General features: G+C 73.0%; 106 protein-coding genes and 7 pseudogenes (2 of these 113 cut by a window edge). 56 read left to right on the top strand and 57 right to left on the bottom strand.

Annotated features, from left to right (window positions below; genetic code table 11):
• Both C2L59_RS09375 and C2L59_RS09370 read left to right on the top strand, forming a co-directional pair.
• On the top strand, positions 1-351 hold the 3' portion of the coding sequence (locus C2L59_RS09375; protein WP_103349111.1) for an NAD(P)/FAD-dependent oxidoreductase. 939 nt of this gene lie to the left of the window's left edge; only the last 351 of its 1290 coding nucleotides appear in the window; its start codon lies off the left edge, out of view; its stop codon occupies positions 349-351.
• Between the two features lie 41 nt (positions 352-392).
• On the top strand, positions 393-947 hold the full coding sequence (locus tag C2L59_RS09370) for a hypothetical protein (RefSeq protein ID WP_103349110.1): 555 nt from the start codon (positions 393-395) through the stop codon (positions 945-947).
• Here the strand turns inward: C2L59_RS09370 and C2L59_RS09365 are convergent.
• Entirely contained in the window at positions 944-1822 is an 879-nt protein-coding gene (locus tag C2L59_RS09365; RefSeq protein ID WP_103349109.1) for a LysR family transcriptional regulator, read from the bottom strand. The two genes, C2L59_RS09370 and C2L59_RS09365, sit on opposite strands and share 4 nt — an antisense overlap.
• A gap of 81 nt (positions 1823-1903) precedes the next feature.
• On the opposite strand from C2L59_RS09365, the gene C2L59_RS09360 reads away from it, so the two are divergent.
• The 3 genes from C2L59_RS09360 (at position 1904) to C2L59_RS09350 (ending at position 6836) form a co-directional block, all read left to right on the top strand.
• Positions 1904-3238: a diaminopimelate decarboxylase gene (locus C2L59_RS09360; protein WP_103349108.1), complete on the top strand. Its 1335-nt coding sequence runs from the start codon at positions 1904-1906 to the stop codon at positions 3236-3238.
• 41 nt (positions 3239-3279) lie between these two features.
• Complete coding sequence (locus tag C2L59_RS09355; protein WP_103349107.1) at positions 3280-4773, top strand: glycosyltransferase family 39 protein; 1494 nt, start codon at positions 3280-3282, stop codon at positions 4771-4773.
• Between the two features lie 77 nt (positions 4774-4850).
• Positions 4851-6836 (top strand): UvrD-helicase domain-containing protein, encoded by a 1986-nt coding sequence (locus tag C2L59_RS09350; protein WP_103349106.1) that lies wholly within the window; start codon positions 4851-4853, stop codon positions 6834-6836.
• Here the strand turns inward: C2L59_RS09350 and C2L59_RS09345 are convergent.
• Positions 6817-9072, bottom strand: coding sequence for an alpha-L-fucosidase (locus C2L59_RS09345; RefSeq protein ID WP_233223363.1), 2256 nt, complete (start codon positions 9070-9072; stop codon positions 6817-6819). The genes C2L59_RS09350 and C2L59_RS09345 overlap by 20 nt on opposite strands.
• 160 nt (positions 9073-9232) lie before the next feature.
• Between C2L59_RS09345 and C2L59_RS09340 the strand changes: the two genes are divergently transcribed.
• Both C2L59_RS09340 and C2L59_RS09335 read left to right on the top strand, forming a co-directional pair.
• Complete coding sequence (locus tag C2L59_RS09340) at positions 9233-9499, top strand: hypothetical protein (RefSeq protein WP_103349105.1); 267 nt, start codon at positions 9233-9235, stop codon at positions 9497-9499.
• Positions 9500-9813: 314 nt separating this feature from the next.
• On the top strand, positions 9814-11034 hold the full coding sequence (locus tag C2L59_RS09335) for an SGNH/GDSL hydrolase family protein (RefSeq protein WP_103349104.1): 1221 nt from the start codon (positions 9814-9816) through the stop codon (positions 11032-11034).
• Here the strand turns inward: C2L59_RS09335 and C2L59_RS09330 are convergent.
• The 9 genes from C2L59_RS09330 to C2L59_RS09290 all read right to left on the bottom strand — a co-directional run bounded on the left by C2L59_RS09330 (position 10992) and on the right by C2L59_RS09290 (position 23308).
• Positions 10992-12299, bottom strand: coding sequence for an MFS transporter (locus tag C2L59_RS09330; protein WP_103349103.1), 1308 nt, complete (start codon positions 12297-12299; stop codon positions 10992-10994). The two genes, C2L59_RS09335 and C2L59_RS09330, sit on opposite strands and share 43 nt — an antisense overlap.
• Positions 12296-12847 carry a GNAT family N-acetyltransferase gene (locus C2L59_RS09325; protein WP_103349102.1) on the bottom strand — a complete coding sequence of 184 codons (552 nt, stop codon included), beginning with the start codon at positions 12845-12847 and terminating at the stop codon, positions 12296-12298. Before C2L59_RS09325 ends, C2L59_RS09330 begins: the two co-directional genes overlap by 4 nt.
• An 82-nt stretch (positions 12848-12929) precedes the next feature.
• Positions 12930-17981, bottom strand: coding sequence for an RHS repeat-associated core domain-containing protein (locus C2L59_RS09320; RefSeq protein WP_103349101.1), 5052 nt, complete (start codon positions 17979-17981; stop codon positions 12930-12932).
• The gene (locus tag C2L59_RS09315; protein WP_103349100.1) at positions 17975-18520 is read right to left on the bottom strand and encodes a YbaB/EbfC family nucleoid-associated protein; all 546 of its coding nucleotides are present in this window, start codon (positions 18518-18520) and stop codon (positions 17975-17977) included. Before C2L59_RS09315 ends, C2L59_RS09320 begins: the two co-directional genes overlap by 7 nt.
• Positions 18517-18864 (bottom strand): type VII secretion target, encoded by a 348-nt coding sequence (locus C2L59_RS09310; RefSeq protein WP_103349099.1) that lies wholly within the window; start codon positions 18862-18864, stop codon positions 18517-18519. Before C2L59_RS09310 ends, C2L59_RS09315 begins: the two co-directional genes overlap by 4 nt.
• 4 nt (positions 18865-18868) lie before the next feature.
• Positions 18869-20896 (bottom strand): hypothetical protein, encoded by a 2028-nt coding sequence (locus C2L59_RS09305; RefSeq protein ID WP_103349098.1) that lies wholly within the window; start codon positions 20894-20896, stop codon positions 18869-18871.
• An 8-nt stretch (positions 20897-20904) separates the two neighbouring features.
• Complete coding sequence (locus C2L59_RS09300) at positions 20905-21375, bottom strand: hypothetical protein (protein ID WP_103349097.1); 471 nt, start codon at positions 21373-21375, stop codon at positions 20905-20907.
• Between the two features lie 14 nt (positions 21376-21389).
• The gene (locus C2L59_RS09295) at positions 21390-22232 is read right to left on the bottom strand and encodes an ESX secretion-associated protein EspG (RefSeq protein ID WP_103349096.1); all 843 of its coding nucleotides are present in this window, start codon (positions 22230-22232) and stop codon (positions 21390-21392) included.
• 695 nt (positions 22233-22927) lie between these two features.
• Positions 22928-23308 (bottom strand): hypothetical protein, encoded by a 381-nt coding sequence (locus C2L59_RS09290; protein ID WP_146060297.1) that lies wholly within the window; start codon positions 23306-23308, stop codon positions 22928-22930.
• 37 nt (positions 23309-23345) lie between these two features.
• Between C2L59_RS09290 and C2L59_RS09285 the strand changes: the two are divergent.
• Positions 23346-24483 (top strand): annotated as a pseudogene (locus tag C2L59_RS09285) (epoxide hydrolase family protein).
• Here the strand turns inward: C2L59_RS09285 and C2L59_RS09280 are convergent.
• Both C2L59_RS09280 and C2L59_RS48705 read right to left on the bottom strand, forming a co-directional pair.
• On the bottom strand, positions 24480-24989 hold the full coding sequence (locus tag C2L59_RS09280; RefSeq protein WP_233223372.1) for a TetR family transcriptional regulator C-terminal domain-containing protein: 510 nt from the start codon (positions 24987-24989) through the stop codon (positions 24480-24482). The pseudogene C2L59_RS09285 and the gene C2L59_RS09280 overlap by 4 nt on opposite strands.
• The gene (locus tag C2L59_RS48705) at positions 24931-25578 is read right to left on the bottom strand and encodes a GNAT family N-acetyltransferase (protein ID WP_233223362.1); all 648 of its coding nucleotides are present in this window, start codon (positions 25576-25578) and stop codon (positions 24931-24933) included. Before C2L59_RS48705 ends, C2L59_RS09280 begins: the two co-directional genes overlap by 59 nt.
• A 130-nt stretch (positions 25579-25708) precedes the next feature.
• Here C2L59_RS48705 and C2L59_RS09270 point away from each other — a divergent pair, with 130 nt between their 5' ends.
• The gene (locus tag C2L59_RS09270; protein ID WP_103349093.1) at positions 25709-26308 is read left to right on the top strand and encodes a hypothetical protein; all 600 of its coding nucleotides are present in this window, start codon (positions 25709-25711) and stop codon (positions 26306-26308) included.
• A gap of 60 nt (positions 26309-26368) precedes the next feature.
• Here the strand turns inward: C2L59_RS09270 and groL are convergent, their stop codons facing one another.
• The 9 genes from groL to C2L59_RS09225 all read right to left on the bottom strand — a co-directional run bounded on the left by groL (position 26369) and on the right by C2L59_RS09225 (position 35418).
• Positions 26369-28060: a chaperonin GroEL gene (gene groL, locus C2L59_RS09265; RefSeq protein WP_103349092.1), complete on the bottom strand. Its 1692-nt coding sequence runs from the start codon at positions 28058-28060 to the stop codon at positions 26369-26371.
• 8 nt (positions 28061-28068) lie between these two features.
• On the bottom strand, positions 28069-29094 hold the full coding sequence (locus C2L59_RS09260; RefSeq protein WP_103349091.1) for an NAD(P)-dependent alcohol dehydrogenase: 1026 nt from the start codon (positions 29092-29094) through the stop codon (positions 28069-28071).
• Positions 29091-29780 carry an iron-sulfur cluster assembly protein gene (locus C2L59_RS09255; RefSeq protein WP_103349090.1) on the bottom strand — a complete coding sequence of 230 codons (690 nt, stop codon included), beginning with the start codon at positions 29778-29780 and terminating at the stop codon, positions 29091-29093. Before C2L59_RS09255 ends, C2L59_RS09260 begins: the two co-directional genes overlap by 4 nt.
• A complete protein-coding gene (locus tag C2L59_RS09250; RefSeq protein ID WP_103349089.1) occupies positions 29777-30814 on the bottom strand; it encodes an amidohydrolase family protein in 1038 nt (345 codons plus the stop codon). Before C2L59_RS09250 ends, C2L59_RS09255 begins: the two co-directional genes overlap by 4 nt.
• A gap of 35 nt (positions 30815-30849) precedes the next feature.
• Positions 30850-31221 carry a propane 2-monooxygenase effector subunit MimD gene (gene mimD, locus C2L59_RS09245; RefSeq protein ID WP_103349088.1) on the bottom strand — a complete coding sequence of 124 codons (372 nt, stop codon included), beginning with the start codon at positions 31219-31221 and terminating at the stop codon, positions 30850-30852.
• On the bottom strand, positions 31218-32387 hold the full coding sequence (locus C2L59_RS09240; protein WP_103349087.1) for a toluene hydroxylase: 1170 nt from the start codon (positions 32385-32387) through the stop codon (positions 31218-31220). Before C2L59_RS09240 ends, mimD begins: the two co-directional genes overlap by 4 nt.
• Before the next feature lie 7 nt (positions 32388-32394).
• A complete protein-coding gene (locus C2L59_RS09235) occupies positions 32395-33426 on the bottom strand; it encodes an NADH:ubiquinone reductase (Na(+)-transporting) subunit F (RefSeq protein ID WP_103349086.1) in 1032 nt (343 codons plus the stop codon).
• 13 nt (positions 33427-33439) lie between these two features.
• Entirely contained in the window at positions 33440-35089 is a 1650-nt protein-coding gene (locus tag C2L59_RS09230) for a methane monooxygenase (RefSeq protein ID WP_103349085.1), read from the bottom strand.
• Between the two features lie 74 nt (positions 35090-35163).
• Complete coding sequence (locus C2L59_RS09225; protein ID WP_103349084.1) at positions 35164-35418, bottom strand: hypothetical protein; 255 nt, start codon at positions 35416-35418, stop codon at positions 35164-35166.
• Positions 35419-35521: 103 nt separating this feature from the next.
• Between C2L59_RS09225 and C2L59_RS09220 the strand changes: the two genes are divergently transcribed.
• Positions 35522-37315 carry a sigma-54-dependent Fis family transcriptional regulator gene (locus C2L59_RS09220; protein ID WP_103349083.1) on the top strand — a complete coding sequence of 598 codons (1794 nt, stop codon included), beginning with the start codon at positions 35522-35524 and terminating at the stop codon, positions 37313-37315.
• A gap of 48 nt (positions 37316-37363) precedes the next feature.
• On the opposite strand, the gene C2L59_RS09215 is transcribed toward C2L59_RS09220, so the two are convergent.
• Positions 37364-38077, bottom strand: a complete 714-nt coding sequence (locus C2L59_RS09215) for a DUF4142 domain-containing protein (RefSeq protein ID WP_103349082.1) — start codon at positions 38075-38077, stop codon at positions 37364-37366.
• A 223-nt stretch (positions 38078-38300) separates the two neighbouring features.
• On the opposite strand from C2L59_RS09215, the gene C2L59_RS09210 reads away from it, so the two are divergent.
• Complete coding sequence (locus C2L59_RS09210; RefSeq protein ID WP_103349081.1) at positions 38301-38777, top strand: MarR family winged helix-turn-helix transcriptional regulator; 477 nt, start codon at positions 38301-38303, stop codon at positions 38775-38777.
• 17 nt (positions 38778-38794) lie between these two features.
• Positions 38795-39208, top strand: a complete 414-nt coding sequence (locus tag C2L59_RS09205; protein WP_233223361.1) for a DUF5655 domain-containing protein — start codon at positions 38795-38797, stop codon at positions 39206-39208.
• Positions 39209-39210: 2 nt separating this feature from the next.
• Here C2L59_RS09205 and C2L59_RS09200 read toward each other — a convergent pair whose 3' ends face one another.
• Positions 39211-40344: a YncE family protein gene (locus C2L59_RS09200; RefSeq protein ID WP_255410250.1), complete on the bottom strand. Its 1134-nt coding sequence runs from the start codon at positions 40342-40344 to the stop codon at positions 39211-39213.
• Between the two features lie 290 nt (positions 40345-40634).
• Here C2L59_RS09200 and C2L59_RS09195 point away from each other — a divergent pair, with 290 nt between their 5' ends.
• The gene (locus tag C2L59_RS09195; RefSeq protein WP_103349079.1) at positions 40635-41753 is read left to right on the top strand and encodes a helix-turn-helix domain-containing protein; all 1119 of its coding nucleotides are present in this window, start codon (positions 40635-40637) and stop codon (positions 41751-41753) included.
• A gap of 10 nt (positions 41754-41763) precedes the next feature.
• Positions 41764-42213, top strand: a complete 450-nt coding sequence (locus C2L59_RS09190; RefSeq protein WP_103349078.1) for an HIT family protein — start codon at positions 41764-41766, stop codon at positions 42211-42213.
• Here the strand turns inward: C2L59_RS09190 and C2L59_RS09185 are convergent.
• On the bottom strand, positions 42210-42419 hold the full coding sequence (locus C2L59_RS09185; RefSeq protein WP_103349077.1) for a DUF2945 domain-containing protein: 210 nt from the start codon (positions 42417-42419) through the stop codon (positions 42210-42212). The two genes, C2L59_RS09190 and C2L59_RS09185, sit on opposite strands and share 4 nt — an antisense overlap.
• Positions 42420-42489: 70 nt before the next feature.
• Here C2L59_RS09185 and C2L59_RS50275 point away from each other — a divergent pair.
• Together C2L59_RS50275 and C2L59_RS47845 are read left to right on the top strand one after the other, a co-directional pair.
• Positions 42490-42864, top strand: a pseudogene (locus tag C2L59_RS50275) (class I SAM-dependent methyltransferase); the annotation flags it as partial.
• 384 nt (positions 42865-43248) lie between these two features.
• A complete protein-coding gene (locus C2L59_RS47845; protein ID WP_199198990.1) occupies positions 43249-43569 on the top strand; it encodes a DUF3140 domain-containing protein in 321 nt (106 codons plus the stop codon).
• Here the strand turns inward: C2L59_RS47845 and C2L59_RS09175 are convergent.
• The 3 genes from C2L59_RS09175 to C2L59_RS09165 are packed head-to-tail and all read right to left on the bottom strand — an operon-like array spanning position 43538 to position 48135.
• Positions 43538-44761, bottom strand: coding sequence for an FAD-dependent monooxygenase (locus C2L59_RS09175; RefSeq protein ID WP_103349075.1), 1224 nt, complete (start codon positions 44759-44761; stop codon positions 43538-43540). The genes C2L59_RS47845 and C2L59_RS09175 overlap by 32 nt on opposite strands.
• Positions 44762-44792: 31 nt before the next feature.
• A complete protein-coding gene (locus C2L59_RS09170) occupies positions 44793-47789 on the bottom strand; it encodes a BTAD domain-containing putative transcriptional regulator (protein WP_103349074.1) in 2997 nt (998 codons plus the stop codon).
• 19 nt (positions 47790-47808) lie between these two features.
• On the bottom strand, positions 47809-48135 hold the full coding sequence (locus C2L59_RS09165; protein WP_233223359.1) for a hypothetical protein: 327 nt from the start codon (positions 48133-48135) through the stop codon (positions 47809-47811).
• Positions 48136-48289: 154 nt separating this feature from the next.
• Between C2L59_RS09165 and C2L59_RS09160 the strand changes: the two are divergent.
• Positions 48290-48896, top strand: a pseudogene (locus tag C2L59_RS09160) (helix-turn-helix transcriptional regulator).
• On the opposite strand, the gene C2L59_RS09155 reads toward C2L59_RS09160, so the two are convergent.
• Positions 48865-49344 (bottom strand): SRPBCC family protein, encoded by a 480-nt coding sequence (locus C2L59_RS09155; RefSeq protein ID WP_103349073.1) that lies wholly within the window; start codon positions 49342-49344, stop codon positions 48865-48867. The pseudogene C2L59_RS09160 and the gene C2L59_RS09155 overlap by 32 nt on opposite strands.
• Before the next feature lies 1 nt (position 49345).
• Positions 49346-49681: a helix-turn-helix transcriptional regulator gene (locus C2L59_RS09150; RefSeq protein ID WP_103349192.1), complete on the bottom strand. Its 336-nt coding sequence runs from the start codon at positions 49679-49681 to the stop codon at positions 49346-49348.
• Between C2L59_RS09150 and C2L59_RS09145 the strand changes: the two are divergent.
• From C2L59_RS09145 to C2L59_RS09120, 6 genes and pseudogenes are all read left to right on the top strand, one after another.
• Positions 49602-50834 (top strand): annotated as a pseudogene (locus tag C2L59_RS09145) (ROK family protein); the annotation flags it as partial. The gene C2L59_RS09150 and the pseudogene C2L59_RS09145 overlap by 80 nt on opposite strands.
• Before the next feature lie 167 nt (positions 50835-51001).
• On the top strand, positions 51002-51694 hold the full coding sequence (locus tag C2L59_RS09140; RefSeq protein ID WP_233223358.1) for an ABC transporter substrate-binding protein: 693 nt from the start codon (positions 51002-51004) through the stop codon (positions 51692-51694).
• A pseudogene (locus C2L59_RS09135) lies at positions 51691-52348 on the top strand (ABC transporter ATP-binding protein). The gene C2L59_RS09140 and the pseudogene C2L59_RS09135 overlap by 4 nt, the downstream one beginning before the upstream one ends.
• Positions 52345-52929: pseudogene (locus C2L59_RS09130) on the top strand (ABC transporter permease); the annotation flags it as partial. The pseudogenes C2L59_RS09135 and C2L59_RS09130, both read left to right, overlap by 4 nt.
• A 162-nt stretch (positions 52930-53091) precedes the next feature.
• Positions 53092-54129: an LLM class flavin-dependent oxidoreductase gene (locus C2L59_RS09125; RefSeq protein WP_103349191.1), complete on the top strand. Its 1038-nt coding sequence runs from the start codon at positions 53092-53094 to the stop codon at positions 54127-54129.
• Positions 54126-55021 (top strand): annotated as a pseudogene (locus tag C2L59_RS09120) (TauD/TfdA dioxygenase family protein). The gene C2L59_RS09125 and the pseudogene C2L59_RS09120 overlap by 4 nt, the downstream one beginning before the upstream one ends.
• Positions 55022-55062: 41 nt before the next feature.
• Here the strand turns inward: C2L59_RS09120 and C2L59_RS09115 are convergent.
• The gene (locus C2L59_RS09115; RefSeq protein WP_233223357.1) at positions 55063-56283 is read right to left on the bottom strand and encodes an amidohydrolase; all 1221 of its coding nucleotides are present in this window, start codon (positions 56281-56283) and stop codon (positions 55063-55065) included.
• A gap of 46 nt (positions 56284-56329) precedes the next feature.
• Between C2L59_RS09115 and C2L59_RS09110 the strand changes: the two genes are divergently transcribed.
• Positions 56330-57790, top strand: coding sequence for an aminotransferase class I/II-fold pyridoxal phosphate-dependent enzyme (locus C2L59_RS09110; protein WP_103349071.1), 1461 nt, complete (start codon positions 56330-56332; stop codon positions 57788-57790).
• A 58-nt stretch (positions 57791-57848) separates the two neighbouring features.
• Here the strand turns inward: C2L59_RS09110 and C2L59_RS09105 are convergent, their stop codons facing one another.
• Entirely contained in the window at positions 57849-58328 is a 480-nt protein-coding gene (locus tag C2L59_RS09105; protein WP_103349070.1) for a hemerythrin domain-containing protein, read from the bottom strand.
• 8 nt (positions 58329-58336) lie between these two features.
• On the bottom strand, positions 58337-58702 hold the full coding sequence (locus C2L59_RS09100) for a hypothetical protein (RefSeq protein WP_103349069.1): 366 nt from the start codon (positions 58700-58702) through the stop codon (positions 58337-58339).
• Positions 58703-58798: 96 nt separating this feature from the next.
• On the opposite strand from C2L59_RS09100, the gene C2L59_RS09095 reads away from it, so the two are divergent.
• A complete protein-coding gene (locus C2L59_RS09095; RefSeq protein ID WP_103349068.1) occupies positions 58799-59893 on the top strand; it encodes a glutamate--cysteine ligase in 1095 nt (364 codons plus the stop codon).
• 108 nt (positions 59894-60001) lie between these two features.
• Here C2L59_RS09095 and C2L59_RS09090 read toward each other — a convergent pair whose 3' ends face one another.
• Positions 60002-60391 (bottom strand): STAS domain-containing protein, encoded by a 390-nt coding sequence (locus C2L59_RS09090; RefSeq protein WP_103349190.1) that lies wholly within the window; start codon positions 60389-60391, stop codon positions 60002-60004.
• 113 nt (positions 60392-60504) lie between these two features.
• On the opposite strand from C2L59_RS09090, the gene C2L59_RS09085 reads away from it, so the two are divergent.
• Together C2L59_RS09085 and C2L59_RS09080 are read left to right on the top strand one after the other, a co-directional pair.
• Positions 60505-61638, top strand: a complete 1134-nt coding sequence (locus C2L59_RS09085) for a glutamate--cysteine ligase (RefSeq protein ID WP_103349067.1) — start codon at positions 60505-60507, stop codon at positions 61636-61638.
• A gap of 8 nt (positions 61639-61646) precedes the next feature.
• Positions 61647-62651 (top strand): iron-containing redox enzyme family protein, encoded by a 1005-nt coding sequence (locus C2L59_RS09080; protein ID WP_103349066.1) that lies wholly within the window; start codon positions 61647-61649, stop codon positions 62649-62651.
• A 39-nt stretch (positions 62652-62690) separates the two neighbouring features.
• Here the strand turns inward: C2L59_RS09080 and C2L59_RS09075 are convergent, their stop codons facing one another.
• Positions 62691-62903, bottom strand: a complete 213-nt coding sequence (locus C2L59_RS09075; protein WP_103349065.1) for a CDGSH iron-sulfur domain-containing protein — start codon at positions 62901-62903, stop codon at positions 62691-62693.
• Positions 62890-63609: a methyltransferase gene (locus tag C2L59_RS09070; RefSeq protein WP_103349064.1), complete on the bottom strand. Its 720-nt coding sequence runs from the start codon at positions 63607-63609 to the stop codon at positions 62890-62892. The genes C2L59_RS09075 and C2L59_RS09070 overlap by 14 nt, the downstream gene beginning before the upstream one ends.
• 157 nt (positions 63610-63766) lie before the next feature.
• Here C2L59_RS09070 and C2L59_RS47840 point away from each other — a divergent pair, with 157 nt between their 5' ends.
• The gene (locus C2L59_RS47840; protein WP_199198983.1) at positions 63767-63931 is read left to right on the top strand and encodes a hypothetical protein; all 165 of its coding nucleotides are present in this window, start codon (positions 63767-63769) and stop codon (positions 63929-63931) included.
• 58 nt (positions 63932-63989) lie between these two features.
• Here C2L59_RS47840 and C2L59_RS09065 read toward each other — a convergent pair whose 3' ends face one another.
• Positions 63990-65264 carry an acetyl-CoA carboxylase biotin carboxylase subunit family protein gene (locus tag C2L59_RS09065; RefSeq protein ID WP_103349063.1) on the bottom strand — a complete coding sequence of 425 codons (1275 nt, stop codon included), beginning with the start codon at positions 65262-65264 and terminating at the stop codon, positions 63990-63992.
• An 83-nt stretch (positions 65265-65347) separates the two neighbouring features.
• On the opposite strand from C2L59_RS09065, the gene C2L59_RS09060 reads away from it, so the two are divergent.
• Positions 65348-66850 (top strand): FAD-dependent oxidoreductase, encoded by a 1503-nt coding sequence (locus tag C2L59_RS09060; RefSeq protein ID WP_103349062.1) that lies wholly within the window; start codon positions 65348-65350, stop codon positions 66848-66850.
• Positions 66851-66884: 34 nt separating this feature from the next.
• Here the strand turns inward: C2L59_RS09060 and C2L59_RS09055 are convergent, their stop codons facing one another.
• Positions 66885-67409, bottom strand: a complete 525-nt coding sequence (locus C2L59_RS09055) for a DUF1360 domain-containing protein (protein ID WP_103349061.1) — start codon at positions 67407-67409, stop codon at positions 66885-66887.
• Complete coding sequence (locus C2L59_RS09050; protein ID WP_103349060.1) at positions 67406-68200, bottom strand: SDR family oxidoreductase; 795 nt, start codon at positions 68198-68200, stop codon at positions 67406-67408. Before C2L59_RS09050 ends, C2L59_RS09055 begins: the two co-directional genes overlap by 4 nt.
• A 93-nt stretch (positions 68201-68293) precedes the next feature.
• On the opposite strand from C2L59_RS09050, the gene C2L59_RS09045 reads away from it, so the two are divergent.
• Together C2L59_RS09045 and C2L59_RS09040 are read left to right on the top strand one after the other, a co-directional pair.
• Positions 68294-69307 (top strand): DNA topoisomerase IB, encoded by a 1014-nt coding sequence (locus C2L59_RS09045; protein ID WP_103349059.1) that lies wholly within the window; start codon positions 68294-68296, stop codon positions 69305-69307.
• A 79-nt stretch (positions 69308-69386) separates the two neighbouring features.
• Positions 69387-69722, top strand: a complete 336-nt coding sequence (locus tag C2L59_RS09040; RefSeq protein ID WP_233223356.1) for a hypothetical protein — start codon at positions 69387-69389, stop codon at positions 69720-69722.
• Positions 69723-69935: 213 nt separating this feature from the next.
• On the opposite strand, the gene C2L59_RS09035 is transcribed toward C2L59_RS09040, so the two are convergent.
• Together C2L59_RS09035 and C2L59_RS09030 are read right to left on the bottom strand one after the other, a co-directional pair.
• On the bottom strand, positions 69936-70319 hold the full coding sequence (locus C2L59_RS09035; RefSeq protein WP_103349058.1) for a VOC family protein: 384 nt from the start codon (positions 70317-70319) through the stop codon (positions 69936-69938).
• Positions 70320-70323: 4 nt separating this feature from the next.
• Positions 70324-71304 (bottom strand): YihY/virulence factor BrkB family protein, encoded by a 981-nt coding sequence (locus tag C2L59_RS09030; protein WP_103349057.1) that lies wholly within the window; start codon positions 71302-71304, stop codon positions 70324-70326.
• Between the two features lie 82 nt (positions 71305-71386).
• Here C2L59_RS09030 and C2L59_RS09025 point away from each other — a divergent pair, with 82 nt between their 5' ends.
• The 4 genes from C2L59_RS09025 (at position 71387) to C2L59_RS09010 (ending at position 75926) form a co-directional block, all read left to right on the top strand.
• Positions 71387-71854 carry an SRPBCC family protein gene (locus tag C2L59_RS09025; protein WP_103349056.1) on the top strand — a complete coding sequence of 156 codons (468 nt, stop codon included), beginning with the start codon at positions 71387-71389 and terminating at the stop codon, positions 71852-71854.
• A gap of 117 nt (positions 71855-71971) precedes the next feature.
• Complete coding sequence (locus C2L59_RS09020) at positions 71972-72811, top strand: ABC transporter ATP-binding protein (RefSeq protein WP_103349055.1); 840 nt, start codon at positions 71972-71974, stop codon at positions 72809-72811.
• Positions 72812-72855: 44 nt separating this feature from the next.
• Positions 72856-73830 carry an iron-siderophore ABC transporter substrate-binding protein gene (locus C2L59_RS09015; protein WP_103349054.1) on the top strand — a complete coding sequence of 325 codons (975 nt, stop codon included), beginning with the start codon at positions 72856-72858 and terminating at the stop codon, positions 73828-73830.
• Between the two features lie 2 nt (positions 73831-73832).
• Positions 73833-75926, top strand: a complete 2094-nt coding sequence (locus C2L59_RS09010) for an iron ABC transporter permease (protein ID WP_233223355.1) — start codon at positions 73833-73835, stop codon at positions 75924-75926.
• A 109-nt stretch (positions 75927-76035) separates the two neighbouring features.
• Here the strand turns inward: C2L59_RS09010 and C2L59_RS09005 are convergent, their stop codons facing one another.
• The 6 genes from C2L59_RS09005 to C2L59_RS08980 form a co-directional block, all read right to left on the bottom strand.
• A complete protein-coding gene (locus C2L59_RS09005) occupies positions 76036-77628 on the bottom strand; it encodes an NAD(P)/FAD-dependent oxidoreductase (protein ID WP_103349053.1) in 1593 nt (530 codons plus the stop codon).
• Between the two features lie 17 nt (positions 77629-77645).
• Complete coding sequence (locus C2L59_RS09000) at positions 77646-78719, bottom strand: NAD-dependent epimerase/dehydratase family protein (RefSeq protein ID WP_103349052.1); 1074 nt, start codon at positions 78717-78719, stop codon at positions 77646-77648.
• A 34-nt stretch (positions 78720-78753) separates the two neighbouring features.
• The gene (locus tag C2L59_RS08995) at positions 78754-80778 is read right to left on the bottom strand and encodes a CocE/NonD family hydrolase (RefSeq protein WP_103349051.1); all 2025 of its coding nucleotides are present in this window, start codon (positions 80776-80778) and stop codon (positions 78754-78756) included.
• Positions 80779-80800: 22 nt separating this feature from the next.
• The gene (locus C2L59_RS08990; protein WP_103349050.1) at positions 80801-81985 is read right to left on the bottom strand and encodes a zinc-dependent alcohol dehydrogenase; all 1185 of its coding nucleotides are present in this window, start codon (positions 81983-81985) and stop codon (positions 80801-80803) included.
• Positions 81986-82060: 75 nt separating this feature from the next.
• Entirely contained in the window at positions 82061-83056 is a 996-nt protein-coding gene (locus C2L59_RS08985) for an inorganic phosphate transporter (RefSeq protein WP_103349049.1), read from the bottom strand.
• Positions 83057-83671: a DUF47 domain-containing protein gene (locus tag C2L59_RS08980; RefSeq protein WP_103349048.1), complete on the bottom strand. Its 615-nt coding sequence runs from the start codon at positions 83669-83671 to the stop codon at positions 83057-83059.
• Positions 83672-83765: 94 nt separating this feature from the next.
• Between C2L59_RS08980 and C2L59_RS08975 the strand changes: the two genes are divergently transcribed.
• Together C2L59_RS08975 and C2L59_RS08970 are read left to right on the top strand one after the other, a co-directional pair.
• Positions 83766-84707: a glycosyltransferase gene (locus C2L59_RS08975; RefSeq protein WP_103349047.1), complete on the top strand. Its 942-nt coding sequence runs from the start codon at positions 83766-83768 to the stop codon at positions 84705-84707.
• A gap of 22 nt (positions 84708-84729) precedes the next feature.
• The gene (locus tag C2L59_RS08970; RefSeq protein WP_103349046.1) at positions 84730-85938 is read left to right on the top strand and encodes a glycosyltransferase family 1 protein; all 1209 of its coding nucleotides are present in this window, start codon (positions 84730-84732) and stop codon (positions 85936-85938) included.
• 68 nt (positions 85939-86006) lie between these two features.
• Here the strand turns inward: C2L59_RS08970 and C2L59_RS08965 are convergent, their stop codons facing one another.
• From C2L59_RS08965 to C2L59_RS08955, 3 genes are read right to left on the bottom strand one after another with little or no spacing between them, the layout of a single operon-like run.
• A complete protein-coding gene (locus C2L59_RS08965; protein WP_103349045.1) occupies positions 86007-86897 on the bottom strand; it encodes a glycosyltransferase family 2 protein in 891 nt (296 codons plus the stop codon).
• A complete protein-coding gene (locus tag C2L59_RS08960; protein ID WP_103349044.1) occupies positions 86876-87742 on the bottom strand; it encodes a glycosyltransferase family 2 protein in 867 nt (288 codons plus the stop codon). The genes C2L59_RS08965 and C2L59_RS08960 overlap by 22 nt, the downstream gene beginning before the upstream one ends.
• Positions 87739-88596, bottom strand: coding sequence for a polysaccharide pyruvyl transferase family protein (locus C2L59_RS08955; RefSeq protein WP_103349043.1), 858 nt, complete (start codon positions 88594-88596; stop codon positions 87739-87741). The genes C2L59_RS08960 and C2L59_RS08955 overlap by 4 nt, the downstream gene beginning before the upstream one ends.
• A gap of 87 nt (positions 88597-88683) precedes the next feature.
• Here C2L59_RS08955 and C2L59_RS08950 point away from each other — a divergent pair, with 87 nt between their 5' ends.
• From C2L59_RS08950 to C2L59_RS08910, 9 genes are all read left to right on the top strand, one after another.
• The gene (locus C2L59_RS08950) at positions 88684-89634 is read left to right on the top strand and encodes a UDP-glucuronic acid decarboxylase family protein (RefSeq protein ID WP_103349042.1); all 951 of its coding nucleotides are present in this window, start codon (positions 88684-88686) and stop codon (positions 89632-89634) included.
• A 112-nt stretch (positions 89635-89746) separates the two neighbouring features.
• The gene (locus tag C2L59_RS08945; protein ID WP_103349041.1) at positions 89747-91429 is read left to right on the top strand and encodes a carbamoyltransferase C-terminal domain-containing protein; all 1683 of its coding nucleotides are present in this window, start codon (positions 89747-89749) and stop codon (positions 91427-91429) included.
• Positions 91429-91989 carry an SIS domain-containing protein gene (locus C2L59_RS08940; protein ID WP_103349040.1) on the top strand — a complete coding sequence of 187 codons (561 nt, stop codon included), beginning with the start codon at positions 91429-91431 and terminating at the stop codon, positions 91987-91989. Before C2L59_RS08945 ends, C2L59_RS08940 begins: the two co-directional genes overlap by 1 nt.
• Entirely contained in the window at positions 91986-93353 is a 1368-nt protein-coding gene (locus C2L59_RS08935) for a PfkB family carbohydrate kinase (protein ID WP_103349039.1), read from the top strand. The genes C2L59_RS08940 and C2L59_RS08935 overlap by 4 nt, the downstream gene beginning before the upstream one ends.
• Positions 93354-93376: 23 nt before the next feature.
• Positions 93377-94063, top strand: coding sequence for an SDR family oxidoreductase (locus tag C2L59_RS08930; protein WP_103349038.1), 687 nt, complete (start codon positions 93377-93379; stop codon positions 94061-94063).
• Entirely contained in the window at positions 94054-95067 is a 1014-nt protein-coding gene (locus C2L59_RS08925) for a glycosyltransferase family 9 protein (RefSeq protein WP_103349037.1), read from the top strand. The genes C2L59_RS08930 and C2L59_RS08925 overlap by 10 nt, the downstream gene beginning before the upstream one ends.
• On the top strand, positions 95060-96370 hold the full coding sequence (locus C2L59_RS08920) for a UDP-glucose/GDP-mannose dehydrogenase family protein (protein WP_103349036.1): 1311 nt from the start codon (positions 95060-95062) through the stop codon (positions 96368-96370). The genes C2L59_RS08925 and C2L59_RS08920 overlap by 8 nt, the downstream gene beginning before the upstream one ends.
• On the top strand, positions 96367-96969 hold the full coding sequence (locus C2L59_RS08915; RefSeq protein ID WP_103349035.1) for a flavodoxin family protein: 603 nt from the start codon (positions 96367-96369) through the stop codon (positions 96967-96969). The genes C2L59_RS08920 and C2L59_RS08915 overlap by 4 nt, the downstream gene beginning before the upstream one ends.
• A 97-nt stretch (positions 96970-97066) precedes the next feature.
• The gene (locus C2L59_RS08910; protein ID WP_103349034.1) at positions 97067-97246 is read left to right on the top strand and encodes a hypothetical protein; all 180 of its coding nucleotides are present in this window, start codon (positions 97067-97069) and stop codon (positions 97244-97246) included.
• Positions 97247-97277: 31 nt separating this feature from the next.
• Here C2L59_RS08910 and C2L59_RS08905 read toward each other — a convergent pair whose 3' ends face one another.
• Together C2L59_RS08905 and C2L59_RS08900 are read right to left on the bottom strand one after the other, a co-directional pair.
• A complete protein-coding gene (locus C2L59_RS08905; protein ID WP_233223354.1) occupies positions 97278-98285 on the bottom strand; it encodes an aromatic acid exporter family protein in 1008 nt (335 codons plus the stop codon).
• Between the two features lie 356 nt (positions 98286-98641).
• Positions 98642-99991, bottom strand: a complete 1350-nt coding sequence (locus C2L59_RS08900) for an aldehyde dehydrogenase (protein WP_103349033.1) — start codon at positions 99989-99991, stop codon at positions 98642-98644.
• Between the two features lie 90 nt (positions 99992-100081).
• On the opposite strand from C2L59_RS08900, the gene C2L59_RS08895 reads away from it, so the two are divergent.
• Together C2L59_RS08895 and C2L59_RS08890 are read left to right on the top strand one after the other, a co-directional pair.
• Positions 100082-101560, top strand: a complete 1479-nt coding sequence (locus C2L59_RS08895; RefSeq protein WP_103349032.1) for an HAD-IIIA family hydrolase — start codon at positions 100082-100084, stop codon at positions 101558-101560.
• The gene (locus tag C2L59_RS08890; protein ID WP_103349031.1) at positions 101557-102606 is read left to right on the top strand and encodes a glycosyltransferase family 9 protein; all 1050 of its coding nucleotides are present in this window, start codon (positions 101557-101559) and stop codon (positions 102604-102606) included. Before C2L59_RS08895 ends, C2L59_RS08890 begins: the two co-directional genes overlap by 4 nt.
• A 38-nt stretch (positions 102607-102644) precedes the next feature.
• On the opposite strand, the gene C2L59_RS08885 is transcribed toward C2L59_RS08890, so the two are convergent.
• Positions 102645-102833, bottom strand: coding sequence for a DUF2795 domain-containing protein (locus C2L59_RS08885; RefSeq protein WP_103349030.1), 189 nt, complete (start codon positions 102831-102833; stop codon positions 102645-102647).
• A gap of 193 nt (positions 102834-103026) precedes the next feature.
• On the opposite strand from C2L59_RS08885, the gene C2L59_RS08880 reads away from it, so the two are divergent.
• The 5 genes from C2L59_RS08880 to C2L59_RS08865 all read left to right on the top strand — a co-directional run bounded on the left by C2L59_RS08880 (position 103027) and on the right by C2L59_RS08865 (position 105450).
• Positions 103027-103851, top strand: coding sequence for an SDR family oxidoreductase (locus C2L59_RS08880; protein ID WP_103349029.1), 825 nt, complete (start codon positions 103027-103029; stop codon positions 103849-103851).
• A gap of 154 nt (positions 103852-104005) precedes the next feature.
• Positions 104006-104443, top strand: a complete 438-nt coding sequence (locus tag C2L59_RS08875; RefSeq protein WP_103349028.1) for a DUF4383 domain-containing protein — start codon at positions 104006-104008, stop codon at positions 104441-104443.
• A gap of 64 nt (positions 104444-104507) precedes the next feature.
• A complete protein-coding gene (locus C2L59_RS47835) occupies positions 104508-104675 on the top strand; it encodes a hypothetical protein (RefSeq protein WP_199198982.1) in 168 nt (55 codons plus the stop codon).
• Positions 104672-105091 carry a hypothetical protein gene (locus tag C2L59_RS08870; protein WP_103349027.1) on the top strand — a complete coding sequence of 140 codons (420 nt, stop codon included), beginning with the start codon at positions 104672-104674 and terminating at the stop codon, positions 105089-105091. The genes C2L59_RS47835 and C2L59_RS08870 overlap by 4 nt, the downstream gene beginning before the upstream one ends.
• On the top strand, positions 105088-105450 hold the full coding sequence (locus C2L59_RS08865; RefSeq protein ID WP_103349026.1) for a VOC family protein: 363 nt from the start codon (positions 105088-105090) through the stop codon (positions 105448-105450). Before C2L59_RS08870 ends, C2L59_RS08865 begins: the two co-directional genes overlap by 4 nt.
• Positions 105451-105462: 12 nt before the next feature.
• Here the strand turns inward: C2L59_RS08865 and C2L59_RS08860 are convergent, their stop codons facing one another.
• The 3 genes from C2L59_RS08860 to C2L59_RS08850 all read right to left on the bottom strand — a co-directional run bounded on the left by C2L59_RS08860 (position 105463) and on the right by C2L59_RS08850 (position 106985).
• Complete coding sequence (locus C2L59_RS08860; protein ID WP_370444724.1) at positions 105463-105882, bottom strand: DUF6292 family protein; 420 nt, start codon at positions 105880-105882, stop codon at positions 105463-105465.
• A 124-nt stretch (positions 105883-106006) separates the two neighbouring features.
• Positions 106007-106645 (bottom strand): phosphoribosyltransferase, encoded by a 639-nt coding sequence (locus tag C2L59_RS08855; protein ID WP_103349024.1) that lies wholly within the window; start codon positions 106643-106645, stop codon positions 106007-106009.
• A 1-nt stretch (position 106646) separates the two neighbouring features.
• Positions 106647-106985: a DUF6221 family protein gene (locus tag C2L59_RS08850; protein ID WP_103349023.1), complete on the bottom strand. Its 339-nt coding sequence runs from the start codon at positions 106983-106985 to the stop codon at positions 106647-106649.
• A gap of 142 nt (positions 106986-107127) precedes the next feature.
• On the opposite strand from C2L59_RS08850, the gene C2L59_RS08845 reads away from it, so the two are divergent.
• Positions 107128-108558, top strand: coding sequence for a glycoside hydrolase family 76 protein (locus C2L59_RS08845; RefSeq protein WP_103349022.1), 1431 nt, complete (start codon positions 107128-107130; stop codon positions 108556-108558).
• 182 nt (positions 108559-108740) lie between these two features.
• Here C2L59_RS08845 and htpG read toward each other — a convergent pair whose 3' ends face one another.
• Entirely contained in the window at positions 108741-110636 is a 1896-nt protein-coding gene (gene htpG, locus C2L59_RS08840; RefSeq protein ID WP_199198981.1) for a molecular chaperone HtpG, read from the bottom strand.
• 184 nt (positions 110637-110820) lie between these two features.
• Here htpG and C2L59_RS08835 point away from each other — a divergent pair, with 184 nt between their 5' ends.
• Both C2L59_RS08835 and C2L59_RS08830 read left to right on the top strand, forming a co-directional pair.
• A complete protein-coding gene (locus C2L59_RS08835) occupies positions 110821-111729 on the top strand; it encodes a PHB depolymerase family esterase (protein WP_370444725.1) in 909 nt (302 codons plus the stop codon).
• A 107-nt stretch (positions 111730-111836) separates the two neighbouring features.
• On the top strand, positions 111837-112048 hold the beginning of the coding sequence (locus C2L59_RS08830) for an HNH endonuclease (RefSeq protein WP_103349019.1). 250 nt of this gene lie beyond the right edge of the window; the window shows 212 of its 462 coding nt (coding positions 1-212); its start codon is at positions 111837-111839; the stop codon falls past the right edge of the window.

Raw genomic sequence — 112048 nt, 5'->3', positions numbered from 1 at the left:
GCGATGACGGCGCAGCACGCCGAGCGGCAGGGGAAGCTCGCCGGGCGCAACGTCGCGGCGTCGCTCGGGTACGGCCGCCCCGGCACCTACCGGCACCACGACCTCGGCTTCGTCGTCGACCTCGGGGCCGGCACCGCCGCGGCGAACCCGCTGCACGTCCCCCTGTCCGGGCGCCCGGCGAAGGCCGTGACGCGCGGCTACCACCTGATGGCCATGCCGGGCAACCGGGTGCGCACGGCCGTCGACTGGCTGCTGGAGGCGCTGATCGGCCGCCAGACGGTCCAGTTGGGACTCGTCCGGTCCGGCGCCGTGCCGCTCGACACCGACGCCCCGGAGCTCCCCCACCGCTGAAAACCTTGCCTCGGAAAAGCACTGCTTCGTGAGGAGAACGCATGCCTGCCGAACCCCGTTCCGCCCGCTCCGAAGGCCCGTCGGTGGTGACCGCGGGCGACGCGTCGGGGCCGAAGGTGATCGTGCTCGACCCGGCCGGCGCCGGCAAGCACGACGAACTGCCCGCGACCTGGCGGCCGCTGGCCGACCAGCGGGCCGTCTTCTGGTGCCGGGTGCCCGCCGGCGGCGCCCTCACCGAAGCCGACGACGTCCTCGGGGACGCCAGTCCCGGTGATCCGGACATCGCCGTCGTCGCCGGCGGTCCCTTCGCCGCGGAGGCCCTGCAGCTCGTCGAACGGCACCCCGGCGCGGCCACGCACCTGCTGCTGGTCGACCCGGCGTCGGACGCGTTCCTGCCGTCCGGCGATGCCGGGGAGGCCAACGACGCCTGGCTGGCCGAACACGACGACGTGGTCTCGAAGCTGCGCGAAGCGGGCACGGAGGTGCGGGTGGTGGCGTCGAGCAGCGACCGCCCGGACGACCGGGTGCCGCCGCCGTTGCCGCTCGGGCACCCCGACGTCGTCACGGCGGTGCGATCGGCGCTCGGCGAAGGCTAGCGGCCCGCGGCGAGGTCCACGAAGGCCCGCACCACCGGGGACGCCGAGCCGGCTCGCCAGGCCAGGCCCAGGTCGATCCGCGGCGGCGGGTCCTCCAGCCGCCGCAGCACGACACCGCGGCGCCGCAGGGCCCGCGCCCGGTGTTCCGGGACCGCGGCGAGGCCCGCGCCTTCGGCGACCGCGCGCATCAGCTGTTCGTCCTCGGGTTCCTCGCGGACGATCGGCGGCAGCCCGCCCGGCCAGACCTGGCCGCTGATGGCGTCATACTGGCCGGGGCCGTTCGCCCGCGGCCAGAACACCACCGGCTCGGCGGCGATCCAGGCGCGCCGCACCCGGCCGCGGCGGCGGGTGAGCGGGTGCGCCGACGGCAGCGCGAGCAGGACCTCCTCCGACCCGACCACCGCGACCTCGACGCCCGGTGCGGTCACCGGCGGCCGCACGAACCCGACGTCGATCTCGCCCGCCGCCAGCCGGGCCAGGTTCAGGCTCGTCCAGCCCGTTTCCAGGGCGAGTTCGACGCGCGGGTACCGGTCGCGGTAGGCCGCGACGAGGTCACCGGCCAGCGGGCCGGGCGCCGACCGCGTGTAGGCGATCCGCAGCCGTCCGGCGTCGCCCCGGCCGGCCGCGGCGATGACGCCGCGAGCCCGTTCCAGGCGGCCGAGCAGCTCCCGCGCCTCTTCCGCGGCGACGCGGCCGGCCTCGGTCAGGGCGAACCGCGGTCCCGTGCGGTCGAGCAGGGCGACACCCAGGTCGGCCTCGAAGGCGCGGATCTGCTGGCTCAGCGACGGCTGCGAAACGAACAGCCGGGCGGCCGCCTTCGTGAAGTGCATTTCCTCGGCGAGCACGGCGAAGTAGTGCCATCGGCGCAGGTCCACGCAGCGATTATAGGGCTCGCCTATGATTTCATCGGGACGAAGTCTTGGACCGGCGGGCCGGCACGCTGCTGTCCTGGACCGGTGACCACGACCAGCGCACCCCTCACCCGCACCGACCGCAAGCTGCTCGCCGTCGCCGTCGCCGCCGCGGCGGACCGGCGGCTCGCCGCCCCGATGGCCGGGTTCGTCGACCTCGCCGGCGTCCGGGAAGCCGTGGCGGACCTGACGGAGGCGTTCGCGCCGCTCGGCCGGGTCCAGCACACGGTCGCCGCCAAAGCCTGCGGTCTCGCGCCCCTGCTGCGGTTCCTCGGCGACCTCGGGATCGACGCCGAGGTGGCCAGCCCCGGCGAGACGGCGGTGGCGGAAGCCGCCGGCCTGCGCGGCCCGCGGCTGGTCCTCGACTCCCCCGCCAAGACCACCGGCGAGCTCGCGCACGCCCTCGCCGAGGGCACGGCGGTCAACGCCGACAACTTCCAGGAGCTCGCCCGGCTCGACGCGCTGGTCGGCGCGGCACCGCCGCGGTCGGTGCTGGGCGTGCGGGTGAACCCGCAGGTCGGCGCGGGCCGGATCGGCGACACCAGCACCGCGACCGCGGCGTCGAAGTTCGGGATCCCGGTGCGGGACCACGGAAATCGCGGGCTGCTGCTCGAGTCCTTCGCGTGCCGGCCGTGGCTGACCCGGCTGCACGTCCACGTCGGCTCGCAGGGCTGCCCGCCGGAGCTGATGGCCGAGGGCGTCGCCGTGGTGCACGAACTCGCCGAGCAGATCAACGCCGAAGCCGGGTACCGGCAGGTGACCAGCCTGGACCTCGGCGGCGGCCTGCCGGTCGACTTCACCTCCGACGAGCCCGCCCCGGCCTACGCGGACTACGTGGCGACGCTGCTGGCCCGCGTCCCCTCCCTGGCCGACGGCGGCTACTCGTTCGTCACCGAGTTCGGCCGGTCCCTGCTGGCGAAGAGCGGGTTCCTCGTCAGCGCGGTGGAGTACACGAAGGTCGCCGGCGGGCGGCACATCGCCGTGACGCACGCGGGCGCCCAGGTGGCGGCCCGCACGGTGCTCCAGCCGGAGCACTGGCCGCTGCGGATCGGCGCCTTCGACGCCGCCGGCGTCCCCAAGACCGGCCCCGCCGTGCCGCAGGACATCGCCGGTCCCCTGTGCTTCGCCGGTGACCTCCTCGCCCGCGAGCGGCCGCTGCCGCTGCTGGAGCCCGGCGACCTCGTCGTCGCCCACGACACCGGCGCGTACTACTTCGGCGCCCACTACGCCTACAACACGCTGCCGCGCCCGGCGGTGTACGGCTTCACCGTCTCGCCGCGCGGTGACGTGGAGTTCACGCCGATCCGCCGCGCCCAGACCCTGGCCGAGCTGGTCGCCGACGCCGGCGGCGAATTCCTCGGAGCGCTCCCGGCGGCGTGATCGACCGCGTTACGATCCCGGGCACGCCGAAGGGGGTTGTCATGGGGGCCAGCAGGGCGTTGCCGCGGTTCGCCGCGCGGCCGGTGGGGATCGTCGTCGCCGTCCAGGCCATCGTGCTGACGGCCCTGTCCGGCCGCTACGGCTTCCACCGCGACGAGCTGTACTTCGTCGCGGCGGGTCACCGCCCGGGCTGGGGGTACATCGACAACCCGCCGATCACGCCGTGGCTAGCCCGCGCGTCGACGGCGGTGTTCGGCGAGACCCCGGCGGGCCTGCGGGTGGTCGCGACCCTGCTGGGGATGGCGACCGTCGTGGTCGTCGCGCTGATCGCCCGCGAGTTCGGCGGCGGCCGCGGGGCGCAGCTGTTCACCGCGATCGCGACGGCGTTGTCGTCGTACGTGCTGGTCATGTCGCACATGCTGGCGACCAACTCCGCGGACGTCCTGCTGTGGTCGGTGCTCGCGCTGGCGGGCCTGCGGCTGCTGCGCACCGGCGACGGCCGGTGGTGGCTCGCCGTCGGCGCCGCGGCCGGGGTGGGCCTGGCGAACAAGTGGCTGGTGCTGCTCCTGCTGTCCGGGCTCGCCGTCGGCGTGGCCGTCGCCGGGCCGCGCGGGGTGCTGCGGACCTGGTGGTTCGCGGCCGGCGCCGGGATCGCCGTCGTCCTGGCCGCCCCGGTGGTGCTCTGGCAGGCGGCGCACGGCTGGCCGATGCTCACCGTGGCCGGCGGGATCAGCGCGGACGACGGGACCGAGAACCGCCTCCTGTTCGTGCCGATGCAGCTGGTGCTGCTTTCGCCGGTGCTGGTGCCGGTGTGGGTCGCCGGGCTCGTGCGGCCGTGGCGCGATCCCGGCCTGCGCTGGGCCCGTTCCCTGGCGATCGCCTACCCGGTGGTCTGCGCCGAACTGCTGGTCGTCGGCGGGAAGCCGTACTACTCGGTGCCGTTGCTGCTGCCGCTGGTGGCGCTCGGCGCGGAGCCGGCGTTGCGGCGATTCGGTCGCGCGGGGACGACGCGGCGGGCGCTGACGGGTGCGGCCGCCGCGGTGTGCGTGGTGGTGTCCGTCCTCATCGGACTCCCGGTGGTGCCGGCCGCGGCGTTGAACGGCCCCCTGCTGGCGATGAACAAGGAACCCGGCGAACAGGTCGGCTGGCCGGACTTCGCCGGCACGGTGGCGGGCGCCTGGGCCCGCATCCCGGCCACCGAACGCGACACCGCGGTGATCGTCACCGGCAACTACGGCGAAGCCGGGGCGCTGGAGCGGTACGGCCCCGAGCGCGGGCTGCCGCAGGCGTACTCGCCGCACATGACGTACGCGGACTGGGGACCACCGCCGGACCGGCTGGTCGGCCCGGTCCTGCTCGTCGGCCGGATCCGCCCGGGCTCACCCGCGTCCCGGCTGATCACGGCCTGCCGCGCGGTGGCGAAGCACCACAACGCCGAAGGCGTGGACAACGACGAGGAAGGGGTGGTGGTTTCGCTGTGCACGCTGACGCGGCCCTGGTCCGTGGCGTGGCCGCAGCTGCGGCAGTACTACTAGCGGTTCCGGGGCGCGGCTGATGCTGTCAAGAAGAACAAGACTGCACTTTCCGCGAATTCGCGGGCACGCTCTCCGGCATGCACGAACTCACCGCCGAGCAGGAACACCTGGACCTTCTCTACGCCCGCCTCGACGCGCTTCGGGCGGAGGCCGCCGCTGCGCTCGCCCGCGGCCACGCGACCGATGTGTGGCAAGCCGAGGTGGCGCGGCTGGCGGCGGTCGAGGACGGGTTGTGCTTCGGCCGGCTGGACCTGACCGGCGGCCGGCGTGTCCACATCGGACGGCTCGGGCTGTTCACCGGCGACGACGAACCCCTGCTGGTGGACTGGCGGGCGCCCGCCGCCCGGCCCTTCTACACCGCGACCGCCGCCGCGCCGGTCGAAGTCGTCCGCCGGCGGCGGATCACCACCCGGGGCCGGACCGTCGTCGCGCTCGACGACGAACTGCTCGATCCCGACGCGCCGGGCGACGGGCTGGTCGGCGAGGCCGCGCTGCTCGCCGCGGTGACGGCCGAGCGCACCGGGCGCATGCGGGACATCGTCACGACGCTGCAGGCCGAGCAGGACCGGATCGTCCGCGCCGACGCCCGAGGTGTCCTGGTCGTGCAGGGCGGGCCGGGCACCGGCAAGACCGCCGTCGCCCTGCACCGGGTCGCGTACCTGCTCTACACCCACGAACACCTGCGCACCCGGGGCGTGCTCGTCCTCGGCCCCAGCCGGGTGTTCCTCGGCTACATCGGCCAGGTGCTGCCCGGCCTCGGCGAGAACCGGGTGGTGACGGCGACCGTGCCCGACCTCGTGCCCGGCGTCGTCGTCACCCGGGTGGACACCGACGGCGAAGCCGCGCGCAAGGGCCGGGCGGACATGGCGGTTCGGCTGGCCGACCGGGTCCGCGCCACGGTGGCCGTGCCCGGGCACGCCGTGGACGTCGAGTTCGAGCAGCAGGTGCTGCGGCTGGATCCGGCGACGCTCCGCCGGGCCGTGCGGACGGCCCGGGAAACCGGCCTGCCGCACAACCAGGCCCGCCTCGTGTTCCACCGGGACGTCGTCGCCACGCTGACCGGGGAACTGGCCGGCCGGATGGAAGCGGTGGTCCTCACCGAAACCGGCGAGGCGCTCGACGGCGGCAGCGCGGACGGCCGCCTCGGCGAGGCCGAACTGCGGGCGCTGGCCGCCGCGGGCGTCGTGCTCGGCCCGGAGGACGACGACGGCCCGCGGACGCTGCTGGACGAGGTGGACTCCGAAGCGTTGCGGACGGCCCTGCTCGCCGACGCCGGCCTCCGCGACGTCCTCGACGGGCTGTGGCCGCCGCTGACCCCGGCGGACGTGGTCGAGGGGCCGTGGAGCGCCGCGGACATCCCGTTGCTGGACGAGGCCGCCGCGCTGGTCGGCGCGAGCGTGCCGGTGTTCGGGCACGTGGTGGTCGACGAGGCCCAGGAACTGTCCGAAATGGACTGGCGGATGCTGGTGCGCCGCTGCCCGTCCCGGTCGATGACCGTCGTCGGGGACCTGGCCCAGACCGGGAGCGCGGCCGGGGCCACGTCGTGGGAGCGGGTGCCGCGGCCGCACCGGATCGCGCAGCTGACCGTCGGCTACCGCACCCCGCGCGAGGTCATGGCGGCCGCGGCGGAGGTGCTGGCCGTCCACCACCCGGCGGTGCGGCCGCCGGCCTCGGTGCGGGCGAGTGGAGAGCCGCCGTGGCGGTGGGCCGCCGACGACGTCCCCCGGGCGCTCGCCGAACTCGCCGGCGAGCACACCGGGGGAAAGCTGGCCATCATCGCGCCGGCGGCCCGCGAGCTGGCGGCCGCCCTCTCGCTGCGGCGGCCGCCGGACCCGGTGGACGAAATCGTGCTGCTGACCCCGGCCGAGGCCAAGGGACTGGAGTTCGATTCGGTGGTGATCGCCGACCCCGCCGCCGTCCTCGCGGCCGGCCCGCACGGACCCAACGACCTCTACGTGGCGATGACGCGGGCCACCCGGTCGCTCGGGGTCGTCCATCCCGGGCCGGTCCCGCCGGAGCTGGCCTCGCTGGTGGAACGGCCGGTCAGCTCCAGGCGATCTTGAACACCCACGTGTAGCGGCCCGCCTCGCGCGCCGCGGCCGGGATGTCGATCACCAGCGAGCCGTTCTCCACCGTCCAGTGCAGGGCACCGCGGTAGCCGAGCATGGTCACCCGGTCACCGCGGCGGACCGGCACCGGCGCGTCCACCACCAGCCTGCTGCCCGGCGCGGTCAGCGAGTGCACGTAGAACGCTTCGTTCTGCTTGACCGTGAACCGCAGGTCGCCGAGCTGCGCCGTGCGTGACCAGTACGTCGAGCCGTGGATGGCTTCGCCGTTGACCTTCAGCCACGCGCCGGCGTCCCGCAGGTGCCGCTGCATGACGTCCGGGATCGTGCCGTCGAAGTCCGGGCCGATGTCGAGCAGGAAGTTGCCGTTCTTCGAGACGATGTCGACGAGCGTCCGGACGACCTCCGCGGTCATGTACTGATTGTCGGGGGTCGCGCGGTTGTAGCCGTAGGAGAACGGGTCCAGGCCGCGGCTCGCCTCCCACTTCGCCACCACGGTGTTCGGGTAGGTCGTGTACTCCGGCGTCGTGAAGTCGTGGTCCGGGATGCCGCCGCGGTCGTTGTAGGTGACGTCCTTGGGGCGCTTGCGGTTCTTCGCGCGGTTGAAGTACTCGGTGAGCACGGCCCGGCTGTCGTTGACGCCGCCGATGTCGAACCACAGGACGTCGGGGTCGAACTCCGAGACCAGCTCGAGGACCTGCGGCGCCTGGTAGTCGCGGACGAAGTCCTTGCCCGCGGTGTAGCCGGTGTAGGGCACCGGCGCGCCGGTGTAGGGGTTGCGCGGCGCGTGCCCCATCCACGGGTTGTCCGGGTTGAACCACTCCGGCAGGGAGAAGTACAGGCCGTTGCGCAGCTGCGGGGTGTACTTTCGCGACGCGGCGAACAACTCGGCGACGATGTTCCGCTTCGGGCCCAGCTTGACCGAGCTGCGGTCGCTGATCTTCGTGTCCCACAACGCGAAACCGTCGTGGTGCTTGGACGTCAGGACGTAGTACTCCGCGCCCGCGTCCGCGATCAGCTTCAGCCACGCACGCGGGTCGAACTTCGCCGCGGTGAACAGCGGGATGAAGTCGTCGTAGGTGAAGTTTTCGCCGTACTCCTCCCGGTGGTAGGCGTAGGTCGCGCCGTTCGGGTCCTGCTGGTTCTGCCAGTACCACTCCGCGTACTGCTGCCCCACCGGCGCCCACGCGGGTACGGCGTAGACGCCCCAGTGGATGAAGATGCCGAACTTGGCGTCGTCGAACCAGTAGGGCGCGCGGTGCGTCGAGAGCGAAGCATCGGTCGCGCGGAAATCCGGGACGCCGAGGGTGATCGGCACCCGCCGGGTGGCGAGGGTGCCGCGCCCGGCCGTGACGCGGATCTGGCCGTTCGTGGTGGTCCCGGGCGGCACGGACGCGTTCGGGGCGAGGCCGAGCCGGACCGTCGCCTGCTCCCCCGGCGCCAGCGCGCGGAGGGCCGCGGGCACGGTTGTCCGGCCGCCGGGGACGTCTACGGTGACGCTCACCCGGTCGCCCGCGCCGAGCCACACGGTTCCGGCGTTGACGATCGTCGCCTCGGCGGCCTGCGGCCCGCCGTCGGTCAGCAGGTTCGCCGTCGAGCGGCCGTCGAGGACCAGCGCCGAGCGGCCCACGGCCACCGGCTGGAGGGTGAGCGCGAAGACGTGCAGGCTGGACACGTTCGGTGCCGGGTTCGCCGTCGTGGGCAGGGTCAGCGCGACGGCTTCGCGCGCCGGGTCGATCCAGACCTGGCCGGTGGCCAGGGAAACCGGGTTGTCGTCGACGACACCGCCGGGCGCGTAGCGGAACGGTGAGACGAGCGCACCGCTTCCGGTGTACCAGTCGGGACCGGACAGCGAGCCGGTGCTCGTGCTGCCGTCGGCGTAGTGCACGCTCGCCGGGCCACCGGCCGGGCCGTAGCTGGCGGCGACCAGGAAGTACGCGACGAAGTAGCGGCCCTTCGGCAGGTCGATGCGCTGGCCGGTGGCGGCGATGTTGTTCTTCGCGCCGGCGGCCGCGGACCCGAGCGCGAACGGGACGCCGCCGGCGGTGACGGTCTGCCCGGCGGGGACGTGCTCGGCCGGGAAGGTGTAGCCGGAGCCGTCGAAGTCGCCGCCGGTCGCCGAGGCACTGTCGATGCCGTCGTTGGTGAACCAGGGTTCGAGGGCGACCGGCACGGGCGGCGGGGGCGGGACGATCGGCGTGTCGGCGCGGTCGGCTTCGGCGTCCACCGGCACGGCGGCGCCGGCGGGGGTCAGGCCGGCCGCGGTGAGCGCGGCGGCACCACCGAGGGCGATACCGACCGATCGGCGTGAACCGCGCTCGTGTGCACCGCGTATCCCTAGGTGACGAGCTGCAGCACTCGCACCGGAAACCGCCGCACCGAAAGGCCAGCCGATGTCCACCCACCCGAACGCGCTGAGCCGCCGCGCGATCGCCATGCTCAAGGCGGTCGCCGACGGCCGTGCCGAGCTCCGCTGCAGCTGTGAACCCGACCTCCGCGTCGACGGCTTGCCGTGCTGCGACCAGAACACCGCCCACGACCTCGCCCACGCCGGACTGGTCAGAGCCACGCGCCTCGTCGCGCCGGGCCAGTGGGCGCCCGCCGAACTGACCGACGCCGGTCACCGCGCCCTCGGCGGATTCCCCGCCGCCGCGGCCTGAGCCGCCCGCGGACGAAGAATTGTCGGGCCGGCGCTGAACCGCAGCGGGCCGGCGGCCGTGCTTGGGGTGAGGGCGTCTCGCACACGCCCTCCGGGGTCACCACGACGCAACGATCCGGGCCAGCCTCCGCCCGATCGGGACCGGGTAACCCCGGCGAGCGGCCGTCGCGGCAACGGCCACCTCGCGCGGGCCCGTCCGGCATCCCCAGAATCCCGGACGGGCCCGCCCCAGCCCCGGCTGTCCCGGATCTTGTCCCGCACTCTCACCTGATCAGCGGTCGCCGCCCCGCGCACCGGCACGCGACGGTGAAGGACATGCGACGTTTCGTGGCCGTGAGCGCGGCCGTCCTGGCGGGCATCGGACTCCTCACCACGTCCGGCAGCGCGAATCCGGAAAGCGCTCTCCCCCTCCGCACGCAACAGGCAGTCGGCGGCTGGGTCGGCACCTGGGCCGCGGCACCCGCGGCCGCCGTCCCGAACACGCCGGACGGCTACCCGGGCTACTCGATCCGCAACGTCGTGCACACCAGCGCCGGCGGCGGCCGCGCCCGCGTCCACCTGTCGAACGCCTTCGGCGCCACGCCGGTGACTTTCGGGCATGTCACCGTCGCGGTCCAGGGCACCGGGCCGGACGCCGTGCCGGGCACCCTGCGGTCGCTGGCCTTCGGCGGTGCCCCGGGCGTCGTCGTCCCCGCCGGTGCCGAGGCGCTGAGCGATCCGGTGAACCTGCGGATCCCCGCCGACGCGAACCTGCTCGTGACGACGTACGTGCCGGCGAAGTCCGGGCCGGTGACCTTCCACCCGGCCGCGGCCCAGACGTCGTACTTCACCCGCACCGGCGACTTCGCCGCCAGCGAGTCCGGCGCGCCCTACACCGAGCAGACGTCGGTGTGGCACTACGTCTCCGGCGTCGACGTCCAGGGCGGAGCGGAAGCTTCGATCGTGACGCTCGGCGACTCGATCACCGACGGCGTCGGCTCGGCCTCCGGCGCCAACCACCGCTGGCCGGACTACCTCGCCGACCGGCTGCACGGCCGCTTCGGCGTGCTCAACGCCGGTATCAGCGCCAACCGGTTGCTGCTCGACGTGCCCGGCTCCGGCGCCGGCCAGAACGCGCTGTCCCGCTTCGACCGCGACGTGCTGAGCGTCGGCGGCGTGCGGACGCTCATCGTGCTGCAGGGCATCAACGACATCCAGCAGGACCCGCACCAGACCGACCCGGACGCGATCACCTCGGCGTACCGCCAGCTCGTGGCGCAGGCCCACGCGCGCGGCATCCGGGTCCTCGGCGGCACGCTGACGCCGTTCAAGGGCTGGCGCGTCTACGACGACACCCTCGAAGCCACCCGCCAGGCGGTGAACGGTTTCATCCGCACCGGCGGGGTCTTCGACGGCGTCGTCGACTTCGACGCGGCGGTCCGCGACCCGGCCGACCCGCTCCGGATGCTGCCGGCCTACGACTCCGGCGACCACCTCCACCCGGGCGACGCCGGCTACGAGCGGATGGCCGCCGCCGTCCGGCTCGACCGGCTCTGATCCCGCGGGATGAACAGCACCGCCACCAGGCTCAGCACCGCCACCGCCACCAGGTAGAGCGACACCGAAAGCGAAGTGCCGGTGGCGGTCTGCAGCGCCGTCGCGATCAACGGCGCGAAGCCACCGCCCAGCACCGCGCCCACGGCGTAGGAGAACGACGCGCCGCTGTAGCGGTAGCGCGGCTCGAACAGCTCCGCGAACAACGCCGACTGCGGCCCGTAGGTGGCGCCGAGGCCGATGTTGAGCACGACCACCGCCACGATCAGCCACCCCGTCGCCTTCGTGTCGACGAGCAGGAAGAACGGGATCGGCCAGAGCACCAGGAGCACGGATCCGGCCAGGTACACCGGTTTCCGGCCCACCCGGTCCGACCACGCCGCCGAGACGAGGATGCTCACCAGCCACGTCACGCTGCCGATGATCACGACGACCAGCAGCGTGGTGCGGTTGATCTTGAGCACCGAAGTGCCGTAGGACAGCAGGTAGGCCAGGAAGATGTAGCCGATCGCGGTGTTGGCGATGAAGCTGCCGGACGCCACCAGCAACGCCCGCGGCCGCTCGCGCAGCACCTCGACCATCGGGCGGCTGCTGCGCGTCTCCGCGTCGCGCAGCTTCGCGAACACCGGGCTCTCTTCGATCCGCAGCCGGATCACCAGGCCGACGGCGACGAGCACGATGCTCGCCAGGAACGGCACCCGCCACCCCCAGGACGCGAACTGCGCGTCGGTCAGCGCGCGGCCGAGGACGAAGAACATCAGCTGCGCCAGGATCAACCCCGCCGGGACGCCGATCTGCGAGAACGCGCCGTACCGGCCGCGGCGGCCCTCGGGTGCGTGCTCGACCGCCATCAGCGCGGCGCCGCCCCATTCGCCGCCCGCGCTCAGGCCCTGCAGCAACCGCAGGACCAGCAGCAGGATGGGCGCCCAGACGCCGATCGCGGAGTACGTCGGCAGCAGCCCGACGCCGACGGTGGCCACGCCCATCAGCAGCAGCGACAGCACCAGCATCGCCTTGCGGCCGACGCGGTCGCCGAAGTGTCCCCAGAGGATGCCGCCGACCGGGCGGGCCAGGAACCCGACCCCCAGGGTCGCGAAGGCGGCGAGGGTGCCGGAGGCGGGCGACAGCGTCGTGAAGAACACCTTGTTGAACACCAGTGCCGTCGCCGTGCTGTAGATGAAGTAGTCGTACCACTCGATGGTGGTCCCCACCGCGCTCGCCACGGCGACCCGCCGCAAGGGCCGGGCCGCGACCGCGGGGCCGCTCACGAACCGGCTAGTGCGGCTGCCGGGACCAGGTCGTCCACGAGCAGGTCCATCAGCAGCCCGTCGTGCCAGCTGCCGTCCGGGCCGCGCTCGTAGGACCGCATCGTGCCGACCGGCCGGAAGCCGAGCGACCGGTAGAGCCGGATCGCCGCCTCGTTGCCGGCCGCCGGGTCGATCACCAGCCGGTGGTGGCCCCGCACCGTGAACAGGTGCTCGGCCAGCGTGCGGATGGCGTCCGAGCCGAGGCCGCGGCCCTGGAACCCGGGGTCGACCGCGATGTCGATCCCGGCGTGCCGGTACTGCGGATCGGCCTCCTCGAAGGCGAGTTCGATGCCGATCACGGTGTTCGGCACGTCATCGAGCTCGATGGCGTAGGTCGTGGTGCCTTCGTCGGGGTCCAGCAGGTAGGACACCTGGGCGGCCACCGGCTCCTCGGCGTCGGCCCACCAGCGGGCGACTTCGGGGTGCGACAGGATCTCCTCGAACCGGGCGGCGTCCGGGGCGGCGGCAGGCCGCAGCCGGACACGGCTTCCGGTGATCAGGCCGGTCATCGGCCCAGTGTCACCCGCCCGGGCGCCCGCTGTCGAGACCCCGAAAGGACTGCTCAGGGTCGTGACGCGGGCGCCGGGCGCCTCAGTCGAGGGTCATCGGGCTGCCCGGCTGGATCGGGGGCAGCTGCGGCGGGTCGAAGTCGCCCCGTTCCAGCCGCGCCCAGTCGGCCGGCGTGGGGTCCGGGTAGTACCGCTGCCAGGCGTCGTCGCCGGGCCAGTTGCCGGTACGCGCCGCGTTGCGGGCTTCGTGCAGCTCGAAGGCGTCGGCGTCGGACAGCGGGCGGGTCGTCACGTGCCCGGTACTGCCTACCGTGGCGCCCCCGTCCGGCGTGGCCGCGCCCGGCCGCGGGTTGTACCGCATCCCTTCGCCGCCGGCGTGGACGTCGTTCACCATCCGGTGGTAAGAGTCGTCGGCCATGTCCATCCGGTTCCGGATCACCGGATCGGCGTGGTTGCCCTGGAAGCCCGGCTGGTGCGCGTACCCGAGCTGGTTGAGCTGGACGGCGGTGTTGGGGTCGTTGTTCTCGATCGCGGCCCGCTGGTCACGCCGGTAGGTCGGCGCGTTCCAGCCCGAATCGTGCGTGGCGTGGCTGGTGCCGGTACCCGGGTGGTTGCGGTGGGCGCCGTGTTCCTCGTAGTACGCCCACGCGTTGTTCTCGAGGTCCCGGCCGTCCTTGCGGGGCACCTTGCCGGGGGCGCCGTTGTCGTTCAGCACGTCGAAGCCCGCGGTGTGCTCGGACTGGTGGGTCTTGTTGCCGTCGATCTTGGAACCGAACTTGTCCTCGAGCCGCTTGCGCTCGAAGTCCTTGTCGCCGTAGGAGCCTTCCGGGTACTTGTGCGCCCGGCGCTTGCCCTTGTCGGGGGCCGAGTTCGGCTTGCTGTACGGGTGGAAGCGGTCCGGCTTCTTGCCGCCGCCACCGCCGCCCGAGCCCGACGCGGCGCACGGGGTCACCTTGGCCAGGCCGAGCGGGTCGATCGACGCCGTCGGGTTGCCGACGTAGGCCAGCGAGTCCGGATCCGGGGCCAGCCCGAGCGGGTCGTGCGAGACGAACCGCCCGGTCTCCGGGTCGTAGTAGCGGTGCAGGTTGTAGTGCAGCCCGGTTTCCGCGTCGTGGTACTGCCCGGGGAACCGCAGCGGCGTGCCCGCGTGACCGCCCGCGGAGACCATGGCGCCCCACAGGGCCGTGTGCTGGTGCCCGGCCAGCGCGCCGGTTTCGTCCAGCAGTTCCGCGGGCGAGCCGACGAGGTCGGTCAGCACGGCGTGGAACCGGTCGGTGCCGTCGCCGAGCACGCGTTCGGTCTGCGCGAGCGGGCGTTCGGCGTCCGGCGCCCAGTCCCAGACGGTGGCCACGAGCGGCCCGCCGGGAACGCCGTGGACCTGTTCGGCGAGCAGGGTGCCGTCCCAGGAGAACTCGACCTGCTCGGCGACGGCGCCGGCCGCGTCCAGCCGCTGCTTGGCGATCCGGCGGCCCACGGCGTCGTACCGGTACTGCCAGACCACGCCCTCGGGGGTGCGGACGGCGGTGAGCCGGTTTTCCGCGCTCCAGCGGTACTCCCAGCGCCGGCCGCCGCGCTCCCGCGACACGACGCGGCCTTCGGCGTCGTGGGTGTAGCGGGTCGCGCCGGCCGCGGTGAGCAGCGTGCCCTGGTAACTGCGCGGGCCGCTCGCCTCCGGCGCGCCCGGCCAGTCGGCCGCGGTGATCGCGCCCGCCGTGTCGTAGCCGTAGCTCTCCTGCCAGCGGGCGCCGCGGACGGCCAGCACCCGGCCGCCCGCACCGACCTCGAGGCTGCGGGGACCGGAGATCAGGTCGGTGACCGTGGCCAGGTACCCGTCGGGCAGGTAGCCGTATTCGCGGCGCTGCACGGTGGCTTCGCCGCGCCGCACGGTCTGGACCGCGAGCTGGCCGGCCGGGGTCCACGCCTGGTGGAGCTCGGCGGCCACGCCGTACCGGGTGACCAGCCGGCGCGCGGTCTCGTGGCCGGCGGCGTCGTAGCCGAACTGCAGCGTGCGCCCGCCGGTGGCCAGGGACGTGGCGCGGCCGCGGGCGTCGTAGGCGAACACCGCTTCCGCGCCGGTCGGGGTGCGCCGGCGGGTGCGGCGGCCGAGCGCGTCGTAGGCCGACAACACGGCCCGGCCGTTCACCGACTCGCTGACCACGCGGCCCAGCGCGTCGTAGGCGAACCGGAGCTCACTGTGCGCGTTGCGGGCCAGGACGACGCGGTCGGCCGGGTCGTAGGCGAATTCGGCGACCTCGTCGCCGCTGCGGCGCCGGATCACCCGCCCGAGGGCGTCCCGCTCGAGCGCGATCGTCTGCCCCGCGCCGTTGCCGCGCAGGACCAGCCGGCCCGCGGCGTCGTAGGCGTAGTCCAGGGACCGGCCGTTGTAGTCGACCTCGCGGACGAGCCGGCCCGCCGGGTCGTACTCGTAGCGCCAGACCAGCCCGGCCTCGTTGGTGACCGACGTCAGCCGCAGCTCGGTGTCGTAGCCGTAGCGCAGGACGCCGCCGTCCGGGCGCTCCTCGCTGACCGGCAGGTCGAACTGGGCGTAGGCGATCCGGCTGACGCCGCCGCGCGGGTCGGTCCGCTCGTCGGTGTGGCCCACCGCCGTCGAACCGAAGCGGTGCACGGCGCCGTCCGGGTCCACCTGCTCGACCAGGTCGCCGGCCGCGTTGTGGACGGTGCGCGTCGTCGCGCCGGTGGGGTCGGTGACGCTCGCGAGCCGGCCGAGGGAGTCGTAGGTGTACCGGGTCACCGCACCGTCCGGCGCGGTGATCGCGACCGGCAGCCCGGCCGCGTTCGCCTCGAACCGGGTGACCCCGCCGAGGGCGTCGGTCACCGTGGCCATCGTGCCGGTGGTCTCGTCGTAGGTGTAGCTCGTCGCGGCCCCGGTCGGGTCGATGTCGCGGACCAGGCGGCCGCGCTCGTCGTGCTCGTAGCGCCAGACGGCGCCGTCGGGCCCGGTGACCGAGGCGGGGCGGCCGCCCTCGTCGTACTCGGTGACCATCCGGGTGCCGTCGGCGCGGACCACGGTGGTCACGTTGCCCGCCCCGTCGCGCTCCCAGCGGGTGACGTGCCCGAGCTCGTCGGTGCGCGCGATCTCCCGGCCGAAGCGGTCCAGTTCGGTGCTGGTGGTGCCGCCGAGCGCGTCGGTCCGGCCGATCACCCGCAGCCGCTCGTCGAGGCGGTAGCGGGTGACGGCACCGAGCGAGTCGGTGACCGTGGTCAGCCCGGGCTCGTAGGACAGGGAGGCGTCGAGGTAGCCCTCGGCGCCCCGGGCCTGCACGCACCGGCCCTCGGAGTCGTAGGAGTAGCCGTACCAGCGGCCGTTGACGTCCTCCCAGCGGACGATCCGGCCGTCGGCGTCGTAGGTGAACCGTTGCGGGGTCCCGGCCGCGTCGGTGACCTCGACCAGCCGCCGTCGCTCGTCGTAGCGGTATTCGGCCAGCGGCACGGGTTCTCCCGCCACGCGCACGGCGGTGATCAGCCCGGCGGCCGAGTCGAGCTCGAGGCGGTACCCGCCGGAGTGCTCGATCCCCACGGGCACGCCGTCGCGGTGCCGGATGACGACCCGGTTGCCGGCGCCGTCGACGAGCGCGCGCAGCGGCAGGGTGGTCTCCCCCGGCTTGGCGGCGAAGTAGCGCATCCGGTCGTGCTGCGGGGCGCCGACGACGAAGCCGTGGCGCACCCGGCGCAGCGCCAGGTACGGGCCCTGCTCGGGCAGCACCGGCTCGATGCCGCGGGGCACCGGGTAGCGCAGGATCGTCCCGTCGGCCAGTGCGAGGTGCAGGCCGTCCGGCTCCACCTCGATCCGTTCGTCCACTGTGGACGTCCACGTGGGACCGAAGCTGCGGCCCGCGCGGTAGCTGGACAGGTGCGTCCGGCCGAACTCCAGCGGCAGCGCACCGGGCAGCTCGAGGTCCGTCTGTTCCAGCAGCACGGCGCCGGTGGCGACGTCGATCGGGTCGCCGCACAGTGACCGGTTCGCGGCGGGGGTCGTGTGCTCGTCCGGTTTCGGGTTGCTGTCCTTGAGCTTCGGCGGGGTGTCCGGTCCCTTGCCCGCCCCGGACGCCTTGGTGCCACCGTCCGGGCCCTTGGACGCCGGGGGCGGCGTCGGGTCCGGGGCCTTCGGGGTCTCGTCCGGCCCCTTGGAGGTGGGCGGCGGGTCCGTCTTCGGCGGCGTGTCCGGGCCGCCCTTGGCCCCGGAGGGCGTGGTGTTGCCGTCGCCGTGCGCGCCCGACGGGGTCGTGTTGCCGTCGCCGCCCTTCGGCGGCGGGTCGGTCTTCGGCGGGGGTGCGTCCGGACCGCCCTTGCCCTTGGGGCCGCCGATGTCCTTCGGGCCGCTCTTGATGTCGGCGTGCTTCGGCGGCGGCGCGGCCTTGCCCGGCTTGATGTTCTTCAGCGCCTTCGCCGCGTCCGCGAACAGGTCACCCGCCCGCTTGAGCAGCGGGATCAGCGCCTTCAACGCCGTCACCAGCCGCTTCACCAGATCGGCGATCTTCGACGCGGTCTTCGCCACCGCGTTGATCACCTGCGGCACCACCCACGTCAACCCGATGCCGAGGGTGAACACGACCTGCAGCGCCCAGCTGATCAGGTGCCCGACCAGCTCGGCGATGATGTCCCGCACCAGCGCCCGGACGGCGGCGACGACTTCACCGGCGGTCTTGACCCCGCTGGAAGCGCCTTCACAGCCCTTCTGCGCGGTCTCCAGCAGCGTCACCGTGTCCTGCGCCCGCTGCCGGTAGGTGTCCGCCGCGTTCCCGGTCCAGGAGGCGGTGTCGGCCTTGACCATCCCGGTCAGGTCCTCGCCGACGCTGCCCAGCTCGGTGGCGACGTTCTTCCACGTCTCCGACTGCGCGGCGATCTCGTCGGCGTTGCCGGTCAGCCCGTTGAGCGCTTCCTTCAACGGCCCGACGTGCTCGATCAGCCAGCCCACGCCCGCGGCCAGGATCGCCCCGAACGGGTCCATCGCCATCGACAGCGCGTCCAGGGCCGTCCCGACCGCACCAAGGGCCACCGACGCCCAGTCGCCACTTTCGATGGCCGACTTCAGGTCGTTCGCCGACTCCAGCAGCGAAACACCCGAATACGCCTTCGTGGAATCCTTGGTCTCGGCGACCAATGGGTTCACCACGGATTGTTGTCCTCATCGTCGGAGTGGGTACGTCGCCGCGGCGGCGCCTGAGGGGTGCCGGGGGCGGGCGGGGACGCCGCGCCACCCGCCGGGGCCGGCGGCACCGGAGCCGGCGGCACGGGCGGCTGCTCGTCCGGTTCGTCCGGGTCCGGGAACCGGCCGCGCAGGTTGTCGAGCAGCACGCTGCGGGTTTCGCGGTCCTCGTCGCCGAGCTGCTCGGCCATCACCCCGGCGACACGCTCGGCGATGCCGGCCTGCGCCCGGCGCATCGTCGTCAGGATCTGCCGCGACAGCTCTTCGAGCGGGAACGACTTGACCTTGTTCGAGAACGTCAGGTCGGTGACGGTGCCGTCCGCGCCGACGGTGACGCTGACCGCGCCGTCGGCACTGGTCGCGGTGAGCCGCAGCCGTTCGGTCTGCTCCTGGGCCGCCTGGTACCGCTGCGCCTTCGCCGCGAACCCGGCCGCCCAGTCGTCCATCCGGCGGATGGTCTCGTCGGGGTCCCGGATCAGGTCCCCCAGGCCGTTCGGGCCGGTCATGCGTTCGTCCTCGCTTCCACCGCGCGCGGCGACGACGCCGCGAGCTGACGTTCGAACGGCTGCGCGTTGCCCTCTTCGCCCTCGCGATAGGACTGCGCGGCCGTCCTGACGTTGTCGGCGAGGCCGCGCACGCCTTCGCCCGACGCCGTCAGTGCTTCCTTCGCCTGCTCGTTCGTCGGCCGGATGATCGGCGGGAGGAACGCGCACAGCAGCCCGTAGGCGTGGTCGGACATCGCCGTGTCGGCCGCTTGCGAAGCCGTGTTGAGCCGTTCCACCAGGCTCTCGACGTGACTCGCGTGCGCGACCAAGTCGTCCGGTTCGACCTCGAAGCCGGCGGCCGTCATGCGCTCACTTCCAATCCTGGTTCTTCCAGTCGCCGATCACCGGCGGCGCCACGACCTGCTCTCCGGCGAAGAAGTTCGGGTCGTCGCTTTCGAGGTAGTCGGCCGACTTGTGTTCCTTGTCGTCGTCCTTCTTGCCACCGCGGGCGCCGGCGCCCATGCCGCCCATGCCCGGGGACCCGGCCGCACCGGCCGCGCCCCGGCCCGACGTCGCGTTGCGCGCCGCCGCCGCTTCGGCTTCCGCGGCCGCGCCGGAGGCGGCACCACCGCTGAGGTTGCCTGCGCCCGTGCCGCGCACGCCGCCACCGGCACCACCACCGGCGGCACCACCACCGGCGGCACCGCCACCGCCGGCACCACCGCCGCCGATCCCGCCGAGGGACCCGCCTCCGGCACCGCCGCCACCGCCGATGCCGCCGAGGCGGCTGGCGATGCTCTCGCCGTTGATCCCGCCGAGGCGCCCGATGGTCGGCATCTTGCCGGTCCCGGTGCCGCCGCCCGGGATGCCGCCGGGGCCGGTGCCGGTGGGCAGGCCGGTGAGCGGGTCGATGCCGGGCGGGGTGAAGCCGGGGATCGGGGAGCCGCCGCGGACGGTGCCGCCGCCCCCGCCGGAGACGTCCGGGATGTTCGGGATCGACGGCGGGGTGAACCCGCTGCCGCCGCTGCCCCCGCCGCCCGGGATGCCGGAGGGCGTGAAGCCCGACGACGTCGTCGAGTCGTCGAAGTGCGGCAGCGACGAGCCGGGGATGCCGGCGCCGCTGAAGTTGCCGCCACCGGGCCCGCCCGGTGCGTCGAAGTTCGGCGGCGTGAAGCCCGCGCCGCCGGCGCCGCCCGCACCGCTGCCGCCGCCGGGGATGTCGCTGCCCGGGATGTCACTGCCCGGAATGCCACTGCCCGAGAAGCCGGAGCCGCCACCGGAGCCACCGCCGGGAATGCCGCTGCCACTGCCGCCGGCGCCCGGGATGCCGCTGCCGGAGAACCCGGAGCCGCCGGTGCCCGAGCCGTCGCCGGGGATGCCCGCGCCGTTCGCGCCCGTGCCGTTCAGGGCGGCCGCGTTCGCGTCGACCGGGGTCTGCGGGGTGACGCCGTCCATCGCGGTCCGCGCCAGCAGCGGCTGCGCGTCGGTGCCCGCCCCGGCGCCGCCGCCGGCGGCCACGCCCTGCCTCATCGCGGTGGCCGTCGGCAGCTTCGGCGGGGCCGGGAAGCGCGGGGTGGCGACGGCGCTGCCGATGGTCTCGTCGTACTGGGTCATGATCTGCGCGGCGTGTTCCCGCGCGGCCTGCTGCGCCCGGTAGGTCTGCATGGCCTCGCCCGCGGCGGCCGCGTACTGCACCGGGTCGGTCATCGACATCAGCCGCTGGTTGGTCGACTGCAGGTCGAACTGCACCGGCGGGTTCGCGGCCATCTGCCGCTGGGTCTCGTTGAGCGCCTGGGAGTGGATCTCCTGCTGCCGGCCGGCGAGGGTGGCGCCCTGCGCGGTCGCGCCCAGCCACTTGCCGACGCCGGCGAGGTGTTCGCGGACGGCGTCACCGGCGCCGCCCTGCCAGTTGCTGGTGCTGGCGTTGATCGCGTCGGCGAGGGTCTTCTGGTGGGTGCCGAGGTCGTTGCCGACGCGCACCCATTCCTCCGAAGTTTCCGCGACGGTCGCCGGGTTGGCGTCCAGCGTGATGGCTTCGTTCATCTGTTCGTGGCTGGCGTTGTTCCACAGGGTGCGCGGTGCCCCGCCGTTCTCACGCATGGTGAGGCCCTCGTCGAGGCCGTGCTTGGCGTCGTCGAGGTGCTGCTGGTAGAGCTCCTGGATCTTCTTGTCGCGCAGCACCGGGTCGACGACCGGGCCGAGCCAGCCGCGCCGGATCTCGTCGTCGACCTGCCGGGTGGCCATCTCGCGGATCTCGTCGCCGGAGGGCGACTTGTCCGTGGTCAGCGGCCCGACGTAGTACTTCGACGACGAATCGGCGGTCACGTCGTAGAGCGGACTGCGCGGGTCGTAGTCCGGGGACGACGGGTCCGAGACGGACTCGGCGGTGGGTGCCACGGTCTCCCTCAGCTCTGGTCGGCGGTCGGGAGCGAGGTCAACGTCTTCTGCGTCGTCTCTTCCCGCGTCTTGTAGTTCTGTTTCGCCAGCTTGATGGCCTCGATGTAGGTCGGGAACTCCTGCCGCGCGGCCTGCAGCTGGGTGACGAGGCCGTGCTCGTCGGCGGCGGTGCTGACCATGTGCGCGGAGACCCACTGCCCGGTGGCGGTCCGGCTCATGGCCGGGGCGTCGTGCAGCCGCTGCAGCGCGGCCCACCGCGCTTCGAGTGACTCGAGCACGCCTTCGAGCGCCTCGATCAGCTGGTTGCCGGTGGTGTCGTCGATGGCGAAGCCACCGGTCTGGGCGAGCCGCTTCAGCTGCGCCCCGGCCAGCCCGACCCGCAGCGCGGCCACGGCCTTCGTCTCGGGGGTCGTGGCGGCTTGCAGCTGCATGGTGGCCTGGACAGCCTGGACCGTCGCCGCGGTCTCTTCCGTCGTCATCTGGTCCTCCCCGATCAGTAGACAGCCGCGATCGCGTCGCGGATGGCCCGCGCGAGATCGGCCCGCCCGGCCGGCACGTATTCGGCGGTCAGCTCGCCGGACTCCCCGGTCCGGGTGTGCACGAGGTAGCGGCCATCGGCGGTGTCGAGCCAGCTCAGCGGCTCACCGGCCAGCCGTTCCCCCCGCCGCCCCTGCGCGGTGACGGCGATGTGCCCACCCCCGAGCCGCGGTTCGGCCAGCACCCGTTCGAGCACGGCGACATCGGAGGACTTCGGAGCCGGCGGCCGCCGCCCGGGCCGCACGACGGCCTTGACCTCGATCATCCCGAAGGCATCGGTCTCTTCTTCGTCGAATTCGGCCTCGGCGATCCGCTTGGCGGTCATGGCCGAGACCTCCCGCCCGGCGGCCCGGTGCACGACGTGCCGCCCGGTGGTGGCGGCCGGAGCCGGCGGCAGCACCCCGGTGACGACCTCGACGAGATCTTCGTCCGCGAAGAGGGAGAAGAGCAGGTCATCGGTATCGGGCGCCTGGGTGATCCCGAGCGCCTGGGCCCCATCGGTGACGACGAGAACGGCCACATCGGCCCCCAGCCCGTCGATCCCGCTGACGGCCACCGAAACCCGAGGCTCGGCCAGCAGCTCGAAGGCGGCCCGCACCCCGGGGTGAAGTTCCCCGGACACGGAGAGCCGCCGCTCTTCAAGGGCGTCGTAGACCTGCCGCGCCACCCGCACGAACCGCACGGGATCACTGGGCAGGTTGCCGGCCCGAAGGGGATAACGCTGCACATCGCCCCCGGTCGCCCGGCCGACAACGAGGGCTTCGAAGACCTCGAGGACGAACTCGAACCGCTCCGCCATTTCCCCTCGCCGGATCCTTTTCGTCAAGCCTTCAAGCAAGTTGCCTCACGAACAGTATCAGTGCACGAGCAGACCGCGCCGAGACCGCCACCCGGATGCCCGAAAGACCACGATCTCGGGGACCGGTTGGGCAAAGGGGTTGTCGCTCGGATGGGTGGTGGGGGAGGTGCCGGGGTGGGGCTCTCTGCAGGGGTGCTGGTGCGAGGTGATTCCCGGGGCTGCTGGGGCTCTTGCTGCGGTTGCGGGGCTGGCGGGTCGGCGCGGCGGCGAGCGGGGTTCACCGCCGGCGGCCTCTGTGGTTGCGGGGCTGGCGGGTTCAGCGCGGCCGCCGAACGGTTCGCCGCCGGCGGCCTTTGCGGTCGCGGGGCCGGTGGGTCCGCGCAGCGGCGAGCGAGGTTCGCCGCCTGCGGCCTTTGCCGCGATCGCGATGGCGGCCGAGCTGGGTTCACCGCCTGCAACCTCTGCTGCGGTTGCGGGGAGCTGATGGGTTCGGCACGGCGGCGGAGTCGGTGGCCTGCATGGGCTGCGGGGAGGCGCTGGTGTCCGGGGTGCGGTCGAGCGGATTTCGCCACCCGCGGTCATCGGTGCGCTTGCGAGGCGACGTGTGGCAGCCAGCGCTGGCGCCCGAAGGTGATTTCGCGATCGAGAAGATGGCGAGCGGGCGCGGGTTTGGGTCCTTAGCCGTAAGACTGGGCCTATCCCGTATTCGATTGTTCAAGCCGCAAACGGCAACGGTTGATGCGCCAAGGTTTTCGGTGTTCGTCCAAGAACGGGGGTGGCAGGAATCCGGGGTGACCGTCGAGGGCGATGCGGACCTCCCACCCGGTGAGATGCTCGAGAAGCCGCTCGGCAGTGCGGTAGCCGGACAAGTCCAAAACCCCGCGGTGGTCGATCTCGACCCACAGGGCGCCGAGTTCGGCTTCGGCGGACCGGATATCCGCGAGCAGCTCGCCGGTACGGTTGACCAGAGCCACCGCCTCAAAGGAATGGGAGCTGCCGACCACAAACACAACACAACCACAGGGCGCGCCGATTCCCCAAACAACGGCGAAGCCGTATCCGTAAAACAGAGCCAACCATCTAGGACAACACCGGTCCTAGATCCAAGCCAAGCTGACCCCCGTGCACCCCTTCCGCATAGACATCCCCCAGCAAGACCTCGACGACCTGAACAACCGCCTCACCAACACCCGCTGGCCAGGCGAACTCCCCGACGCCGCCTGGAACTACGGCGTCAACCAGACCTACCTGCAAGACCTGGTAACTCACTGGCAACAAAACTTCAACTGGCGCGAACATGAAGCGCACCTGAACGAACTCCCCCAGTTCACCACCACCATAGACAACCAGCGAATCCACTTCCTCCACATCCGCTCCCCCGAACCGGACGCCACCCCCTGATCATCACCCACGGCTGGCCCAGCACGGTCGCCGACTTCCGAGACGTCCTCGGCCCCCTCACCAACCCCCGCGCCCACGGTGGCGACCCGGGCGACGCCTTCCACGTCGTCGCGCCGTCCGTGCCCGGGTTCGGCTTCTCCGGCCCCACCACCGAACCCGGCTGGAACACGCGCCGGACCGCCCGGGCCTGGGCCGAACTGATGCGACGGCTCGGCTACGAACGCTACGGCGCCCAGGGCGGCGACTTCGGCAGCATCGTCTCCCCCGAGCTCGGCCGCGTCGCCCCGGAAGCGGTCATCGGCGTGCACGTCAACGCCGTTGCGAACGCCGGTGTCCCCACCGCGCCCGGCGACGAAGACCGGCTGTCCGAAGAGGACCGGAAGCGAGCGGCGGAGAACAAAACCTGGTGGTACACCCACTCCGGCTACGCCACACAGATGGCCCCCCGCCCGCAGACCCTCGCCTACGCGCTCAACGACTCCCCCGCCGGGCAGCTCGCGTGGAACCTCGAATGGTTCGTCGGCTGGGACCCCACCGCCACCGACCAGACCCCCGTGGACCGGGACGCCATCCTGACGAACGTCACCATCTTCTGGCTCACCGGCACCGCCGGCTCGGCCGCGCGCCTCTACCTCGAAGCCGGCCAGGACGGGTGGGGGAACGGCCGCCGCCCTCCGGTGTTCCGACCGCCGTCGTGAACTTCCGGGGTGACCACGCCCTCCGCGGGCTGGCCGAGCTGTCGAACACCGTCACGCGCTGGTCGGAGTACGACACCGGTGGGCACTTCGCGTCGCTGCAGGCGCCGGACGTGCTCGTCCGCGACATCCGGGAGTTCTTCCGCGACCTCTAGGCCCGGCGGCGGCGCTTGTCGACCGCGCCGTCGAGCAGCGGCCGCAACTCCGTGACCACCGTGTCGAGCGGGGCGACGTCCTGGTGCGCCCGCGCCAGGACGATCGCGCCCTCCAGGGCGCTGAGCATCAGGACGGCCAAGGAAGCAGTGCGGGCCGGGGGCACGCCCAGCTGCTCGAGGGTGGCGGCGACCGGGCGCTGCCAGCCGTCGAACGCCTTGCCGACCGCTTCGCGCAGGCCGTCGCTGGTCGCGGCCGTGTCGGCGACCGTCGCGACCAGCGGGCAGCCCGCATCGAAACCGTCGCGGGTGAATTCGTCCGTCCACTGGGCCGCCATCGCCGCGAACAGGTTTCCCGGCGTGGGGTCCTCGAGCTTGGCCGCGAAGCGTGCCACGCGCCGGGCGGCGTAGTCGCCCGCCCAGGTGACCGCTTCGGCGATCAGCTGGTCCTTACCGCCCGGGAAGTAGTGCTGCAGGGAGCCCCGGGGCGCTTCGGCGTGGGCGACCACGTCCCGCATGCCGGTCGCCCCGACCCCGTGGATCCGCACCAGCTGCGCGGCGCTGAGCACCATCCGCTCGCGCGGCGTCCTCGTCATCGGCTGCCTCCTTCATGACGTCCGTCATGGTAGCCCATCCGGACTCCGGCACGACCAGTGCGAAGTCCCGTTCGCCGCGCTCGTAGGACGGGACCGGCCGGAAGCCCTGGCCCAGCAGCAGCGCCTCGGCGCCGGTGTTGCCGGCCTGCACGGTGGCGCGCACGGTCCAGCCCCGCCAGCGCCCGGACGCCCACAGCCACCGGCTCAGCGCGCCGGCGACCCCCTGCCGCTGCCACGCGTCGGCGACGAGGATCCCGGCCTCCGCCTCCCCCGGCGTCTCCGAAACGAAGTTGAGCAGCCCCACCGGAACGCCGCCGCGCACGGCGAGCAGCGCGACACCGTGCGGTGGTCCGGCGAGCAGGAACCGCTGGTAGCGCTGGAAAACGTCGGCCGGCCGGGCGGGGCCGCCCATCAGGAACCGGCGCCGGAGGCTGCCCGGCGAGCAGGCCGCGACCAGGGACGCGACACCTGCGCGATCCGCGGCCTCTATGACGGTGGTCATAGAGCCATGAGAGCACACGACGGCGCCGAGCACACTATGACCGCCGTCATAGACCACCGTGGCGGTTCGCCCCGCGAGGACGCGGGTACGTTGCCGTGGCCGCGCTCCCCCACCGCGAAAGGCGCCCCCGATGCAGCTCTACGCCGAACGGCCGATCCGCCGCACCGCCCAGCTCGTCAGCGATCTTCTCGCCGTGCTGCTCGTCGTCCTGGCGGTGTGGCTGGGGACCTCGGTGTACGACCAGGTCATGAAGCTGCGAGCGCCCGGCGACGGGCTGGTCGACGCCGGCACCGGCCTGCGCGGCACCTTCGACTCGGCCGCGAACTCCGCCGACCGGATCCCGCTCGTCGGAGACGCACTGGCCCAAGCCCTGCACGGCGGTTCGGACGTCGGCACCAAGCTCACGGACGCGGGTCACTGGCAGATCGAGGCGGTCGAGAACCTGGCGTGGTGGCTGGCGGCGATCATCATCGCGCTGCCGGTGCTGACGCTCGTGGTGACGTGGCTGCCGCTGCGCTGGCACTTCACGCGCCGGGCCACCGCGGCCGCGCAGCTGCGGGCCCTCGGCGACGAAGGGCTGGACCTGCTCGCGCTGCGGGCACTGGCCACGCAGCCGCTGCGCCGGCTGGCGTCGGCGGGCGAGGTCGCGACCGGCTGGCGCGAGCGCGACCGGGACGTCATCGAGAAGCTGGCGGGCCACGAGCTGGCCCGCCACGGCCTCGCTCCCTGAGCCGGAGGCCCCCCGCCGGCGCTCAGGACACCGGCGGGGAGACCTCCGCACTCCGCCGGCTCAGCCGACGGAGGGGCCCATCCCGAGGGACTGCGGCGTGCTTGCGTCGGGCGAGGGCTGGTGCAGGCCCTCGTCCAAGGGCCCGAACTCGGTCATCAGCGCCGGACTGCCACCCCACGGGGTCTGTTCCTCGGCGATCAGCGAGTTCGTCGTGAGCAGCAGCCCCGCCACCGAAGCCCCGTTCTGGACGGCGGACCGGCACACCCGCAGCGGATCCACCACCCCGAGGGCGACCATGTCGCCGTACCGGTCGTGCAGGGCGTCGAAGCCCTCGTCGTCGCCGAGTTCGCGGGTGCGCGCGACGATCTCGTGCGCCGGGTGACCCGCGTTGTGCGCGATGAGGAACGCCGGTTCGGCCAGGGCCCGCCGGACGATCTCGACACCGATCGCCTGGTCGCCGGAAAGGCCCAGGTTCTCCAGCGCTTTCTCGGCGTGCAGCAGCGCCGCGCCCCCGCCGGCCACGATGCCCTCGGCCATCGCCGCCCGGGTCGCCGACAGGGCGTCCTCGACCCGGTGCTGCAGTTCCTTGAGCTCGGCCGGCGTGGCCGCACCGACGCGGACGACCGCGACCTTGCCGGTCAGGGCGCCGATCCGTTCGGTCAGGACGTCTTCGTCGACGCCGAACTGCGCGCGCTCCAGCTCCGCGCGCAGCTGCCCCACCCGGAAATCGACCCCGGCGGAAGAACCGGCGCCGCCGACGATGGTCGTGCGGTTCTCGGTGACGCGGACCTGCTTGGCGCGGCCGAGGTGGTCCAGGGTCATCGTCTCCATGGTGAACCCGGACTGCCGCGAAAGCACCGCACCGCCGACGATGGCGGCCAGGTCCTCCAGCTTGTGCAGCCGCCGGTCACCGAACCCCGGCGCCCGGACGGCCACCGATTGGAACGTGCCGTTCAGGTGGTTGTGCACCAGCATGGACAGCGCCGTGCCCTCGACCGTCTCGCCGATGACCACCAGGGGCCGCGGTACCCGCATCACCCTGTCCAGCAACGGCATCAGCTGCTGCACCTTGGTGATCTTCTCCGCGCACATCAGGATGTACGGGTCGTCGAGCACCGCTTCGAGGCGGCCCGGGTCGGTGACGAGGTACGGCGAGAGGTAGCCGTTGTCGAACTCGAACCCCTCGACGAACTCGACGCTCATCCCGATCGACGGCGACTCCTCGACCGTCACCACGCCGCCGTCGCCGACGGTGTGCAGGGCCTTGGCGATGACCGCGCCGACGGCGTCGTCGTCGTTGGCCGAGATCGCCGCGACCCGCGCGTAGTCCTGTTCGGACACCACCGGGTGGGCCTGCCTCTCCAGGTGCGCCAACAGCAGCCCGACCGCGTGGTCGATGCCGCGCTTGACCAGCACCGGGTTGCCGCCCGCCGAAATGGCCCGCATGCCTTCGCGCACGATCGCCTGGGCGAGCACGGTCGCCGTGGTGGTGCCGTCGCCGACGACGTCGTTGGTCTTGATCGCCGCTTCCTTGACCAGCTGCGCGCCCATGTTCTCGAACTGGTTCTTCAGGTGGATCTCGCGCGCGATGGTGACGCCGTCGTTGGTGACCACCGGCGAGCCGGTGATCTTCTCGATGATCACGTTGCGGCCCTTGGGGCCCAGGGTCGACTTGACCGCTTCGGCCAGCTTGTCGACGCCCGCCAGCAGCAGGTCGCGGGCGTCCGAGCCGAACCGCAGTTCCTTCGCCATGACTGCTCCTAGGGGGTGAGGATGGCCCGGCCGCGCACGCGCCCGGCGTCGAGGTCGGCCAGTGCGTCGAGCGCCGCGTCCAGGGGGTACTTCTTCGTGTGCAGGGTGACTTTCCCGGCTTGGGCCAGCACCATCAGCTCGGCCAGGTCGTTGTAGGTGCCCACGAGGTTGCCGATGACGTTGCGCTCGGTGGAGATGATGTCGATCGTCGGGATTTCGATGTTCGAGCCGTAGCCGATGACGAAGTGCGACCCGGCGCGCCGGGTCATCGCGAAGGCGTCCTGCTGGGCGCCCTGCTCGGCGACGAAGTCGAGGACGACCTCGGCGCCGTTGCCGCCGGTCAGGTCGAGGACGGCCTCGACCTGCTTGCCGTCGGCCGGCACGGTCTCGTCGGCCCCCAGCGTCGATGCCAGTTCGAGGGCGTCGGCGTTGCGGTCGACCACGATCACGCGGGCCGCCGTCAGCGCGCGCAACGACTGGATGCCGATGTGCCCGAGGCCGCCGGCGCCGTTGACGACGCAGGTCGTACCCGGGTACAGCTGCGGCACGGACTTGCGGACCGCGTGGTAGGCGGTGATCCCGGCGTCGGCCAGCGCGGCGACGTCTTCCGGCTGGGTCGACGGATCGAGCTTGATGCACGCCCGCGCCGACGTCAGCAGGTACTCGGCCATCCCGCCGTCGGTGTTGATGCCGGGAAACGTCCCGTTGGGGCAGTGCATGTCGTCGCCCGCGCGGCAGGCGTGGCAGAGCCCGCACGTCGGCGTCGGGTGCAGGATGACCGTGTCGCCGACCTCGACGTTCGTCACCGCCGGGCCGACCTCGTGCACCCAGCCCGCGTTCTCGTGGCCGATCGTGTACGGCAGTTCGACCCCGGACTTCCCGGCCCACTGTTCCTCGATGATGTGCAGGTCGGTGCGGCAGACGCCGGCGCCGCCGATCTTGACCACGACGTCGAAGGGCCCGGTGGCGCGCGGCTCCGGGACGTCTTCGATCACCGGGAGCTGGTGGTACTTCTGCAGCCGCACGGCCTTCATCCCGTGCCCTCCTCTTCTGCGTCGAGCGAGTACCGCGCGCGCAGCATGCCGCGGCAGACGCCCGAATTGGCCTCCATGCTCGTGCGGGTCAGCCGGGCGAAGGCCAGGTGGCGCTTCGCGTCGGCCGGAGCCGTCCCGGTCGCCGGGTCGAGCAGCAGCGGGTCGCCGTCCTCGGCGGGCAGGCCCAGCTCGCGGCGGCGGGCACGCAGCCGGTCCAGGTCGGCGCTCGGCGGGACGTCGCCGAGGGTCAGCGACCGCGGGTCCCGGCCGAGGGACCGGCACACGCGGTCGGTGCCGGCCAGCACGGCCTTGCGGACGAAGTCGTGCCGCAGCGTGTCGAGCTCGTCGGCGGCCTCGCCGTCGAACGACGCGACGAACCCCTGCCGCGCGGCCACCCCGCGGTTGATGACGTCGGACGCGAAGTGGTCGTCGAGGCGGATGTCGAGCCCGGTCAGGCCCGGCACGCCGGCCACGGCGTCGTAGGCGTCCGCGACCATCAGGAACGCGAAGTTGGGTGCGCAGAAGTACGTCGGCAGCCGCAGCCGGACGACGGCGTGGCCCGCGTCGCTCACCTCGCAGCGGGCCACGAACCCGAGGTCGGTGAGGGGTTCGTCCAGTTCGGGGTCCCGGACGGTGCCCAGCGCCGCCCACACGGCGGCGCGGGCGCCGGTCACCACGGCGGTCATGAGTTCGGCACGCCGACGGGCTCGACGTTCTCCGGATTCGCCAGCTGCAGTTCCGAAGGGACGTCGATGTCGTAGAGGCGGGCCGCGTTCAGGCCGAGGATCTTCTTCTTCTGGTCGACGGTCAGCGGCGGGAAGTCCGACAGCTCGTCGTCGCCGGGCATGTTCCAGTCGACGAAGCCTTCGACCTGCCACTTCGGTTCCCAGATCGCGTAGTCCGCGCCGAAGATGAGCTTGTCTTCGCCGAGCCAGAACAACAGCTCGCCCATGACCTTGGCGAAGAACTTGGGGCGGGCGTGCATCAGGCCGCCGACCACGACGGCCAGTCCCGCGTAGACGTTCCGCTCCTGGGTGGCCATGAAGCAGAAGTCCTCGATGCGCGGCAGGCCGACGTGCTCGACGATGAAGTTGAGGCCCTGGAAGTTCGTCGCCGCGTGGTCCACATCGGACACGTCGAAGGCGTCCTTGTCCAGGGGCCAGATCGTCGGTCCCTTGTGGATGTGGACGTTCTTGACGCCCAGTTCCTCGCACTTCTCCAGGTAGCGCGCGGCTTCCGGGTCTTTCAGGCTCCAGCCGCGGGAGTCCCCGCGCCATTCGGCCGTGTACAGCTTGACGCCCTTGCAGCCGTAGCGCTTGACGCGCTCCTCGAACGCTTTCATCCCCTCGTCGCCTTCACGCGGGTCGAAGGTGGTGTTGACGAGGAACTTTCCGGGGTGCTTGTCGGCCAGCGCCCCGTCGGCCTCGGTCGTGTTGAACCCGTTCTTGTACCACTGCCGCAGGTTGGTCGGCTGGAAGATGGCCGTGTCGACGTGCCCGACCTCGAACAGGTCGTGCATCATCAGCTCCTCGGAGTACTTCCGGAACCGGTCGAGCGGCCAGTGCGTCTCCTTCGGGCCGAGTCCCTGGTAGGCGTGGAAGCACTCGATCCAGCCCTTGGCGTATTCCTCCTGCCCCTCGACCCAGTTCTCCGGGCTCGCGTCCCAGAAGTGGGTGTGGGCGTCCACCACGAAATACTTTTCGCCGTCTTTTTCGTACATGGTTGACCCTCCTGAGCGGGATCGAGTGCTGGTACCTAGCGAATGGGCTTGAGGTCGAAGTCGAGGTACTCGGCCGCGTCTTCGGGGTTGGCGAACATGATCGTGCGGTCGTCTTCGTGGATCATCCGGCCGTAGTGGGTGGACATGCTCTCCTCGAACTCGGCGGCGGTGAACCAGCCTTCTTCCTCGCCGGCGGCCTCGTCGACCTCGGCGTAGACCAGGTCCGTCCGGCCCTTCGCGTCGACGCGGATCATCGACGGCAACGGCGTCACGGTCACGTTGTCCTTGGTGGCCATGACTTCCGCGATGATCGCGCCGACCTGGTTGTTCATCAGGGTGAAGCCGCACATGTTCGACGCGGTGTTGTCGGCCTTGAACGGGCTTTCCGCGGTCTTGAAGACAGTCACTGGCCCAGCTCCTCGGGTGCCTTGAGGCCCAGTTCGGACAGGATGCCGGCGAACCGGCTCTTCACGCGGTCGAGGCCGTCCTCGAACCGGATCGGCTTGGCGTCGGGCTGCGACCACAGCGGCTGCAGCGCGCGGGCGGCGGCGATGCTCTTCGGCACCCAGTCCTCGAGCCACTTCTGCAGCAGCGCCTTGTTGTGGTCGGCGAACTCCTTGTCGTTGATGAGAAGGTGGAACAGCGGTTTCGTGTAGCGGAGGTCGCGTTCGGAGAAGTCGAACTCCTCGGCGCCGATCAGCGTCGGGGTGACGAAGTCGCCGTTCGCGGGCGCGGCCTGCTGGACGAGGTTGCTGCGGAACAGCTCGCCGACCAGCGGCTCGAAGACGACGTTGGCGGCGAAGATCGCCTCGCCCCAGTCCCAGATCCCGGTCAGCTGCTCGGCGGTCTCCCGCACGCCCTGCCAGGCCGGGTCTTCGTTCCAAGTGGACAGGTGCGCGGTGCCGTCGAAGCCCTCGATCTCCTCGGTGAGGGTCAGGTTGTACAGCGCCAGGTCCTGCGCCGCGCGGATGCGGTGCATGCTGTTCACCGAAATCACGTTGTTGTGCATGTTCGTCGGGGCGCGGCGGTTGGCGTTGGCGAACAGGTACAGGCCCAGGCCGTGGTCGACGTGCATCCAGGCGCCGACGTGCTTGGCGACGAAGTCGACCCAGTTGCGGTTCCACTGCTCGAACGCCTTGGCCTGGCGGGCGGCGTCGATGTTCTGGTTCAGCTGGCGGACGACGTTCGCGTTGTAGCGGTAGAGCGTGAGTTCCCACTCCTCGTTGGGGTCGCGGAACTCGTGCCAGCCGTGCGCGGGCCAGTCGTAGCCCTTGCCGCCGGACCCTGGTCCGCGTTCGGGCAGGGGCCGGTCGGAGCCCCACGCCTTCAGCGCCGTCCATTCCAGGGGGTATCCGCCCTTGCCGTCGGCGAAGGCGTAGAGCCAGCCCTGGGACAGGTAGTGCCGCGGGTCGGGCTGGACCTCGACGGTGACGTCCTCGTAGTGGCTCTGCTTGCGCTTGGCCGGGGTGAAGTAGTTGTACTGGCGGGCCGTGGAGTCCGGGAAGACCTTCGCCCCCGCCTCGGCGTCGGTGAACGCCGGCTTGGGCACGCTGCGTTCGGAGGTGGCTGTCATGGGTTCCTTACCCTTCGCCCGTGGTGGTGAACTTGTCGTGGAAGACGCGCTTGCCGTCGACGCCGAGGGCGGGCAGCAGCTCCAGCGCGGCCTCGACCATCGGCGGCGGCCCGCAGACGTAGGCGTCGGCGCCGGTCAGATCGAGCCCGGTGCGGCGCAGGACGTCGGTGACGAAGCCGGTTTCGCCCGTCCAGTCGGCGTCGCCCGGCTCGGAAAGCGCGGGCACGTAACGGAAGTCCGGCAGCTTCTCTTCCAGCGCCCGCAGTTCGTCCTCGAAGCAGAGGTCGCGGCGGCGGCGGGCGCCGTAGTAGAAGGTCGCCTTCCGGTCGATCCCGCGCTCGGCCATCGACCGCAGCAGGGCCAGGATCGGCGCCATCCCGGCCCCGCCGCCGACGAACACGAGGTCCGCGCCCGGGTTGTCCCGGAGGGTGAACACCCCGAACGGGCCGGTCACCCGGAGCCGGTCGCCGGCCGCGACTCGCTCGGCCAGGAACCGGGAGAACAGCCCGTCGGGGTAGATCTTGATGACGAACTCCAGCAGCCCGCCGCGCGCCGAGGTGTTGGCCATCGAGAACGACCGGGTCTCCTCGGTGCCCGGGACCGCGAAGTCCAGGTACTGGCCCGGGAAGAACTTGAGGTCGCCGGCCAGCCGGACGACGAGGTGCCGGAGGTCGTGCGTGACGGGGTCGTTGGCGACGACCTCGACGTCGGCCTCCTGGATCGGCAGGCCGGACTGGATCATCTCCTCGTCGTAGTTGAGCAGCTCGATCGTCAGGTCTTCGTACGCGTGGGCCCGGCACAGCAGCGTGAAGCCTTCCTCCTTTTCGTAGTCGGGAAGCGCGAAGGTCGAGTACCGGTCGTGTTCGACGTCGTCGCCGTCGAGGAGGAACGACTTGCAGGCCGCGCACTGCCCTTCCTTGCAGCCGTGCATGAGCATGACGCCCTGCTCGGCGGCGGCACGCAGGATCGTCTGGTCCTCGGCGACGTCGATTTCGATCCCGACCGGCTCGAACCGGACGCGGTGCTTCTCCGCTGTCATGCCGGGCCGCCCGTCAGGCCTGCGGTGCCGGACGCCCGGCCGGGCCCTGGCGGTTGTAGTCGGCCACGAACGCGGCGCGCTGCTCGGGCGTCATCCGGTTGAGCAGCACGTTCGGCGACTGCACCTCGGGCATCCGGCGCAGGTGGTCGAGCGTCCACATCTTCTTCGGGTCCAGGTCCAGGTGCGGCTGGGCGACCATGGTCTTGCCGTCGTCGCGCACGAAACCCATGTCGGAGACGACGTCGGCCCAGTTCCAGCCGTGGTAGAGCGTCTCCCACTCGCGGGCGCCGACCAGCTGGCCCATGTTGGGCGTGTTGCGGCCCTGGTAGGTGGGCCGGAACGCCTCGGCGTCGGTCCAGCGGCAGGTCTCCGAGCAGTACGTCCGGTGCTGGCCGTCGACCTCGTCGACCACCATGTCCTCACGGATCAGGCACGGCACCATGCAGGTCCAGCAGCGGTGCGGGTACACGTAGCCGACGTCCTCGGCGACGATCGGGTGGTGCCCGTTCGGCGTCGCGAGGCGGTTGTAGTTCTCCCACCACTTGCCGTACTTGTCGTACCAGCCCGGGTACTTGTACTCGAACCATTCGAAGTCTTCGTCGGTCATCGGGTCGATCCGCCAGTAGTTGGCGAGCCACCCGGTGGCGAAGAACTGCGCGACTTCGTGGACGTACCCCTTGTTCCAGATCCGGTTCCACGCCTCTTCGATGAGGTCGTGCGGGATGATCAGCCCGTACTTCTCGAGCGGGACCAAGTACGAACGGTAGTAGTCGTCGTAGATCCAGCGGCGCCACATTTCCGCGTAGCTCTCGCGGTCCTTGCGGCGGTCCTTCGTGCCGTATTCGATGAATGTGCCGATCGCGGCGTCGACGACGGCGTGGTTGTTCCACCACGCGTAGCGGAGGTCGCGTTCGAGCAGCTGGTGGTTGCTCTCGTCGGACAGCGCCATCAGCAGCGTCGCGTAGCCGTTGCTGATGTGGCGGGATTCGTCGGACTGCACCGAGTGGAAAACCGTGGGCAGCAGGTAGTCGCCGTTCGCGGCGGCCTCGGCCGGCATGGCGACGAACAGCGTGTTCGTGAACGCCGTTTCGGCGACGATCGTCAGGTAGATGCTCGCCGCGGTGATGGCGTCCCCGGTGATGAAGCCTTCGGCGAACTGGCGGCCGATGGTGCCGCAGTAGTCGTTCTGGAAGTTGCGCAGGCTCGAGTTGAAGCCCGCCGGGTCGATGTAGTTCTGCATGTACAGGCGCTTGAGGTTCTGCTGGATCGTCGAGTGCCGGACCTCGTCGATCATCTGGATCGCCTGGCCGTTGTGCAGTTCCGGGTTCGGGACCGTGCGGAACAGCAGCGGCATCGCCCGCGCGGCGGAGATTTCCGGCAGCGGGATGATCGACAGGAACAGCTTCTGCCACTCCAGCCAGCGTTCCTGGACCTGGCGGAACATGTTGCCGCGGATCGCGCCGTCCTCGGCGCCGTAAACCCGGTGGTCCTTTTCCTCCTGCATCGGGAAGTACGAGCGGAGGACCTGCTTCAGCGGGTCCTTCTTCTTCGCCTTCCGGAACGTGTAGTCGGTGCCGTAGTGCGAGACCGGGGTGTGGTACGCCGGTTCCCACGACAGTTCCTGGATCTTCTGGTGGGCTTTCGCCACACTTTGGCGGCTCATGGATCAACTCCTTATTCGCGGCTCGCCGGCCCGGCGTCGACCATTAAGCGCCGCCCGCGGGGCGGGCGCGGGTCTCAATCTGAGACAGGACCGCGGCCGGCGGGGCGGTCGAGCAGCCGCGCGCGCAGGGCGGTCAGCTCGTCGTGGATCCCGGCTCGCACCCGCGCGTCCCCTTCGGCGGCCGGGACGATCCCGAACGCGCGCAGCAGCGCGGCGGCGGGCTCGCCGGGGTCGCCCGCGGCGCCCAGCGTCGGGTGCAGGTCCTGCTCCGCCAGGTGGGTGAAGACCAGGTTGACGATCGTCCAGGGGTTGTACGTCTCGGCGGCCATGGGTCCATCGCACCGCCGCCGCGGGCACGGGAGCGTCTCAATTTGAGACACCGCCGCCGCCACCGCGCGCTTACGCTGGACGGGCGTCACTACGGGAGGTCACGTGGACGAGATCGCGCCCGGCACCCTGCTCGCCGACGACGCGCTCGCCCGCACCCGGGTGCGCTTCCTGACCGCCGAAGCGGTCCCCGCGGGCACGGTCCGGCCGACGATCCTGTCCTCGTGGCGGCGGTCGCGGGAGTTCCAGGTCGAGGCCGACCGGATCGACCCGCTCTACCTCGGCGACCAGAACCTCGACATCCCGCTCATGCGCGGCGCCGAGCCGGTGCTGCACAAGCTGGGCGAGCAGTTCGAGGGCCAGCCGATCAGCCTGATCCTCACCGACGCCAGCGGCGTCGTGCTCACCCAGCAGACCGGCGACGCCGACCTGGCCCGGCACCTGGAGCGCGTCGAACTGGTGCCGGGATTCAGCTACGGCGAGCAGTCGGTCGGCACGAACGGCATCGGGACCGCGCTGGAGGACGGCCGCCCGACGACGGTGTTCGGGCACGAGCACTACGCCGAGCACCTGGAGAACCTGGCGTGCGCCGGCGTCCCGATCCACCACCCCATCTCGGGCAAGAAGGTCGGCGCCGTCGACCTCACCTGCTGGTACCAGGATGCGGGCGGGCTGCTCGTCGCGCTGGCGCGGTCCACGGCCGAGCAGATCCGCCAGGCCCTGCTGCGGCACAGCGACCTGCGGGAAATGATGCTGTTCCAGGCGTACCTGCAGACCTGCCGGCGGTGGACGGGCATCGTGCTGGCGTTCAACGAGGACATCGTGATGATGAACGACCGGGCCCGGCAGCTGCTCGACCCGGCCGACCAGTCGGTGCTGCTCGGCCACGCCACCGAGGCGCTGGCCGAGGGACGGCGGGCCCCGGCGACGCTGGCGTTGTCGAGCGGGCTGCGGGTGCGCGTGTTCTGCCGCCGCGTCGCGGGCCGGCGCGAATCGGAGACCGCGGGCGGCGTGCTGTCGGTGAAGCTGATCGAGGCCGAGGAGACCCTGGCGGTCCCGACGCCGATGCTGCCGATGTACCTGCCGGGCGTCGTCGGATCGGCGCCGCTGTGGCTGCGCTGCGGGCACGAGCTCGACTCCGGTCACCAGCGCGGCGAGTGGGTCGCGCTGGAAGGCGAGCCCGGGACCGGCAAGCTGACCCTGGCGAAGGGCCTCCACCAGCGTCACCACCCGGCGGCCCGGCTGCTGACCGTCGACGCGGCGCTCGGCGAGGACTGGGACGCGCTGCGGCGCGAGCACGCCGAGGCCCCGATCCGCACGCTGGTGATCCGGCACGTCGAGCGGCTGGCCGCGCCGGCCGCCAACGCGCTGGCGCTGGTCCTGCGGCAGCTGCGCGAGGCCCCGGACGCGCCGTGGGTGGTCGGCACGCTCGTGCCGGAAGCCGAAACCGAACCGGCGCTGGCCGAGCTGCTGAAGTCGTTCCCGCGGACGGTCCGGGTGCCGCCGCTGCGCCACCACGTCGAAGACCTCGCGGAGCTCGTCCCGCTGGTGCTGAGCAAGCTCGGCTACGGCGGCCGGCTGACGTGTTCGGCCGCGGCGCTGCACCTGCTGATGCGGGCGGAGTGGCCGGGCAACACCGGCCAGCTCCACCAGGTGCTGCGCAAGGTGGCCCAGCGCCGCCGCGCGGGCACCATCCGCCCGGGCGACCTCCCGGCGGAGTTCCACGCGGTGACCCGCCGGCCGCTCAACCGCTTCGAGTCGATCGAGCGGGACGCCATCGTGCGGTGCCTGGAGGACGCGGACGGCAACAAGGTCCGCGCGGCCAAACTGCTGGGCATCTCCCGGGCGACGATCTACCGCAAGATCCACGAGTACGGCATCGTCCCCCCGGCCCGGTAGCCGCCCGCATCCCCGGCGGGCGGCTACCCTCCCTCCCCCGCGCCGGCGTCACTTCGCCGGCGGGTTCACCGCCGCGGCGACGTCGGCGATCGTCTTCGCGTCGACCAGGCCGGTGTCCTCGAGGACCGTCATGTGGTCGAGGACCGTCTGGTTCGCCTGCGTCGCGTGCCGGCGGATGACGTCGTTCTGCGTGCCCGCGCGGACTTCGGCGATGGTCGCGAAGATCTTGCCGTGCGACGCGCGGAGCAGGTTCGCGAACAGCTTGTCGAACTCCAGGCCCTGGGCGTTGGTCAGCTGGCGGACCCAGCCCTGCTGTTCGGCGCTGGCCTGGTCCGGCAGCGTCACGCCGAGCATCTTCGCGTCCTCGCGGACGAGCTGGTCCAGGTGCGAGTGCCCGTCCAGCAGGTGCAGGCCGGCGCGCTTCACGGCCTCGCTGCTGGCGTGGGTCTGGGCGAGGTCGCCGGCGGGGATCTCCCAGAGCCCCGCCTGGCGGACCTTGACCAGGAACGTCTTGTCGAGCTCGGTGACCGGGCCGGCGCCGGCCACGTTGTCCGCGGCCCCGGCCTGGGCGGCCGAGCCCATCTGCATGCCGGCCATGTCCGGGTCGTGCGCCGGGACCTGCGCCTGCGTCGAGCCGGGCGCGGTCTGGGCGCTGGCGTTCAGCACCATCACCGAGCCCACGCCGATCACGGCGAGCGTGGCCACGACGACCAGCGCGGTCCGGGCCTTGGCGCGGCCCGTCATGCCACGGTGATCCGGCATGGTTCCTCCTTCTGACGACAGTTCAGATACGCGGTACACGGATGCCGTCGCGCGGAGGTTCAGCGGAATCCGGGGAACTTTTCTTGTGTACCAACAAATTCAACGCTCGAACGCGCTCTTGCCGACGAAAAAAGGAGAGACGGCCGACCCGGCCGGACACCGCCGGCGAGCGCCGGGGATGTCCATCTTGACCGATGCTCTTGTGATTGGCAAGTATTGCCCCATGCAATCCCTCGAAGACGCGGCCCCGGGCGCCGACCCGGACGTGGCCGCCCTCGACGGCCTCACCGTGGTCCTGGTCGGGATCGCCTGGGAGTGCGCGCACGCGGCCCCACCCGAGGTGTCGTTCCCGCAGACGCGGCTGCTGCTCGTCCTCGACCGCCTCGGCCGGGTCCCGAGCTCGCAGCTGGCGGCGGCGATGGGTGTCAACGCGTCCTCGGTGACGCGGCTGGCCGACCGCCTGGAGGCCCTCGGTCACGTGGCCCGCGGCCGCAGCCCGGGCAACCGCAGCGTCGTCACGCTGGAGGTGACCGAAGCCGGGCAGGAGATCGTCCGGCGGCTGCTCGGCCGGCGGCACGCCGCCCTGGGTTCGTTGCTGGACAAGCTGCCGCCGGCGCAGCGGAAGGCCGCGGCCACCGCGGCCCGGCGGCTGGTGCACGCGGCGGCCACCATCCCGGCGCTCGGCCCGGCGCCGCTGTGAGTGCCATCCTGGACGGCATGCCGACCCGCTGGACGTGCCCGCGCTGCGACCGCGAGTTCGCGCGCACCGGCCAGGGGCACACGTGCGTGCCGGGCTGCACGGTCGAGGAGACCTTCGCCGGCAAGGCACCGTGGCAGCGCTCGGTCTACGACGCGGTCCTCGCGCACCTGCGCACCCTCGGCGACGTCCACGAGGACGCGGTCAAGGTCGGGGTGTTCCTCAAGCGCGACCGGAAGCTGGCCGAGCTGCGCCCGCGCTCGCGGGACGTGCTGGTGTACCTGTGGCTGCCGCGCCCGGTGGAAACGGCCCGCATCGCCCCGGCGAGCTGGGCGAGCGGGCCGCGGGTCGGGCACAGGCTGAGCCTGCGGGCGGTGTCCGATGTGGACGGCGAAGTCCGCGGCTGGCTGACCGCGGCCTTCGCCGTCTCCTGACGTCAGGACCCGGTGGGGCCCGTCCAGCCGTCGGGCACGTGGCCGATGCGGACCCGCTGCGGGTGGTCGCCGACCGGCACCGAAACGAGCTTCCGGCCGGTCGCGAAATCGATCGCGGTGACCTGGTCGGCGCCGGCCTCGGAGATCACGCAGGCGGTGCCGTCACCGCTCACCGTGGCCCAGTACGGCTTCACCGCGGGCACCAGCGTGCCCTGCTGCAGGGAGGCGCGGTCGACCACCGTCGCGTAGTCGTCCATCGTCCCGGCGATGCAGAGCTTGGTGCCGGCCGGGTTCATCGACATGCCGTGGTGGCGGGAATCGTTGACGAAGGTCTTGCGGTCGTCACTGGTGGCCGGGTTCTTCGGCAGCTCCTTGACCCGGGTGATCTTGTCGGTGGCGACGTCGTACTCCGCGAAACCGTTGAAGAACGACACCTGGAAGTACAGCTTCGACTCGTCCGGGGTGAACGCGACCGGGCGCACGGCGTCCGAAAGGTCGCTGCGGCCGAACGCGTCCAGCCGCTGGCGCATGTCGATCACCTTGACCTGGCGGAAGGTCGCGGCGTCGACCACGGTGATGTGCCGGTCCCCCTTGGTGAAGTCCCAGCCCGGGTCGTCGAGATCGGTGTTGACCTCGCCGATCGACATGTTCCACAGGTAGCGGCCGCCGTCGGTGAACACGTTTTCGTGCGGCTTGTCGCCGGTCGCGAACGAGCCGACCTGCTGCCCGGTCACGATGTCCAGCACGTGCACGGTGTTCGCCGTCGACGCGGAAACGGCGACGCGGCGCCCGTCCGGCGACACGGCCATGTGGTCGGAGCGGAAGCCGGAAACCGGGAAGCGCCAGTTGATCCGGCCGGTCATCAGGTTGATCGAGACGACGTCGGCGAAGCTCGGCCGCGACGCCACGACCGAACCACCGTCGGGCGTGGTGTACATGTCGTCGACGAACTGGTCGTGCCCTTCGCCGGGCCCGTTGCGGATGCCGAGGAAGAAGGCGAGCTTGACCGGGTTGAGGTAGATCTCGGTCAGGCGCTGGTCCTTGTCCGGGATGATGTTCACCCGCCCGATGCGGGCGAAGGAACCGCGGGACTGGATGACGTCCGCCGTGCCGTCCCAGTTGTTGCCGACGAACATCACCTCCCGCAGGGCCGCGGAGGCGCCGGTGGCCGGCACCGCGGCGCCGGTCGCCAGAAGGGCGACCGAGGCGGTGAGACAGGCCAGGCGCGAGAGGTACGACCGTTTCCGGCGGGAAGGGGGCACGGGGAACACCCTTTCGGCATTGAAGAGGTGCGGTGGATTTCGCGGGGGAACGGGGTTACTGTCCGGTATTGTCACGATAACGGGCCACCGGAGCCGATCCGGTAGGGCCGCTCGCCCAACATCGCGGACGCGGTGTTGTGGCCCCGCCACAACGGGAGGGTGCCGTGCCGGCCTCGCCGCTGCTCCGGCAGGTGCTGGACGCGATGGCCGCCGATGACACCGTGGTCAACGAGCTGGTGAAGGCCGCGCGGAGCCAGTCACCCGAGGTCGCGCGGCTGCCGGAGGCCGAGAACCGGCGGCACGTCCAGTTTTTGCTCTCCGCCGCTCTGCGCGCGACGACCAGCCCGGACGCCGCCGACTACACCACCGCCGAAGCGCTCGGCGCCGACCGCGCCGAACAGGGTGTCCCGCTCACCGATCTGCTGCGCGGGGTCCAGGCCGGCCGGACGCTCGCGGCGCGCGTCGCCGTCGAACGCTGCCGGGCCGCGGGGCTGTCCGACGACGTCATCCTGGAGACCGTCCTCGACGCCGAGCGCTACACCGGCGCGCTGGAACGGCACATCGTCAAGGGCTACCACGCCGCCGAGCTGCAGCTGTCCCGCACGGTCCGCGACGCGCGGACCCAGCTGCTGCGCACCCTGCTGCTGGCCGGCCACCCGCCGACGCCCGAAGAGCTCCGGCAGGCGGGGCTGCGTCCCGAAGGCCGCTACTCGTGCGTGGTGTCCGACGTCAGCGACCCGGCGCGGGCCCGGACGCTCGAACAGGCGCTGCTGGAGTTCGGCGGGGTGTACGGGCTGGTCGAGGGCCGGCTCACCGGCCTGGCGGCCCGGCCGCCCGGCGGGGTGCCGCTGGCCGACGGCGTGCTGCTGGTCGTCGCGCCGCCGTCGGCGTTGCCCGAGCTGCGGGAGGTGCACCGGCTGTGCGCGGCGGCGGCACGGCTCACCGGCCCCGGCTACCACGACCTGACCAGGCTGGCGGGCGAACTCGCGTTGTCGGCCCAGCCGCGGCTCGGCGACCTGCTCACGACGGATCTGCTCGGCGCGCTCGACCCGGTCAACGCGTTCCACCGCGAGCTGGCCGCGACGGCACTGGCCTACCTCGACCACGGCCAGCGCCTGCGCCCGACGGCGGACGCCCTGCACCTGCACCCGAACACGGTCCGCTACCGCCTCGACCGGCTGGCCGAGCTGACCCCGGTGGTCCTGGCGGAGAACAGCGGCGGTCGCGTCCTCGACGCGGTCCGCTCGTGGTGGGCGCTGCACCACTGGCTGGGTGGCCGATAGGGTCGTCCGCATGGCTGAACCTCCCCGGCTGCCGGCGACCACACCGGCCGGAGAATGCGTTTTCTGCGCGATCGCCTCGGGCCGCGCCCCGGCGGCGTTCGTCCACGAGGACGAAGAGTTCGTCGCGATCGTCGACCTCCGCCCGGTGACGACCGGCCACCTGCTGGTCCTCCCCCGGTCGCACCACCCGGACCTGGCTGCGCTCCCGGCGGCCGCGGGCGCGCGGATGTTCACCATCGCCCAGGATCTGGCGGCGGCGTTGCGGCGCACGGACCTGCGAAGCGAGGGGATCAACCTGTTCCTGGCCGACGGAGAGGCGGCCGGCCAGGAGATCCCGCACGTCCACCTGCACGTGATCCCGCGGTTCGCCGGCGACGGTTTCGTGTTGAGCGCCGACTGGCGGGTGCGCTCGCGGGAGGAGCTGACGGAGGTCGCGGCGAAGGTCCGGGCGGCGCGCTAGGCCTTGTGCAGCTTGTCGGGGTGGTGGACGGCGGTCTTCCCGGATTTCTCGCTCTTGACCAGGTACTGCGGGTCGTCGGGGGAAGCCTTGACGTCCCGCTTGCCGGCGTGGGTGTCCTTGGTGATCTTTTCTTCGACCGTGCCGACGGAGCTCTGGTTGCCGGCGTCCCAGCGGACGCGGTCGCCCTTCTTGAATTCCTGGGTCATGACCTGCGGGTACCCCGGATAGCGCCGTTCACGACAAAATCCGGGCGGCGAGCACCGATACGGTGACGGCGTGGACCGGAAGGCGCTGGCCTCGTCGTTCGGCGCGGTGGCGGCCGCCTATGCCGAGCACCGGCCGGGTTACGCGCCCGCCGCGGTGCGCTGGGCGCTCGGGCCCGCACCCGGCCGGCGGGTGCTCGACCTCGGCGCCGGAACGGGCAAGCTCACCGCCACGCTGGTGGCGCTCGGGCTCGACGTGACCGCGGTCGAGCCCGACCCGGCCATGCCGGCCGAGCTGCGCCCGGTGCTGCCGCAGGCGCGGCCGGGCCGCGCCGAGGCGATCCCGCTGCCGGACGCGTCCGTCGACGCGGTGCTGGCCGGCAACGCCCTGCACTGGTTCGACATGGCCGTCGCCGGTCCGGAGATCGCCCGCGTCCTGGTGCCGGGCGGCGTCCTGGCCGGTCTGTGGAACGTCGTGGACGACCGGGCCGGCTGGGTGACCGGGCTGGCGCAGGCCGGCGGGAGCGCGGTGATCGGACCACGCGACACGCCCGCCGGCTGGCGCGCCGAAACCGCCGGAGCGGTGCCGGCCGGCCGATTCGGGACACCGCAGCAGGCCGAGTTCCCGCACGGGCAGCGCCGCACGGCCGAGTCCCTGGTGGCGGCCCTGGCCACCCGGGCGGGCGTGCTGCTCATGCCGCCGCGGGAACGAGCGGACACGCTCGGCCGGCTCCGGGCGTTCCTCGCCGGCCGGCCAGAGACCGCGGACGGCGAGTTCACCCTTCCGATGCTGACCTGCGTGCTGCGCGGCCGCCGCGGGTACCCGTCCGGGATGGACGACGAAGAAACCCGCCGCGAGTTCGGCACCAGCGTCAACATGACGGCCAAGCAGCTCGGCGACTGGCTGGAGACGGACGAGTCGAAGGCGGCGGGGCAGCACAAGGACAGCGAGTCGATCGGCCACAAGTCCGGCCGCCGCATCGTCGAGATCCTCCGGAAGAAGAAGGACGACCTGACCGGGGACGACCTCGCGCACATGCGGAAGGTGGTCGGGTACGTGCACCGCCACCTGGCCCAGCGGCCGTCGGGGGACGTAAAGGACACCACCTGGCGGCACTCGCTCATGAACTGGGGGCACGATCCCCTGCACTAGCCGCGTAGTCCTGCAGTTCCAGGGCGTTCGCCGCCTCGCGGATGGGGCGGGACATCTGCTCCAGGACGCGGTTGCGGCCCGGGAGATGGGGCATGAGCTTGATCATGCGGGTGTTGAACCACGCGAACGCCCGGGACTGCGGGATGATGCCGCGCAACGCCGTCTTCGCCAGCGCCTGGTTCTTCTCGATGAACGGCCGCATCAGGGTCTCGTACCGCGCCGGGCCCTCGGAGAAGTCCGCGGCCAGCTCGCCGGCCAGGACGTACGCGCCCGCCAGGGCCAGGCTTGTCCCCTGGCCCGAGGCCGGGGACGCGCAGTAACCCGCGTCGCCGAGCAGGACGACCCGGCCGGCCGACAGGCGGTCCATGACGATCTGGCACACCGGGTCGAAATAGAAGTCGTCGGCCTCGCGCATGGCCTCCAGGAGCGCCGGGATCTGCCAGCCCAGGCCCGCGAACCGGTCCGCCACGAGGGACTTCTGGCCCTCGACGTCGCGGCGGTCGTAGGGCAGCGGGGGCGCCGTGAACCAGAACGCCGCCTTCGCGTCGGCCGCCCGGGCCGTGCTGTAGACGTTCACCATCTTGCCCGGCGCCGCCGAGTGCAGCAGCTCCCAGCGGTCCAGCTCGAAACTGTTGGGGACCGTCGAGATCGAGATGTACGCGTCGAACCGGCGCAGGTAGTCCTCCGCCGGGCCGAACGCCAGGGCGCGGACGCCCGAGTGCAGGCCGTCGGCGCCGACCACCAGGTCGAACCGGCGGGGCTCGCCGTGGGCGAATGTCACTTCGACGCCGTCGGGACGCTGGTCGAGACCGGTGATCCAGTCGCCGAAGACGTACTCGGTGTGCTCGCGCGTGGCTTCGTGAAGGATGCGGGACAGGTCGCCGCGGAGGATTTCCGTGTCGTCGCCGTGGCGGAAACCGAACGTGTCCGCGTCGAGAGTGGCCAGCTCCTTGCCGCGCTTGTTCACGAACGCGGCGCCCCGCATGTCCGTGCTCGCCGCGTGCACCTCGTCCAGCAGGCCCATCCGGCGGACGACGTCGACCGCGACGCCGCGGATGTCGACCTTGTAGCCGCCTTCGCGCAGGCTCGGGGCGCGCTCGACGACGGTGGCGTGGAAGCCGTGGTGGTGCAGCCACCAGGCGAGGGCGGGGCCGGCGATACCGGCGCCGGAGATCAGCACGTTCTTCGTCATGCCCCGGACTTTGGACGCGGCCGCTGACCGCTCACGAACCGAGCGCGAACCGCCGCTGACCGGCCTCCGCCACCGCCTGCTCGGGCGGCGTTTCCCGGCCGCGAGCGAACGCCTCGGCGTAGGCCGGGGCGCCGATGCGCGCCCGGACGCCCTCGGCCACCGCGGCGACGTCGGCGTCCCCGGTGACGGGCGCGCCCCGCAGCCCGACCGCCACGCCGAGCAGGAACGCCGCCCGCTCGTCCTCGGCCCGGCCGGCCAGCACCCCGGCCAGTCCTTCGATCGCCTGGGCCGCGCCGGGCCGGTTCGCGTGCTCCAACGCCGTGGCCAGGGCCTCCTGGTGCAGGTCGGTCGCCTCGTCCAGGCGGCCCTCGGCGGCCGCCGTCCAGCCGAAGCCGGTGTGCAGGCGGATGCGCGTCTCGCCGCCGGTGACCGGGTCGGCGGCCAGGGCGAGGGCCGAGGCGTACCAGCGCCGGGCTCCGGCCAGGTCGCCCGCACGCCGCGCGATCTCCCCCAGGCCACCGCGGGCGCGGGCGAGCGTCAGCGGCGTGCCGGCGGCGCGGGCCTGGCCGGCGGCGGCTTCGTAGTCGGCCCGCGCCGCCTCGACGTCCCCGGTGCGCAGCATCCCGTCGGCCCGGCGGCAGAGCAGGTCGGCCGCGTCTTCGGTGACACCGAGCTCGCCGGCCAGCCGCACGGACTCGTCCATCAGCTCGCGGAACCGCGCGTGGTCGCCGCGCCAGTCCGCGAACTCGGCGAGCTTCTCCAGCGCGCTCGCCTCGCCCCAGCGGTCGCCCAGGGCCCGGAACGCCGCCAGGGACGCCGAGAAGTGCGTTTCGGCTTCGGCGATCCGGCCGCCGTACTGCGCACCGAGGCCGTCGCCGATCCGCGCGAAGGCCCGGGACCACGCGTCCGGGCCGATCAACGCGGCCAGCCGCGCGCCTTCCGTTGCCTTGGTGCGCGGGGAAAACGCCCACAGCAGGAAGAGGTAGGGGTATTCGAGCGGCCCGTCGAGCCGCTGCAGGATCGGCTCGATCGCGACGTCGGTGGCCGACGCGTGGATCGCGCACAACACGTACTCCTCGGCCAGGTCCGGTGGCGGCTCGGGGCCGACGGCGGCGAGCACGGCGTCCGCGATCGGCGTCGCCTCGCTGCGCAGCCCGCGCAGCCACCAGTACCAGGACAGGGCCGCGATGAGCCGCAACGCCGTTTCGGGCGCTTCGGCGGCGCTCCAGCGCAGGGCCGCGAGCAGGTCGGCGTGTTCGGCGGTCAGCTCGGCCAGTGCCGTCAGCTGGCCGGCGCCGCGCAGCTTCGGCTCGTGGGCCAGCGCGAACTCCAGGAAGTACTTCGCGTGCGCCGCGCGGCGGTCCTCGCCCTGCCCGGCGCAGAACGCGCGGATGGTCTCCAGCATCCGGTACCGGCCGCCGGCGAACTCGACGAAGGACTTTTCGACGAGACCGGCGAGCACGGCGTCGGGGACGTCGCAGACGCGCTCGACGGCGGCCGGGCGCGCGCCGCCGGCGAACACCGCAAACCGGCCCGCGAGGAGCCGTTCGTCGGGATCGAGGAGGTCCCAGCTCCACTCGACGACGCCGCGCAGGGTCCGGTGCCGCGGGTCGGCGGTCCGGTCCCCGCGGGAAAGCAGGCCGAAGCGGTCGCCGAGGCGGGCGGCGACGTCGTCCGCGGACAACGACCGCAGCCGGGCGGCGGCGAGCTCGATCGCCAGCGGGAGGCCGTCGAGGGCGGCGCAGATGCGGGTGACCGCGCCGGGGGCCGGGGCTTCGCCGGGCGCGACCGCCGCGGCCCGGTCGGTGAACAGCCGCGCCGCGGCGTCGGCGGGCAGCGCGCCGACGGGCACCAGCGTCTCGCCGGTCAGGCCGAGCGCTTCCCGGCTGGTGGCCAGCGCCCGCAGGCCGGCGCACTCGCCCAGCAGCCGCCGCACCAGCCGCGCGGCCTCGGCGACGACGTGTTCGCAGTTGTCCAGGACGAGCAGCAGCGGCCGGTCGGCGAGCCCGGCGGCGAGGCGGTCGGCCGGGTCCGCGGCCGCGCCCGGCGTCAGCACGCCCTGTTCCCGCAGGCCCAGCGCGGCGAGCACGGCCCGCGGGACGTCGGTGGCCGTCGCGAGTTCGACGAAGCAGGCTTCGCCCGTCGCCCGGGCCGCGGCCTCGACGGCGAGCCGGGTCTTGCCCGCGCCGCCCGGCCCGGTGAGGGTGACGAGCCGGGCGTCGCGCAGGGCCGCGGTGAGCCGGTCGAGCTCGGCGCGGCCGACGAACGCGGTCAGCGGCACCGGCAGCCGGCGCGCCGGAGCGGGCGCGGCTTGGAGCACCGCGACGTGTGCTTCGGCGAGCTCGGCCGACGGGTCCGCGCCGAGTTCGTCGGCGAGGCGGGCCCGGACCTCGGCGAACACCGCCAGGGCTTCGGCGGACCGGCCGCTGCCGTGGAGGGCCCGGATGAGCTGGGCGGTGAGGCGTTCGCGCAGCGGGTGTTCGCGGGTGAGCTCCCGCAGTTCGGCGACGAGCCGCTCGTGGTGGCCGAGCGCGAGCCCGGCTTCGACGCGGTCCTCGGTCGCGGCCAGCCGCAGTTCCGCCAGCCGGGCCGCGCGCGGCGGGTCGGCGAGGCCGTCGAGCGCGGGGCCGCGCCAGAGCGCCAGTGCTTCGGTGAACAGCGTCAGTTTCGCGGCGGGATCGGGGGTTTCGCGCGCTTGCGCGGTGAGGCGTTCGAAGCGGTGGACATCGACGTCCCGGGGGTCGACGGCCAGCCGGTAGCCGGCCGGGGTGAACTCGACGAGGCCGTCGGGCGCGCCGCCGTCCCGCAGCCGCCGCCGCAGCCGCGAGACCTGGGACTGCAGCGCCTCCGCCGCGCCTTCGGGCGGGTGCTCGCCGTGGAGGCCGTCGATGAGCCGTTCGGCGCCGACCACCCGGCCGGCGTCGAGCGCGAGCAGGGCCAGCAGCCCCCGCAGCTGGGGGCCGCCGAGGGCAACGGGGGTCCCATCGGGACGACGGGCTTCGACCGGCCCGAGGATGGCGAACTGCACGCCGCCGATTCTGGCCCACTCACCGCCGTCGTGAGGGGAAACCCTCCTTGACGCTCACGACAGCCACGGCAGAGCACGGCCGCAGCCCGCGGAAGAACGCCCGGATGTCGGCGACGAGCAGCTCGGGCTCCTCCATCGCCGCGAAGGGCCCACCGGCGGCGAAGTCCGACCAGTGCGCGATCTTCTCCTCCGGATCCATGATCCGCCGCACCACCGGCGAGGTGTCGAACACCGCCCAGCCCGCCGGGACGTCCGAGGGCGCCAGCCAGCCGTGGTCCGAGTGGGCGGCCTCGTACAGGAACCGCGCCGCGGACGCGCCGCTGCGAGTGAACCAGTAGAGGCTCACGTTCGTCAGCAGCCGGTCGCGGTCGATGCCGCCGGCGCCGGTCCACGGCCAGGGCCTGGGTCTCGGAAGTCGGGATGCCGCGCGACCAGTCCGGCTCGTCGCCGGGCACCGGCTCGTCGCCGGGCACCGGGTCGGCGAACCGGGCGGAAGGGAGGTGTTGCAGACCTCCGCCCGCCTGCTGCGGCTGCTGTCGCTGCTCGAGACGCGGCGTGACTGGACCGGCGCCGACCTGGCCGGCCGGCTCGGCGTCTCCGCGCGCACCGTCCGCACCGACATCGGCAAGCTGCGGGAGCTCGGCTACCGGTCGAGGCCGCGCCCGGCGTCCAGGGCGGCTACTGGCTGGGCGCGGGTGCCCGGCTCCCGCCGCTTCGACTACACGAGCCACCAGAGCACGCCGAGCCGCCGCGAGGTCGAGCCGCCCCGGCTGGTCGGCTGGGGGCGCCGCTGGTACCTGGTCGCCTGGGACACCGCCCGCGGCGACTGGCGCACCTTCCGCGTCGACCGGATGACGCCGAAGGTGCCGAACGGCCCGCGCTTCACCCCGCGCGAGCCGCCGGAGGACGACGTCACGCAGTTCGTCCGGCGCAGCGCGGGCGCCGCGACCTGGCGGTGCCACGCGCGAGTGCGGCTGCACACACCGGTCGAGTACGTCCGGGAGCGGCTGCCGATCGCGGTCGACGTGACGGCCGAGGGCGCTGGCGAAGACGGGCGAGCGGTTCCTGCGGGCCGCTAGCGCAGGGAGTCCGCCAGCTCCTGGATGAGCTCCAGCTGTCCCTGCGCACCGACCTCCATGCCGGACTGCAGGATCGTGTCGCGCAGTTCCTTGCTGCCGGTTTCGGTCAGCAGTTCCAGGCGCGTGCGGTCGCCGTCGAGCGCGGTGAAGGTGACGGTGTTGAGCGGGCCGTCCACGTCGTCCGGGTCGACGCCGGGCAGCTCGAACACCTCGGTGTAGACGAGCCGCTCGTCCGGCACGATCTCGCGGTATTCGCCGTGGAAGCCGACCTCGGCGCCGTCGCCGGTCTTCAGCACGTACCGCCAGCGGCCGCCGGGCCGCAGGTCCATGGCGACCTCGGTGGTGGTGCCGCGGTGGCCGCTCCACCAGCGGCCGACCAGCTCCGGGGTGGTCCACACGCGGTAGACCAGGTGCTTCGGCGCGTCGAACTCGCGCGTGATGAGGATCCGGTCGTCGGCGGGGGTGGTGATCTCCACGTCACTGCTCCTGTTCCTTGAGTTCCTCGAGGACGTCGTCCATCAGGTCGAACCGCGCCGCCCACGTCCGTTCGTAGCGCTTGACCCAGTCGTGGATGGGCTTGAGCGCGGCGCCGTTGAGCCGGTAGAGCCGCTGGCGGCCGTCGCCGCGCACGTCCACCGCGCCGACCTCGCGCAGCACGCGCAGGTGCTTCGACACCTGCGGCTGGGCCAGCCCGAGCCGGTCGACGAGGTCGCCGACCGACCGCTCCCCGTCCATGAGGACGTCGAGGATCTGCCGCCGCCGGGGTTCGGCGACCGCGTTGAAGGTGTCCGCCGTCGTCGCTGCTCGTGCCACGCGGCTCATCATATTCCCATATGGGTATGCGTCAAGCCCGCCCCCGGCGCCGGTCGGGTCGCCGGGCGAGATGCCCCCAATGTGGCGTTCGGTGCGTCAGATGCCCCCAATGTGGCGTTCGGTGCGTCAGATGCACCCAACGCCACATTGGGGCGCTTGCGGCTGTCGTCGGGAGACCGCGGCCGGCCCTGCCCGCATCCTGGGCACGCTGGGCGCCGGCCGCTCCATCTGCGACGATCGGGCCATGACCAGCCGGGCCGGCAGTCCACAGAGGACGGACGCGCGCGGGGCCCGGCGCAGCGCCGGCGCGAGCGCCGTGCTGCGGGCCGTGCTCGACAGCGACCCGGTCGCGCGCAGCACCATCACGCGGCGGAGCGGGCTGTCCGCCGCCGCCGTCACCGGGCACACCGCCGAACTCACCCGGCTGGGACTGCTGCGCGAACTGCCGGAAGCCGAATCACGCGGGGGCGTCGGGCGGCCGCACGTACCGGCCGACCTCGACACCGGCCGGCACGTCGCCGGCGCGCTGCACCTGGCCGCGCACCACGCCACCGTCGCGCTGCTCGACCTGCGCGGGAATGTCCTTGTGCAGCAAGAAGAACCGCACGACGGCCTGGCCGCCGAGGACCTGCTGGCCCGCGCCGCCGAGATCTTCGACGACCTGCTGCTCGGGCACGCCCCGGACCGCGAGCCGCTCGGGCTCGGCGTCGCCACCGGCGGCTGGGTCGACCGGGAATCCGGCACCGTGGCCGAACACCCGCTGCTCGGCTGGAAGAACGTGCCGGTCCGCGAGCTCCTGGCCGGCAGCACCGGGCCGGCCGTCGAGGTCGACGGGCACGCGCGGGCTTCGGTGCACGCGGATCGGCTTTTCGGGCACCCGCGGGCCCGCGACAGCGTCGTGCAGCTGTTCACCGGCAAAGTCGTCGACGCGGCGTTCGCCACCGGTGGAGGAGTGCACCACGGGCCGCGCTCGGCGGCCGGCGGGGTCGCGCACCTTCCCGTCGACGGCGGTACCGAGCCGTGCCGCTGCGGGCGCACCGGCTGCCTGGAGGCCGCCGTTTCGGAAGCGACCCTCGCCCGCAAAGCCGTGGAAAACGGTGTGCTCGAACAACCGGATTTCCCGGAATTGCTCGCGCTCGCCGTCGACGGCAATTCCGCGGCGGTGCGGTTGTTCCACGAACGCGCGCGGCTGATCGGCCAGGCGGCAGCTCCCATCCCCACCGACTCCCGGAACGGACGAAACCACCGTGAAGAAAACCCTGCCCCTGTTCGCCGCCGCCGTGATGCTGCTGGCCGGCTGCGCTTCGGCGACGGCCACCGGTGCGCCCGGGCAACCGGAGAAGCTGGAACTGCGCTACCAAGGCAGCGCGAACGCCGTCACCCTCCCCGAACTCGCCGAGGAAGGTCGGCGTCAACACCGCCGGCGCGAACCTCGAGGCCGCGCTCGACACCTGGCTCAAGGGACAGGGCCTCTCCGACGACGAGATCAAGCAGGTCCAGCTCGTCGTCATCCCTCCGGTGAACGCCGAACAGGCGCTGCGCAACGGCCGGCTCGACGTCGCCGCGCTGCAGGGGATCCTGCAGGACCACGCCACCGCCGCCGGCGGGATCCGCCCGCTGTTCACCGACGTCGGCGCGTTCGGGCCCTACGACGGCGGCCCGTACGTGCTGCGCACCGACTTCATCAAGAAGAACCCGGAGACCGCGAAGATCTTCGTCTCCGCGGTGGCCCGGGCGATCGAGTGGGAACGCACGACTCCGCCCGACGAGGTGATCGCGCGCTTCACGAAGATCATCAAAGCCCGTGGCCGCAACGAAAGCACCGACACGCTCAAGTACTGGAAGAGCGTCGGCATCACCCACGGCGGTCTCATCTCCGACGCGGACTACACCCGGTGGGAGCCGTGGCTGAAGCAGGAGGGCTACCTCAAGCACGACAAGGTCGACACCTCGAAGCTCTACACCAACGAGTTCAACCCCTACCGCGACGGCGCCCCGGCGGTGACCAGGTGATCAGCATCCGCTCGGTGGCCAAGACCTTCGGCGAACTCACCGCCCTCGACGACGTTTCCCTCGACATCGCCGACGGCACGTTCCTGTCCCTCGTCGGCCCCGGCGGTTCGGGCAAGTCGACGCTGCTCGACCTGCTGGGCGGCCTCGCCACCCCGACCTCGGGCGAGATGCTCATCGACGGCGAGCCGGTGCGCGGCCCGGGCCTCGACCGCGGGGTCGTCTTCCAGCAGTACGCGTTGTTCCCGTGGCGCACCGCCCGCGCCAACGTCGAGTTCGGCCTCGAAGGCGGGTCGCTCGGGAAGCGGCAGCGGGCCGACCGGGCCCGCGAATACCTCGCCCTGGTCGGGCTGTCCGGCTTCGAGGACCGCTACCCGCACGAGCTGTCCGGCGGGATGAAGCAGCGCGTCGCGATCGCCCGCAGCCTCGCCTACGACCCGGCCGTGCTGCTGATGGACGAGCCGTTCGCCGCGCTCGACGCGCAGACCCGCGAGCAGCTGCAGGAGGAGCTGCTGCGGATCCGGCGCCGCACCGGCAAGACGATCGTCTTCATCACCCACGGCATCGAGGTTCGGCCGGCAGCGCCACCGGCTCTGGCAACTGCTGCACGACGAGGTCCGCAAGGCGGCCGAACACGAACGGAGCGCGGCCCGATGACCACCACCCCGGCCGCCCCCACCGTCCACACCAGACCGACGGACCCGCCGGCGAAACCGCGCCGGTTCACGAAGAAGCTCACCCGGGCGGTGCACGCGTCCGCCGCGGTGGTCCTGTTCGTGCCGCTCTGGGAGCTGGTCCCCCGGTTCGTCCTCGACGAGAGCACGCGGACGTTCCTGCCGCCGCTGTCGGAGGACCTGCCGGCGCTGGGGGACCTCGCGCTCGACGGCGAACTCGCCGACCACCTGCTGGCCAGCATCGGGCGCTCCGCCGCCGGGTTCGCCGTCGCCGTCGCGGTGGCGGTGCCGCTCGGGCCGCTGATCGGCTGGTACCGGCCGGTGGCGCGGTTCCTGCAGCCGCTGCTGGAGCTGGCCCGCAACACCGCCGCGCCGGCCCTGCTGCCGGTGTTCACGCTGCGGCTGGGCATCGGCGAGCTGTCGAAGGTCAGCCTGGTGGTGTACGCCTGCGTGTGGCCGGTGCTGCTCACCACGATCGCCGGGGTCAACACGGTCGATCCGCTGCTGGTCAAGGCGGCCCGCTCGCTCGGGCTGTCGAGCCCGCGGCTGTTCCGGAAGGTGATCCTGCCCTCGGCGGTGCCGACGGTGTTCACCGGCATCCGGATGGCGGCGGCCTCTTCGATCCTACGCCGGGATCATCGCGGTCTCGGTGCTCGGCGTCGTCGTCAACGCCGGCTTCGTCGGCCTCGGACGGCGGTTTTCCACCTGGCGTCCCAAGGAGAAGCCCTGATGCACCTCAACGCGTTCGTGATGCCGAACGGCCACCACGAAGCCGCGTGGCGGCACCCGTCGACCGACCCGCACCGGGCGCGGACGTTTCAGCACTACGTCGACATCGCGCGGACCGCCGAGCGCGGCCGGCTCGACTCGATCTTCCTCGCCGACGGTGTCGCCCTGCGGGGCAACGTCAAGCACAACTCCCACAGCCACTTCGAACCGTTGACGCTGCTTTCGGCGCTCGCCGCGTCCACGGTCCACATCGGACTGATTGCGACGGCGTCGACGACCTACAACGAGCCCTACCACCTGGCCCGCAAGTTCGCCTCGCTCGACCACCTCTCCGGCGGCCGCGCGGGCTGGAACATCGTCACCTCGGCGGGCATCGACGAGGCCCGCAACTTCACCCTGGCCAAGCGCCCGTCGCACGATGCACGCTACGACCGGGCCGAGGAGTTCGTCGAGGTCGTCAAGGGCCGCCTCGCGAAGTACGGCCCGACACCCGACGAGATCAAGATCCTGCCGGGTATCTCACCGATCCTCGGCCGCACCGAAGCCGAAGCGCGGGCGCGGGAAGCCGAGCTGAACGCGCTGATCATCCCGGACTACGGGCTGCGGCAGCTGTCCGAGATGCTCGACCACGACGTCACCGGCTATCCGCTGGACGGGCCGCTACCCGACGTCGGCAGCTTCACCGAAGGCGGCCAGAGCCGGTTCGACCTGGTCGTCGGCCTGACCCGGCGCGAGGACCTGACCATCCGGCAGCTACTCGAACAGCTGGCAGGCGGGCGTGGGCACCGCGTCTTCGCCGGCACGCCGGTCCAGGTGGCCGACGAGCTGGAGGCGTGGTTCCGCGGCGGCGCCGCCGACGGCCTCAACGTCATGCCGCCCACCCTCCCCGGCGGGCTCGACGACTTCGTCGACCTTGTCGTCCCGGAACTGCAGCGGCGCGGGCTCTTCCGCACCGAGTACGCCGGCACCACCCTGCGCGAGCACTACGGCCTCGCGCGGCCCGTCAACCGCAACCGAGTGAAGGAGCCCGCATGACCACCATCGGTACCGACGTCCGCAAGCTGACCGGGAGGATCGGCGCCGAGATCGTCGGCTTCGACCCCGCCGGGAAGCTGGACGCCACGCAGGTGGCGTTCCTCGCCGACGCGCTGCACGAGCACAAGGCGCTGGTGTTCCGGAACGTTCGGCTCGACGACGAGGGCCGGCAGCGGTTCGCGGCGCGCTTCGGCGAGCTGACCAAGGCCCACCCGACGGTGCCCGCCGTCGAGGGCGCGCCGACGATCCTGCCCGTCGACAGCGAGCAGGGCCGCGCAACCACTGGCACACCGACGTCACCTTCGTCCTCAACCCGCCGAAGGCCAGTACGTTGCGCAGCTTGGTGGTGCCGCCCTACGGCGGGGAGACGCTGATCGCGAACGCCGCCGCGGCCTACCGGGACCTGCCGGAACCGTTGCGCGCCTTCGCCGACACGCTGCGGGCGGTGCACACCAACGACTACGACTACGTCCAGCCGCCGGAGACGGTGGACGAGAAGGAGCAGGCCCGGCGGGCGCAGTTCGTCTCGCGCAAGTACCGGACCGTGCACCCGGTGGTGCGGGTGCACCCGGTGACCGGCGAGCGCGGCCTGTTCATCGGCGGGTTCGCCCAGCGGATCGAGGGCCTGTCGGTGACGGAGTCACGGGACCTGCTGCGGCTGCTGCAGTCCTACGTCACCCGGCCGGAGAACGTCGTGCGGGTGGCGTGGGAGCCGGACCAGCTGGTGCTGTTCGACAACCGCATCACCCAGCACTACGCGATCGACAACTACGACGGCCTGCCGCGCCGGCTCGACCGCGTCACCGTGGCCGGCGACATCCCGGTGGGCACCGACGGGCGGCCGAGCGAGTCACTCGAAGGTGACGCCTCGCACTACACGTCAGTCGCGTGAGGTGGCGCGGGTGCCGGAATCGCTCCGGCACCCGCGCCGGGTCACCACCCCGTCCGTTCCAGGTCGCGGAAGCAGTCCCACGCGCGGCTGACCAGCGCCGGGTGCGTGCGCAGGTCGATCGCCGTGCGGGCCAGGGCCGCCGCCGAGGCCAGCATCGCCGCCCGGCCGCGCGGGCTCGCCGCCGCCGCCGCGAACTCCGGGGTGTGGTCCGAGTACTCCTCCGCCGCGATCGCGACGAACGGGTGGATCGCCGGGACGCGGACGCTGACGTCGCCGATGTCCGACGATCCGAGGTAGACCCCGGGCGCCGGCGGGGTCGCGTGGATCCCGCACGCCGCCAGGTGCTCGGTGAACCGCTCCGACAGCACCGGGTTGTCGCGGAAGTGCGCGTACCCGCGGCCGAGGCGTTCGACCTCGGCCTTCGCGCCGGTCGCCAGGGCCGCGCCTTTCGCGCACGTCCTCACGTCGTCGACCAGGCGGTCCAGCGCGTCCGTGGTCAGCGCGCGGAGCCCGAAGCGGCCCTCGGCGCGGTCCGGGACGATGTTCGTCGCCTCGCCGCCGTGGGTGATGATCCCCTGGACGTGCGAGCCCGAGGGCAACCGCTGGCGCAGCGCGGAAACCGCGCCGAACGCCTGGATCAGCGCGGCCAGCGCGTCGATGCCCGCCTGCGGGTCGCCGGTCGGGTGGGCGGCGCGGCCGTGGAAGGTCACCCTGAGCTCCACCTGCGCGGTCAGCGGCGCCCACGACCACGAGTGGACGCCGGGGTGGATCATCAGGGCCGCGTCGACGTCGTCGAAGACCCCGGCCTCCGCCATCGCGACCTTGCCGCCGCCGCGTTCCTCGGCCGGCGTGCCCACCGCGAGCAGGGACCCCGGGGTGTCCCCCAGCACCTCCTTGGCGGCCAGCGCGGCACCGAGGCCGCTCGCCGCGATCAGGTTGTGCCCGCAGGCGTGCCCGAGACCGGGCAGGGCGTCGTACTCCAGCAGCAGCGCGACGCACGGCCGCCCTTCGCCGGCGCGCGCGACGAACGCCGTGGGGAGCCCGGCGATCCCCCGTTCGACCGCGAAGCCGTCCTCGGCCAGTTCGCGCGTGAGGCGCTCGGCCGCGGCGTGCTCCGCATAGGACAGTTCCGGCTGCTCGTGCAGCGCGGTGGCGACGGCCCACAGGCGCTCGTCCAGGTGCTCGATCCGCTCGTCCGCCCGCTCGTGCAGCTCTTCGTGCCACTCCATGCCTTCCGGGATACCCCAACCACGCACGGTCATACCAGCAGGGTGTTTCACGCGGCGCCGCCCCGGCTACTCCGGCGCCATGGACCACAGCAAGGCACCGGTGCTCGAGGCGCTGCGCGACTACCACAGCGCCGGCTACGTCCCGTTCAACGCGCCCGGCCACAAGCAGGGCCGCGGGGTCGACCCGCGGGTGCTGGAGGTCGTCGGCAGCGACGTGTTCAAGTCCGATGTGATCGCGCTCAACGGCCTCGACGACCGGCTGATGCGCCAGGGCGTCTTGGCCGAGGCGCAGGCACTGATGGCCGACGCGGTCGGCGCCGAGCACACGTTCTTCTCGACCTGCGGCAGCTCCCTCTCGGTGAAGAGCGCGATGCTCGCCGTCGCCGGCCCGCACGAGAAGCTGCTGGTGCCGCGGCACGTCCACAAGTCGGTGATCTCGGGACTGATCGTGAGCGGTGTCCGGCCGGTGTGGGTCCGGCCGCACTGGGACGCCGAGCGGCACCTCAGCCACCCGCCGGGCGTCCGGGAGTTCGCCGAGGCCTACGAAAGCGACCCCGAGGTCAAGGGCGCCCTCGTGGTGACCCCGACCGACTACGGCACGTGCGGTGACCTGGCGGCGATTGCCGAGTGGTGCCACGAGCGCGGGCTGCCGCTGATCGTCGACGAGGCGTGGGGCGCGCATTTGCCGTTCCACGACGGCCTGCCGCCGTGGGGCATGGACGCGGGCGCCGACGTCTGCGTCACGAGCGTGCACAAGATGGGCGCCGCGGTCGAGCAGAGCTCGGTCTTCCACCTGCAGGGCGACCGCGTCGACCCGCACGTGCTGAAGGCGCGCGAGGACCTGCTCGGCACGACCAGCGCGAGCTCCCTGGTCTACGCGGCCCTCGACGGCTGGCGGCGGCAGATGGCCGAGCAGGGCAAGGAACTGCTGGACGGCGCGCTGACGCTCGTGAAGTCGGTCCGCGGCCGGCTGGGCGAGCTGGGCTTCACCGTGATGCACGACGAGTTCCTCGGCCCGGACCTCGCCGATTCGGCCGACCCGCTCAAGGTCGTGCTCGACCTCGATCCGCTGGGCATCAGCGGCTACCAGGCGGCCGACTGGCTGCGCGAACACCAGCGCGTCACCGTCGGCCTGTCCGACCACCGGCGGATCGTCGCCCAGTTCACCCACTCCGACGACGACAAGACCGCGGGCACGCTGATCGACGCGCTCGGCGCGTTGCTGAAGTCGGCGCCTTCGTTCGAGAAGCCGCCGAAGGTCGACCTGCCCTCGCCGCGGGAAATGGAGCTGGAGACCGCGATGCTGCCGCGGGACGCCTTCTTCGGCGAGACCGAGCAGGTGCCGGTGGCGGAGGCGGCCGGCCGGATCGCGGCCGAGATGATCACGCCGTACCCGCCCGGCGCGCCCGGTGTGCTGCCCGGCGAGGTTATCACCCGGCCGATGCTCGACTACCTGCGCAGCGGGCTCGGCGCGGGCATGCAGCTGCCCGACCCGGCCGACTCCGAACTCGAGTCGATCCGCGTCGTCGCCCGGCACTGAACCACGCGAAGAGGGCGGTACTTCCCCGGGGAAGTACCGCCCTCTTCGTCGCGTGGGGTCAGGCTTTGGCGCTCTTCAGCTCCAGGGGGTTCTTCGGCGCCTTCGAGCGGGCGTCGATCATCCGCTGCCCCAGTTCCTGCAGCTGCTTGCGGCCCATCGCCGAGCGGACCTCGGGGAACCACTCCTCTTCTTCCTCTTCGACGTGGTGGCGGACGTTCTCGGTGAGGACGGTGACCTTCGCGTCGAAGGTCTCCGTCTTCGGGTCCATGCCGAGCAGTTCGGACAGCATCCACACCACGACGTGGTGCTCCTCGACGCTTTCCAGGACGTGGTCCTTGGTCTCCGGCACGGCTTCGCGCGCGGCCGGGTAGAAGATCTCTTCCTCGATGTAGGCGTGGACGGTCAGCTCCTCGATGATCGAGTCGGCGATCCGGCGCTTCTCGTCGTACGCGTCCTCCCCCGCCTTTTCGAACTCTTTGAACAGCTTCTCCACGGTCTTGTGGTCGTTCTTGAGCAGCACGATCGCGTCCGTCGACATCGGTGTCCTCACGGTGTGGCCAGGTCCCGCAGGGCGACCTGGGAGTTCTCCAGTTCCTTCGTCATGAGCAGGGCCACGGTCCTGGCGTGCGCCAAAGCCCGGCCGACCTCCCCCACCGAAGCCCAGGTCGCGGCGACCGCGTCGGCGCCGGGACAGACGACCCGGCCGGCCAGCAGGCCGTCCTCCAGCCGCCCCTGCAGGGCGGGCAGCAGCTGGGTGAGGTCGTCGGTCAGCAGCCGCAGGGCCCCGAGCACCCGGTACATCTCGGCCGGGGAGTCGAGCTCGCCGTCGCCCACGCAACGGGACAGCCGGCGCACGGTGGCACCCGCGTCGGCGGCCAGGAGCGAAGGCGAAGCGGCGGCGCTCGGGTTCATGAGCGGGCGGATACCCGTTCCGCGTGGGCGAAAACGCCGTTTGCCCGTTCCCCCATCCGGGTATTCAGCGGGCTCCCGACCTCCAGGAGAACACCGGTGAACGAACCGACGGGCGACGCGCTCACGTTCGGCGTCGAAGAGGAGTTCTTCGTCGTCGACCGCCGGGGCCAGCTGTCCCAGGCCGGCGACGACGTCGTCGACGCCGCCGAAGCAGCCGGCGACGACCAGGGCGAGCTGCAGCACGAACTCACCCGGTCCCAGGCCGAAGCGGCCACCGACGTGTGCCGGACCCACGGCGAGGCCCTGCGCCAGCTGCGCGGGCTGCGCGGCGAGCTGGACCGGGCCGCACGAAGGCGCGGGTGCCGGCTGCTGCCGGCCGCGTCCCCGCTGCTGTTCGAAGAGAACCCGCCCGTGATCACGCCGAACCCGCGCTACGAGCGGATGGCCGAGCACTTCGGCGCCACCGCGCGGACTTCGCTCACCTGCGGGTGCCACGTGCACGTCGCCATCCCGGACAAGGAAGCCGGCGTCCAGGTGCTCAACCACGTCCGGCCGTGGCTGCCCGCGCTGCTCACGGTGACCGCGAACTCGGCGATTTCCGACGGCTACGACACAGGCTACTGCAGCTGGCGCTACCAGCAGTGGAGCCGGTGGCCGTCGGCCGGGCCGCCGCCGCGGTTCGCGTCGCTGGACGAGTACGAAAGCATCGTCGACGCGTGGCTGCGCGCGGGCTCGATCCTCGACCGCGGGATGATCTACTGGGACGTCCGGTTGTCGGACCGGCAACCGACGCTGGAGTTCCGCATCGCCGACGTCGCCGCGACCCCGGAGGACGCGGTGCTGCTGGCCGTGCTGGCCCGCGGGCTGGTCGCCACCGCGCTGGCCGGCGACGCTCCCCTGCCGCACCTGCCGAACGAGGTGCTGCGCGCCCAGCTCTGGCGGGCGTCGCGGGAAGGGGTCACCGGCTGCTGCCCGCACCCGAAGTCCGGCGACCTGGAACCCTCGAAGGTGGTCCTCGACGCCCTGGTCGACCTGACGGCCCCGGCCCTGGCCGCGGCCGGCGACCTCGACTTCGCGCGCGAAGGCCTCGCCCGGCTGGCCACCGAGGGCGGCGGCGCCGACCGCCAGCGGCGCCGGTTCGCCGAGCGCAACCGCGGCGAGGACGTCGTCGACCTGCTCGCCGGGGAATAGCGCGGACCTGACAAGGCCTTGGCCCTGACCGCGGAAGACGGTCGGGGCCGGGTCGGGGCTCGACCGGCTCCGGCCCGGCGAAGCGCCGGCAGTCTTTGCCGGACGCGGCTAATCCACCTCGAGGCGGTCGAGCAGTTCGAGGGCGCGGATCACGGCCCGCGAGCCGCCCGGGTCCACGACGAGGTGGACGCCCGCGGCTTCCGCGTGCCGGGCGGCTTGCAGCAGTGCGCCGATGCCCGCGGCGCCGAAGAAGCGGACCTGGCCGAGGTCGACCCGCAGGACGCCGGGACGGGCGCGGACGTGTTCGTCCAGGACCGCCGCGAGCCGGGCCACCGTGCACAGGTCGACCTCGCCGGTGATCTCCACGACGACCGCGTCGGCGCTCTTCCAGCGGAGGCGGCTGCCCGGGTCGTCGTCGGACGGGGCGCGGGGTGCGGGCAGGCGGTGCACCGGCGGGACGGTCACCCCGGCCGCCCGCGGCCACTCGTGAGGTGTCATTTCCGCGAAGTACCCGCGGCGGGCGCGCGGCGAAACAAGGGCCGGGTCCCGGCGCATTTCCGCGCCCGGAGCGGGTATCCCCGCTGCGACGCCCGTCCGGAAGGAGCCCGCCCATGTCCGACGGCCCGCCCACGATGGGTGTCGAAGAGGAGTTCCTCCTCGTGAACCCCCGCACCGGGCACGCGTCGCCGTGCGCGGAACCGGTGCTGGGCCGCTACCGCCACCACGGCCCGCTGCCCGAAGGCGTGCAGGTCCACCGCGAGCTGCGGCTCACCCAGCTGGAAGCGGCCAGCGGCGTCTGCACCACCGCGGACGAGCTGCGCCACCACCTGACCGCGGCCCGCCGCGTGCTGGCCGGGGCCGCCGCGGCCGAGGACTGCGCGCTGCTGGCCACCGGGACCCCCGTCGGGCCCGGGCCGGTCGGGCCGCCGCCCGCGAGCACCGGCCGGTACGCCGAAATCGACGCCGCCTACGGCGCGGTCGTCGCCGACTACGAAGCCTGCGGCTGCCACGTCCACGTCGGCGTGCCCGACCCCGACACCGCGGTCGCCGTGGTCAACCACCTGGGCCGGTGGCTGCCCACGCTGCTCGCCCTGTCCGCCAACTCGCCGTTCGACCAGGGCCGCGACACCGGCTACCACAGCTGGCGGATGGTCCTGCAGTCCCGCTTCCCCGGCTCCGGCGTCGCACCGCACCTGCGGAACCACGACGAATACCGCCGTGCCGTCGAGACGCTGGTGGACTGCGGCGCCCTGGTCGACCCCGACCAGACGTTCTGGCTGGCCCGCCCGTCCGGCCGGTTCCCGACGGTCGAGTTCCGGGTCGCCGACACCGCACTGACCGTCGACCAGGCCGTGCTGCAGGCCCTGCTGAGCCGGGCCCTGGTGCGGCGGGCCCTGACCGACCTCGGCGAAGGCCGGGAAGCCGCGCCGCTCTCGCCGCAGGTGACCGCGGCGGCCGTGTGGACCGCGGCGCGCCACGGCCTCGCCGGGCAGCTCGTGGACGCCGCCGAAGAGACGCGGCGGCCCGCGTGGACCCTGGTCGACGCCCTGCTGGCGCACGTCCGGGTGCCGTTGGACGAGAACGGGGACCTGGCCGAAGCAGAGCGGCTGCTCGACGCGCTGCGCACCGACGGCACCGGGTCCGTGCAGCAGCGCGCGGCGGCCGTCCACGGGACGGCGGCGGCGGTGCGCTGGCTCACCGCTGCCACCGTGCCGGTGGGGCATGGAACGCTGCTCACCGGGTAGCCAGGGGTATGACGACCTCCATCACCGCCGGGGCGGCCACCCTGCCCACCGCCCGGGGTCCGCTGTCGGCGTCCGTGCTGGGGACGCTCCTGCGCGAGCAGCCACGAGCGGACCTGGACTTCGACGGGCTCGCCGACGCCGACCCGCTCGGTGACGACGTCCAGCTCGCCCTGCACCTGTGCTACGAGCTGCACTACCAGGGCCTGCCCGGGGTGTCGCCGGACTGGGAATGGGACCCGGAACTGCTGCGGCTGCGCGGCGCGCTGGAGGCGCGGTTCCTGGCCGCGCTGCGGGAAAACGTCGCCGGCGGCGACGACGTGGCGGGCGAGCTCGACGGGCTGCTGGTCGAGCCGATCGACGTCGAAGGGCTCTCGCACTTCCTGCGCGACCACGGCGACTGGGCGCAGGTGCGGGAGTACTTCACGCACCGCTCGATCTACCACCACAAGGAAGCCGACCCGCACGCGTGGGTGATCCCCCGCCTGCGCGGCCGCGCCAAGGCCGCGCTGGTGGCCGTGGAGTTCGACGAGTTCGGCGGCGGCCGCGCGGAGCTGATGCACGCGCGGCTCTACGCGGACCTGCTGCGCGCGGCGGGCCTGCCGGACGGCTACCTCGAGCTCATCGACCACGTCCCGGCCGAGATGCTGGCGGTGGTCAACATGATGTCGCTGTTCGGCCTGCACCGGTCCCTGCGCGGCGCGCTGTGCGGGCACTTCGCGGCGGCCGAGATCACGACGGCCCCGTCGGCGCAGCGGATGGACCAGGCCCTGCAGCGCCTGGAGGCACCGGAGGCGTGCCGGTTCTTCTACACCGAACACATCGAAGCCGACGCCGTCCACGAGCAGGTGATGCGCCACGACGTCCTCGGCGACCTGCTGGAGCAGGAGCCGGCCCTGGCCGCCGACGTCGTGTTCGGCATCCAGGCGACCGAGTTCCTCGAAGGCCGCTTCGGCGAGCTGCTCCTGAGCCGGTGGAAAGCCGGCGAGTCGTCCCTGCGGCTGCCCCTGGGCTGACGACCCGGTGGCCTCCCGGTTCTCCGGGAGGCCACCAGGTCAGTCGTCCGTCTGGGTGCGTACTCGTTTGCGGTGGCTGGTGTCGCAGAGAGGGAACCGCTTGCTGCGCCGGCACGCGCACACCGCGACGACGAACCGGTCCGAGCGCACGGTTTCCCCCTCCGGGGTGCTCAGCTCGACCGGCCCTTCCACGAGGACCGGGCCGCCCGGGACGACGGTCACCCGGCGGGGGGCGCGCTCAGCGGTCGGCACGGAGCACCACCAGCTCTTCCACCCGCTGCCCCGGCTCGATCAGGCCGGCCGCCTCGAGGAATGCCGTCCGTCCGGAAAGGACCGGGCCGAACGGGATGCGCGCGTGCCGGGCCACCGACGTCCGGAGGCCCTGTGCGGCCAGCAGTTCCCGTGACTTGTCCACATCGGACATCGTGGACTGCACGAGCAGCATCGTTCCGCCGGGACGCAGCAGCGCGCCGGCGGCCGTGCACAGCGGGTCGAGCAGCGCGCGGCCATCCGGGCCCGCGTCCCAGCCCCGGGTGGACCGGACCGTCGGCGCCGGCGACGGCACGTAGGGCGGGTTCGCGACGACGACGTCGAACGGGCCCTCGCGCAGCGCTCGGCCGAGGTCACCCCGGCAGGGGCGCACGGCGAGCTGGCGGACCAGCGCGTTGAGCCGCGCCGAAGCCAGCGCCCGGCGCGAAAGGTCCACGGCGAACACGGTTCCCGCGCCGCGGCGGGCCAGGGTAATGGCCTGTGCGCCGGTGCCGGTGCACAGATCGAGGGCCCGCGCGCCAGGCCGGATGGGAAGCTCGGCGATGGCGGCGGCGAGCAGGGCGGTGTCCTCCTGCGGACGGTAGACGCCGGGCAGCCGCAGCATCCGCGGGGCGGGTGGCACGGGCGCGTGCACGACGGACCGGGCGGCCAAGGGGCCCGGGCGGACGGGTTCCGCCGACGTGGTCATCTGGGTCTCCTCCACTCGCCGCGGTCTCCGGCGCGATCGCCGGTGAGACAACCGCGTCGTCATCCGGCTTACCCGGCGATCATCGCGGCAAACGCCGGCGGTTGAGCCGGGCGCGGCGGGGTATCCGGTGCGGAACGGACCGTGAAGGAGGCACGAGATGACGTCCGAAGAACGTACGCAGCACCCGACCGACCCGGCCGAGGGCCCCCGCGGCGACGACCCGCACGGCGACACGCCGGAGGCTCAGCGCGAGACCCTCCGCGGCGAGCAGGGCACGTCGAGCGGGGACCAGCACGACGACAGCGATCCGCAGTCGGGCTAGGACCAGGCACCAGGCGGGGGTCGCGTTCGGACAGTCCGAACGCGACCCCCGACGGCTGTCACGCCTCGGTGAACTCGAACGGCAGCGCGTCCACGCACGCCTGGTACTTCTGCACCATCTCGTGCTCGGTGTGCCCGGCCACGAACAGCTGCGCCAGCTCGAAGCTGTAGCTGTCCTGCTCCGGCAGGTCGGACAGGCGCTGCCCCACCTGCGGGATGATCTCGATCTGCGTGCCGTCGACCCGCTCCTGCACGGCTTCGACCTCCTCGCGGGTCGGCACGCGCGTCACAACGCCGTCTTCGAAGCGGCGCAGGTACCACTTGCCGGCGATCTGGTAGGTCCCCTTGCGGGGGCGGCGGCCGGGGTCCTGGCCCAGGCCCAGGCGGACCATGATCTCGTGGTTGGCGACGCCGTCGACGAACTCGAACAGCTCGGCGTGCGACTGCGAGTGCCGCGGGTTGATCTCCAGCAGGCACACCTGGCCGGACTCGGGGTCGCAGAAGAACTCGATGCTGAACGTGCCGTTGTCGAAGCCGATCTGCTTCATCACCCGCTCGGCCACGTCCCGCATCCGCTGGACCGGCTCCTCGCCCAGCTGGGACGGGTACTGGTGGCGCAGGAAGGATGAGCTGTCCGGGTAGTTGATCGAGTCCAGGGCGCCGTAGACGGTGACTTCGCCCTGGTGGACGTACCCTTCGATGGCCGCCTGGACGCCGTGCAGCGCCGCCTCGGCCAGGCAGGCCGCGCCGCCGACGCGGGCGATCTCGGCCGGGAGCGGGACCTGTTCGAGCACGTAGCCGAACGGCTCCCCCACGCGGCCGACGCCGGCCCGGATCTCGGCCACCGCGTGGGCGAATTCGGCGTCGTTCCCGGCCTTGAAGGCGAGCTCGGAGGAGAACGACTTGACCGGCTTCAGCCACATCGGGTACTCGACGCCGGCCGGCGGGGCGGGGTGCGGGTCGTCGAGGTCGACGATGCCGAAGTCCGGCAGCTCGTCGATGGCCTTCCGCTGCTCCAGCCGGCTCCAGTACTTGTGCTCGCACTTCAGCACCGCCTCCAGCGACACGCTGGGCAGGCCGTAGCGGGCGCACAGGATGGGGACGAGCGACGCGGCCGGGAAGTCCCAGTAGCTGACGATCGCGGCGATGTCGCCGTCGAACGCGTCGAGTTCGTGCTGGGCGGTCTTCAGCAGAGCTTCGAAGTCGATCTCGCCGTGCTGCAGTTCTTCGGGGGTCAGCAGGCCGTGGAAGGAGTAGGTCCCGGCCAGGGGCAGGCGTTCCAGGACCCGCCGGTTCTCCTCGTCCAGGCCGATCACGAAGATGTCGGTACTCATGCCGGAGGGCTACCCGAGGCCCCGAACAGCCGAAACGGGCCGGATGGCCGGTTTCGCCGGGCCGGTAACGGGCATCCACAGGTATGACAGTCCTGCCCGAACCGCTTTCCCTGTGGGTCGAGACCGCACCCGCCCCCGACCGCACCGGGGTGCCGGTGCCGGAATCCGCCGACGTCGCGGTGCTCGGCGCGGGGATCGCCGGGCTCACCACCGCGCTGCTGCTCGCCCGCGGCGGCCGCTCGGTCGTCGTGCTGGAGGCCGAGCGGGTCGCGGCCGGGGTGTCCGGCCACACCACCGCGAAGGTGAGCGCCCAGCACGGGGCGAAGTACGCGGACCTGACGTCCCGCCACGGCGAGGGCGCCGCGCGGACCTACGCCGGGACGCAGGCCGCGGCGGGCGAGTGGATCGCCGCCACCGCGGCCGAACTGGGCATCGACTGCGGCTTCACCCGCGCGGACAGCTTCGTCTACACGACGCGGGAAAGCACCGTCGACTCCCTCAAGCGGGAGGCGGACGCGGCCGCCGCGGCGGGGCTGCCCGCGTCCTTCACCGAAGGTGTCGCGCTCGACGTACCCGCGCTCGGCGCCGTCCGGACCACCGGGCAGGCGCACTTCCACCCGCGCCGGTGGCTGCTCGGCCTGGCCGCCGAGGTCGAACGGCTCGGCGGCACCATCGTCGAGCACGCCCGGGCGACCGCCGTCAACGGGCAGACCGTCCGCACCTCGCGCGGCGACGTCGTGGCGGGCGAGGTCGTCGTCGCCACCCACTACCCGGTGCTCGACCGCGGCCTGTACTTCGCCCGGCTCGACCCGGTGCGCGACCTCGTCGTCGCGGGCCCGGCCGCCGGGACCACCCCGCCGGAGGGGATGTTCCTCGACGCCGACACGCACCACTCCGTGCGCGGGTACACCGAGCGGGGCACGCCGATGGTGATCGCCGGCGGCGAGCACTACCGGGTGGGCGCGCACGTCAACGTCGGGCGCCGCTACCGGCGGCTCGCGGACTGGGCGGACGCGCACGCGGGCCTGCACCGGGTGACCCACCGCTGGTCGGCCCACGACATGTCCACCCCCGACCTGCTCCCCTACGTCGGCCGCTACCTGCCCGCGACGAAGAACCTCTGGGTGGCCACCGGGTTCGGCCAGTGGGGCATGACCGGCGGGACGGCCGCGGGACACGTGCTGGCGGCCCGGATCCTCGGCGAGCCGCACCCGGCCGCGGACCTGTTCGACCCCAACCGCTTCGACGCGCGTTCGGTGCTCGAGGTGGCGCAGGACAACCTGACCGTGGCGAAGTACCTGGTCGGCGACCACGTCGCCGCGCTGTGGCGGTCGGAGAAGCTCGACGACCTGCAGCCCGGGGAAGCCGAGGTCGTGCGCGTCGGCGGCGAGCTCGTCGCGGCCCACCGCGACGAGGCCGGGAAGCTGCACACCGTCGGCGCCCACTGCACGCACCTGGGGTGCCTGGTTTCGTTCAACGACGCCGAGAAGACCTGGGACTGCCCCTGCCACGGCTCGCGGTTCGGCGTGGACGGCGACGTCGTGCAGGGCCCGGCCGTCCGGCCGCTGCGCCGCGGCCCGGACTGAGCCGGCGGGGCACGTCCCCCGCCGGCTCGCCGGGCTAACCGGAGGCGAGTTTCTTGCCCGCGTCGTAGAGCAGGTGCAGGGCGTCCGCCACGCCCACGGCGGTGAGCACCGTGGCCGCCAGCCGGGCCGGCCGCGGGGCGATCACGAGCCCGGCGGCCAGGCCGGTGCCGACCCAGACGTTCAGGCAGAACGGGCACGACACGAGCTCGCCGACGGCGTGCTCGACGTGCCCCTTGCCGGGCACCGATTCGTTCAGCTCGTCGTCCCCGGCCGGCTCTTCGTAGCGGGTGAACGGCGCGCGCAGCGGGCTGGTCACCGCGTCCTTGGCCAGCAGCCGGCTGGCCTTGAACGTGGCCGCGCCCAGCAGGAGCGTGTCACCGACGCCGAACCGGTCCGGCAACCGGGCGCCGAGGGCGCGGCCGAGCAGCGTCAGCCCGCCCACCAGCGCGCTGTAGGCGCCCATCGTGGCGACGTACCCGGCGAGCGGCCGGTCTTCGTCGCCGGCGTAACTGCGCTGGACGCGTTTCGCCTTCTCGGCGACGTCTTCGAGCACGCTCATGCGTCCGCCGATCCGGGCTTCATCATCTTGCCCTGCTGCTTCGCCTTGGCCTCGTCCGGCAGCACGCGGGAGGCGGCCGCCTGGAGCTTGTTCTTCGCCGCGCCGGGGACGACCTTGTCCTTCCCCGCCATCAAAGCCTCGTAGCCGGCTTCGGCGATCTCGGCCGGGGAGTCCTTGTCGCCGGCCGCCAGCTTGGTGTCGGTCATGTCGGCGCGGTCGAAGAACTCGGTGTCGACCGGGCCGGGCAGCATCGCGGTGACGGTGACGCCCGTGTCCTTCACCTCGGCGCGCAGCCCCTCGGAGAACGACGTCAGGAACGCCTTCGAGGCGGCGTAGACGGCCTGGTAGGGCGCGGGCGAAGTGCCGGCGATCGACGAGGTGAACAGCACGCGGCCGCGGCCGCGGCCGACCATGCCGGGCAGCACCCGCTTGGTCAGGTGCACGGCCGAGCGCACGTTGAGGTCGACGACGGTCAGCTGGTCCTCCAGCCGGGTGTCGCCGGCGAACTCGCCGTTGATGCCGACGCCGGCGTTGACCGCCAGGGCCTCCACCGGGCGGTCCGCGAGGTGCCGGACCAGTTCTTCGACCCCGTCGGGGGCGGCGAGGTCGGCCTGCACCGCCTCGACCTGGGCGCCGCACGCGCGGACCTCGTCCGCGGCCATGGCCAGCTCGGCGTCCTCGGCGGCCAGCACGAGGTCGAAGTCGTGCCGGGCGAACTGCTTCGCCAGCTCGAGCCCGATCCCGCTGGACGCGCCGGTGACGACGGCCAGCGGCCTGGTTGCGGTGGTCATCCGTGCTCCTTCCGGTGGTTTCGTGCCCCGGCTACCCGCGGTCGCGGCCGGCAACCATGGTTTCCCGGTACGCGGGGCGGGTATTTCGCGGCGGTGGGACGCACCAGACTCCGGCGCAGTGACCTGCGCGGCCCGGGCATCAAGCGGATCCGCCGCGGCCGCGGGTTCTCCTATGCCATGCCCGACGGCTCGCCGCTGACCGACGCCGAGCTCCTCGACCGGATCAAGGGGCTGGTCATCCCGCCGGCCTGGCGGAACGTGTGGATCTGCCCGTACCCGAACGGGCACGTCCAGGCGGTCGGCACCGACGACGCCGGGCGGCGCCAGTACCTCTACCACGAGCAGTGGCGCCGCGACCGCGACGAGGAGAAGCACGACCGGGTGCTGCAGATGGCCCGCCGGCTGCCGCAGTGGCGGGATTCGGTGGCGGCCGACCTGGCCGGGTCCGGGCTGACCCGCAAGCGGGTGCTCGCCGCCGCGTTGCGCATGCTCGACCGGGGGATCTTCCGCACCGGCGGCGAGGAGTACGCGGAGGAGAACGGCACCCACGGCGCCGCGACGCTGCTGCGTTCGCACGTGTCCGTGCGCGGCGACGAATGCCGGTTCTGCTACGTCGCCAAGGGCGGGCTCGACCGCGAGGTGGCGATCTGCGACGCGGAACTGGCGTCGGTGATGAAATCCCTGCTGCGCAGCCGCTCCGGCAGCGACCGCCTGCTCGTCTACCGCGAGGGCGGCACGTGGCACGAGGTGCACGCGGCCGACATCAACGAGCGGTTCAAGGAACTGGCAGGCGAGGACTGCACGGCGAAGGACATGCGCACGTGGAACGCGACGGTCCTGGCGGCGGCCGCATTCGCCGCGGCGGACCCGCCGACGTCGGAGACCGCCCGCAAGCGCGCGGAGGCCAAGGTGATGAAGGAGGTCTCGACGGCGCTGGGCAACACCCCGGCGGTCTGCCGGTCGTCCTATGTGGACCCCCGGCTGGTGGAGGCCTACCGCGCCGAGCGCACGATCGCCCCGGCGCTGAAGCGCGCCGCACGCCTGGAGGGCGACGAGGCCCGGGCGGTCCTGGAGAGGGCGTGCGCGCGGCTGCTCAACGCATCATGAGGGAGGCACGGTGAGTGAGCTCCAATCCATCCGAACGTGTACTGGCCGCCGACCACGCTCATCGGGGAGCCTGGAGGCAATGACATCCGAACTGTCCCCGGTGCGCTGGCGCGCGTCGATCGGCCTCACGGTCGGCGGCGACGGGCCGGTGTCGAGCATCGTCGAGTCGGACCACGGGAGCGAGGGATCGGCGCGGGAGTGGATCGAGCGGAAGCTGCCCCGGACGCGGTTCCCGGCGTGGATTCCGGCGGCGCGACGGGCCGACGGGGTGGAGTTGTTCGGCGTAGTGGCCCGGGGGCGGGTGGCCACCGATCGATTGGTGCCGGTTTGGGAGGGTGAGGGGACGCCGGTCTGGCATGCCGATCGGGCCGGGGACCGGGTGGAGTGGCGGCGGTGCGCGGCTGAGGATCGGTGAGGACTTCGCTCCCCCGCGGCGGGCCCAGGGGAGTGAAGGCGGCGCTGGGGACGCTGCGCTGAGACGCGAGCCCCGCTGAGCAGCAGAGAGGGCGGCGGCCGCCTCCCCTGCCACTCAGCCGGGCCGATGTCCCTTGCTACCCAGCCGGGCCGATGTCCTTGCTACCCAGCCGGGCCGACGTCCCTTGCTACCCAGCCGGGCCGACGTCCCTTGCTACCCAGCCGGGCCGATGTCCTTGCGCAGCAAGCAGAACTCGTTGCCCTCCGGGTCCTGCAGCACCACCCACGACTCCTCCCCCGTCTGACCCACGTCCGCCGGGCGGGCTCCCAGTGCCGTCAGCCGGGCCAGCTCCGTCTCCTGGTCGCTGCCCGCCGGGTTCACGTCGATGTGCAACGGGAGCTTGGCCCGCTTCGGGTTTTCGGTCTGGGCCAGCACCAGCGTCGGCGGCCCTGCGCCCAGCGGGGCGTCCGGGACGCCCAGCTCCAGGCCGTCCGGCTCGTGGCCGATCACCTCGTAGCCCAGGACCGCGCACCAGAACTCCGCCAGGCGGTCCGGGTCGCGGCAGTCCAGGACCAGACCCGTGATGCGGCAGGCCATCCGCTCACTCCCGTTCCGACTTCGCCACCGCCGCGGCTTCGTCTTCGTCCATCGCCTTCGTGTCCCGCGGCGGCAGGAACGGTTCCTCCTGGTCGTCGTCGGCACCCGCCTCGATCGAACGGCCACGGGCGAGCTCCGCGTCCAGCTCGGCCCCCAGCAGGATCGCGAGATTGGAGATCCACAACCATACAAGGAACGCGATCACCCCGGCCAGGGAACCGTAGGTCTTGTTGTACGAACCGAAGTTCGCGACGTACAACGCGAACCCCGCCGAAGCCAGCACCCACAGCACCACCGCCAGCGCCCCGCCCGGCGTCAGCCATTTGAACCCCGGCTGCCGGACGTTCGGGCCCACCCAGTACAGCAACGCGAAAGCCACGCTGACCAGCACCGCGATCACCGGCCACTTCGCGATCTCCCACACCAGGATCCCGGTCGACCCCAGGCCGATCAGGTCACCGATCCGGCGGGCGACCGAGCCCGTCGCGACCACCCCCAGCGCGCACAACGCCAGCAGCGCCACGATGGCGACCGTCAGGGCGACCCGCAGCGGGATCACCTTCCAGATCGGCCGGCCTTCCGGCATCCCGTAGATCGCGTTCGACGCCCGCATGAACGCGCCGATGTAGCCCGACGCCGACCACAGGGCGCCGAGCAGGCCGATGATCGCCAGCGGGCCGGCCAGGCTGCGGCTGCCGGTCAGCTCCTTGATCGCGCCGACCAGGATGTCCTTGCCCTGGCCGGGCACCAGCTGGTTGACGTTGTCGATCACCGTCTGGATCTTGTCCGGGCCCAGCAGGCCCAGGATCGCCGTCAGCACGATGATGCCCGGGAAGAGCGACAGCACCCCGTAGTAGGTGAGCGCCGCCGCCCAGTCGGTCAGGTTGTCACGGCCGAACTGCTTGAACGTCCGCTTGAGCACCGCGCCCCACGAACGCTTCGACAGCTCGCCCGGGCCTTCGGGTTCTTCTCTTCCGGCTGACATCGCCACCTCCACTCGGTACGAGCGGGCATACCCCGTCCGTGAGTGGGTATGCCTGGTTCGTCACCCGAAGCAGGAGGAAGCCGTGCCCGAGGTCAGCCGCGTGATCGACGTACCACCCGAGGCCGTGTTCGCCGTCCTGTCCGACGGCTGGCTCTACGCCGGGTGGGTGGTCGGCAGCTCGCACATCCGCGACGTCGACGGCGACTGGCCGGCGGTGGGTTCCCGGATCCACCACAGCGTCGGCCCGTGGCCCCTGCACATCCAGGACGTCACCGTGGTCCGGGCGGTCGAGCCGGACCTGTCGCTGTCCCTGGAGGCCCATGGCTGGCCCCTGGGTGCCGCGGCGGTCGGCCTCACCCTGGTCCCCCACGGCGACGGGCAGACGCTCGTCCGGATGACCGAGCACATCGTCCGCGGCCCCGGCAAGTTCCTCCCCGCGGCCGTGCAGGCCCTCATCGCCAAGCCGCGCAACACCGAGTCCCTGGCCCGGCTGGCCGACCTCGCCACGGGCAAGCACGTCCGCGCGAAGAACGGCCGCCCGCGCCCCTGACCTGGGGCGGACGTGCCGATGCACACCGGGGCCGGGCATCGGTGGCACCACGCGGCCAGGCGAATTGTGCCGTTGGCCACCTTGTAACTTAGGTAAGGCTGACCTTATCGTCCTCCCGTGTCCCTCGTCCCCCGCCACGCCGCGACCAGCGTGCACGCCTGTGAGGTCGACGTCGCCTACGGCAGCGATGTCGTCGTGCGCGCCGCGTCCCTCTCCCTGCACGCCGGGACCGTCACCGCGCTGATCGGCCCGAACGGCAGCGGGAAATCGACGTTGCTGCGGGCGCTCGCGCGGCTGCACCCGCCGGTCGCCGGCTCCGTCACCTTCGACGACGGTGCCGACCTGCGCGCCCTGTCCCCCAAGGACATCGCCCGGCGGATCACCCTGCTGTCGCAGCAGCGGACCGCGCCGGGCGGGGTCCGCGTCCGGGAACTGGTCGAGTTCGGACGGCACCCGCACCGGTCGCGCTGGGGCGGCCGCGATCCCGGCGGGGCCGCCGCCGTCGAGCGGGCACTGGCGCTGACCGGGCTGTCCGCGCTCGCCGACCGGCCCGTGCAGGCCCTCTCCGGCGGCCAGGCGCAGCGGGTGTGGCTCGCCGCTTGCCTGGCCCAGGACACCGCGCTGCTGCTGCTCGACGAACCCACGACCTTCCTCGACCTGCGCTACCAGGTCGAGGTCCTCGACGTCGTCCGCGATCTCGCCGACCGGCACGGCGTCGGCGTCGGGGTGGTGCTGCACGACCTCGACCAGGCCGCCGCGGTCGCCGACCGGGTGCTGCTGCTCGAAGGCGGCCGGGTCACCGCCGAGGGCTCCCCCGCCCACGTGCTGACGGCGGAAAACCTCAGCCGGGCCTACGGCATCCGCGTCGACGTCGTGGCCGACCCGGCCGGCGGGCGGATCCACACCCGCGCGGTCGGCCGCTTCAACGACACGGGAGCGCGCACCGCGTCGGTCTGACCGGTGCGCCGTCACGGCTGAGTCATCGAAACAACAGGAGAACCATGCGAATCACCCGGATGCTCCTCGGCCTGTCCGCGGCCGCCACGTTCTTCGTGGCCGGCTGCGGCACCACCGAGGCGCCCACCAGCAACGCCGCCGCGACCGCCGGCGCCCCGATCACGGTCGTCGACGCGCGCGGCAAGGAGGTCAAGCTGCCCGGCCCGGCCAAGCGCGTCGCCGCGACCGAGTGGAACGCCGTCGAACACCTCGTGTCGCTCGGCGTCATGCCGGTCGGCGTGTCCGACGTCAAGGGCTACGGCCAGTGGGTCAGCGCCGAAAAGCTCGACGGCACCCCGAAGGACATCGGCACCCGCGGCGAGCCGAGCCTCGACACGCTCAGCTCCCTGGGCCTGGATCTCGTGGTCGTGACCGACAGCGTGACCGAAGGGGCGCTCGAGCAGATCGAGGCGAAGGTCCCGGTCGTCGTGATCAACGGCGGGAACGCGAAGGACCCGATCGCCGGGATGTACGCCGGGCTGGACGTGATCGCGCGGGCCACCGGCACCGAAGCCAGGGCCGCGCAGCTGAAGACCGAGTTCGACCGAAAGCTCAGCGAAGGCCGGGCCGCGGTGGAAAAACTCGGGGCCCTGGGCCGGAAAGTGGCGTTCTCCGACGCCAACGTCACCTCCGGCTCGGTCGGCATCCGGCCCTTCACGAAGGGCGCGCTGGTGTCCGCGGTGTTCGCCAGGCTGGGCCTCGAGACCGCCTGGCCGATGGAGGGCGACGCGGTCTACGGCCTCGCGCAGGCCGACGTCGAGGGCCTGACCAAGCTGCCCGACGTGCACTTCTGGTACATCGCCAACGACGCCGAAGGCGACCCCTACCGGCAGCAGCTGGCCGGCAACGCGATCTGGACGAACCTGCCGTTCGTCAAGAGCGGCAAGGTGCACCGCTTCCCGGACTCCCTCTGGATGTTCGGCGGGCCGAAGTCCATGGCGCAGTTCGCCGACGCGGCCGTCGCCGCGCTCGGGACCTGACGGTGGTCACCCTGACCGAACCCCGGCCGCCCGCCGTCGCCGTCCGGCGACGCGGGCGGCTGGTGCTGCTCGGGGGCGGGCTCGCCGCGCTGATCCTGCTGGGTTCGGCCGTGCACCTGACGCAGGGCACCGCGGACCTGGCCGCGCTGGACGTGCTGCGGCTGCTGTCCGGCGGCGCCGGGAGCGACACGACCGCGGTGGTCCTCGAATCCCGGCTGCCGCGGCTGCTCGCGGCGCTGGTCGTCGGAGGTGCGCTGGGCGTGGCCGGCGCGGTGCTGCAGTCGGTGTCCCGCAACGCCTTGGCGTCGCCGGACACCCTGGCCGTCAACGCCGGTGCGCACCTGGCGGTGGTCGCCGTCGCCGCGTTCGGTGTCTCGCTGCCCCTGCTCGGCGCGGCCGGGATCGCCTTCGCGGGCGGGCTGGCCGCAGCCGTGGTGGTGCTCGCGCTGGCCGGCACCGAAGGCACCGGGGTCGTGCGGCTGGTCCTGGCGGGCACCGCGTTCGCGCTCGCCCTGGTCTCCGTGACCCAGGTCCTGCTGCTGTTGTACGCCCAGGAAACCCGCGGGCTCTTCGCCTGGGGCGAAGGATCGCTGGAGCAGAACGGGCTCGGCGGTGTCCGCACGCTCGGCCCGGTGGCCGGCGTGGCGCTGGCCGTGCTGCTCGGCATGGCGCGGCGGCTCGACCTGATCCACGTCGGCGACGACCACGCCAGGACCCTCGGTGTCCACATCGGACGGACACGGTTCGCCGCGATCGCGCTGGCGGTGCTGCTGGCCGCGACGGCGGTCACCCTGGCCGGCCCGATCGGGTTCGTCGGCCTCGCCGCGCCGGCCGTGGCCCGGCTGCTCGCGTCCGCGGTACCCGGCCTGCACCGGCACGCGGCGCTGCTCCCCTGCTCGGCGGCGCTCGGTGCGGTGCTCCTGCTGGGCGCCGACGTGCTGCTGCGCGCGATCATCGGCCCGCAACGCGCCCTCGAAGTGCCGACGGGCGTCGTCACGACGATCCTCGGCGCGCTCTTCCTCGTCGTCCTGGCCCGGACCGCCCGGACCACGGCCGCGACCGCCGAACCGCCCGCAGCCGGCGCACGCGGCGGGCTGAGCGCCGGCCGGTACCGCGTGCTCCTGGCCGCGCTGGTCCTCGTGGGCATCGGCGTCGCCGTGGGCGCGGTGCTGCTCGGGGACACGAAACTGCTGCTGGGGGACATCGTCAACGGGGTGACCGGCCGGGCGGGCCCGATCGTCACCGGCGTGCTCGACACCCGCGTCCCCCGGGTGGTGGCCGCGCTGCTGGCCGGCGCGGCACTGGCGCTGGGCGGCGTGCTGACCCAGGCGGTCGCCCGCAACCCCTTGGCCGAGCCGGGGATGATCGGCGTCGTCGGCGGCGCGGGGCTCGGCGCGGTCGCCGTGCTCACGGCCGTGGCGGGGGCCGGGTTCTGGACGCTGACCGGATCCGCGGGCCTGGGTGCCGCCCTGGCGATGGCCGTCGTCTTCGCCGTGGCCGCCCGCGGCGGGTTCGCCGGCGAACGCCTGGTGCTGATCGGCTTCGGCGTGCACGCGGCGTCGCAGGCGCTGGTGACGCTGCTGATCGCCCTGTCCGATCCGTGGAACGAGACCAAGGCCCTGACCTGGCTGGGCGGATCGACCTACGGCCGGACGTTCCCGCACCTGGTCCCGATGGCGCTGGCGCTGCTGCTGGTGGCGCCGGTACTGGTCCGGACGCGACGCGAACTCGACCTGCTGGCCCTGGACGACGAGACCCCGCGCGTGCTGGGCGTCCCGGTGGCCCGGACGAGGTTGCTGCTGCTGTCGTGCGCGGTCCTGCTGACCGGCGCGGCGGTCGCGGGCATCGGCGTGCTGACGTTCGTCGGCCTGGTCGCCCCGCACGCGGCCCGCGCGATGGTGGGCAGCCGGCACGCCCGCCTCCTGCCCACGGCGGCGGTGCTCGGCGCCACCCTGGTCTGCGCGGCCGACACCGCCGGCCGCACCCTCATCGCCCCCGGCCAGCTCCCGGCGGGCCTGGTGACCGCGATCATCGGCGCGCCCTGCTTCGTGTGGCTGCTGCACCGCCACCGCGCGAGGGCCGCCCGGGGACGGTGAGGGTGTCCTGGGCGGCGGCCCGCCGCGGCGCGGTCACCCGGCCGCGGAACCACGAACGGCGAACTTCGACCCCGGAAACGGCCTCCGGCTTCGCGGCACCGAACGCGCCCTAACCGTAGATCGCCCGGTGTGCCGCCTTGATCACCGCCGCGTAGCCGCCGCCCAGCATTCCCGCGCGGGCCATTGCCGCCCGCGCCGCGTTCGCTCCCGGGCCGCCGTGGACCGCGCCGCCCGGGTGAGCCGATGCGCCCGCCAGGTACAGGCGGTCCACCGGGGTGTCCGCGCGGCCCGTGCCCGGGACCGGGCGGAAGAACAGCTGCTGGTGGATGGCCGTCGTGCCCGCGTTGATCGCGCCGCCGACCAGGCCCGGGTTGTGGCCCTCCAGCTCGGCCGGGCCCTGGGCGTAGCGGGCCTTGATCAGGCCCGTGAAGCCCGGTGCGTTCGCCTCGACCGTCTCCTCGATCCGCTTGACGCGCCGGTCCAGGGCCGCCCGGTTCTCCATCGTGCCGCGCGGTACGTGCGTGTACGCCCACGCCGCCTCCGTGCCCGCCGGCGACCGCGTCGGGTCGGTCGTGGTCATCTGACCGAGCAGGAGGAACGGGCGGCGGGGTGTCCGGCCGCGGGCGAGCTCGCCGCCGAACGCCGAAAGCCCGTCGAGGTCCGTTCCGAGGTGGATCGTGCCCGCGCCGCGGGCCGCCTCCGCCGTCCACGGGATCGGGCCGGACAACGCCCAGTCCACCTTCACCGTCGCGCTGTCCCACTCGAAATTGCCGAGGTCGGAAACCAGCCGGGCCGGCAGCTGGTCCTCGCCCACCAGGTCGCGGTACAGCACCGGGGCGGGCACGTCGGCGAGCACGGCCTTGCGCGCCCGCACCGGGTCGCCGGCGGCGTCGCGCACGCCCAGCGCCCGCCCACCCCCGACGAGCACCTCCCGCACCGGACGTCCACAGTGGACCCGGCCGCCGCGGGACTCGAGCCGGCGGACCAGCGCCGCGATCAGCTCCCCCGCGCCTCCTTCCGGCACCGGGAAACCTTCATCCTGGCCGATCATCGCCAGCAGCCAGCCGAACACCGCGCTGCCGGCGTTGTCCACGGACAGGTCGCTGTGCGCCGCATTTCCGGCCACCAGCAGCTTCGCGCCCTCGCCGGTGAACAGCTCGTCGCCGAAGCGGCGCGCAGGCAGCGTCAGCATGCGCGCCAGCCGCAGCGCGTCACCGGTTCCGGTGCGGCGCAACAGCTTCAGGGCCGGGCGGACGGGCGGGAACGGCGTGAACAACGCGTTCAGCAGCGGCTCGCGGATCTCCCGCCACTGCCCGAACAGCCGGCGCCACGCGTCGCCGTCGCCGGGGGCGAACTCGTCGGCCGAGGCCGCCGTGCGGTCGATGTCCCGCGAAAGGACCGCGCACCGGTCGTCGGGCAGGATGTGCGCCAGCACCTCGGGCGCGTGCCGCCAGCGGAGGCCGTGCTCGTCCAGCCGCAGGCCCTTGATCACCGGCGACACCGCCGAAAGCGGGTAGAAGGCGCTGAACAGGTCGTTGCGGAAACCCGGCTCGGTGACCTCGGCGGTGCGGACCGCGCCACCGGGGTGGTCCGTCGCCTCCAGCACCAGCACCGACCAGCCCGCGTCGGCCAGCAGGTTCGCCGCCACCAGGCCGTTGTGGCCGGCGCCGATCACCACCGCGTCGACGGCTTCCGTACTCACTGCGGCCTCCCGGTTGGTCAGGCTTGCGACTGGTGGCTCGGCCCGACCCGGGTGAGCGAGCGGAGCCGTCCCAGAACCCCGTCGCGGCGCGGCGGGGCCAGCGGTGCGCTCGCCGCCCCCGCGCCCGACCGGAGCCCGGTGACCAGGTCGGCGACCGCGGCCGCGGCGTCATACCGAGGTTGCCAGCCCAGCGCGGTCTCCGCCAGCGTCGTGTCCGCGAGAGCCGCGCGGTCGGCGAGTTCGAGCCAGCCGGGGTGGGCCGGCAGCGCGCCGCCGAGCCACGCCGCCCGGGCCGCGACCTGCACCACCGGCTTCGGCACCGGCACCCGGGTCCCGCCGAGGACGGCGGCCAGCGCGTCGGCGTCGAGCACCTCCGGCGCGGCCAGGTTGACCGGGCCGGCGAAGCGCTGGTCGAGGATGAGCCGGATCGCCTCGGCGACGTCGGAGGTGTGCACCGCCTGGGCGCGCAGCTCCGTCCACAGCGGAACCGGCAGCCGGCGGCCGCCGACCAGGCCGGCGGGCACCGCCGGGCCCAGCAGCCAGCGCGCGAACTCGCCGGCCGCCCGCCGGTGCAGGATCGCGCACGGCCGGATCCGGGCCACCCGGACCTCGGGGTACTGCTCTTCGAACCGGTCGAGCAGGGTTTCCAGCGCGGCCTTGCCGCGGCTGTAGGCGCTGCCCGCGATGCCGTCGCACGGCCAGTCCTCGGTGACCTTCTCCCAGCGCGGCGCCGGTCCGTAGGCGGCGACGGAAGACGCGACGACCAGGTGCGGCACCCCGGCGCCCGCCGCCGCGGCGAGCACGTGCCGGGTGCCGTGGTCGTTGGTGCGCCACATCGGCGGGTCACCGCGCAGCGGCGAGATCGCCCACGCGAGGTGCACGACGGCGTCCGCGCCGGCGAACAGCGCGGCCAGCTCCTCCTCCGCGCCGGGGACGCCGATGTCGGCGGCGCGCCAGCCCGCCCGGCGGTACGGCTCGGCCGTGGTGTCGGGCAGCCGGCGCGCCAGGCCGACGACGTCGTGGACGGGGTCGAGGACGGCCAGCAACGCCGTCCCGACGTTGCCGGTGGCCCCGGTGATCACGATCCGCACCCGGAAGGCTTACCCCGTGTGGCGAACCCGAAACTCAGACGAGGTCACGCGGAATCCGCTCGTGCCAGTTCCGCGAAACGATCCGCCGAGCGCCCTCGTAGCCGTCGAGCTGCGCATCGATGACGAACTCGGTCTCGGTGCAGGACACCCGCGTCCGGGTTTCGCTGCGCGCCTGCCACTCGCCGCGGGCGAACGTCACCACCCATTCGGTTTCCGCGACCGGCGAGCAGAAGTCGTCGGCGACCCAGCGGTAGCGTTCCCGGACGTCGCGGGTGATCTCCAGGGCGAGGTCGTCGAAGCGCCGGGTGCCCTCGTCCTTCACGATCTCGAGCACGGACTCGTAGCCGACGAGGTCACGCGAGACGCGCCAGCGCTGCTCCCCCGGCGTCACCTGCGTGACCGCGATCGGCGGCGCTCCTTCGGGTTCGCCGAACGGCCGCGGCGGCAGCTCGTCCGGCTCGGCGACCGGGCGCACCGGCAGCTCCAGCCCGCTGTGTCCGGTGTGGACACTCAGCAGCACGGGCTTCGGCGGCGGCCAGGCCAGCGGCCAGTACGACGTGGACACCGACAGCCGGATCCGGTGCCCGGCCGGGAAGGCCTGGGCGACGGCGTTCAGCTCGACCTCGACGGCGCACCGCTCACCGGCCACCATCGGCGCCGGCTCGTCGTGCCCGTCGCGGTGGGTCAGGTTGAGCAGCCCGTAGGTGACGCGGGTGGCCCGCCCGTCCGGCGCGACGTCGGACAGCCGCACCGCGACCATCGCGACCGGCTGGTCGGCCGAGACCTCCAGCCGCACCTTCGGCGCGCCGAGTATCTCGCAGCGTTCGGTGAGCACGTCGCTGTCGAACACGAGCGACCCGCCGTCCTCCTCCCGCTGGTCGTAGGGCAGGTCCGGCGGGGCGCTGTAGGACGCCCACTTCCCGGCGAACTGCCCGACCGACAACGGCGAGGACAGCGTCAGCGCTTCGTCCTCGAAGGTCTCCTCCGGCCGGCCCAGGCGATGGCGGGTGAGCGGCAGGACGGCCGGCTTGACGTGCGGCGAGGGCCAGGTGGCCTCGCCCACCCATCGGCCGGGCCGGTCCTCGTAGGACGTCGACGGCGGCACGCTTTCCTGCATCCACGTGCACAGCATCGGCCCGTCCATGGCGCCGTTCTCCGCGCCGCGCAGCCAGTGGTCCCACCACCTGACGACCTCCTGCAGGTAGCCGATGGCCGGGCCGGGCTCGCCCAGGTGCGGGTACTTGTGCGACCACGGGCCGATCAGCCCGCGCCGCGGCACGTCGAGGTGGGCCAGCAGCCGGGTCACGGCGTTGGAGTAGCCGTCGGCCCAGCCGCTCGAGGCGAGCACCGGGACCTGCACGTCGCTGTAGTTCTCCGACACCGACGCGTGGCGCCAGTAGTCGTCGCGGCGCTGGTGGCCGAGCCAGTTGCCGATCCACAGGCTGCAGTTCTCGAGGCGCTCCCGCCACATCTCGCGCCACCGCCCGCCGACGACGGCCGGGTCCGGCGGCAGCGTGGCGTAGGAGAACATCGTGCCGGACTCGGCGACGTTGTCCGAGAGCAGGCAGCCGCCCATGTAGTGCATGTCGTCGGCGAACCGGTCGTCGGTGAACGACGAGATCACGAGGGCACGCAGGCTCGGCGGTTTCCGGGCCGCCACCTGCAACGCGGCGAACGCGCCCCAGGAGATGCCCATCATCCCGGTGTCGCCGGTGCACCACGGCTGGGCGGCGATCCACTCGAGGACGTCCTCGGCGTCGAGCTGCTCGCGTTCGAGGTACTCGTCCTCCAGGACGCCCTCGGACTCGCCGGTGCCGCGGATGTCCACGCGCACGCAGGCGTACCCGTGCCCGGCGAGGTAGGGGTGGTGAATCGAGTCGCGGGGCGCGGTGAGGTCCCGCTTGCGGTAGGGGATGTATTCGAGGATCGCCGGCACCGGTTCGGTGTCCGACGAGACCGGCCGCCAGATGCGGGCGGACAACACGGTCCCGTCGGACACCGGGATCCGGACGTGGTCGGACTCGGTGGTTTCGTACGGCAGCGAGGTGACGGCTCGCAAGAGTCAGTTCCCTCCCCGGGGGTTACGGCTGCAGCAGGATCTTCTGGGCGCCGTCCAGCTTCTTCTGGAAGATCTCGTACGCGCGCGGCGCGTCTTCCAGCGGCAGCTTGTGGGTGGCGAACCCCTCGACGCCGAGCGGGTCGCCGTCGCCGGTGAGCACCGGCATGATGGCGTCGAGCCAGTGCCGGACGTTGGCCTGGCCCATCCGCAGCTGCACCTGCTTGTCGAACAGTTCCATCATCGGCATCGGGTCGACCATCCCGCCGTAGACGCCCGACAGCGAGATCGTGCCGCCGCGGCGGACGCTGTCGATGGCGGCGTAGAGCACGCTCAGCCGGTCGATCCCGGCCTTCTCGGTGATCTTCTCGCCGAGCGGCTGCGGCAGCAGCCCGACCAGGGTGTGCGCGAGCTTGCCGACCGGGGCGCCGTGCGCCTCCATGCCGACCGCGTCGATCACCGAGTCCGCGCCGCGCCCGTTCGTCAGCTGGCGGATCGCGTCGCCGATTTCCTTGTGGTCACGCGTGTCCAGCGCGGTGGCGCCGTGCTCGCGGGCGCGGGCGAGCCGCTCGGGCACCAGGTCGATGCCGATCACCTGCGCGGCCCCGCGGTGCCGGGCGATGCGGCAGCTCATCTGCCCGATCGGCCCGAGCCCGAAGACGGCGACCGTGCCGTCCTTCGGGACGTTCGCGTACTCGACGGCCTGCCAGGCGGTCGGGACCACGTCGGAGAGGTAGACGAACCGCTCGTCCGGCGGGCCCTCCGGGACCTTGATCGGACCGTAGTGGGCCTGCGGCACGCGCAGGTACTCGGCCTGGCCGCCGGGGACCTGGCCGTAGAGCTTGGTGTAGCCCAGCAGCGCCGCGCCCTTGCCCTGCTCCCGGACCTGCGTGGTCTCGCACTGCGACTGCAGGCCGCGTTCGCACATCCAGCAGTGGCCGCAGGAGATGTTGAACGGGATGACCACGCGGTCGCCCGGCTTGAGGTCCGTGACCCCGGGCCCGACCTCCTCGACGATGCCCATCGGCTCGTGGCCGAGGATGTCGCCCTCGGTCATGAACGCACCCAGCACCTCGTAAAGGTGCAGGTCGGAGCCGCAGATCCCGGTGGAGGTGACGCGGATGACGGCGTCGGTCGCTTCCTCGATCTTCGGATCCGGCACCTCGTCGACGCGGACGTCGCGTTTGCCGTGCCAGGTCACTGCCTTCATGGCTCTCCCTTTCCGCGGGGCGGGTGTCTCCGCCCCGGCTTCCCGCGGGCGGCGGCGGACAAACCCGCGCCGCGGTCAGGTGAGCAGATCGGCGACCAGGTAGACCGCCGCGGCGACCGCCGCCGCGGCCGGGAACGTCAGCACCCAGCCGAGCACGATGTCCCGCGCGATCCCCCACCGCACCGCGGAAAGCCGCCGGGTCGCGCCGACACCCATGATCGCCGCGGTGATCACGTGCGTCGTCGAGATCGGGGCCTTCACCGCGAACGCCGTCACGTACAACACCGACGACGCCACCGACTCCGCGACGAAGCCGTGCGGCGGGTCGAGCGGGAACACCCGGCGGCCGAGGGTCCGCATGATCCGCAGGCCACCCGAATAGGTGCCCAGCGACAAGGCACCGGCGCACGCCAGGGTCACCCACAGCGGGACCGAGAACGTCGACTGCTGCCCGGCCGCCACCAGCGCCAGCACGATCACGCCCATGCCCTTCTGGGCGTCCTGCAGGCCGTGGCCGAGCGCGAGCGCCGACGCCGAAAGGATCTGGAACCGGCGGAACACCCGGCCGCTGCGGTGCGGGTTCGCCCGCCGCAGCAACCACAGCGCGGCGACCATCGCGAGGTAGCCCAGCACCAGCCCGAGCAGCGGCGACGCCACCATCGGGATCAGCACCTTCTCCGCGATGCCGGCCCAGTGCACGGTGCTCGCGGCGGCCAGCGCCGCGCCGACCATCCCGCCGATCAGCGAGTGCGAAGACGACGACGGGAGCCCGAAGTACCAGGTGATCAGGTTCCAGGTGATCGCCCCGAGCAACGCCGCGAACACCACGGTGAGCGCGTCCGGGCCGGCCGGGACGTCGATGATCCCCTTGGCCACCGTCGCCGCGATGCCGGTGGACAGCAGCGCGCCGGCCAGGTTCATCACCGCCGCCAGCACGAGCGCGGCCCGCAGCGTCAGTGCCCGCGTCGACACCGCGCTCGCGATGGCGTTGGCCGCGTCGTGGAAGCCGTTGGTGTAGTCGAAGACGAGCGTCAGCACGATCACGGTGACCAGTGCGGCGGTCCCCGTCACTCAGGACTCCTTGACGGCGATGGTCTGCACCACGTCGGCCACGTGCTCGAACGCGTCGGCGGCCAGCTCGAACTGCTCGACGACCTCTTTGGTCTTGAGCACCTCGAGGGCGTCGCCCCCCGGCTCGAACAGGTGGGCCAGTATCCGCCGGTAGACGCGGTCGGCCTCGTTCTCCAGCTCGTTGATTTCGATCCAGAACGGCTCGAGGTCGCCGACCTTGGCCAGGCCGGGCATCGCCGTGGCGGTCAGCTCGGCGGACCGGCAGAGCACCCGGAGCAGGACGTCCGTCCCGGGCGGGAACGCGCCGATGCGGTAGAGCACGGCGAGATCGGCCGCGGTGTCCATGAAGTCCAGGACGTCGTCGATCTTGGCGGCGAGGGCCTGGATGTCCTCACGGTCGAACGGGGTCACGAAGGAGCTGTTGAGCTCCACCATGATGGTGTGCGTCAGCTCGTCGCCCTGGTGCTCGACCTCGTGCAGGCGCTTGGCGAGGGGTTCCCGTTCGGCCGGGTCGGCGGCCACGAGGTCGCTGAGCAGCGCGGTCGCGGAGACGAGGTTCTTCGCCGCTTCGGCGAGCAGGTCGAAGAACCGGGTGCCCCGTGGGGTGAACCGCATGGATGGACGTCCCTTCCTCACTGCACAGCCGTCCGGGGCCGAGTACCCCGTCCGGCCGTACGTTTAACGGCCGATCTCCGGGAAACCAGGGAGTATGACCGATCCCGGATCCCGGCGCCTGAGAGTACTGCTCTGGCACGTGCACGGCTCGTGGACCGACGCTTTCGTCCGCGGGCGGCACGACTACCTGCTGCCGGTGTCACCCGACGGGGCGCCGTGGGGCCTGGGCAAGGCCGGACGCGACTGGCCGTCGGTGACCGAGGTGCCGCTCGACCGGCTCGCCGAAGCCGAACCCGACGTCGTCGTCCTGCAGCGCCCGGAGGAGCTCGACCTCGTCGCGCGCCTGGGCGTGCCGTCCGTCTACGTGGAACACAACGCGCCCCGGCCGTACGCGGCGGCGAGCGAGCACCCCCTGGCCGGCCGCGCCGACATCACCGTCGCGCACGTGACCCACTTCAACGCGGCGATGTGGGACTGCGGCCGGGCGCCCACGACCGTCGTGCCGCACGGCATCCCGGATCCGGGACCCCGCTACACCGGTGAGCTCGCCGCCGGCGTGTCGATGATCAACGAGCCGGTGCGGCGGACCCGCGTGACCGGCGCCGACCTGCTCGGCACGCTGGCCGGAGCCGCTCCGGTCGACGTGTTCGGCATGGGGACCGAGGACCTCGCCGCGCCGCTGCGGGGCCTGGGCGACGTCCCGGCGCCGAAGCTGCACGACGAGATCGCCCGCCGCCGCGTCTACCTGCACACCGCCCGGTGGACGTCGCTGGGACTGTCCCTTTTGGAGGCGATGCACCTGGCCATGCCGGTGGTCGTCTTCGCCAGCACCGAGGCGGTCGACGCGGTGCCGGCCGACGCGGGCGTGCTCTCCACCGACGTGTCCGTGCTGGCGCGCGGCTTCCGCGAGCTGCTGCACGAGCCCGATTTCGCCGCGCTCGCCGGCAAGAACGCCCGCGAACACGCCCTGAAGCACTTCGGGCTGGACGCCTTCCTGACCGCTTGGGACCACCTCCTCGCCGAGACGGCCCGTTGACTCCGAAGGGAACGCCTCACCGATGAAGATCGCGATGGTGTCCGAGCACGCCAACCCCCTCGCCGCCCTGGGCGAAGCCGACGCCGGCGGCCAGAACGTGCACGTCGCGGAGCTGTCGGCCGCCATGACGCGCGCCGGCCACGAAGTCACCGTCTACACGCGCCGGGAGAGCCGCGACGAGCCGACCGAGGTGCAGACGTCCCAGGGGTTCCGCGTCGTGCACGTGCCCGCGGGGCCACCGCGCAAGGAGCCGAAGGACCACCTGCTGCCCTACATGGGCGAATTCGGCAGCTTCCTGCGGGACCGGTGGGCGCTCGAACGCCCGGACGTCGCGCACGCGCACTTTTGGATGTCGGGCCTGGCCACCTCGCTCGCCGCGAGCGCGACCGGCACCCCGGTCGCCCAGACCTTCCACGCCCTCGGCGTGGTGAAGAAGCGCTACCAGGGCGACCAGGACACCAGCCCGGCCGACCGGATCCGGCTGGAGCGGATCATCGGCCGCCAGGCCGGGCGCGTGATCGCGACCTGCTCCGACGAGGTCTTCGAGCTGTCCCGGCTCGGCGTGCCGCGGTCGCGGATCTCGATCGTCCCCTGTGGGGTCGACCTCGGCCGCTTCTCCCCCGACGGGCCGATCGCCCGTCGCCGGCTGGCGCACCGGCTGGTCGCCGTGGGCCGGCTGGTCCCGCGCAAGGGGTTCGACATCGCGATCACCGCGCTGGCCCAGCTGCCGGACACCGAGCTCGTGATCGCCGGCGGCCCCGAGCGCGGCCGGCTGTCGCAGGACCCGGAGGCCCAGCGGCTGCGGCAGCTCGCCGACCGGCTCGGCGTCGGCGACCGCGTGCGCTGGCCCGGCCAGGTGTCCCGGGAGGACATGCCGGCGCTGCTGCGCTCGGCCGACGCCGTGCTGTGCACGCCGTGGTACGAGCCGTTCGGGATCGTGCCGCTGGAGGCGATGGCCTGCGGGGTCCCGGTGGTCGCGGCCGCGGTGGGCGGCCTGACCGACACCGTCGTCGACGGCGTCACCGGCCTGCTGGTCCGCCCGCACCAGCCGAAGGAGCTCGCCACCCGGGTCCGGCGGCTGATCGACGACCCGGCCCTCTGCCACGCCTACGGCACCGCGGGCCACGACCGCGCGGTCGCCCGCTACTCCTGGGACCGCGTCGCCGCCGACACGCTGCGCGCGTACCTCAAGCTGGTCCCCCAGGCCGCAGCCACCGCCTCGGCCCGCTGAAGCGGCACTTTCACGTGAAAGTGCCGCCCCGGACCGTCGCTTTCACGTGAAAGTGACGGTCGGGGGCGTCAGCCCACGTAGCGGCGGGCCTTCGAGGCGCGCTGGGGCGCCTCGAGCAGGCGGAGGCCGTGCTCGACGTGCGGGGGCACCACGCGGCGGTCGCGCAGCACCCACGGGAGGCCGCGGACCACGTCCAGCAACGCCGCCGCGGTGGCGGCGTCGCGCGGGGCGGTGCGCAGGACGTCACGGCCGCGGCGGAGGACCGCCGGCCAGGGGCGGCGCAGCAGGAGCGTCCACAGGGTGTTGCGGATGCCCAGGCGGCGGCGGTGGCGCGGGTCGCGCAGCTTCGACGGCGCGTGGTGGATCACCACGTCCTCCGCCCAGCACATCCACCAGCCGCGGGCGGCCAGGTCCAAGGCGAACAGCTCCTCCTCGCCGCCCAGCCACATCCGGGTCGAGAAGCCGCCGACCTCGCGGAACGCGCTGACCCGGACCGTCGTCAGCCCCGCCATGATGCCCAGCAGCGCCGGTCCCGGCAGCCAGTCCGGCCCGGGCACCGGCGACTCGCGCAGCTCCGGCGTGATCGGGTCCTCGGCCAGGCCGGGCTCGACCAGGCAGCGGCCGGTCACCGAGCCGAGGGCCGGATACGCGTCGAGCAGGTCCGCAGCCCGGGTGAGCGCGCCGGTCTGCCACGTCGTGTCGTCGTCGCAGAAGGCGACGTACGGTGTCGTCACCTCCTCGACGGCGACGTTGCGCGCCACCGCACCCAGGTTCTCCGCGAGCCGGAACAGCCGGACCTGCGGGAACTCCCGGGCAACCATGTCCGCCGAGCCGTCCGCGGACCCGTTGTCCGCCACGAAGACCGGCGGCCGGTCCGGAAGGGACGTCATGTGCGCCAACGTTTCGCGCAACTGCTCGCGGCGGTTGCAGGTGATGATCACGACCGAGATTCGCGCCATTCGGCGGTCCTTTCCAAAGTCCGGGCCTGGTGTTCGACGTGGGCGGGCAGGACGCGCCGCGAGCTCAGCGCGCGCGGCAGGCGGGGCACCGCGCCGAGGACGGCGCCGGGGGCCTGCACCAGCGTCCGGGCCACCTCCCGGCGGCAGACGCGCGGCGGGCGGCGCAGCACGGCGATCAGCAGCCGGTTGCGCAGTTCCGCCCGGCGGCGCCACGACGACGGCGGCCGCGACCTGGACGGGTGGTGGTGGGCACGCAGGCGCTCGACGTAGCAGACCTCCCAGCCCCGCGCGGCCAGGTCGTAGGCCAGCAGCTGCTCCTCCGCACCGAAGTGGAGCAACGGGCTGAAGCCGCCGGCCTGCAGGTACGCCGTGCGCCGCACGATCGCGGAGCAGGCGAGGAAGCCGAGCACCAGCGGCCCCGGCGCGCCGGCGGGGTGGCCGAGCGGGCTGCGCTGCATTTCGGGCGTCACCGGATCGTCCCGGCATTCCGGGCCGACCAGGGTGCGCGCGGCGAGCAGGCCGGTGCGCGGGTGCACGTCGAAGATGCGCTCCGCCTCGGCCAAGGCGTCCGGCGCCCACCACGAGTCGTCGTCGCTGAAGGCGACGTACGGCGTATCGGCCACGACGACGCCGAGCGTGCGGGCGGCGGCGCCGAGGTTCTCCGGCAGGCGGATCACGCGCACGTTCGCGTGCCGCCCGGCGACCGCGGCCGTGTCGTCCTCGGATGCGTTGTCCAGCACCACGACCGGCGGCCGCGGGGCCAAAGAGGACAGCTGATCGAGGGTGCGGGCCAGCTCGGCGGCGCGGTTGCGGGTGGCGATGACGACGGTCGTGCGCGGGTTCACCGCGCGCCCACCAGCTCGTCGACCAGCGCGGTCAGGCGCGGGACCGGCGGATCGGCGGCGGCTTCCGGGGACAGGCACCACTTCAGCCGCGCGTCGAGCACGGCCGCGTCCGCCGCGTCCTCGGCCGCGACGACCGGCCAGCCCAGCGCCGCGCCCTGCGCGGTCACCTTCCCGCCGCCGGCCACCGGGTCGACGGCCACCACCGGGACGCCGGCCTTGAGCCCGAGCACCAGCCCGTGCAGGCGAGTGGTCACCACGGCGTCCATTTTGGACAGAGCCGAGACGAACTGGTCCGGGGTGGCGCACCGCTGCCAGTCCTCGTGCGCCAGCCGGGTGTCCAGGGGCACGCGGGCGCAGTCCAGCCCGGCCAGCCACCCGGTCAGCGCCGGGTGGACCTCGTCGTGGCGGCCCGCGCTGCCGTATTCCGGCTGGTGCGGGGCCAGGACCACGCCGAGCACCGGCATGGCCGACACCGCACCGGCCAGCGACAGGTCCGGGGCCGCGGTCCCGCGATCATCGCGCGGCAGGACGCGGTGGAACCCGGTCACCGCCGGATCGCCGGCGTCCGGCACGGACACGCCGACGGCGATCCGGCGGCAGGACGCGTACCGCTCGTGCAGCCAACGCACCTGCGGCCCGTGCAGCGGACCGCAGGCGAACACCACGTGCGTGTAGTCCCCGGCGGGGGCGTCCGGCAGGTGCAGCGTGCCGGGGCGGAAGCCGGGGCTCCAGGCGACGTCGTGGTCGATCCCCGCCTCGGCCAGCGCGGCTCTCGCCGCGCTCAGGCTCAAGACGTCACCCGCTGTCGCTTCGCCGTGCAGGAAACTGGCCCAACCCGTGAGCAGAACTCGCATGGCCGGGCGCTTACCCGCTCCCCACCCCCTTACACGGGTTTGCGCCCACCGGGGCCGGGTAGCCGCCACGGCATGACGGATCCGGGAATGGCCAGGCGGTTCGAGCGTGCGGTGGTGACCGGGGGTGCCGGCTTCGTCGGCGCCCACCTGTGCGAGCTGCTGCTCGAAGAGGACATCGAAGTGATCGCCGTGGACAACCTCGCGACGTCCTCGGCGGACACCCTGGAGCACCTGCGCCGCCACGACCGGTTCCGGTTCGTGCGCCACGACGTCACCCAGCCGATGCCGCTGAGCTGCCGGGCCGACGTGGTGTTCCACCTGGCTTCCGCCGCCTCGCCCCGCGACTACCTGGCCCTGCCGATCGAGACGCTGCGCGCCGGCTCGCACGGCACTGAGAACGCGCTCGACCTGGCCCGCCGCGACGGCGCCCGGTTCGTGCTCGCCTCGACCAGCGAGGTCTACGGCGACCCGCTGGAACACCCGCAGCACGAACGGTACTGGGGCAACGTCAACCCGATCGGGCCCCGCAGCGTCTACGACGAAGCCAAGCGCTACGCCGAGGCCCTCACCTCCGCCTACCACCGCGAATACGGGGTGGACACGGGCATCGCGCGCATCTTCAACACCTACGGCCCCGGCATGCGCGCCCACGACGGCCGGATGATCCCGGCGTTCCTCGACCAGGCGCTCAACGGCGTGCCCCTCACGGTCACCGGAACCGGCGAGCAGACGCGGTCCATCTGCTACGTCGAGGACACCGTCCGCGGCCTGCTGGCCCTGGCCCGGTCGGGCCACCCGGGGCCGGTGAACATCGGCAACCCGTACGAACTGACCGTCCGCCAGGTGGCGGAACGGATCAAGGCCATCACCGCGTCCGCCTCCCCCATCGAGTACGTCGACGCCGTCGTCGACGACCCGCAGCGCCGCTGCCCCGACATCGGTCTCGCCCGCGACGTCCTGGGGTGGGAACCGAAGGTCGACGCCGACGACGGGCTCCGTCGCACTGCGGCGTGGTTCCGCCGGGCGCCGTCGCGCTGAGTAGCGACGCCCAGGGCTTTTGCGCGCCATCGTTTATCAACGACTTCGGCGGGTAGCGCTATAGGCGAGAGCGGGCCGGACGAGTCCGCACCGAAACGCCAGAGGCAGGTCGATGCGCATACTCGGGATCAACGCCGTCTTCCACGACCCGGCCGCAGCGCTGGTGGTGGACGGGGAGATCGTCGCCGCGGCGGAGGAAGAACGCTTCAGCCGCCGCAAGCACGGCAAGCAGGCGGTGCCGTTCTCCACCTGGGAACAGCCCGTCCAGGCCGCCGCCTGGTGCCTGGCGCAGGCGGGACTGTCCGCGAAGGACCTCGACGCCGTCGGCTATTCCTACGACCCCGCGCTGGTCGAACCGGGCCTGCCCGGCCACGACCCGAGTGGCGAGGAACTGCGGACGGAATTCGCCCAGCGGGCGCCGTTGTTCCTGAAGTCCGCTTTGCCGGGCCTCGACCCGGGCATCGTCAAGTTCGTCCGCCACCACGTCGCGCACGCCGCGTCGGCCGCGCTCGCCGCGCCGTTCGGAGACTGCGCCGTGCTGGTGGCCGACGGTCGCGGCGAGAGCACGTCCTACCTGGCCGGCGAATACCGCGACGGCCGGTTCAAGGAGCTGGCGGCGCAACGGCTTCCGCACTCGCTCGGGCTGCTCTACGAGGACCTCACCGAGCACTGCGGGTTCGCGCGGTCCAGCGACGAGTACAAGGTGATGGCGCTCGCCTCGTACGGCAAACCCGAGTTCCTCGACGAACTCTGCGAGCACGTCCACGTCACCGGCGACGGCGGCTTCCGCGCCGCCGGCGTCGACCTGGCCGCGCTGGCCCCGCGCCGTGGACCCGGCGAGGAACTCACCCAGCGCCACGCCGATCTCGCCGCGAGCGTCCAGAAAGTCCTCGAGGACATCCTGCTGGAGCTGACGGACTGGCTGCACGAAGCCACCGGTCAGCGGGATCTGGCGCTGGCGGGCGGGATCGCGCTCAACTGCGTGGCCAACAGCCGGCTGCACGCCGAAGGCCCGTTCGACCGGATCTGGGTGCAGCCCGCCGCCGGGGACGCCGGCACGGCGCTCGGCGCGGCGTTGCAGCTGGCCGCCGAAGCCGGGGAACGCGGCGCCCCGATGGGCGACGCCGGACTCGGGCGCGGCTGGACCGACGACGAACTCGAAGAAATCCTGATCAAGGCGAAGCTGCCGTACGAACGGCCGGACGACCTCGCCGAGACCGTCGCCGAAGCGCTGGCGAACGACGACGTGATCGCCTGGTTCCAGGGCCGCGCCGAATTCGGGCCGCGCGCGCTGGGCCACCGGTCGCTGCTGGCCCACCCGGGCCGCAAGGCGAACCTGGAGCGGCTCAACGACGTCAAGGGCCGGGAGCAGTTCCGCCCGGTGGCGCCGATGGTGCGGGCCGAACGGGCGGCCGAAATCTTCACCCGCGGCCCGCTGCCCAGCCCGTACATGCTGTTCGTGCACGACGTCGCCGAAGCCTGGCGCGACCGCATCCCGGCCGTCACGCACGTGGACGGCACGGCTCGCGTGCAGACCGTCGAAGAGCGCGAAAACCCGGTGCTGGCCCGGATGCTGGCCGCCTTCGAGCGCCGGACCGGCGTGCCGGTCGTGATCAACACCAGCCTCAACACGGCGGGCCGCCCGATGGTCGACTCGCCCCGCGACGCGCTCGAATGCTTCGGCTCCGCCCCGATCGACCTGCTTGCGCTGGGGCCGTTCGTGCTCCGGCGGCCCCGATCCACCCGAACCACCCGAACCGGCGCGGCGTCGCCGGAGGAGAAGGAGGTGCCGTGATGGAAGACCATCTCGCCGCGCTGGCCGAAGCGGCCGGCCGGACCCGCGAATCCGCCCACCGGATAACCGCGTGGGGACAGCACCTCGCCGGCGTGTTCGAGGCCGGCGGCCGGCTCCTCGCCTGCGGCAACGGCGGCAGCGCCGCCGAAGCCCAGCACCTGACCGGCGAGCTCGTCGGCCGGTTCCGCCACGAACGGCAGCCGCTCTCGGCCATCGCGCTGCACGCGGACACGTCCGCGACCACGGCCATCGTCAACGACTACGGCGACCACGAGGTCTTCGCCCGCCAGGTGCGTGCGCACGGGCGCCCGGGTGACGTGCTGGTCTGCCTGTCCACCAGCGGCACCAGCCAGAACGTCGTCGCCGCGGCGAAGGCCGCGCACGAACTCGGCGTGACGACGTGGGCCCTGACCGGGCCCGCCCCCAACCCGCTCGCCGCCTTGTGCGACGACGCCGTGACGGTCGAAGCGCCCACCGTCGCGACCGTGCAGGAAATGCACCTGGCGCTGGTGCACGGCCTGTGCGCGGCGCTCGACGACGCGCTCGGGGTGACCGCGTGAAACCGCTGGTCGTCCTGGGCGACACGCTGCTGGACGTCGACGCCGAAGGCACCGCCGAACGGCTGTGCCCGGAGGCGCCGGTGCCGGTGGTCGACCTGACGGCCCGGCGCCGCCGCCCCGGTGGCGCCGGACTGGCCGCGCTGCTCGCCGCGCGGTCGGCGGCCGAGGTCGTGCTGATCACCCCGCTCGGCGACGACGAAGGCGGCCACGCGCTGACCGGGCTGCTGGAACCGGACGTCACCGTGCTGCCGCTGCCGCTGCGCGGCACGACGGTGTGCAAGACCCGGGTCCGCGCGGGCGGGCAGTCGTTGCTGCGCCTGGATTCCGGCGACGGCACGGCGACCGCCGGCGCGCTGCCCGCCCGCGCCCACGACGTCCTCGCGGGCGCCGGCGCGATCCTCGTGGCCGACTACGGCCGCGGCCTGACGCGCAATCCCGACGTCCGGCGGCTCCTGCGGGACCTCGCCGAGCGGATCCCGGTGGTCTGGGACCCGCACCCCCGCGGCGCGCAGCCGGTGCCCGGCACCGGCCTGGTCACGCCGAACCTCGCCGAGGCCCGCGCGGTGCTGGCCGGGCACGAGGAACCGGCCGAGCTCGCCAAGCTGCTGCGCGGCCACTGGCACGCCGACGCGGTCGCCGTCACCGTCGGCGCCCGCGGCGCGGTGCTGGCCGACGGCCTCGGCGAAACGGCCGTCCCGATTCCCGCCGCGGCGCGGACCCCGGGGCACAGCGCGCCCGACACCTGCGGCGCGGGCGACCGGTTCGCTGCCGCGGCCGCCGCCGCCCTGCTCGGCGGCGCGGACGTCACCGAAGCCGTCGCGACGGCGGTCGAGGCGGCCGCCCGGTTCGTCGCCGACGGCGGGGCCACCGCGCTGTCCACCGACGACGGCCCGGTCCCCGATCCCCAGCCGGCGACCGACGCCTTCGGCCTGGCCGGCCGGGTCCGGGAGACCGGCGGCCGGCTGATCGCCACCGGCGGCTGCTTCGACCTGCTGCACCCCGGGCACGTCAGCCTGCTGCGGCAGGCCCGCGCCCTCGGCGACGCGCTCGTCGTCTGCCTCAATTCCGACGCGTCGGTGCGGGCCCTGAAGGGACCCGGCCGCCCGCTGGTCCGCGACCGCGACCGGGCCCGGCTGCTCACCGCTTTGTCCTTTGTGGACGCCGTGGCCATCTTCGACGAGCCGTCGCCCATCGCCGTCCTCGAGAAGCTGCGCCCGGACGTGTGGGTGAAGGGCGGCGACTACGCGGCCGCCGACCTCCCCGAACGCGCGGTCGTCGAACGGCACGGCGGCGAAGTCGTGCTGGTCCCCACCGTCCCCGGCTATTCGACGTCCCGGCTGGTCGCCGCGGCGGCCACCGCCTGACCCCCAACCCCCGAAGGAGTGCGATGCGACCCCTCGGCAACGTCCTGATCACCGGTGGCGCCTCCGGGCTCGGCGCCGCCACCGTCGACGCCGTCCGCAAGGCGGGCGGCACCCCGTACGTCCTCGACCGCGTCCGTCCCGAGGACCCGGCCGAATACGTGGAAGCCGACCTGACCGACACCGCGGCGACCGAAGCCGCGGTGCGGGAACTCGCCGAGCGCGCGGGCGGCCTGGACGGCGTCTTCACCGCCGCCGGCACCGACGCCTGCGGCCCGCTCGGCGAAGTGTCCACAGAGGACTGGGAGCGGGTCGTCAAGGTGAACCTGTTCGGCACGGCCGCGGTGATCCGCGCCGCGCTCCCCTACCTGGAACGTTCGCACGGCACGGTCGTCACCGTCGCGTCCACGCTGGGCATCAAGGCGGTGAGCGACGCGACCGCTTACTGCGCCTCGAAGTTCGGCGTCGTCGGGTTCACCCGCGCGCTCGCCGCCGAGCTGGCCGGGCGCGTCGGCGTCACGCTGCTCGTCCCGGGCGGGATGTGGACGCACTTCTTCGACGACCGCACCGACCAGTACAAGCCGGGTCCGGACGCGAAGCTCAACCAGCCCGAGCACGTCGCGAACACCGTGGTGTTCGCGCTGCAGCAGCCGCCGGGCGCCGAAGTCCGCGAGCTGGTCGTGTGCGCGTCGGAGGAGGGGTCGTGGCCGTGAGTGCCGCGGTCCTCGTGCTGCGCGCGCTCGGCGTCGGGGACCTGCTGACGGCGGTCCCGGCGTTGCGCGCCCTGCGTGCGGCCTGCCCCGGCGACCGGCTGGTGCTGGCCGCGCCGGAGCAGCTGCGCGACCTGGTGGAGCTGATCGACGCGGTCGACGAGCTGCTGCCGACACCCGGGCTCGGGGAGCTGGACTGGCCGGGCCCGCCGCCGCGGCTCGCGGTGAACCTGCACGGCAGCGGCCCGGAGAGCATCCACGACCTGCTGGCCACCGACCCCGCCGAGCTGCTCACCCACCGCCACCCCGACTTCCCCGACGTGCCGGGCCTGGACTGGCGCGCCGACGTGCACGAGGTCGACCGCTGGTGCCGGCTCGTCGAGTACCACCACCTGGAGGCGGACCGGTCGGCGCTGAGCCTGCCGGTGCCGCCGGGGCCGAACCCGGTCCCGGACGCGGTCGTGGTGCACCCCGGCGCGGCGTTCCCCGCCCGGCGCTGGCCGCCGGAGCGGTTCGCGGGCGTGGTCCGTGAGCTGGCCGCGGCCGGGCACCGCGTGGTGCTCACCGGCAACGCCGGCGAACGCGACCTGGCGGTTTCGATCGCCGAGGCGGCCGGGCTCGGCGAGGACGCCGTGCTGGCCGGCCGCACCGGCCTGGCGGACCTGGCTGCGCTGGTGGCCGGGGCGGCGCTGGTCGTCTGCGGCGACACCGGCGTCGGGCACCTCGCCACGGCATTCGGCACGCCCTCGGTGCTGCTGTTCGGCCCGACCCCGCCCCGCCTGTGGGGCCCGCCGCCGTCCGCGCGGCAGCACCGTGACATCCGGGGCTCCGTCCCGGGCCGGGGGCGCCGCCACCCGGAACCCCCGCCGAAACACATCGTGCTCTGGGCTGGCAACGTCGGCGACCCGCACGGCGAGGAGCCCGACGGCGGGCTCCTCCTGCTGGGCGAAGAACGCGTGCTCGCCGCGGCGCGTTCGGCCCTCGAAGCGAGGGTGGCGCATGGCTGAGCACATCGGGATCGTCGGCGCGGGCTACGTCGGCCTGACCAGTGCCGCCTGCTTCGCCCGGCTCGGGCACCGCGTCACCTGCGTGGACGCCGACGAGTCCAAAGTGGACGAACTGGGCCGCGGGGTCGTGTCGATCGCCGAGCCCGCCCTGGCCGACCTGGTCGCCCAGGGCCTCGGCGACCGGACGCTGACCTTCACCACCGCCCAGGCCGAACTCTACGGCGCGGACCTGGTGTTCCTGTGCCTGCCGACGCCGCCGGCCGAAGACGGGCGCCCCGACCTCGGCGTGCTCGAACACGTCCTGCCGCAGCTCGGCCGGCTGCTGCGGCCCGGCTGCGTGGTGGTGACCAAGTCGACGGTGCCGGTCGGCACCGCGGCGCGGCTGCCGCACCTGCTGGGCCGGGACGACCTGCCGGTCGTGGCCAACCCGGAGTTCCTCCGCGAAGGCCACGCCGTCGAGGACTTCCTGCACCCGGACCGGGTGGTGGTCGGCACCGACCCGGCGGAATCCCCGGCGGCGCAACGGGTCGCGCGGCTGTACGAGCCGACCGGCGCCCCCGTCGTGGCGACCGACTCGGCCAGCGCCGAACTCGCGAAGTACGCCAGCAACGCGTTCCTCGCCGTGAAACTGTCCTATGTGAACGTCCTCGCCGAACTGTGCGAGCGGTTCGGCGCGGACGTCCGCGAAGTCTCGCGCACCATGGGCCTCGACGCGCGGATCGGCCCGGAGTTCCTTGCGCCGGGCCCCGGCTGGGGCGGTTCGTGCCTGCCGAAGGACACCTCGGCGCTGCTGCACGCGGCCGAGTCGGCGGGCGTCGACTTCGGCATCCTGCGTGACGCGGTCCGCGTCAACGCCCGGCAGCGCGCCCGGGTGGTGCGCGCCGTGCGGCAGGCGGTCACCGGCTCGGCGGCGGGTTCCCTCGCCGGCGCCCGCATCGGCCTGCTGGGCCTGGCCTTCAAGGCGGGCACCGGCGACCTGCGCGACTCCCCCGCGCTGGCGGTGGCCGACGACCTGGCCCGCGCGGGCGCGGAACTGACCGCACACGACCCGGCCGTCTCGTGCGTGCCGGGGATGGGCGCGGTCCAGGTCGTCGACGACCCGTACCTGGTGGCCAAGGACGCCGCGGCGCTCGTCGTACTCACCGAGTGGCCGGAATTCCGGGACCTCGACTGGGCCCGGCTGGCCGCGTCCGCCGACCGGACGGTCGTCGTCGACACGCGCAACCTGCTCGACCCCGACACGCTCGCCGCCGCGGGGTTCACCCACATCGGCGTCGGCACCCATCCCAGGAGGCTCTCATGACATTGCGCGTCCTCGCGCTGACCTGCACGCTCAAGCCGTCGCCGGCGAAGTCGAGCAGCGATCTCATCGCGCACCAGCTGCTCGACCTCTTCGCCGAGCGCGGCGCGACCGGCGAGCTGGTCCGCGTCGTCGACCACGACGTCCGCCCGGGTGTCGAAGCGGACATGGGCGACGGCGACGCGTGGCCCGGTATCCGGCAGAAGATTGCGGCCGCGGACATCCTGCTGATCGCCACCCCGACGTGGGTGGGCCACATGTCGAGCGTGGCGCAGCGGGTCCTGGAGCGGCTCGACGCGGAACTGTCCGAAACCGACGACCGGGGCCGGCCGGCGATGTTCGGCAAGGTCGCGGTGGCCGCGGTGGTGGGCAACGAGGACGGCGCCCACAAGATCATCGCGGACCTGTTCCAGGCGCTGAACGACACCGGGTTCACCGTCCCGGCCCAAGGCGCCACCTACTGGAACGGCGAAGCCATGCAGGGCGGCGACTACCAGGACCTCGACGAGACCCCCAAGGCCGTCGCTTCGACGAACGCGACCCTGGTCCGCAACGCCGTCCACCTGGCGGACCTGCTGCGCGAGCAATACCCGGCGGAATGACTACTCCTTTCGAGTGACGTCGTTGCTCCGGACGAGTGTGGCGCAGGCCACTGGGTAACCGCCCGGTACCTTCGAACCTCGTCAGGGGGCTCCACCGATGCCGAACCGCGTCATGATCAGCCGAGACAGCAAGCCGATCCCGTGCGAGGAGTGCGGCCTGCCCGCGTTGCACGTCGCCCGGCTGGTGTCCGGCGACGGCACCCTGCTGGGCCAGACGATGGTGTGCACCGCCTGCAGCCGGCACCGCTCGGAAGCCGACGCGGTCGCGATCCAGTGAACCGCTGAAGGCCGCTCCCCCGGGGCGGCCTTCAGCGTTGTTCGAGCTGCTCCACCAGCAGCCGGGCGGGCAGGATCATGGTGCCGAGGCCGAGCCGGGCGGGCACGCCGTCGTCTTCGGCCGTCAGCAGCCGGTTCTCCAGCTTGGCGAGCAGCGCGCGGCATTCGTCCAGTTCGACGGGCTCCCCCACGAGCGCCACCGCCTGCACGGCACCGCCCAGGTGGTGCATCAGGTCGGCCAGCGCTTCCCGCGCGTCGGGCCAGGGGTACTCGAAGGGGTGTTCCCGCCGGCCGGCGGTGGTCCGCACGGCGGAGATCAGCTGCGAGACGGCGGGCCACAGCCCGAGCAGCGTCCGCAGCGGACGTTCGTGCCGCGCCCCGGCGATCGGCCGCCCCCGCCGCAGGTTCAGCCGCCGCCCTTCCTGGGTCAGCCCGACGGCTTCTTCGGCGGCCAGCACCTGGCTGCGCGCGTCCTGCGCCTGCGACAGCAGGTGATCGAGGTCTTCGGGCGGTTCGTCCCGCCGCACGACATCGGAGAGCGACTCGAGCAGCCCGGCCAGCGCGGTGGCCAGCCGCCCGGCCGCGGCGGCCAGCCGTTCCCCGTAGAGCGGCGGGAAGATCAGCGTGTTGACGGCCACCCCGATGGCCGCCCCCAGCGCGGTTTCGAGCAGGCGATCGCCGAGCAGGACGGGTTCCCGGGCGGTCCCGTAGGAGATCAGCAGCATCCCGGTGACCCCGACCCACACCCCGGCGCTCCCGAACCGCCGCCAGCTCCCGGCCAGCAACCCGACGAAGACGACGACGGCGAGCGCAACGGCCTGCCAGGGGATGAGCTGAGCGGCCACGGCGGCGAGAAGCACACCGGTGGCAACCGACCCGACCTGCTGCAGCCAGCCCCGGAGCGACCGGTAGACGGTGGCTTCGACGAGGAAGACGGCGGCGTAGGGAGCGAGGAAGGGCTGCGGGAGACGCAGAACGAGGGTGGCCAGCAGCCAGGCGGCGGACGCGGCCAGGGTGGCTTTGGCGCTCTGGACGAGCACCCGCCGTTCCTGTCCGGGGACCCGGAGGGCCCGGGCGAACCAGCCGAACGGGGACCGGTCGTGGCGTTCGTTGTCCGCTGAGGAGTCGGCGGGGTCGGATGAGTCGGCGGGGTCGGCCCGGAAGGCTTGGGCGACACGGGTGATGAGGGCCCGGCTGCGAGGGTGCCGGGCCGGGGAAGGGCCGGGGCGCTCGCGCACATCCGCCTCCGCCGCAGAGCCGGCATCTCGCCGACCGCCGGCCGACCCAGGCCGGCCGCGGCCCCGCTGCTCCTCCGAACCCACCGAAGCACCCCCGACCGGCTCCCCCGGGCCCGGCCCGCTCTCCGGGCCGGGCCCCCCGCGTCTTTCCGGCCGCGTCATGCCGGCGGGGCGATGTGCACGAGCTTCGTCTGGGTCAGCTCGTCCAGCAGCTCCGGCCCGTACCCGTACCCGTTGCCGCTGCGGCCGCGCGGGTGCGCCGCGCCGCCCGGTGCGCCGCCGAACACGTTGTTCACCTTCACCGTTCCCGCCGGAAGCTCGCGCCACGCACGCTGTGCGTTCGCCATCGAGCCCGTCAGGACCGTCGCTGCCAGTCCGTACTCGCCCTTCGCCGCCTCCGCCAGGCCCGCGTCGAAGTTCGGGACCACCTGCACCGGCGCCACCGGGCCGAACGTCTCCTCCGCCATCACCCGCAGCTCCGGCGTGCACTCCGTGAGCACCGTCGCCGGGTAATGCGCGCCCGGGCCGTCCGGTACCGCTCCGCCGGTCAGCAGGCGGGCCCCTCGCGAGAGCGCGTCCGACACGTGCGAGTGCACGTGGTCGCGGTGGCGCCGGTCCACCAGCGGGGCCGGCGTCCGGGACTCGGCCTCCTTCACCAGGGCCGCCAGGAACGGCTCCGCGATCGCCGAACACACGTAGATGCGCTCCACCGCCACGCAGATCTGGCCCGAGTTGGCGAACGCGCCCAGCGCTGCCTGACCGGCCGCCCACGCCGGGTCGACGTCCTCGTCGATCAGGAGCGGGTCGTTGCCGCCGTTCTCCAACAACGTCTTCGCGCCCGTCGCGGCCGCGCTCGCCGCGATCGACCGGCCGGTCGCCGTGCTGCCTACGTGCGCGAGCACGTCGACGTCGTCGCGCATCGCCAGGATCGCGCCGACGCCGCCGTCGCCGTGCAGCGTCTGGAAGACGCCACCCGGGAAGACGCCGGCGAGGACCTCGCCCAGCAGCTGTCCCGTGTGCGGTGCCCGCTCGCTCGGCTTGTGCACCACCGTGTTCCCGGTGGCCAGGGCGGCCCCGATGAGCCCGCAGGCGACCGCGACCGGGTCGTTCCAGGGCGTGAGCGCCACGACGACGCCCCGCGGCTCCGGCACCATCAGGTCGGTCGCGCCCACGTCGCCGAGCAGGCTGCGGCCGCGGTGGACCGGGCCGAGCTCGGCGTACTGGTCCAGCGTGCCCGCGCCGGCGAGCACCCCTTCGCGCGCTTCGCCCCGGGGGCGCCCGGTTTCCGCTTCGTTCGCCTTCGCCAGCTCGTCGGCGTGCGCGCGCAGCCGTTCGGCGGCCGTGTGCAGCAGCGCGCCGCGCTCGGCGGCCGGCGTCCGCGCCCACTGCGCTTTCATCCCGTTCGCCAGCGTGAGCGTTTCGGCGATCTCGTCTTCGCCCGCGGTCGGCACACTGCCCACCACGCTGCCGTCGGCCGGGTTCCGGATTTCGATCGTCCCCGCGGTCATCCGCACCTCCTTCTCGTCGCCCGGCGGTTACCCGGGTGCGGGGACTTCGACACGCCGTTTGATCACCTCCGCCGGGGGTATCCGCATCCGGTGACTGCTTCGCTCGACTACACCGTGGTGATCCCCACGACGGGCCGGGGGACGCTTCGGCCACTGCTGGACACCCTGCTCGGCGGGGAAGGCCCGCGGCCGGCGGAAATCCTCGTCGTCGACGACCGGCCGGCCGGCGGCGAACTCGCCGTCCCCGAAGGGGTCCGCGTGCTCCGCTCCGGCGGGCGCGGCCCGGCGGCGGCCCGCAACCTCGGCTGGCGCACCGCGAAGAGCGAGTGGATCGCCTTCGTCGACGACGACGTCGTGCTCGCGCCCGACTGGCCGCGCCGGCTCGCCGACGACCTCATCCCCCTGCCTCCGGACGTCGCCGCGTCGCAGGGCCGCATCACGGTTCCGCTGCCCGCGGACCGGCGGCCCACCGACGACGAGCGCGGCACCGCGGGGCTCGAGCACGCGCGGTGGATCACCGCGGACATGGCCTACCGACGCCACGCGCTCGTCGAGGCCGGCGGCTTCGACGAGCGGTTCCCGCGCGCCTTCCGCGAGGACTCCGACCTCGCGCTGCGCGTCGCCGAAGCGGGGCACCGGATCGACCAGGGCGAACGGCGGACCACCCACCCGGCCCGGCGGGCCGGGTTCTTCTACAGCCTGAAAGCCCAGCGCGGCAACGCCGACAACGCGCTGATGCGGGCCAAGCACGGCGTGCTCTGGCGGCAGCAGACCGGTGCCGGGCACGGCCGGCTCGGCCTGCACGCACTGTCCACAGTGGCCGGTCTGGCCGCGCTCGCGCTGCCGGTGCTGCGCCGGCGCGGCAAGGCGCTGCTCGCGGCCGGCGTGTGGGCCGGGCTGACGGCGGAGTTCGCGACCCGCCGGATCCGGCCGGGCCCGCGGACCCCCGGCGAGGTGGCGCGCATGGTCGTCACCAGCGCCCTGATCCCGCCCGCCGCGTGCTACCACCGGCTGCGCGGGGAAATCGCGGCCCGGCGCCCGCGGCCGCCGGTGGCCGTGCTGTTCGACCGGGACGACACGCTGATCGTCGACGTCCCCTACCTGAACGACCCGGACGGCGTCCGCCCGGTGCCCGGCGCGGTCGAGCTCGTCCGCGGCCTGCGGGAGCGCGGGGTCCCGGTCGGCGTGGTGAGCAACCAGTCCGGTGTCGCGAAAGGACTGATCACCCCCGAGCAGCTCGCCGCGGTGAACGCCCGCGTCAAGGAACTCTTCGGCCCGTTCGGCACCTGGCAGGTCTGCGTCCACGACGACGGCGACGGCTGCGCGTGCCGCAAACCCGCGCCCGGCATGGTGTTGAAGGCCGCCGGGGAACTCGGCGTCGACCCCGCGTCCTGCGTGGTCATCGGCGACACCGGCGCCGACGTCGACGCCGCCCTCGCCGCCGGGGCGCGGGCGGTGCTGGTGCCGACCGCCCGCACGCTCGAACCGGAGATCGCCCGGGCCCGCCGGCACGCCGCCGTCGCCCGCGACCTGTCCGAAGCGCTGCGCGTCGCCGGGGTCGCCGGATGACCCGGGTGCTCGTCGCCCGCCAGGACAACCTCGGGGACGTCCTGCTCGCCGGGCCCTGCGTCCGCGCGGTCGCCGCGTCCGGAGCGCACGTGACGCTGCTGACCGGCCCGCACGGCCGGGCCGCCGGCGAACTGCTGCCGGGGGTGGCCGACCTGCTCACCTGGACCGCGCCCTGGATCGACCCCGAGCCACCGCCGGTGACCGCGGCCGACACCGGCGCGTTCGTCGAGCTCGTCCGGGGCGGGGCGTTCGACCGGGCGCTGATCCTGACGTCGTTCCACCAGTCACCGCTGCCGCTGGCGCTGCTGCTGCGGCAGGCCGGGGTGCCGTGGATCGGCGCGATTTCCGAGGACTACCCGGGCAGCCTGCTCGACCTGCGTCACCGCGTCGACGGCGATCCCCCGGAGCCGGTCCGCATGCTTTCCCTCGCCGAAGCCGCCGGGTTCTCGCTGCCGCCGGACGACCACGGCGCCCTGGCGCTGCACCGGCCGTTGCCGGACGTCAGCCGGCTGACCGGCGGCGGGCGGTACGTCGTGGTGCACCCGGCGGCGTCGGTCCCCGCCCGCCAGCCTTCGTCGTCGTGGAGCCGCGAGACCGTGCGTGCCCTCGTGGCCGACGGGCACCGGGTGCTCGTGACGGGCGCGCCGGCGGATCGGGTGCTGACCCAGGAGGTCGCCGGCACGTCGGCGGTGAACCTCGGCGGCCGGACGTCGCTGGCGGAACTGGCGGCGGTGCTGTCCGGTGCGCAGGTCGTGGTGGCCCCCAACACGGGCCCGGCGCACCTCGCCGCGGCGGCGGGCACCCCGGTGGTGTCGCTGTTCGCCCCGGTCGTGCCGCAGGAGCGGTGGGCGCCCTACGGCGTCCCCACGGTGGTGCTCGGCGACCAGCAGGCGCCCTGCCGCGCCACCCGCGCGCGGGTCTGCCCGGTCCCGGGGCACCCCTGCCTCGACACGATCGACCCCGCCGACGTCTGCCGCGCGGTGACGGCGCTGGCCCTGCCCGGCGCCCTGGCGGCGGAAGACGCCGCGCTGAGTTCGCCGAGCTAGGCCCGGGCGGCAGCCCGCCCGGGCTCAGCGGGCGCGGGTCAGCCGCCGATCTCCTTGCTCACGCCGCTCGGCCCCTCGTAGGTCCGGTCGGGCAGGCCGCGCACGATGTCGAGGGTGTCCGAGTCGGCACCGTTCTTCTCGGCCGCCTGCACCAGGTCGTCACGCTGCGCCGGGTAGTCGACGCCCGACAGGTACTTCTGCAGTTCGATCGGGTTCGGCTTGCTCACGGGAGCTCTCCTTCCGTTCGGGAATGGCGCGATTACCCCGACTTCCGGTCGACACACGCTCCGGACAGCACCGGCTGCTCCCCCGCCGGGTGAACGCGTGTGGGGCCCGCGGTGCGGTGGCGCCCGGCGGGGCGGCCGCCGCGTTTAGGCGCCGGGCGGGGTGGTAGCCGACCGGCGACGAAAGGAGCTGCCCGTGTCGCTCCCGGCACCTCTGCCCGCCGAAGCCGCTTCGCCGCGACGCGCCGTCGTCACCGGTGCCGACTCCGGCATCGGCCGCGCGGTTGCTGTCGCCCTCGCCGGCGGTGGCCTGGACGTCGGCCTCACCTACCACTCGGACGCCGGCGGCGCGGAAGAAACCGCCGCCGAGGTCCGGTCGCGCGGGGTGACCGCACACGTCCGGCAGCTCGACCTGACCCGGCTGCCCGGGGCCGCCGACGTCGTCGACGCGTTCGCCGGCGACCTCGGCGGGATCGACGTCCTGGTCAACTGTTCCGGCACCGGCAGCAGCGAGCGCGTCACGGAGCTCAGCTACGAGAAGTGGCGCCAGGTCCTCGACGTCGACCTCGACGGCGTCTTCCTGCTCTCGCAACGCGCGGCGCGGCACATGATCGACGCCGGCCGCGGCGGCCGGATCATCACCATCACCAGCGTCCACGAGCACGTGCCGCGGGTCGGCGCCGCGCCCTACTGCGCCGCGAAGGCCGGGGCGGGCGCGCTGACCCAGGTGCTCGCGCTGGAGCTGGCCGAGCACGGCATCACGGTGAATTCGGTGGCACCGGGCGAGATCTCGACGCCGATGACCGGCCAGACCGACGCCGACCCGCGCGAGCAGGACCGGCCCGGCATCCCGCTCGGGCGCCCGGGCCACGCGGCCGAGGTGGCGGCCGCGGTCGCGTTCCTGGCCACCCCGGCGGCCGGGTACATCACCGGCACGTCGCTCGTCGTCGACGGCGGCCTGCTGCTGATGGGCGCCCAGCACGGCACCGCGTACCGCGATCACGACTGGCGTTCCCCCTGAGACCAGGGACCCGCGTCCGGCTGCAGGGACCGGGCGCGGGTCCCGGCCACGGGCCGGACGGCGGCTCCCCCAGCCCGCCGTCCGGCCCTTTTCACTCCCCCGTTTCTCCCCGGCTACCGCGGGTATCCGCGCCCCGAGCGAGAAGGAGGCACCCATGACGTCCGCCGAGACCCGTCCCCGGCCCGGGGCGACCTGGCTGCGCCCGGTCGTCGCCGTGCTCGGGCTGCTGTACCTCGCGCTGGGGATCGCCGGGTTCCTGACCCCGGAAACCGCCGCGGTCGGGCACGAGACGAGCCGCGCCGTGTGGATCTTCAGCGTCACCCCGCTGCTCAACCTCGTCCACACGGCGGTCGGCGTGCTCGGGTTGCTGGCCGCGACCCGGCGCACCGGGGCGATCATCTACTGCTGGGTGCTGTTCGTCGGCTTCACCGGCATGACCGCCTACGGGATCCTGGCGACCGCGATCGTCAACCCCGAAGACCCGATCAACCTGAACTGGGCGGACAACTGGCTGCACGGCCTGACCGCGGTCGCCGGGCTGGTGCTCGGCATCGTCGCCGCGCGGGCCGTCAACCGGGCCGCGGCCCGGTGAGCGCGGCCGTTTCGGCGGCCGAGCACCGGGTAGCCGCGGGAGAACACGCGTGAAGGAGGTTCCCATGCACCGCGAAAGCGACCGGCATTCGCCGCGGGAGGACGACGCGCAGAAGGCCGAACTGCGGGGCGCCCTGCAGGGCAACGGCCCGTCCCACGCCGAGGAGTGGCGCGACCCCGAGCTCCCGGCCGACGACGAAACCGACGTCCCGCCGCTGGGCGGAGGCGCATGAGCGCGGGCGTGGAGCGGCACACGGTCGTCGTGCACCACAAGCTCCACGCGGACTTCGCCGTGCCGTTCCCGTTGCTGCAGCGCCTGCTGGGCCCGGGCAGCGGCCTGGACTTGGACGCCGCGGGTTTGCGCGTCCGGTTCGGGCCCTGGCGGGTCGAGACCCCGCTGGCCAACCTCGCCGGCGCGGAAGCAACCGGCCCGTACAGCGCCCTGCGCGGCCTCGGCGTCCGCCTGTCGCTCGCCGACCGCGGCCTGACGTTCGGCACGACGACCCGCGGCGGCGTCTGCCTGCGCTTCCGCGAGCCGGTGGCGGGCATCGACCCGTGGGGCCGCATCCGCCACCCCGGCTTGACGGTGACGGTGTCCGAACCGGAACTCGTGGCCGAGGCCGTCAACCGCATCGTGGCGGCTTCATGACGGCCACGCGCATGCTCGCGGTGGCGATCGACTGCCGCCGGCCGGACCTGCTGGCCGGGTTCTGGGCGGCGGCCCTGGGCAACGGCAAGGCGAGAACCTGGACCGACTCCCACGGCACGACGTATCGGCAAGTCGACTTCGAGGAGGGCCCGGCCCTGCTGTTCCAGCCGGTGCCGGAGGAGAAGGCCGGCAAGAACCGCCTGCACCTGGACCTGGCGCCGGTGGATCGCGACCAGCGCGCGGAGGTGGAACGCCTGGTCATGCTGGGGGCGAAGGTCCTCGACGACCCGCCGGACGACCCGTGGATCGTGCTGGCCGACCCGGAGGGCAACGAGTTCTGCGTACTGCCGCCGCGGTGATTCAGCGGTGAGTCAGGCGCGGCCGACGGGGTCGCCGGCGTGGGCGGCCAGGCGGTCGTCGAAGCCGTCCGGGGTGCCGGGTCTGCGGAAGTCCGGGGGGTCCGGGCGGCCTGGGTACCCCTCCCGGTAGAGGTCCTTCACGAACGTCTCCACGGCTTCCGGCGGGGGCAGGACGTCCTGGCCGAGGTAGGCCAGCACGATCAGGTCGTCGCCGGTCGCCGATTCGACCGCTGCGGCCCAGCCGTCGCGCTCGTCCCACAGCAGGGCCGTTTCGTGGTCCGGGAAGCGGGCGAGCCGTTGCTCCAGGGCGACGTACGCGCCAGCCGGGACGTCGACCTCGCAGAACCAGGCCGGCGCGTCCAGCTTCGCCGCCACGGCCAGCAGGTACTGCCGCAGGCCGCGCGCTGCCGGGCCGAGTCCATCCCGTTCCATCATCCCGCACCTGCTTCCCCGGTCGGTGCCTCCGACGGGTGATACCCCGTCACCCACCCGGTCAATCCGGACCGACCCGGGTGGAGCAGCACGTCACCGGCTGTCCTCTGTGGAGGCCCACAGTTCACCGGAACAGCAGATCCAGCACGTCGTCATCACTCGTCTGGCGGAAATCTGCGTACCACTGGCCGACCGCGCGAAAGCCCGGCGGCTCGGCGACGCAGACGACGTCGTCGGCTTCGGCGCGCACGCGGTCGGCTGCGCCCGGCGCGGCGACGGGTGTGGCGAAGACAAGCCTTCGCGGCCGGCCTTCCCGGACGTCACGCAGGGCCGCCGTCGCCGTCACGCCGGTCGCCAGGCCGTCGTCGACGACGATGACGTCGCGCCCGGCCAGGACGGCGGCCGGCCGGCCGGCCCGGTAACGCCCGAGCCGGCGGCGCGCCTCCGCCCGCTCCCCCGCCTCGGTCCAGGCCAGCCGGGCGGCCGTGAGCCGGAGGGTGTGCAGGGCGGCTTCGTCGTAGATCGCCGGGCCCTCCGCGGTCACCGCGCCGACGCCGTATTCACGACGGCCCGGAGCGCCGATCTTGCGCGCGACCGCGACATCCAGGCCGGCGCCGAGCCGCCGGGCGACGACGGCGGCGACCGGGACCCCGCCGCGGGCCAGCCCGAGCACGAGCGGGTCGGCCCAGGTGCGGTGCCGCAGCTCCTCCGCCAGGCAGCGGCCGCCGTCGGCCCGGTCGGCGAAGACCCGCGCGGCCCTCACCTCACGGGCGCCACTCGTCGCGCCAGTCGGGGTGGGCCTCGTACACCGACGCGATCAGCTTGACGGACACGTCGTCGTGCGCGTCCTGGATCTCCCGGCGCAGGAACTCGGCCTTCTCGGCGAACGGCACCGGGTGCCGGTCCTCCATCGCCTCGACCGGCCCGCCGGCCAGCAGCAGCCCGTCCTCGTCGTCGGCGTACATGATCCGCAGCCGCCCGCGTCGCTCGGCCTCGTCGATCAGCGGCAGTTCGCCCGCCCGGACGCGCTCTTCGTCCTCCGCGAGCCGGGCGAGCACGAATTCGTCGAGCTTCGCGGTCGTGGTGTCGTCGAGATTCGTCATGCGCCCGGAATACCCGCCCGGCGGCGGCGCCACACGGCCCGCGGACGGGAATCTGTCGCGGAACCTGTCCCGAAAAGGACTGGACCACTGATATCGGCCGCCCACAATGGAGGTATCGCCCCTTCAGCGTGGAAGGTGACCGATGCAGTTCCTCGTCCCCCTGATGACCCTCGTCCTGGCCGCCACACCGGCGGCCACCCCGGCCGCGCCGGCCGCCGCGATCTGCGGCAAGTACTGCGACGCCCGGGATCCCGCCCTCTCCCCCGGCGACCGCGAAGGCGCTTCCGCCGGTGTCGGCGGCCGCCGGATCTCCCTGCACCTCGACGACGGCGACGACATGGGCTGGGCCGCCATCACCGGCGGCGCGGCCGGCGACCACGTCTGGCTGGACCGCTCGTTCGACGCCGGGCGCACGTGGGCCTCCGGCAGCAAACTCGGCGACACCGCGACACCGTCGGGCGCGACCGGCTGGCGGACCCTGATGTACAACGCCGACGACTGGGCGAACCGGGGCGTCGGCCTGCTGCGCGCGTGCGGCCAGCCTGCCGGTTCGGGGACGATCGCCTGCACCGGCTGGGCCCGCCCGACGTGGAACGCCCGGGACCGCCGCACCGCGGCCGCGACGGCGCTGATGGAGCGCTACAACCAGAACACCGGCCTGTTCGACACGACCGGCTGGTGGAACTCCGCCAACGCGCTGACCGCGCTCATCGACAACGTCCGGGTCAGCGGCATGGGCAGCTACCGCTACGCGATCGACACGACGTACACGAAGAACCTGGGAGCGCAGGGCGGCAGCTTCCGCAACGACTACCTGGACGACACGGCGTGGTGGGGCCTGGCGTGGGTCGACGCGTACGACCTCACCGGCGACAGCCGGTACCTGACCACCGCCCGCGCCGACGCCGACCACATGTCCGCCTACTGGGACGGAGTCTGCGGCGGCGGGGTCTGGTGGAACACCGGCCGCCAGACGAAGAACGCCATCCCGAACTCGCTGTACATCCAGCTGAACGCGGCCCTGCACAACCGCATCCCGGGTGACACGGCCTACCTGGCGCGCGCCCGCGCGGGCTGGTCGTGGTTCTCCGCCAGCGGCGTGATCACCAGCGCGAACCTGGTGAACGACGGCCTTGACATGGCGACGTGCCGCAACAACGGCCAGCCGGTCTGGACGTACAACCAGGGCGTGCCCCTGGCCGCGCTGACCGAGCTGTCCCGCGCCACCGGCGACGCGAGCCTGCTGACGAAGGCCCGCGCGATGGCGAACGCGTCGACGACGAACGCGTCGCTGAACCCGGGCGGCATCCTCCGCGACCCGGGCGAAACGGCGGGCGGCGGCGGTCTCGACGGCCCGACGTTCAAGGGCGTGTACGTCCGCGACTTGGCGGTGCTGAACGCGGCCCTGCCGGACCACCCGTACACGGCCTACCTGCAGCGCCAGGCGAACTCGGCGTACGCGAACGACCGCACCAGCGCCGACGCCTACGGCCTGATGTGGGCCGGCCCGTTCGACCAGGCCGACGCGGCCCGGCAGCAGACCGCGCTCGACCTGATGAACGCGGCCCCCTGAATCCGGAACTCGCGTGATCGGAGCCGGAACTCGCGTGAACAGGGCCGGAACTCGCGTGAGCAGAACCGGAACTCGCGTGAGCAAAACCGGAACTCGCGTGAACAGGGCCGGATCTTGCGTGATCGGAGCCGGAACTCGCCGGTTCCGGCTCCGATCACGCGAGTCACGGGCTCAATCACGCGTCAGAGCGTCTTCTCCAGCCGGCCGGCCAGCAGCTTGATGAACCGGGACGGGTCGGCCAGTTCGCCGCCCTCGGCCAGCAGGGCCATGCCGTACAGCAGCTCGGCCGTCTCGGCCAGGTCCTCGTCGTCCGGCCGGGCCGTGTGCGCCTCGCGCAGCCCGGTCACCAGCCCGTGGTCCGGGTTGAGCTCGAGGATGCGCTTGATCGGCGGCAGTTCCTGCCCCATCGCCCGGTACATCTTCTCCAGGGTCGGGGTCAGGTCGTGCGTGTCGCCGACGATGCAGGCGGGCGACGTCGTCAGCCGCGACGACAGGCGCACCTCCTTGACCGTGTCGCCCAGCGCCGTGCCCAGCCACGTCAGCAGGCCCTCGAAGTCCTTGTTCCGCTGTTCGCGGGCGACCTCGGTGGCCTTCTTGTCCTCCTCCGACTCGAGGTCGACCTGGCCCTTGGCGATCGACTGGAACTGCAGCTCGCGAAAGCCCGGCACCGAGTCGACCCACATCTCGTCGATCGGGTCGGTCAGCACCAGCACCTCGAAGCCCTTGGCGCGGAACGCCTCCATGTGCGGCGAGTTCTCGATCGCGGACCGCGATTCGCCGGTCATGAAGTAGATGTGCTCCTGGCCGTCCTTCATCCGCGAGACGTAGTCGCGCAGCGAAGTCGGCTTCTCGGCGTCGTGCGTCGAGGCGAACGAGGAGATCTCGAGGATGGCTTCGCGGTTCTCGAAGTCGTCGAGCAGGCCCTCCTTGACCGCCCGGCCGAACTCGCGCCAGAACGTCGCGTACTTCTCGGCGTCGGCGGTCATCATCGTCTTGACCGTCGAGAGGACCTTCTTGACCAGGCGGCGGCGGATCAGCTGGATCTGCCTGTCCTGCTGGAGGATCTCCCGCGACACGTTGAGCGAGAGGTCCTGCGCGTCGACGACGCCCTTGACGAACCGCAGGTACTCGGGGACGAGCGACTCGCAGTCGTCCATGATGAAGACGCGCTTGACGTAGAGCTGCACGCCCCGCTTGCGCTCGCGCAGGAACAGGTCCATCGGCGCGTGCGAGGGCAGGAACAGCAGCGCCTGGTACTCGAACGTGCCCTCGGCCTGCAGCCGGATCGTGTCGAGGGGGTCCTGCCAGTCGTGGCTGATGTGCTTGTAGAACTCGTGGTACTCGTCCTCGGTGACCTCGCTCGACGAGCGCGCCCACAGCGCCTTCATCGAGTTGACCGTCTCGGCCTCGGCGTCCTCACCGTCGCCCCGCATGCGGATGGGCCAGGTGATGAAGTCGGAGTACTTCTTGACGATCTCGCGGATCTTCGCCGCGGACGTGTAGTCGTAGAGGTGGTCCTCGGTGTCCTCGGGCTTGAGGTGCAGGGTGACCGCGGTGCCCTGGGGCGCGTCCTCGACCGGCTGGATCGTGTACGTGCCTTCGCCGGTCGACTCCCACTGGACGCCCTCGGCGGTGCCCGCGCGGCGCGTCACGAGGGTGACCTTGTCCGCGACCATGAAGCTGGCGTAGAACCCGACGCCGAACTGCCCGATCAGGTCCTGCGACGCCGCCGCGTCCTTCGCTTCCTTCAGCTTGGTCAGGAAGTCCGCGGTGCCGGACTTGGCGATCGTCCCGATCAGGGCGACGACCTCGTCGCGGGTCATGCCGATGCCGTTGTCGCGCACCGTCAGGGTGCGCGCCCCGGGATCGGTTTCGAGCGTGATGTGCAGGTCGGACGTGTCCGCCTCGAGGTCCTTGTCGCGGTACGACTCCAGCCGCAGCTTGTCGAGGGCGTCGGAGGCGTTGGACACCAGCTCCCGCAGGAACGTGTCCTTGTTCGAATAGATCGAATGGATCATCAGCTGGAGCAGCTGACGCGCTTCCGACTGGAACTCCAGGGTCTCGATCGGGGCAGTCACTTCCATTCCTTTCGCGGGTCCGGTGGCCGTCGTTGGGTCGATCCTACCGAGCGGGTCCGACAGTTCCGCCCGCGCACTTTATGAACGCAACCCGGGATCCGTGCGCACCCGGTGTGATGCTGGCCACGCCCCGCTGCCGATCAAGGAGGATCGAGTGCCCGGACGCTTCCCCCGGTGGGCGGCCGTGTTCGCCACGGCCTGTGCCCTGACCACCGCTTTCGCCGCGCCCGCCGCCGCCGCGGGCGTCGCCGACCACCCCGTCCGCACCACCGGCTGCGGGCGCGCGCCCGGCTTCCCGGCCGGGGTGACGACCACCCGGCACGTCAGCTCGGGCGGGATCGACCGCGAGTACACCGTGCACCTGCCCGCCCGCTACAACCCGCACCGGCCCTACCCGCTGGTGCTGTCCTTCCACGGGCACAAGCGGACGTCGCAGTACCAGGAGGAGCTGTCCGGTTTCTCCGCGCTGGACGCGATCGCGGTCTACCCGCAGGGCCTGATCGGCACCGACGGCGAGTCCGCCTGGACCGGGGCGCCCTACTCGGCCGCCGCCGACGACGTGCTGTTCACCAGCGACCTGCTGACCGCGCTGCAGCGCACGCTGTGCGTCGACCCGGGCCGGATCTACGCCGCCGGCAAATCCAACGGCGGCGGGTTCGTCGACGTGCTGGCGTGCCGGCTGGGCGGCCGGATCGCGGCGTTCGCGCCGGTGTCGGGGGCCTTCTACCCGCAGGGCGGAGCCTGCCTGCCGCGCCGCCCGGTGCCGGTCCTCGACTTCCACGGCACCGCCGACACGACCATCCCCTACGCCGGCAACCCGGCGAAGGGCCTGCCGGCCGTCCCGGACTGGCTCGCCGGATGGTCCACAAGGGACGGTTGCCGCCCGGACCCGGTTTCGTGGACGCCGGTGCCCGGGGTGGTGGCGCAGAAGTGGCTCGGCTGCGACGGCCGCGGCGCCCTCGAGCACTACCGCGTCGAAGGGGCCGGGCACGTCTGGCCCAGCACCCGGCCGAACAACGATTCCGCGACGCCCACGGTGATCGACGCGACCCCGGTCGTCTGGCGGTTCTTCCGCGCGCATCCCCTGCGGTGAAACACGATTGACGCAGCTCAGGGCGCTCGGCGACGATGATGCGCACCAGACCGGAAGCCGCCCGCGAGGCGGCTTCCGGTATCTCGCCACGAAAAAAGGGGTGCGCTGTGAAGGTCCTCGTCCTGAACGCCGGTTACGAGCCGCTGCAGACTGTTTCTGTGCCGCACGCGATCCGCATGCTCGTGCGGCACGTCGCCGAAATCCACGAGGCCGAAGACGGTCTCGCGTACGGGCTGTTCCCGCGCCCGAAGATCGTGCGGTTGCTGCGGTACGTCGTCATGAAGTGGCGATATACGCAGCCGCCGCGCTGGTCCCGGCG

This window comes from Amycolatopsis sp. CA-128772, assembly GCF_002904295.1.
Lineage (GTDB): Bacteria > Actinomycetota > Actinomycetes > Mycobacteriales > Pseudonocardiaceae > Amycolatopsis.
The sequence above is the reverse complement of the archived record's forward strand: the minus strand, read 5'-3'. Positions and strand labels throughout refer to the sequence as shown.

Excerpts from the sequence above, each read along its gene's own strand:
- C2L59_RS09270 (WP_103349093.1), top strand. The coding sequence starts at position 25,709 with ATGCAGCTCTACGCCGAACGGCCGATCCGCCGCACCGCCCAGCTCGTC.
- C2L59_RS09340 (WP_103349105.1), top strand. The coding sequence starts at position 9,233 with ATGTCCACCCACCCGAACGCGCTGAGCCGCCGCGCGATCGCCATGCTC.
- C2L59_RS09335 (WP_103349104.1), top strand. The coding sequence starts at position 9,814 with ATGCGACGTTTCGTGGCCGTGAGCGCGGCCGTCCTGGCGGGCATCGGA.
- C2L59_RS09200 (WP_255410250.1), bottom strand. The coding sequence starts at position 40,344 with ATGTTCGTCGGCAACAACTGGGACGGCACGGCGGACGTCATCCAGTCC.
- C2L59_RS08850 (WP_103349023.1), bottom strand. The coding sequence starts at position 106,985 with ATGACGAATCTCGACGACACCACGACCGCGAAGCTCGACGAATTCGTG.
- C2L59_RS08975 (WP_103349047.1), top strand. The coding sequence starts at position 83,766 with ATGACCGATCCCGGATCCCGGCGCCTGAGAGTACTGCTCTGGCACGTG.
- C2L59_RS09185 (WP_103349077.1), bottom strand. The coding sequence starts at position 42,419 with ATGACCCAGGAATTCAAGAAGGGCGACCGCGTCCGCTGGGACGCCGGC.
- C2L59_RS09055 (WP_103349061.1), bottom strand. The coding sequence starts at position 67,409 with ATGAGCGTGCTCGAAGACGTCGCCGAGAAGGCGAAACGCGTCCAGCGC.
- C2L59_RS09105 (WP_103349070.1), bottom strand. The coding sequence starts at position 58,328 with ATGTCGACGGACGCGATCGTGCTGCTCAAGAACGACCACAAGACCGTG.
- C2L59_RS08865 (WP_103349026.1), top strand. The coding sequence starts at position 105,088 with ATGACGGCCACGCGCATGCTCGCGGTGGCGATCGACTGCCGCCGGCCG.
- C2L59_RS09370 (WP_103349110.1), top strand. The coding sequence starts at position 393 with ATGCCTGCCGAACCCCGTTCCGCCCGCTCCGAAGGCCCGTCGGTGGTG.
- C2L59_RS08990 (WP_103349050.1), bottom strand. The coding sequence starts at position 81,985 with ATGAAGGCAGTGACCTGGCACGGCAAACGCGACGTCCGCGTCGACGAG.
- C2L59_RS09350 (WP_103349106.1), top strand. The coding sequence starts at position 4,851 with ATGCACGAACTCACCGCCGAGCAGGAACACCTGGACCTTCTCTACGCC.
- C2L59_RS09215 (WP_103349082.1), bottom strand. The coding sequence starts at position 38,077 with ATGCCGGATCACCGTGGCATGACGGGCCGCGCCAAGGCCCGGACCGCG.
- C2L59_RS08940 (WP_103349040.1), top strand. The coding sequence starts at position 91,429 with ATGGAAGACCATCTCGCCGCGCTGGCCGAAGCGGCCGGCCGGACCCGC.
- C2L59_RS48705 (WP_233223362.1), bottom strand. The coding sequence starts at position 25,578 with ATGACCACCGTCATAGAGGCCGCGGATCGCGCAGGTGTCGCGTCCCTG.
- C2L59_RS09085 (WP_103349067.1), top strand. The coding sequence starts at position 60,505 with ATGTCCGACGGCCCGCCCACGATGGGTGTCGAAGAGGAGTTCCTCCTC.
- C2L59_RS47840 (WP_199198983.1), top strand. The coding sequence starts at position 63,767 with ATGACGTCCGAAGAACGTACGCAGCACCCGACCGACCCGGCCGAGGGC.
- C2L59_RS08890 (WP_103349031.1), top strand. The coding sequence starts at position 101,557 with ATGACCCGGGTGCTCGTCGCCCGCCAGGACAACCTCGGGGACGTCCTG.
- C2L59_RS08980 (WP_103349048.1), bottom strand. The coding sequence starts at position 83,671 with ATGCGGTTCACCCCACGGGGCACCCGGTTCTTCGACCTGCTCGCCGAA.
- C2L59_RS09050 (WP_103349060.1), bottom strand. The coding sequence starts at position 68,200 with ATGACCACCGCAACCAGGCCGCTGGCCGTCGTCACCGGCGCGTCCAGC.
- C2L59_RS09110 (WP_103349071.1), top strand. The coding sequence starts at position 56,330 with ATGGACCACAGCAAGGCACCGGTGCTCGAGGCGCTGCGCGACTACCAC.
- C2L59_RS09070 (WP_103349064.1), bottom strand. The coding sequence starts at position 63,609 with ATGACCACGTCGGCGGAACCCGTCCGCCCGGGCCCCTTGGCCGCCCGG.
- C2L59_RS09355 (WP_103349107.1), top strand. The coding sequence starts at position 3,280 with ATGGGGGCCAGCAGGGCGTTGCCGCGGTTCGCCGCGCGGCCGGTGGGG.
- C2L59_RS08915 (WP_103349035.1), top strand. The coding sequence starts at position 96,367 with ATGACATTGCGCGTCCTCGCGCTGACCTGCACGCTCAAGCCGTCGCCG.
- C2L59_RS09190 (WP_103349078.1), top strand. The coding sequence starts at position 41,764 with ATGGCTGAACCTCCCCGGCTGCCGGCGACCACACCGGCCGGAGAATGC.
- C2L59_RS09315 (WP_103349100.1), bottom strand. The coding sequence starts at position 18,520 with ATGACCGGCCCGAACGGCCTGGGGGACCTGATCCGGGACCCCGACGAG.
- C2L59_RS08870 (WP_103349027.1), top strand. The coding sequence starts at position 104,672 with ATGAGCGCGGGCGTGGAGCGGCACACGGTCGTCGTGCACCACAAGCTC.
- C2L59_RS09225 (WP_103349084.1), bottom strand. The coding sequence starts at position 35,418 with ATGGCCGCCGAGACGTACAACCCCTGGACGATCGTCAACCTGGTCTTC.
- C2L59_RS09080 (WP_103349066.1), top strand. The coding sequence starts at position 61,647 with ATGACGACCTCCATCACCGCCGGGGCGGCCACCCTGCCCACCGCCCGG.
- C2L59_RS08845 (WP_103349022.1), top strand. The coding sequence starts at position 107,128 with ATGCAGTTCCTCGTCCCCCTGATGACCCTCGTCCTGGCCGCCACACCG.
- C2L59_RS09235 (WP_103349086.1), bottom strand. The coding sequence starts at position 33,426 with ATGACAGCGGAGAAGCACCGCGTCCGGTTCGAGCCGGTCGGGATCGAA.
- C2L59_RS08970 (WP_103349046.1), top strand. The coding sequence starts at position 84,730 with ATGAAGATCGCGATGGTGTCCGAGCACGCCAACCCCCTCGCCGCCCTG.
- C2L59_RS09310 (WP_103349099.1), bottom strand. The coding sequence starts at position 18,864 with ATGACGGCCGCCGGCTTCGAGGTCGAACCGGACGACTTGGTCGCGCAC.
- C2L59_RS08950 (WP_103349042.1), top strand. The coding sequence starts at position 88,684 with ATGGCCAGGCGGTTCGAGCGTGCGGTGGTGACCGGGGGTGCCGGCTTC.
- C2L59_RS47845 (WP_199198990.1), top strand. The coding sequence starts at position 43,249 with ATGGACGACGAAGAAACCCGCCGCGAGTTCGGCACCAGCGTCAACATG.
- C2L59_RS09255 (WP_103349090.1), bottom strand. The coding sequence starts at position 29,780 with ATGACCGCCGTGGTGACCGGCGCCCGCGCCGCCGTGTGGGCGGCGCTG.
- C2L59_RS09260 (WP_103349091.1), bottom strand. The coding sequence starts at position 29,094 with ATGAAGGCCGTGCGGCTGCAGAAGTACCACCAGCTCCCGGTGATCGAA.
- C2L59_RS09230 (WP_103349085.1), bottom strand. The coding sequence starts at position 35,089 with ATGAGCCGCCAAAGTGTGGCGAAAGCCCACCAGAAGATCCAGGAACTG.
- C2L59_RS08860 (WP_370444724.1), bottom strand. The coding sequence starts at position 105,882 with ATGGAACGGGATGGACTCGGCCCGGCAGCGCGCGGCCTGCGGCAGTAC.
- C2L59_RS08930 (WP_103349038.1), top strand. The coding sequence starts at position 93,377 with ATGCGACCCCTCGGCAACGTCCTGATCACCGGTGGCGCCTCCGGGCTC.
- groL (WP_103349092.1), bottom strand. The coding sequence starts at position 28,060 with ATGGCGAAGGAACTGCGGTTCGGCTCGGACGCCCGCGACCTGCTGCTG.
- C2L59_RS08965 (WP_103349045.1), bottom strand. The coding sequence starts at position 86,897 with ATGGCGCGAATCTCGGTCGTGATCATCACCTGCAACCGCCGCGAGCAG.
- C2L59_RS08875 (WP_103349028.1), top strand. The coding sequence starts at position 104,006 with ATGACGTCCGCCGAGACCCGTCCCCGGCCCGGGGCGACCTGGCTGCGC.
- C2L59_RS09240 (WP_103349087.1), bottom strand. The coding sequence starts at position 32,387 with ATGACAGCCACCTCCGAACGCAGCGTGCCCAAGCCGGCGTTCACCGAC.
- C2L59_RS09065 (WP_103349063.1), bottom strand. The coding sequence starts at position 65,264 with ATGAGTACCGACATCTTCGTGATCGGCCTGGACGAGGAGAACCGGCGG.
- C2L59_RS09325 (WP_103349102.1), bottom strand. The coding sequence starts at position 12,847 with ATGACCGGCCTGATCACCGGAAGCCGTGTCCGGCTGCGGCCTGCCGCC.
- C2L59_RS09015 (WP_103349054.1), top strand. The coding sequence starts at position 72,856 with ATGCGAATCACCCGGATGCTCCTCGGCCTGTCCGCGGCCGCCACGTTC.
- C2L59_RS09030 (WP_103349057.1), bottom strand. The coding sequence starts at position 71,304 with ATGTCAGCCGGAAGAGAAGAACCCGAAGGCCCGGGCGAGCTGTCGAAG.
- C2L59_RS09060 (WP_103349062.1), top strand. The coding sequence starts at position 65,348 with ATGACAGTCCTGCCCGAACCGCTTTCCCTGTGGGTCGAGACCGCACCC.
- C2L59_RS09175 (WP_103349075.1), bottom strand. The coding sequence starts at position 44,761 with ATGACGAAGAACGTGCTGATCTCCGGCGCCGGTATCGCCGGCCCCGCC.
- C2L59_RS08900 (WP_103349033.1), bottom strand. The coding sequence starts at position 99,991 with ATGACCGCGGGGACGATCGAAATCCGGAACCCGGCCGACGGCAGCGTG.
- C2L59_RS09100 (WP_103349069.1), bottom strand. The coding sequence starts at position 58,702 with ATGAACCCGAGCGCCGCCGCTTCGCCTTCGCTCCTGGCCGCCGACGCG.
- C2L59_RS08945 (WP_103349041.1), top strand. The coding sequence starts at position 89,747 with ATGCGCATACTCGGGATCAACGCCGTCTTCCACGACCCGGCCGCAGCG.
- C2L59_RS09205 (WP_233223361.1), top strand. The coding sequence starts at position 38,795 with ATGCCGACCCGCTGGACGTGCCCGCGCTGCGACCGCGAGTTCGCGCGC.
- C2L59_RS09250 (WP_103349089.1), bottom strand. The coding sequence starts at position 30,814 with ATGTACGAAAAAGACGGCGAAAAGTATTTCGTGGTGGACGCCCACACC.
- C2L59_RS47835 (WP_199198982.1), top strand. The coding sequence starts at position 104,508 with ATGCACCGCGAAAGCGACCGGCATTCGCCGCGGGAGGACGACGCGCAG.
- C2L59_RS09210 (WP_103349081.1), top strand. The coding sequence starts at position 38,301 with ATGCAATCCCTCGAAGACGCGGCCCCGGGCGCCGACCCGGACGTGGCC.
- C2L59_RS09040 (WP_233223356.1), top strand. The coding sequence starts at position 69,387 with ATGACATCCGAACTGTCCCCGGTGCGCTGGCGCGCGTCGATCGGCCTC.
- C2L59_RS09295 (WP_103349096.1), bottom strand. The coding sequence starts at position 22,232 with ATGGCGGAGCGGTTCGAGTTCGTCCTCGAGGTCTTCGAAGCCCTCGTT.
- C2L59_RS09115 (WP_233223357.1), bottom strand. The coding sequence starts at position 56,283 with ATGACCGTGCGTGGTTGGGGTATCCCGGAAGGCATGGAGTGGCACGAA.
- C2L59_RS08910 (WP_103349034.1), top strand. The coding sequence starts at position 97,067 with ATGCCGAACCGCGTCATGATCAGCCGAGACAGCAAGCCGATCCCGTGC.
- C2L59_RS09090 (WP_103349190.1), bottom strand. The coding sequence starts at position 60,391 with ATGACACCTCACGAGTGGCCGCGGGCGGCCGGGGTGACCGTCCCGCCG.
- C2L59_RS09035 (WP_103349058.1), bottom strand. The coding sequence starts at position 70,319 with ATGGCCTGCCGCATCACGGGTCTGGTCCTGGACTGCCGCGACCCGGAC.
- C2L59_RS08955 (WP_103349043.1), bottom strand. The coding sequence starts at position 88,596 with ATGCGAGTTCTGCTCACGGGTTGGGCCAGTTTCCTGCACGGCGAAGCG.
- C2L59_RS08920 (WP_103349036.1), top strand. The coding sequence starts at position 95,060 with ATGGCTGAGCACATCGGGATCGTCGGCGCGGGCTACGTCGGCCTGACC.
- C2L59_RS09300 (WP_103349097.1), bottom strand. The coding sequence starts at position 21,375 with ATGACGACGGAAGAGACCGCGGCGACGGTCCAGGCTGTCCAGGCCACC.